The 115,343-nt window shown below is 68.8% G+C and carries 104 protein-coding genes, 1 tRNA gene and 1 pseudogene (2 of these 106 only partly in view); 45 read left to right on the forward strand and 61 right to left on the reverse strand.

The features are described 5' to 3' along the window. The 3 genes from A5730_RS16725 to A5730_RS16735 form a co-directional block, all read left to right on the forward strand. Positions 1-1,532: the 3' portion of a cytochrome c biogenesis protein ResB gene (locus tag A5730_RS16725; protein ID WP_067902600.1), read on the forward strand. Its footprint begins 46 nt before the window's first position; the window shows 1,532 of its 1,578 coding nt (coding positions 47-1,578); its start codon lies off the left edge, out of view; it ends in the stop codon at positions 1,530-1,532. Beyond that, positions 1,529-2,506 carry a c-type cytochrome biogenesis protein CcsB gene (gene ccsB / locus A5730_RS16730; RefSeq protein ID WP_067902603.1) on the forward strand — a complete coding sequence of 326 codons (978 nt, stop codon included), beginning with the start codon at positions 1,529-1,531 and terminating at the stop codon, positions 2,504-2,506. The genes A5730_RS16725 and ccsB overlap by 4 nt, the downstream gene beginning before the upstream one ends. Positions 2,507-2,570: 64 nt before the next feature. After that, on the forward strand, positions 2,571-3,839 hold the full coding sequence (locus A5730_RS16735; protein WP_369829893.1) for an AAA family ATPase: 1,269 nt from the start codon (positions 2,571-2,573) through the stop codon (positions 3,837-3,839). An 8-nt stretch (positions 3,840-3,847) separates the two neighbouring features. Here A5730_RS16735 and A5730_RS24785 read toward each other — a convergent pair whose 3' ends face one another. Beyond that, positions 3,848-4,000, reverse strand: coding sequence for a hypothetical protein (locus A5730_RS24785; RefSeq protein ID WP_156349684.1), 153 nt, complete (start codon positions 3,998-4,000; stop codon positions 3,848-3,850). Between the two features lie 46 nt (positions 4,001-4,046). Between A5730_RS24785 and A5730_RS16740 the strand changes: the two genes are divergently transcribed. Further along, positions 4,047-4,412: a DUF4229 domain-containing protein gene (locus A5730_RS16740; protein ID WP_067902607.1), complete on the forward strand. Its 366-nt coding sequence runs from the start codon at positions 4,047-4,049 to the stop codon at positions 4,410-4,412. Between the two features lie 7 nt (positions 4,413-4,419). Here the strand turns inward: A5730_RS16740 and fabH are convergent, their stop codons facing one another. Both fabH and A5730_RS16750 read right to left on the reverse strand, forming a co-directional pair. Beyond that, positions 4,420-5,427, reverse strand: coding sequence for a beta-ketoacyl-ACP synthase III (gene fabH, locus A5730_RS16745; RefSeq protein ID WP_067902610.1), 1,008 nt, complete (start codon positions 5,425-5,427; stop codon positions 4,420-4,422). Positions 5,428-5,527: 100 nt separating this feature from the next. Continuing rightward, complete coding sequence (locus A5730_RS16750; RefSeq protein WP_067902613.1) at positions 5,528-6,400, reverse strand: 1,4-dihydroxy-2-naphthoate polyprenyltransferase; 873 nt, start codon at positions 6,398-6,400, stop codon at positions 5,528-5,530. A gap of 74 nt (positions 6,401-6,474) precedes the next feature. On the opposite strand from A5730_RS16750, the gene A5730_RS16755 reads away from it, so the two are divergent. Together A5730_RS16755 and A5730_RS16760 are read left to right on the forward strand one after the other, a co-directional pair. Further along, on the forward strand, positions 6,475-7,251 hold the full coding sequence (locus A5730_RS16755) for an S-methyl-5'-thioadenosine phosphorylase (protein WP_231994700.1): 777 nt from the start codon (positions 6,475-6,477) through the stop codon (positions 7,249-7,251). Next, positions 7,248-8,279: an NAD(P)-dependent oxidoreductase gene (locus A5730_RS16760; RefSeq protein WP_067902618.1), complete on the forward strand. Its 1,032-nt coding sequence runs from the start codon at positions 7,248-7,250 to the stop codon at positions 8,277-8,279. The genes A5730_RS16755 and A5730_RS16760 overlap by 4 nt, the downstream gene beginning before the upstream one ends. Before the next feature lie 5 nt (positions 8,280-8,284). Here A5730_RS16760 and A5730_RS16765 read toward each other — a convergent pair whose 3' ends face one another. Further along, a complete protein-coding gene (locus tag A5730_RS16765) occupies positions 8,285-9,925 on the reverse strand; it encodes a hypothetical protein (RefSeq protein WP_067902620.1) in 1,641 nt (546 codons plus the stop codon). Positions 9,926-10,115: 190 nt separating this feature from the next. On the opposite strand from A5730_RS16765, the gene A5730_RS24790 reads away from it, so the two are divergent. Genes A5730_RS24790 through A5730_RS16780 form a run of 3 tightly spaced genes read left to right on the forward strand, consistent with a single transcriptional unit; the run spans position 10,116 to position 13,031 of the window. Further along, complete coding sequence (locus A5730_RS24790) at positions 10,116-11,714, forward strand: hypothetical protein (protein ID WP_067902623.1); 1,599 nt, start codon at positions 10,116-10,118, stop codon at positions 11,712-11,714. A gap of 7 nt (positions 11,715-11,721) precedes the next feature. Further along, positions 11,722-12,375 carry a glycosyltransferase family 2 protein gene (locus A5730_RS16775; RefSeq protein WP_067902625.1) on the forward strand — a complete coding sequence of 218 codons (654 nt, stop codon included), beginning with the start codon at positions 11,722-11,724 and terminating at the stop codon, positions 12,373-12,375. Then, the gene (locus tag A5730_RS16780; RefSeq protein WP_067902628.1) at positions 12,372-13,031 is read left to right on the forward strand and encodes a DUF2064 domain-containing protein; all 660 of its coding nucleotides are present in this window, start codon (positions 12,372-12,374) and stop codon (positions 13,029-13,031) included. Before A5730_RS16775 ends, A5730_RS16780 begins: the two co-directional genes overlap by 4 nt. 28 nt (positions 13,032-13,059) lie before the next feature. Here the strand turns inward: A5730_RS16780 and A5730_RS16785 are convergent, their stop codons facing one another. The 10 genes and pseudogenes from A5730_RS16785 to A5730_RS16830 all read right to left on the reverse strand — a co-directional run bounded on the left by A5730_RS16785 (position 13,060) and on the right by A5730_RS16830 (position 21,232). Beyond that, positions 13,060-14,412, reverse strand: coding sequence for a hypothetical protein (locus A5730_RS16785; protein ID WP_067902631.1), 1,353 nt, complete (start codon positions 14,410-14,412; stop codon positions 13,060-13,062). An 11-nt stretch (positions 14,413-14,423) separates the two neighbouring features. Then, positions 14,424-15,515 carry an o-succinylbenzoate--CoA ligase gene (menE, locus tag A5730_RS16790; protein WP_231994710.1) on the reverse strand — a complete coding sequence of 364 codons (1,092 nt, stop codon included), beginning with the start codon at positions 15,513-15,515 and terminating at the stop codon, positions 14,424-14,426. Positions 15,516-15,574: 59 nt separating this feature from the next. Then, a complete protein-coding gene (locus A5730_RS16795; RefSeq protein WP_067902635.1) occupies positions 15,575-15,877 on the reverse strand; it encodes a DUF3349 domain-containing protein in 303 nt (100 codons plus the stop codon). 56 nt (positions 15,878-15,933) lie between these two features. After that, positions 15,934-16,233: a hypothetical protein gene (locus A5730_RS16800; RefSeq protein ID WP_067902638.1), complete on the reverse strand. Its 300-nt coding sequence runs from the start codon at positions 16,231-16,233 to the stop codon at positions 15,934-15,936. A gap of 13 nt (positions 16,234-16,246) precedes the next feature. Then, positions 16,247-17,474: pseudogene (locus A5730_RS16805) on the reverse strand (anion permease). A gap of 97 nt (positions 17,475-17,571) precedes the next feature. Next, positions 17,572-17,979 carry a VOC family protein gene (locus tag A5730_RS16810; RefSeq protein WP_067902645.1) on the reverse strand — a complete coding sequence of 136 codons (408 nt, stop codon included), beginning with the start codon at positions 17,977-17,979 and terminating at the stop codon, positions 17,572-17,574. Positions 17,980-18,008: 29 nt separating this feature from the next. Continuing rightward, complete coding sequence (locus A5730_RS16815) at positions 18,009-18,905, reverse strand: SDR family oxidoreductase (protein WP_067902648.1); 897 nt, start codon at positions 18,903-18,905, stop codon at positions 18,009-18,011. Between the two features lie 31 nt (positions 18,906-18,936). After that, positions 18,937-19,839: a 1,4-dihydroxy-2-naphthoyl-CoA synthase gene (locus tag A5730_RS16820; protein WP_067902651.1), complete on the reverse strand. Its 903-nt coding sequence runs from the start codon at positions 19,837-19,839 to the stop codon at positions 18,937-18,939. After that, positions 19,836-20,300, reverse strand: a complete 465-nt coding sequence (locus A5730_RS16825; RefSeq protein ID WP_067902654.1) for a nitroreductase family deazaflavin-dependent oxidoreductase — start codon at positions 20,298-20,300, stop codon at positions 19,836-19,838. Before A5730_RS16825 ends, A5730_RS16820 begins: the two co-directional genes overlap by 4 nt. 11 nt (positions 20,301-20,311) lie before the next feature. Then, a complete protein-coding gene (locus A5730_RS16830; RefSeq protein ID WP_067902659.1) occupies positions 20,312-21,232 on the reverse strand; it encodes an aldo/keto reductase in 921 nt (306 codons plus the stop codon). 81 nt (positions 21,233-21,313) lie between these two features. Between A5730_RS16830 and A5730_RS16835 the strand changes: the two genes are divergently transcribed. Then, the gene (locus A5730_RS16835; protein WP_067902662.1) at positions 21,314-21,862 is read left to right on the forward strand and encodes a TetR/AcrR family transcriptional regulator; all 549 of its coding nucleotides are present in this window, start codon (positions 21,314-21,316) and stop codon (positions 21,860-21,862) included. A 69-nt stretch (positions 21,863-21,931) separates the two neighbouring features. Here the strand turns inward: A5730_RS16835 and fadD8 are convergent, their stop codons facing one another. Beyond that, a complete protein-coding gene (gene fadD8 / locus A5730_RS16840; RefSeq protein ID WP_067902665.1) occupies positions 21,932-23,533 on the reverse strand; it encodes a fatty-acid--CoA ligase FadD8 in 1,602 nt (533 codons plus the stop codon). A gap of 65 nt (positions 23,534-23,598) precedes the next feature. Next, entirely contained in the window at positions 23,599-24,222 is a 624-nt protein-coding gene (locus A5730_RS16845; RefSeq protein ID WP_067902668.1) for a PadR family transcriptional regulator, read from the reverse strand. A 62-nt stretch (positions 24,223-24,284) separates the two neighbouring features. Here A5730_RS16845 and A5730_RS16850 point away from each other — a divergent pair, with 62 nt between their 5' ends. The 8 genes from A5730_RS16850 (at position 24,285) to A5730_RS16885 (ending at position 32,663) form a co-directional block, all read left to right on the forward strand. Continuing rightward, positions 24,285-25,109 (forward strand): maleylpyruvate isomerase N-terminal domain-containing protein, encoded by an 825-nt coding sequence (locus tag A5730_RS16850; protein ID WP_067902672.1) that lies wholly within the window; start codon positions 24,285-24,287, stop codon positions 25,107-25,109. Between the two features lie 29 nt (positions 25,110-25,138). Further along, positions 25,139-26,743, forward strand: a complete 1,605-nt coding sequence (locus A5730_RS16855) for an amidohydrolase (RefSeq protein WP_067902675.1) — start codon at positions 25,139-25,141, stop codon at positions 26,741-26,743. Positions 26,744-26,784: 41 nt separating this feature from the next. After that, the gene (locus A5730_RS16860; RefSeq protein WP_067903127.1) at positions 26,785-27,723 is read left to right on the forward strand and encodes an o-succinylbenzoate synthase; all 939 of its coding nucleotides are present in this window, start codon (positions 26,785-26,787) and stop codon (positions 27,721-27,723) included. Continuing rightward, complete coding sequence (locus A5730_RS16865; RefSeq protein WP_067902679.1) at positions 27,720-28,502, forward strand: alpha/beta fold hydrolase; 783 nt, start codon at positions 27,720-27,722, stop codon at positions 28,500-28,502. The genes A5730_RS16860 and A5730_RS16865 overlap by 4 nt, the downstream gene beginning before the upstream one ends. A gap of 39 nt (positions 28,503-28,541) precedes the next feature. After that, positions 28,542-30,167, forward strand: a complete 1,626-nt coding sequence (menD, locus tag A5730_RS16870) for a 2-succinyl-5-enolpyruvyl-6-hydroxy-3-cyclohexene-1-carboxylic-acid synthase (RefSeq protein ID WP_067902682.1) — start codon at positions 28,542-28,544, stop codon at positions 30,165-30,167. Next, on the forward strand, positions 30,164-30,679 hold the full coding sequence (locus A5730_RS16875; RefSeq protein WP_067821701.1) for a DUF3592 domain-containing protein: 516 nt from the start codon (positions 30,164-30,166) through the stop codon (positions 30,677-30,679). The genes menD and A5730_RS16875 overlap by 4 nt, the downstream gene beginning before the upstream one ends. A gap of 89 nt (positions 30,680-30,768) precedes the next feature. Continuing rightward, on the forward strand, positions 30,769-31,923 hold the full coding sequence (locus tag A5730_RS16880; protein WP_067902684.1) for a glycosyltransferase family 1 protein: 1,155 nt from the start codon (positions 30,769-30,771) through the stop codon (positions 31,921-31,923). Positions 31,924-32,039: 116 nt separating this feature from the next. Next, on the forward strand, positions 32,040-32,663 hold the full coding sequence (locus tag A5730_RS16885) for an FHA domain-containing protein (RefSeq protein ID WP_067902687.1): 624 nt from the start codon (positions 32,040-32,042) through the stop codon (positions 32,661-32,663). A 9-nt stretch (positions 32,664-32,672) separates the two neighbouring features. Here the strand turns inward: A5730_RS16885 and A5730_RS16890 are convergent, their stop codons facing one another. After that, positions 32,673-33,437 carry an RNA polymerase sigma factor gene (locus A5730_RS16890; protein ID WP_231994701.1) on the reverse strand — a complete coding sequence of 255 codons (765 nt, stop codon included), beginning with the start codon at positions 33,435-33,437 and terminating at the stop codon, positions 32,673-32,675. 161 nt (positions 33,438-33,598) lie between these two features. Between A5730_RS16890 and A5730_RS16895 the strand changes: the two genes are divergently transcribed. Continuing rightward, the gene (locus tag A5730_RS16895; RefSeq protein ID WP_067903131.1) at positions 33,599-36,205 is read left to right on the forward strand and encodes an FAD-dependent oxidoreductase; all 2,607 of its coding nucleotides are present in this window, start codon (positions 33,599-33,601) and stop codon (positions 36,203-36,205) included. A 15-nt stretch (positions 36,206-36,220) separates the two neighbouring features. On the opposite strand, the gene A5730_RS16900 is transcribed toward A5730_RS16895, so the two are convergent. Further along, on the reverse strand, positions 36,221-37,459 hold the full coding sequence (locus A5730_RS16900) for a cytochrome P450 (protein ID WP_067902691.1): 1,239 nt from the start codon (positions 37,457-37,459) through the stop codon (positions 36,221-36,223). A gap of 150 nt (positions 37,460-37,609) precedes the next feature. Continuing rightward, complete coding sequence (locus tag A5730_RS24430) at positions 37,610-38,407, reverse strand: hypothetical protein (RefSeq protein WP_082946870.1); 798 nt, start codon at positions 38,405-38,407, stop codon at positions 37,610-37,612. A 142-nt stretch (positions 38,408-38,549) separates the two neighbouring features. Between A5730_RS24430 and A5730_RS16905 the strand changes: the two genes are divergently transcribed. Beyond that, positions 38,550-39,938: an amidohydrolase family protein gene (locus A5730_RS16905; RefSeq protein WP_197506280.1), complete on the forward strand. Its 1,389-nt coding sequence runs from the start codon at positions 38,550-38,552 to the stop codon at positions 39,936-39,938. Between the two features lie 18 nt (positions 39,939-39,956). Here the strand turns inward: A5730_RS16905 and A5730_RS16910 are convergent, their stop codons facing one another. Beyond that, positions 39,957-40,781, reverse strand: coding sequence for an SDR family oxidoreductase (locus A5730_RS16910; RefSeq protein WP_067902694.1), 825 nt, complete (start codon positions 40,779-40,781; stop codon positions 39,957-39,959). A 55-nt stretch (positions 40,782-40,836) separates the two neighbouring features. Between A5730_RS16910 and A5730_RS16915 the strand changes: the two genes are divergently transcribed. Then, entirely contained in the window at positions 40,837-41,529 is a 693-nt protein-coding gene (locus A5730_RS16915; protein WP_067903137.1) for a demethylmenaquinone methyltransferase, read from the forward strand. Positions 41,530-41,536: 7 nt separating this feature from the next. Here A5730_RS16915 and A5730_RS16920 read toward each other — a convergent pair whose 3' ends face one another. Together A5730_RS16920 and menJ are read right to left on the reverse strand one after the other, a co-directional pair. After that, positions 41,537-41,890 (reverse strand): DUF732 domain-containing protein, encoded by a 354-nt coding sequence (locus tag A5730_RS16920; protein WP_067213104.1) that lies wholly within the window; start codon positions 41,888-41,890, stop codon positions 41,537-41,539. A 64-nt stretch (positions 41,891-41,954) separates the two neighbouring features. After that, positions 41,955-43,181, reverse strand: a complete 1,227-nt coding sequence (gene menJ / locus A5730_RS16925; protein ID WP_369829891.1) for a menaquinone reductase — start codon at positions 43,179-43,181, stop codon at positions 41,955-41,957. A 15-nt stretch (positions 43,182-43,196) separates the two neighbouring features. On the opposite strand from menJ, the gene grcC1 reads away from it, so the two are divergent. Both grcC1 and htpX read left to right on the forward strand, forming a co-directional pair. Beyond that, positions 43,197-44,213: a nonaprenyl/(2E,6E)-farnesyl/geranylgeranyl diphosphat synthase gene (gene grcC1 / locus A5730_RS16930; RefSeq protein WP_067902697.1), complete on the forward strand. Its 1,017-nt coding sequence runs from the start codon at positions 43,197-43,199 to the stop codon at positions 44,211-44,213. A 72-nt stretch (positions 44,214-44,285) separates the two neighbouring features. Then, positions 44,286-45,140 (forward strand): zinc metalloprotease HtpX, encoded by an 855-nt coding sequence (gene htpX, locus A5730_RS16935; protein ID WP_067902698.1) that lies wholly within the window; start codon positions 44,286-44,288, stop codon positions 45,138-45,140. Positions 45,141-45,162: 22 nt separating this feature from the next. Here the strand turns inward: htpX and A5730_RS16940 are convergent, their stop codons facing one another. From A5730_RS16940 to A5730_RS16965, 6 genes are all read right to left on the reverse strand, one after another. Continuing rightward, on the reverse strand, positions 45,163-46,716 hold the full coding sequence (locus A5730_RS16940) for a SulP family inorganic anion transporter (RefSeq protein WP_067902701.1): 1,554 nt from the start codon (positions 46,714-46,716) through the stop codon (positions 45,163-45,165). Positions 46,717-46,962: 246 nt separating this feature from the next. Then, a complete protein-coding gene (locus A5730_RS16945; RefSeq protein WP_156745844.1) occupies positions 46,963-47,988 on the reverse strand; it encodes an NAD(P)H-dependent glycerol-3-phosphate dehydrogenase in 1,026 nt (341 codons plus the stop codon). Positions 47,989-48,060: 72 nt separating this feature from the next. Next, the gene (locus A5730_RS16950; RefSeq protein ID WP_067902706.1) at positions 48,061-49,542 is read right to left on the reverse strand and encodes an NAD(P)/FAD-dependent oxidoreductase; all 1,482 of its coding nucleotides are present in this window, start codon (positions 49,540-49,542) and stop codon (positions 48,061-48,063) included. A gap of 70 nt (positions 49,543-49,612) precedes the next feature. After that, positions 49,613-50,227: an RES family NAD+ phosphorylase gene (locus A5730_RS16955; protein WP_197506281.1), complete on the reverse strand. Its 615-nt coding sequence runs from the start codon at positions 50,225-50,227 to the stop codon at positions 49,613-49,615. Next, positions 50,224-50,730 carry a hypothetical protein gene (locus tag A5730_RS24990; protein WP_067902712.1) on the reverse strand — a complete coding sequence of 169 codons (507 nt, stop codon included), beginning with the start codon at positions 50,728-50,730 and terminating at the stop codon, positions 50,224-50,226. Before A5730_RS24990 ends, A5730_RS16955 begins: the two co-directional genes overlap by 4 nt. Before the next feature lie 62 nt (positions 50,731-50,792). Continuing rightward, the gene (locus A5730_RS16965; protein ID WP_055404229.1) at positions 50,793-51,284 is read right to left on the reverse strand and encodes a YajQ family cyclic di-GMP-binding protein; all 492 of its coding nucleotides are present in this window, start codon (positions 51,282-51,284) and stop codon (positions 50,793-50,795) included. 69 nt (positions 51,285-51,353) lie between these two features. Here A5730_RS16965 and A5730_RS16970 point away from each other — a divergent pair. Then, a tRNA-Tyr gene (locus A5730_RS16970) sits at positions 51,354-51,437 on the forward strand. A 62-nt stretch (positions 51,438-51,499) separates the two neighbouring features. Here A5730_RS16970 and A5730_RS24435 read toward each other — a convergent pair. From A5730_RS24435 to A5730_RS16985, 3 genes are all read right to left on the reverse strand, one after another. After that, positions 51,500-53,272: a serine/threonine-protein kinase PknH/PknJ gene (locus tag A5730_RS24435; RefSeq protein WP_082946872.1), complete on the reverse strand. Its 1,773-nt coding sequence runs from the start codon at positions 53,270-53,272 to the stop codon at positions 51,500-51,502. Positions 53,273-54,531: 1,259 nt separating this feature from the next. After that, positions 54,532-55,446, reverse strand: a complete 915-nt coding sequence (locus tag A5730_RS16980; RefSeq protein ID WP_067902716.1) for a DMT family transporter — start codon at positions 55,444-55,446, stop codon at positions 54,532-54,534. Positions 55,447-55,531: 85 nt separating this feature from the next. Then, positions 55,532-56,401: an oxidoreductase gene (locus A5730_RS16985; protein WP_067902720.1), complete on the reverse strand. Its 870-nt coding sequence runs from the start codon at positions 56,399-56,401 to the stop codon at positions 55,532-55,534. 86 nt (positions 56,402-56,487) lie between these two features. Between A5730_RS16985 and A5730_RS16990 the strand changes: the two genes are divergently transcribed. The 5 genes from A5730_RS16990 to A5730_RS17010 all read left to right on the forward strand — a co-directional run bounded on the left by A5730_RS16990 (position 56,488) and on the right by A5730_RS17010 (position 64,055). Next, positions 56,488-57,474 carry a diacylglycerol kinase family protein gene (locus A5730_RS16990; protein ID WP_067902724.1) on the forward strand — a complete coding sequence of 329 codons (987 nt, stop codon included), beginning with the start codon at positions 56,488-56,490 and terminating at the stop codon, positions 57,472-57,474. A 412-nt stretch (positions 57,475-57,886) separates the two neighbouring features. Next, complete coding sequence (locus tag A5730_RS16995; protein WP_067902727.1) at positions 57,887-61,126, forward strand: thioester reductase domain-containing protein; 3,240 nt, start codon at positions 57,887-57,889, stop codon at positions 61,124-61,126. 16 nt (positions 61,127-61,142) lie between these two features. Beyond that, the gene (locus tag A5730_RS17000) at positions 61,143-62,051 is read left to right on the forward strand and encodes a metal-dependent hydrolase (protein ID WP_067903145.1); all 909 of its coding nucleotides are present in this window, start codon (positions 61,143-61,145) and stop codon (positions 62,049-62,051) included. A 19-nt stretch (positions 62,052-62,070) separates the two neighbouring features. Next, on the forward strand, positions 62,071-62,976 hold the full coding sequence (locus A5730_RS17005; protein WP_067902731.1) for an alpha/beta fold hydrolase: 906 nt from the start codon (positions 62,071-62,073) through the stop codon (positions 62,974-62,976). Between the two features lie 2 nt (positions 62,977-62,978). After that, complete coding sequence (locus tag A5730_RS17010) at positions 62,979-64,055, forward strand: PDR/VanB family oxidoreductase (RefSeq protein ID WP_067902734.1); 1,077 nt, start codon at positions 62,979-62,981, stop codon at positions 64,053-64,055. Between the two features lie 15 nt (positions 64,056-64,070). On the opposite strand, the gene A5730_RS17015 is transcribed toward A5730_RS17010, so the two are convergent. From A5730_RS17015 to A5730_RS17025, 3 genes are all read right to left on the reverse strand, one after another. Further along, positions 64,071-65,060: a cation diffusion facilitator family transporter gene (locus A5730_RS17015; RefSeq protein ID WP_067902737.1), complete on the reverse strand. Its 990-nt coding sequence runs from the start codon at positions 65,058-65,060 to the stop codon at positions 64,071-64,073. 76 nt (positions 65,061-65,136) lie between these two features. Next, complete coding sequence (locus A5730_RS25355) at positions 65,137-66,474, reverse strand: ATP-binding protein (protein ID WP_067902740.1); 1,338 nt, start codon at positions 66,472-66,474, stop codon at positions 65,137-65,139. After that, positions 66,471-67,223 (reverse strand): response regulator transcription factor, encoded by a 753-nt coding sequence (locus A5730_RS17025; RefSeq protein ID WP_067903148.1) that lies wholly within the window; start codon positions 67,221-67,223, stop codon positions 66,471-66,473. Before A5730_RS17025 ends, A5730_RS25355 begins: the two co-directional genes overlap by 4 nt. 116 nt (positions 67,224-67,339) lie before the next feature. Between A5730_RS17025 and A5730_RS17030 the strand changes: the two genes are divergently transcribed. After that, positions 67,340-68,299: a DUF1259 domain-containing protein gene (locus tag A5730_RS17030; protein ID WP_067902744.1), complete on the forward strand. Its 960-nt coding sequence runs from the start codon at positions 67,340-67,342 to the stop codon at positions 68,297-68,299. A 15-nt stretch (positions 68,300-68,314) separates the two neighbouring features. On the opposite strand, the gene chrA is transcribed toward A5730_RS17030, so the two are convergent. The 3 genes from chrA to A5730_RS17045 form a co-directional block, all read right to left on the reverse strand. Further along, positions 68,315-69,463, reverse strand: a complete 1,149-nt coding sequence (gene chrA / locus A5730_RS17035; protein WP_067903150.1) for a chromate efflux transporter — start codon at positions 69,461-69,463, stop codon at positions 68,315-68,317. 223 nt (positions 69,464-69,686) lie between these two features. Continuing rightward, positions 69,687-70,079 carry a hypothetical protein gene (locus A5730_RS17040; RefSeq protein WP_067902747.1) on the reverse strand — a complete coding sequence of 131 codons (393 nt, stop codon included), beginning with the start codon at positions 70,077-70,079 and terminating at the stop codon, positions 69,687-69,689. 25 nt (positions 70,080-70,104) lie between these two features. Continuing rightward, positions 70,105-70,383, reverse strand: coding sequence for a PepSY domain-containing protein (locus A5730_RS17045; RefSeq protein ID WP_231994702.1), 279 nt, complete (start codon positions 70,381-70,383; stop codon positions 70,105-70,107). Between the two features lie 676 nt (positions 70,384-71,059). Between A5730_RS17045 and A5730_RS17050 the strand changes: the two genes are divergently transcribed. After that, the gene (locus A5730_RS17050) at positions 71,060-71,971 is read left to right on the forward strand and encodes a DUF4878 domain-containing protein (protein ID WP_156745846.1); all 912 of its coding nucleotides are present in this window, start codon (positions 71,060-71,062) and stop codon (positions 71,969-71,971) included. 87 nt (positions 71,972-72,058) lie between these two features. Here the strand turns inward: A5730_RS17050 and A5730_RS24795 are convergent, their stop codons facing one another. The 7 genes from A5730_RS24795 to A5730_RS17075 all read right to left on the reverse strand — a co-directional run bounded on the left by A5730_RS24795 (position 72,059) and on the right by A5730_RS17075 (position 77,670). Beyond that, positions 72,059-72,301, reverse strand: coding sequence for a hypothetical protein (locus tag A5730_RS24795; RefSeq protein ID WP_156745847.1), 243 nt, complete (start codon positions 72,299-72,301; stop codon positions 72,059-72,061). 408 nt (positions 72,302-72,709) lie between these two features. Beyond that, complete coding sequence (locus A5730_RS17055; protein WP_067903153.1) at positions 72,710-74,392, reverse strand: ABC transporter family substrate-binding protein; 1,683 nt, start codon at positions 74,390-74,392, stop codon at positions 72,710-72,712. 155 nt (positions 74,393-74,547) lie between these two features. Next, positions 74,548-74,847, reverse strand: a complete 300-nt coding sequence (locus A5730_RS24800) for a hypothetical protein (RefSeq protein ID WP_231994703.1) — start codon at positions 74,845-74,847, stop codon at positions 74,548-74,550. Between the two features lie 34 nt (positions 74,848-74,881). Beyond that, positions 74,882-75,538, reverse strand: coding sequence for a DUF5134 domain-containing protein (locus A5730_RS17060; RefSeq protein ID WP_067902756.1), 657 nt, complete (start codon positions 75,536-75,538; stop codon positions 74,882-74,884). Positions 75,539-75,887: 349 nt separating this feature from the next. Next, positions 75,888-76,178 carry a metal-sensitive transcriptional regulator gene (locus A5730_RS17065; protein ID WP_067902759.1) on the reverse strand — a complete coding sequence of 97 codons (291 nt, stop codon included), beginning with the start codon at positions 76,176-76,178 and terminating at the stop codon, positions 75,888-75,890. Positions 76,179-76,343: 165 nt separating this feature from the next. Next, on the reverse strand, positions 76,344-76,871 hold the full coding sequence (locus A5730_RS17070; RefSeq protein WP_067902763.1) for a pyridoxamine 5'-phosphate oxidase family protein: 528 nt from the start codon (positions 76,869-76,871) through the stop codon (positions 76,344-76,346). A 61-nt stretch (positions 76,872-76,932) separates the two neighbouring features. After that, a complete protein-coding gene (locus A5730_RS17075) occupies positions 76,933-77,670 on the reverse strand; it encodes a hypothetical protein (RefSeq protein ID WP_197506283.1) in 738 nt (245 codons plus the stop codon). Positions 77,671-77,807: 137 nt separating this feature from the next. Between A5730_RS17075 and A5730_RS17080 the strand changes: the two genes are divergently transcribed. Beyond that, entirely contained in the window at positions 77,808-78,722 is a 915-nt protein-coding gene (locus A5730_RS17080; protein WP_067902769.1) for an alpha/beta hydrolase, read from the forward strand. Between the two features lie 5 nt (positions 78,723-78,727). On the opposite strand, the gene A5730_RS17085 is transcribed toward A5730_RS17080, so the two are convergent. From A5730_RS17085 to A5730_RS17100, 4 genes are all read right to left on the reverse strand, one after another. Beyond that, the gene (locus A5730_RS17085; RefSeq protein WP_156745848.1) at positions 78,728-80,047 is read right to left on the reverse strand and encodes a hypothetical protein; all 1,320 of its coding nucleotides are present in this window, start codon (positions 80,045-80,047) and stop codon (positions 78,728-78,730) included. A gap of 116 nt (positions 80,048-80,163) precedes the next feature. Further along, entirely contained in the window at positions 80,164-81,393 is a 1,230-nt protein-coding gene (locus A5730_RS17090) for a cytochrome P450 (RefSeq protein ID WP_067902775.1), read from the reverse strand. Between the two features lie 101 nt (positions 81,394-81,494). Continuing rightward, complete coding sequence (locus A5730_RS17095) at positions 81,495-82,691, reverse strand: MFS transporter (RefSeq protein ID WP_067902777.1); 1,197 nt, start codon at positions 82,689-82,691, stop codon at positions 81,495-81,497. After that, positions 82,678-83,565 carry an NYN domain-containing protein gene (locus A5730_RS17100; RefSeq protein ID WP_067902780.1) on the reverse strand — a complete coding sequence of 296 codons (888 nt, stop codon included), beginning with the start codon at positions 83,563-83,565 and terminating at the stop codon, positions 82,678-82,680. The genes A5730_RS17095 and A5730_RS17100 overlap by 14 nt, the downstream gene beginning before the upstream one ends. Positions 83,566-83,665: 100 nt before the next feature. On the opposite strand from A5730_RS17100, the gene A5730_RS17105 reads away from it, so the two are divergent. Both A5730_RS17105 and A5730_RS17110 read left to right on the forward strand, forming a co-directional pair. Then, positions 83,666-84,538, forward strand: coding sequence for an alpha/beta fold hydrolase (locus A5730_RS17105; RefSeq protein WP_067902782.1), 873 nt, complete (start codon positions 83,666-83,668; stop codon positions 84,536-84,538). A 54-nt stretch (positions 84,539-84,592) separates the two neighbouring features. Beyond that, the gene (locus A5730_RS17110) at positions 84,593-85,981 is read left to right on the forward strand and encodes a cytochrome P450 (protein ID WP_067902785.1); all 1,389 of its coding nucleotides are present in this window, start codon (positions 84,593-84,595) and stop codon (positions 85,979-85,981) included. On the opposite strand, the gene A5730_RS17115 is transcribed toward A5730_RS17110, so the two are convergent. Then, a complete protein-coding gene (locus A5730_RS17115) occupies positions 85,929-87,182 on the reverse strand; it encodes a cytochrome P450 (protein ID WP_067902787.1) in 1,254 nt (417 codons plus the stop codon). The genes A5730_RS17110 and A5730_RS17115 overlap by 53 nt on opposite strands. Positions 87,183-87,277: 95 nt before the next feature. Here A5730_RS17115 and A5730_RS17120 point away from each other — a divergent pair, with 95 nt between their 5' ends. Next, a complete protein-coding gene (locus tag A5730_RS17120; protein WP_067902789.1) occupies positions 87,278-87,679 on the forward strand; it encodes a hypothetical protein in 402 nt (133 codons plus the stop codon). Here the strand turns inward: A5730_RS17120 and A5730_RS17125 are convergent. Next, on the reverse strand, positions 87,676-89,850 hold the full coding sequence (locus A5730_RS17125) for an FUSC family protein (RefSeq protein WP_067903155.1): 2,175 nt from the start codon (positions 89,848-89,850) through the stop codon (positions 87,676-87,678). The two genes, A5730_RS17120 and A5730_RS17125, sit on opposite strands and share 4 nt — an antisense overlap. Before the next feature lie 98 nt (positions 89,851-89,948). Here A5730_RS17125 and galT point away from each other — a divergent pair, with 98 nt between their 5' ends. From galT to A5730_RS17145, 4 genes are all read left to right on the forward strand, one after another. Beyond that, positions 89,949-91,028, forward strand: a complete 1,080-nt coding sequence (galT, locus tag A5730_RS17130) for a galactose-1-phosphate uridylyltransferase (RefSeq protein ID WP_231994704.1) — start codon at positions 89,949-89,951, stop codon at positions 91,026-91,028. After that, a complete protein-coding gene (locus tag A5730_RS17135) occupies positions 91,025-92,113 on the forward strand; it encodes a galactokinase (protein WP_067902795.1) in 1,089 nt (362 codons plus the stop codon). Before galT ends, A5730_RS17135 begins: the two co-directional genes overlap by 4 nt. Before the next feature lie 70 nt (positions 92,114-92,183). Beyond that, positions 92,184-92,540 (forward strand): hypothetical protein, encoded by a 357-nt coding sequence (locus tag A5730_RS17140; protein ID WP_156745849.1) that lies wholly within the window; start codon positions 92,184-92,186, stop codon positions 92,538-92,540. Then, the gene (locus tag A5730_RS17145; protein ID WP_067902799.1) at positions 92,525-93,199 is read left to right on the forward strand and encodes a PAS and ANTAR domain-containing protein; all 675 of its coding nucleotides are present in this window, start codon (positions 92,525-92,527) and stop codon (positions 93,197-93,199) included. Before A5730_RS17140 ends, A5730_RS17145 begins: the two co-directional genes overlap by 16 nt. Here the strand turns inward: A5730_RS17145 and A5730_RS17150 are convergent, their stop codons facing one another. Beyond that, on the reverse strand, positions 93,200-93,685 hold the full coding sequence (locus A5730_RS17150; RefSeq protein ID WP_067902803.1) for a hypothetical protein: 486 nt from the start codon (positions 93,683-93,685) through the stop codon (positions 93,200-93,202). It lies immediately after the preceding gene. A gap of 79 nt (positions 93,686-93,764) precedes the next feature. Then, positions 93,765-94,439, reverse strand: coding sequence for an LpqN/LpqT family lipoprotein (locus tag A5730_RS17155; RefSeq protein ID WP_067902806.1), 675 nt, complete (start codon positions 94,437-94,439; stop codon positions 93,765-93,767). Between the two features lie 185 nt (positions 94,440-94,624). Here A5730_RS17155 and A5730_RS17160 point away from each other — a divergent pair, with 185 nt between their 5' ends. Further along, a complete protein-coding gene (locus tag A5730_RS17160) occupies positions 94,625-97,255 on the forward strand; it encodes a GH92 family glycosyl hydrolase (protein WP_067902809.1) in 2,631 nt (876 codons plus the stop codon). Between the two features lie 9 nt (positions 97,256-97,264). Here A5730_RS17160 and A5730_RS17165 read toward each other — a convergent pair whose 3' ends face one another. Next, on the reverse strand, positions 97,265-99,640 hold the full coding sequence (locus A5730_RS17165) for a lysylphosphatidylglycerol synthase transmembrane domain-containing protein (protein WP_067902811.1): 2,376 nt from the start codon (positions 99,638-99,640) through the stop codon (positions 97,265-97,267). 159 nt (positions 99,641-99,799) lie between these two features. Between A5730_RS17165 and A5730_RS17170 the strand changes: the two genes are divergently transcribed. Continuing rightward, on the forward strand, positions 99,800-100,747 hold the full coding sequence (locus A5730_RS17170) for a class I SAM-dependent methyltransferase (protein WP_067903158.1): 948 nt from the start codon (positions 99,800-99,802) through the stop codon (positions 100,745-100,747). Here A5730_RS17170 and A5730_RS17175 read toward each other — a convergent pair. Then, entirely contained in the window at positions 100,744-101,457 is a 714-nt protein-coding gene (locus tag A5730_RS17175; protein WP_067902814.1) for a TVP38/TMEM64 family protein, read from the reverse strand. The two genes, A5730_RS17170 and A5730_RS17175, sit on opposite strands and share 4 nt — an antisense overlap. A gap of 96 nt (positions 101,458-101,553) precedes the next feature. On the opposite strand from A5730_RS17175, the gene A5730_RS17180 reads away from it, so the two are divergent. Continuing rightward, a complete protein-coding gene (locus A5730_RS17180) occupies positions 101,554-102,099 on the forward strand; it encodes a phospholipase D-like domain-containing protein (protein WP_067902817.1) in 546 nt (181 codons plus the stop codon). A 15-nt stretch (positions 102,100-102,114) separates the two neighbouring features. Here the strand turns inward: A5730_RS17180 and recD are convergent, their stop codons facing one another. From recD to A5730_RS17200, 4 genes are read right to left on the reverse strand one after another with little or no spacing between them, the layout of a single operon-like run. Next, a complete protein-coding gene (recD, locus tag A5730_RS17185) occupies positions 102,115-103,827 on the reverse strand; it encodes an exodeoxyribonuclease V subunit alpha (RefSeq protein ID WP_067902820.1) in 1,713 nt (570 codons plus the stop codon). Further along, positions 103,824-107,129: an exodeoxyribonuclease V subunit beta gene (recB, locus tag A5730_RS17190; RefSeq protein WP_067903159.1), complete on the reverse strand. Its 3,306-nt coding sequence runs from the start codon at positions 107,127-107,129 to the stop codon at positions 103,824-103,826. The genes recD and recB overlap by 4 nt, the downstream gene beginning before the upstream one ends. An 8-nt stretch (positions 107,130-107,137) precedes the next feature. Beyond that, positions 107,138-110,407, reverse strand: coding sequence for an exodeoxyribonuclease V subunit gamma (gene recC, locus A5730_RS17195; protein ID WP_067902823.1), 3,270 nt, complete (start codon positions 110,405-110,407; stop codon positions 107,138-107,140). A gap of 48 nt (positions 110,408-110,455) precedes the next feature. Next, a complete protein-coding gene (locus A5730_RS17200) occupies positions 110,456-111,322 on the reverse strand; it encodes a cyclopropane mycolic acid synthase family methyltransferase (RefSeq protein ID WP_055401264.1) in 867 nt (288 codons plus the stop codon). Between the two features lie 184 nt (positions 111,323-111,506). Here A5730_RS17200 and A5730_RS17205 point away from each other — a divergent pair, with 184 nt between their 5' ends. From A5730_RS17205 to cynS, 3 genes are read left to right on the forward strand one after another with little or no spacing between them, the layout of a single operon-like run. After that, a complete protein-coding gene (locus A5730_RS17205; protein WP_067902826.1) occupies positions 111,507-112,022 on the forward strand; it encodes a nitroreductase family protein in 516 nt (171 codons plus the stop codon). A 25-nt stretch (positions 112,023-112,047) separates the two neighbouring features. Continuing rightward, complete coding sequence (locus tag A5730_RS17210) at positions 112,048-112,797, forward strand: class I SAM-dependent methyltransferase (protein WP_067902829.1); 750 nt, start codon at positions 112,048-112,050, stop codon at positions 112,795-112,797. A gap of 12 nt (positions 112,798-112,809) precedes the next feature. Then, positions 112,810-113,274, forward strand: coding sequence for a cyanase (cynS, locus tag A5730_RS17215; RefSeq protein ID WP_067902832.1), 465 nt, complete (start codon positions 112,810-112,812; stop codon positions 113,272-113,274). A gap of 160 nt (positions 113,275-113,434) precedes the next feature. Here cynS and A5730_RS17220 read toward each other — a convergent pair whose 3' ends face one another. The 3 genes in view from A5730_RS17220 to A5730_RS17230 are tightly spaced (at most 58 nt apart) and all read right to left on the reverse strand, a layout consistent with a single transcriptional unit that may run on beyond the window. Continuing rightward, positions 113,435-114,130 (reverse strand): crotonase/enoyl-CoA hydratase family protein, encoded by a 696-nt coding sequence (locus A5730_RS17220; RefSeq protein ID WP_067902836.1) that lies wholly within the window; start codon positions 114,128-114,130, stop codon positions 113,435-113,437. 20 nt (positions 114,131-114,150) lie between these two features. Continuing rightward, entirely contained in the window at positions 114,151-114,984 is an 834-nt protein-coding gene (locus A5730_RS17225; protein ID WP_067903161.1) for a hypothetical protein, read from the reverse strand. Positions 114,985-115,042: 58 nt separating this feature from the next. After that, on the reverse strand, positions 115,043-115,343 hold the 3' end of the coding sequence (locus A5730_RS17230) for an MBL fold metallo-hydrolase (protein WP_067902839.1). The gene runs 413 nt beyond the window's last position; the window shows 301 of its 714 coding nt (coding positions 414-714); its start codon lies off the right edge, out of view; the stop codon is at positions 115,043-115,045.

A 115,343-nucleotide genomic window follows, 5' to 3' on the forward strand; every position in this document is an offset into this window, starting at 1 on the left:
TACCCGGGGCGCTGCTGCCGCAGCGCAGCCTCAACGCCGGCAAGGTCGACGACTACCTCAAGGCGCACCCCGTGATCGGGCCGTGGCTGGATCGGCTGCAGGCATTCAGCGTGTTCTCCAGCTTCTGGTTCACCGCCATCTACGTCCTGCTGTTCGTCTCGCTGGTCGGCTGCCTGACCCCGCGGATGATCGAGCACGCCCGCAGCCTGCGCGCCACCCCGGTGCCCGCCCCGCGCAACCTGGCCCGGCTGCCCAAGCACGCCGGCGCCGAGCTCTCCGCCGACGCCGCGGACCTCAACGCCCTGGCCAACAGGATCACCCGACGGCTGCGCGGCTGGCGCACGGCCATCCGGCACGAAGGCGAAGTCGTCGAGGTGTCCGCCGAGAGGGGCTACCTGCGCGAGTTCGGCAACATCGTCTTCCACTTCTCGTTGCTGGGCCTGCTGGTCGCGGTGGCCGTCGGCAAGCTGTTCGGCTACGAGGGCAACGTCATCGTCATCGCCGACTCCGGCCCGGGCTTCTGCTCGGCCTCGCCGGCCGCGTTCGACTCCTTCCGCGCCGGTAACACCGTCGACGGCACATCGCTGAACCCGATCTGCATCCGGGTCAACGACTTTCAGGCGCACTACCTGCCGTCGGGGCAGGCCACCTCGTTCGCCGCCGACATCGACTACCAGGCCGGCCGCGATGTGGCGGCCAACAACTGGCGGCCCTACCTGCTGGAGGTCAACCACCCGCTGCGGGTCGGCGGCGACCGGGTGTACCTGCAGGGCCACGGGTACGCGCCGACCTTCACCGTGCGGTTCCCGGACGGGCAGACGCGCACGTCGACCGTGCAATGGCGGCCCGACAATCCGCAGACCCTGCTCTCGTCCGGGGTGGCGCGCATCGACCCGCCCGCCGGCACCTACCCCAACGCCGCCGAGCGCCGCCAGCACGAGATCGCGATCCAGGGCCTGCTGGCGCCCACCGAGCAGCTGGACGGCACGCTGTTGTCGTCGAGTTTCCCGGCCCTCAACGCCCCGGCGGTGGCCGTCGACATCTACCGCGGGGACACCGGCCTGGACACCGGGCGGCCCCAATCGCTGTTCACGCTCGATCCGCGGCTGATCCAGCAGGGCCGGCTGACCAAGGAGAAGCGCGTCAACCTGCGGGCCGGCCAGGAGGTGCGGATCGATCAAGGCCCGGCCGCCGGCACCGTCGTCCGCTTCGACGGCGCCGTGCCGTTCGTCAACCTGCAGGTCTCCCACGACCCCGGGCAGGCCTGGGTGCTGGTCTTCGCCATCACCATGATGGCCGGCCTGCTGGTGTCGCTGCTGGTGCGCCGCCGCCGGGTGTGGGCCAGGCTCACCCCCGGGGCCGGTACGGTGAACGTCGAACTGGGCGGGCTGGCGCGCACCGACAACTCCGGGTGGGGCGACGAGTTCGAGCGGTTGACCGAGCGGGTGCTGACCGGTCTGGGCGAGCCCGATGTGGCGCCGTCAGCCAAGCCCCCCGCGTCCAGAAGGAGTTCTCAGGTGGACGTCAAATGAACACGCTGCACGTCAACATCGCGCTGGCGCGCTACTCCGACTGGGCGTTCACCTCGGCCGTGGTGGCCCTCGTCATCGCGCTGCTGCTGCTGGCCTACGAGCTGGCGTACGCCGGCGGCCGCCGGGTCGACCGGCGCGAGCGCGTCCACGCCGGCGCGGTCGCCTCGGACAGCGTCACCCCCGGCATCGTCGAGGAGGCGCCCCGGCGTCCGTTGGACGAACGCGTCGGGCGGGCCGGGTTGGCCGTCGTCTACCTCGGCATCGGGCTGCTGTTGGCCTGCATCGTGCTGCGCGGCCTGGCCACACTGCGCGTGCCGTGGGGCAACATGTACGAGTTCATCAACCTGACCTGCATGTGCGGGCTGCTCGCCGGGGCTTTCGTGTTGCGCCGCCCGCAGTACCGACCGCTGTGGGTCTTCCTGTTGGTGCCGGTGCTGATCCTGCTCACGGTGTCCGGGCGCTGGCTGTACACCAACGCCGCGCCGGTGATGCCCGCGCTGCAGTCCTACTGGCTGCCCATCCACGTGTCGGTGGTCAGCCTGGGCTCCGGGGTGTTCATGGTCGCCGGCATCGCCAGCATCCTGTTCCTGTTGCGCACCTCGCGCCTGGGCGAACCGGACGCCGAGGGGACGCTGGCCCGGATCGTGCGGCGCTTCCCCGACGCGCAGACGCTGGACCGGGTTGCCTACCGGACCACGATCTTCGCCTTCCCGGTGTTCGGTTTCGGCGTCATCTTCGGCGCGATCTGGGCCGAGGAGGCCTGGGGCCGGTACTGGGGCTGGGATCCCAAGGAGACGGTGTCCTTCATCGCGTGGGTGATCTACGCCGCCTACCTGCACGCCAGGTCGACCGCGGGATGGCGGGACAGGAAGGCGGCCTGGATCAACGTCGCGGGGTTCGTGGCCATGGTCTTCAATCTGTTCTTCGTTAACCTGGTGACCGTGGGCCTGCATTCGTATGCGGGCGTGGGGTGACCGCCAGCAACCGACCCGAGTGAAACAAGGGGGAGTGCACGTGTCCGACCAACCATCCACGGGCGTGGGGGCGCCCGATCAGCCGACGACGCAACTGCCCCCACAGGGGACCGAGGGCGCGCCGGCCGGCGCCGACGAGTCAGCGGCCGATGGCGGCGAAGCGCCCACCCGCGCCTTCGCCGGATTCCGCACCGAACGCCGGGTCCCCGGTGCCGAGCGCCGCGACGCCCCGCCGCCCGCCGCGCCCAGGCCCGCCGGGATGCCGCCGTGGGACGCCACCCCGGTGACCGGCATCCCGCGGGTCGACCCGACGGCGTACGGCGCCTACTACGCCCCGCCCGCCGACGCGCCGCCCACCCAGGTCCCGCCGCGGCCCGAGCCGCTGCCGCACACGCCGTACCCGGAGCTGTCCACCGGCATGTTGCTGCGGCCCGTCAAGCCGCCGCCGTCAGAGGGCTGGCGCCGGCTGCTCTACGAACTGTCCGGCCACCTGATCAACCTCGGGGAGAGCCCGCGAGCCGCCCGCTACAACAACCTGGTGGCACAGGTGAACCGGCCGTTGCGGGGCTGCTACCGGATCGCGATGGTGTCGCTCAAGGGCGGCGTCGGCAAGACCACGATCGCCGCGACGATGGGCGCCACCTTCGCCACCATCCGCGGCGACCGGGTGGTCGCGGTCGACGCCAACCCCGATCGCGGCACGCTGAGCCAGAAGATCCCGCTGGAGACGGCGGCGACGGTGCGCCAGCTGCTGCACGACGCCGGGACCATCGAGCGCTACAGCGACGTCCGCCGCTACACCTCGAAGGGCCCAAGCGGCCTGGAGGTGCTGGCCTCGGAAACCGACCCCGCCATTTCGGAGGCGTTCAGCGCCGAGGACTACACCCGGGTCTTGGACATCCTGGAGCGGTTCTACGGCCTGGTGCTCACCGACTGCGGGCCGGGGCTGCTGCACTCGGTGATGGCCTCGGTGCTCGAGAAGGCCGACGTTCTCGTCGTCGTCAGCTCCGGGTCCATCGACGGGGCCCGCAGCGCGTCGGCGACGCTGGACTGGCTGGACGCGCACGGCCACGAGGAGATGGTCCGCAACTCGGTCGCGGTCATCAACGCGGTGCGCCCGCGCACTGGCAAGGTCGACATGAACAAGGTGGTCGAGCACTTCTCGCGGCGCTGCCGCGCCGTCCAGGTGGTGCCGTTCGACCCGCATCTGGAAGAGGGCGCCGAGATCGACCTGGACCGGCTGAAGCGGTCGACCCGCGAGGCGCTCACCGAGCTGGCGGCCATCGTCGCCGACGGCTTCCCGGGCGACCAGCGCAACCCCGGGGTCGCGTAGCGCGAGGGCTACTTGTCGCCGTGACCTAACCGCCGCAAGAACTCTGGATCGTCGTCGGGCCCGATGACGCGCGTCTTCGCCCGATGGGTCTGCGACCGCGCCGTCCGCCAGCCAACGTAGATCAGCGTCCCCAAAATCAGGACGAGCAGCAGGTAGAGCACTCAACACCTCCTTCGACGAATATACCCGCGCCGTAGGCTCTTCCTTGTGTCAGAAGGAGCCAACGACAACAACACTGGCGACCCCGGGCACGGGACGCCGGGCGCCGGGCGTCGGGCGGCCGTTGACGTGTTGCTCTACGCCGCGGCGCGGCTGGTGCTGGCGGTGGTGCTGGCCGCCGCGATCTACGGGGCGGCGTGGCTGATGGGGGTCAGCCAGTTTCCGATCGTGGTCGCCGCGTTGTTCGCTCTGATCATCGCCATGCCCCTGGGCATCTGGTTGTTCGGGCCGCTGCGCCGGCGCGCCACCGCGTCGCTGGCGATCGCCGGTGAGCGCCGGCGCCGGGAACGCGCGCAACTGCGGGCGCGGCTGCACGGCGACGGGGACGGCGACGACGGCGGCGATGACGCGTGAGGTCCGGTCAGAAGTTGGGCATCCGCACGACCTGGGCGGCGTAGCTGAGGCCGGCGCCGTAACCGATCAGCAGGGCCAGGTCGCCCGGCTTGGCCGCCCCGGTGGCCAGCAGCTCGGCCATCGCCAGCGGGATGGAAGCCGCCGAGGTGTTCCCGGTGTGTTCGATGTCGTTGGCGACGACGGCGTCCGGCCGCAAGTCCAGGCTCTTGGCGAGCACCTCGTTGATCCGGCTGTTGGCCTGGTGCGGCACGAACACGTCGATCTCGTCGGGCCGCACACCCGCCGCGTCCATCGCCTGCCGGCCGACCTTGCCCATCTCGAATGCCGCCCAGCGGAACACCGCGCTGCCCTCCAGCCGCAGGAAGGGGCGGGGGCCCGTGGGCTCGTCCATGTAGTCGATCCAGTCGATGTCCTGCCGGATCGCGAGGGCCTGTTCGCCGTCACTGCCCCATACGGTCGGGCCGATGCCCTGATCGGGCGTCTCGCCCACCACCACGCCCGCCGCGCCGTCGGCGAAGATGAAGCAGTTGGTGCGGTCTTGCATGTCGACGGTGGGGGACAGCTTCTCCGAACCGAGGACCAGCACCTTCGCGGCGGTCCCGCCGCGGATCATGTCGGCAGCCACACCGAGCGCGTAGCCGAAGCCGGCGCATCCGGCCGAGACGTCGAACGCGGGCACACCAGTGGCGCCCAGCGCCGCGGCGACCGCCGGGGCGCACGCCGGGGTCTGCAGGAAGTGCGTGCTGGTCGCCACGATCACGCAGTCGATGTCCGACGGCGTCAGCGCGGCGGTCGCGATCGCCTGCCGCCCCGCCTCGGTGGCCATCGACGCGGCGGATTCGTCGCGCGCGGCGAAGCGCCGCGTCTTGATCCCGGTCCGGGAGAAGATCCACTCGTCGGACGACTCGATGTTCTCGCATATCTCGTCGTTGGTGACCACCCGCTCGGGGCGGTACGCCCCGACGCTGAGCAATCCGATGTTCTTCGGTCCACTGGTCGCGGCGATCTGCGTCATTGCTGTCCCCGATCGGTGTTGGCTCGGTGGGCGTCTATGGCCGTCAGTCGCGACGCCGGTCCCTCATTGTTATCCCATCGCCCGCCGCGCGCACGGCCGATCAGCCGGCCAGCCCCAAAGCGGCGGCCACCGCGATCGCCCACCCGACCATGGCCAGGCCGGTGTCGCGCAGGACGGGAATCAGCTCCGGGCCGCCGCGCCCCGAGCGCACCGGCCCGGCCGCGCGCAGCGCCAGCGGCGTGGCCACTAAGCCCACGGCGCACCACGGCGTCGCGGCCATCAGCACCAGCGTCAGCACGCCCGCGGTCGCCAGCAGCGCCTGGTACAGGACGCGCGTGCGGCCATCGCCCAGCCGCACCGCGAGCGTGATCTTGCCCGACTGGGCGTCCGTGGGGATGTCGCGCAGGTTGTTGGCCACCAGCACCGCGGACGACAGCGCCCCGATCGCTACCGCCAGCGCCAGCCCCACCCAGTCGACCCGCAACGCCTGGGTGTACTCGGTGCCGAGCACGGCGACCAGGCCGAAGAACACGAACACGGCGATCTCGCCGAAACCGGCGTAGCCGTAGGGCTTCGAGCCGCCCGTGTACAGCCAGGCGCCGGCGATGCACACCGCGCCCACGGCGATCAGCCACGGCGCGCTGACGAGCGCGAGGGCCAGGCCGGCGGCCGCCCCGACGGTCAGGCTCGCCACCGCGGCGGTGAGCACCGCGCGCGGGCTGGCCAGCCGCGAGCCCACCAGGCGCATGGGGCCGGCGCGGTCGTCGTCGGTGCCGCGAATGCCGTCGGAGTAGTCGTTGGCGTAGTTGACGCCGACGGTCAGCGCCACCGCGACGGCCAGCGCCAGCAGCGCCTTCCACCACACGGCGGATCCCAGCCACGCCGCCGCGCCGGTACCCGCCACCACCGGCGCCACCGCGTTGGGGAGCGTCCGCGGCCGCGCGCCGGAGATCCACTGCCCGAAATTGGCCACGCACGCATCCTGCCAGGAGCCGTGCGCGGGCCCGCACCCGCGATCGGGCCGGGGGCATGCACCACAATGGGCGGATGCTCGGAGTCATCGGCGGCAGCGGCTTTTACACGTTCTTCGACTCCGGCACCCGCACCATCGAGGTCGACACGCCCTACGGCCCGCCGAGCGCCCCGGTGACGATCGGCGCCGCCGGGGGGCACGAGGTCGCATTCCTGCCCCGGCACGGGGCCGGCCACGAGTTCTCGGCGCACACCGTGCCCTACCGCGCCAACATGTGGGCGCTGCGCAAGCTCGGGGTGCGACGGATATTCGGCCCGTGCGCCGTCGGCAGCCTCAAACCGGAGAACGGTCCCGGCGCCGTCGTGGTGCCCGACCAGCTGGTCGATCGCACCCGAGGCCGGCCGGACACCTATTTCGACTCCGGCGGCATCCACGTCGACTTCGCCGACCCGTACTGCCCTACGCTGCGCGCCTCCGTCACCGGGCTGCCCGGGGTGGTCGACGGCGGCACCATGGTGGTGATCCAGGGGCCCCGGTTCTCCACGCGCGCCGAAAGCCAGTGGTTCGCCTCGGCGGGGTTCTCGTTGGTCAACATGACCGGCTATCCGGAGGCGGTGCTCGCCCGGGAACTCGAAATGTGCTACGCGTCAATCGCATTGGTCACCGACCTGGACGCCGGTGTCACGGCCGGCGAGGGGGTGACGATCGCCGAGGTGCTCGCCGAATTCGAGAAGAACATCGGGGGATTCAAGGAGCTGGTGCGCGACGCGATCGGCCGGGTCGACAGCGAACGCAACTGCACCCACTGCCTGCCGCACACCGGCGTCACCCTGCCCGTCGAGTTGCCATGAGGGTGTTGCTGACGGGGGCGGCCGGTTTCATCGGCTCGCGGGTGGACGCGGCGCTGCGGGCCGCGGGCCACGACGTCGTCGGCGTCGACGCGTTGCTGCCCGCGGCGCACGGCCCGAATCCGGTGCTGCCGCAGGGATGTCACCGCGTCGACGTCCGCGACGCCGACGCCCTGGCGCCCCTGCTCGACGGCGTGGACCTGGTCTGTCATCAGGCGGCGATGGTGGGCCCGGGCGTGGACGCCGCCGACGCCCCGGCCTACGGCGGCCACAACGACTACGCCACCACGGTGCTGTTGGCGCAGATGTTCGCCGCCGGGGTGGGCCGCCTGGTGTTGGCGTCGTCGATGGTCGTGTACGGGCAGGGCCGCTACCACTGCGAGCGGCACGGGCACGTCGACCCCCTGCCGCGAGGGCGCGGCGACCTGGACGCCGGCATCTTCGAACACCGCTGCCCCGTCGGCGGCGAGGAACTGCAGTGGCGGCTCGTCGACGAGGACGCCGCGCTGCGGCCGCGCAGCCTCTACGCCGCCGGCAAGACCGCGCAGGAGCACTACGCGCTGGCGTGGTCGGAGTCGACCGGCGGCTCCGTGGTGGCGTTGCGCTACCACAACGTGTATGGCCCCGGGATGCCGCGCGACACCCCGTACTCGGGGGTTGCGGCGATCTTCCGGTCATCCCTGGAAAAGGGGGATGCGCCAAGGGTTTTCGAGGATGGCGGGCAGATGCGCGACTTCGTCCACGTCGACGACGTGGCCGCGGCCAACCTCGCGGCCGCGGCGTCGACGCTGGGGGGCTTCACCGCGGTCAACGTCTGTTCGGGGCGGCCCGTGTCGATCCTGCAGGTGGCGGCGGCGCTGTGCGAGGCCCGCGGCGGTGGGCTCGCGCCGGTGATCACGGGCCAGTACCGCAGCGGCGACGTGCGGCACATCGTCGCCGACCCGTCCCGGGCGGCGGAGGTGCTGGGCTTTCGCGCGGCCGTCGACCCGGCCGAGGGCCTGCGCGACTTCGCGTTCGCGCCGCTGCGCTGAGCGCCTTACGCCTGCGGCGGCCGGTAGATCTTCGGTTTTTGCTGGGGGATCTGTGGCGTCGCGGAGTCGTCGCCGCGGAAGATCCGGGGGCCGGTGCTGATCCGGGTGGTCTCCGCGGCCGACGGCGGGGCGTGGCCCACCGGGACGCGCGCCCGGGGCGCGGCGGGCGCGGCCGGGGCGGCCGGCCTGCGGGCGGCGCGGCGGCGGCGCGCGCGGCGGCCGCGCAGCTGCCCGGTGACGATGGCGGCCCCCAGGATGCTTAAGCCCAGGCCGCATAGCGCCACGTCGAAGGTGCTGGTGATCTGCTGGGCGAGGTTGTTGCCGTAAACCGGGTGCTGCGCAGGCGAATTGGGTGAATCCGCGAACCGGGGCGCCAGCACCACACCGACCACGACGCGGGCGACGCTCAGCGTGGCGACCAGCCCGCACAGCGACGAGATCAGTCGGGCGGAGCGGGTGGCGTCGGCCAGGTTGATCCGCAGCCAGATCGCGAGAAGCGCGGTAGCCAGGTCGAATCCGGCCAGCACCACGCTGTCGTACCGGGAGAACGGGTAATCCAGGCTCACGGCGACGAAGAGGTCGGTCAGCCGCATCAGCATCGAGCCCAGTCCCCATACGGCTATGAGCAGCAAGCCGTTTCGGGCCGCGGCCCGCCAGGAGCTCTCCTCGGCGCGGATCGTGTTGCGGTGCCCGAACAGGGTCCGCGGCGCGAAGATCGCCGCCGCCGCGGCCCACGCCAGGTAGCCCTCGAACCCCACCCCGGCGGTCGAGGTGTTCTGCGCGATGCCGTGGAACGCGTCGACGTCGCGGCCGATCGGCAGGGCCCACACCAGGATCCCCGCGACCAGCGTCGAGGCGCCGAGCGCGACCGTGGCCAGCCGGGCCGCCCGGGTGCCGCGCAGCAACCACCGTGAGGCGAGCAGCACGGCGACCAAGGCGACCACGCCGTACACCACGGCCGTGACGATGACGTCGATGTTCTGCTTGCCGAAGTCGCCGGAGGTTTGCAGCGCGTAGCGCACCCGCCAGTACAGGTTGAAGCCGAAGCTGAGTACCGCCAACGCCATCGACGCGTAGCCGATCAGACGGGCTGACCTCAGCCAGGCGGTGTGTTCGCCGCCCTCGGGAACCGGTCCCGAGCGGGCGCCGGCGGTTACCGCCTGCGCGCTCAGCAGGGAGCCGGCGATGCCCACCCACGCCCCGGGCCCGACGCCGCCCGGCACGTTCACCGTGCCGCCGAAGCGGACGGTCTCGAAGGCGTCGAATCCGACGAACGCCAGCACCAGCAGCGCGTAGGGGACATTGAGCGCCAGCCGCAGCCGGCCCGTGGTCGCCGGGTTGAACCGGGCGCCGGACGACCGCCACGAACCGGCCACCGCGACGGCGATGAGGGACAGCACGGTGACCGCGACCAACACCGCGAACAGGGCGCCGCTGCTGCCGGGAATCCCGACGCCGAAGTACAGATTCCACGGCAGGAAGACGGCGGCGACGAGCAGCGCGGCGGCGGTGAGGTCGCTGACGGCGTGCCAGCGCCGCGTCGGATCACCGGCCGCCTCGGCGGGCGGCCTGGGGATGCGAGTGGTTTGCTGGGCCTGCTCCCGGATGGGGCCGGTAGGGGCGTCGTCGCTGCTCTGGCTCACCATGCCCCCCGGGAATCAAGGACGGACGCCGTGGCAGATTCCCCTGCGACCGTCCTGTCGTTGGAGAAGCTGGTTACGCTGCGGTAGAGGCAAACGTTGTTCGCCCGAATAACGGATACTGCCAACGGTATCGCAAGTGTAATGATGCGGGGACATTGCTGACCGTGGGGTGGCCAGCCGAAGGAGAACCGGGATGGACGTCGTGTTGGGGGTCGCGGTCACGGGCCCGGTTGCCCGCTTGGCGCTCGTCGGGCCGGGCGCGGATGTGATCGACCAATCCGTCGTCGACCTGGAGGAGAACCCGGTCGGGAAGCTCGCCGAGACGGTGGCCGGCACCAATCGGCTGCTCGCCGACGAGAACCACCGGTTGGTGGGCACCCGGGTGTGCTGGAGCGACGAGCCGCGGGCCGGCCAGCTGCGCCAAGCCCTGGAAGATTCCGGTGTCTCGAACGTCGCGGTGCTCTCGGAGTCGCAGGCGGTGACAGCGCTGATGCGCGCGGCCGGCCGGCCGGGCGCCGCGCTGGTGATCACCGACGCGACGGCGACGCTGTCGGTGCCGGCGTCCGCCGATGACCAGAACGCCCCGCCGACCGTGCTGGCCAGGGAGCCACTCGCGGGCGACGCGACCGCGACGTTCAACACGATGATGGCCCAACTCAGCGGCCGGCCGGACGCGCCGGGTGAGGTGTACCTGGTGGGCGCATCCCCGGAGCTGGCCCAGGCCGCCGGCCAGTTCCACGACGCGTCGACCATGCGGGTGCAGGTCGCCGACGACCCCGAGTTCGCCCTGGCCCGTGGCGCGGCCATCGTCGCGGCGCAGGCGCTGTCCGCCGGCGACGCCACCGCCATGGCGCCGGCCGTGGGGCTCACCGGCGACGAGACCGCGATGGCCCCGGTGGGGGCAACCGGCGACGAGACGACGATGGTGCCCCCGCCGCACGCGGATGAACCCCAGCTGGCGTATTCGATGGCCGACGAGCCCGAGCCGTTCGCGGGCGAGGAGTACGACCCCGAATACGACGACTACGACGAGACCGAGGCCATCCCCACGCGGCTGAGCCGCCGGTCGCTGCTGGTCGGCAACGCCGTGATCGCGTTCGCGGTGATCGGGTTCGCGTCGCTGGCCGCCGCGGTGGCCATCGCGGTCCGTCCCACCGCGAGCCAACAGCCGGTGGTGGGCCACCAGAACGCCGCCCCGGGCAAGTTCATGCCGCTGTTGCCGACGCAGCAGCAGGCGCCGGTGCCACCACCGCCGGTCGACCAGCCCAACGCCGGCTTCCAGGGCGGCGTGATCCCGGACGCGAACGGTCTCCTTCCCGCGCAGGGCACCTCGCCGGGCGGCGCAGGGCCGGCCGTCCCGGCCGCGCCGGTGTCGCCGGGCACCCCCGGCTTCGTCCCCAACCCGAATCCCGTTGTGCCACTGCCTATTCCGATCATCATTCCCTACCCCCCGTACAACCCGCCGACGATCACCACCACGACGCCGACGACCACGACCACCACGACCACCACGACGACCACGACGACGACGACCCCCTCAGGGCCGTCCACCACGACGCCAACCACCACTACGGAGACCAGCTCGACGCCGACGACCACGACGACGACACCGCCGCACGTGACGACGACGACGCCGCCGACGGTGACCAAGACCCCGTTGACCGAGACACAGACGCCGACGACCGCGGCGCCGCCGCCCAGCACGCATCAATCGACGGTGGCGCCGCCGCCGCACACGCAGACCCAGCAGACGCTCGTCCCGCAGGAACCACGCACCCGCCACGGGTTCTGAGCCGTCCATGCCCGACGCCGTCACCGTGGTGCTGCCCTGCCTGAACGAAGAGGAGTCGCTGCCCGGTGTGCTGGCGGCCATCCCCGATGGCTATCGGGCGCTGGTCGTCGACAACAACTGCACCGACGGCACGGCCGCCGTCGCGCGGCGGCACGGCGCCCGCGTCGTGGCCGAGTCCCGCCCCGGATACGGCGCCGCGGTGCACGCGGGCGTGATGGCAGCGAGCACGCCGATCGTGGCGGTGATCGACGCCGACGGCTCGATGGACGCCGGCGACCTCCCGCGACTGGTCGCCGCGCTCGAGCAGGGCGCCGACCTGGTGATCGGGCGGCGCCGGCCAGTGGCGGGGCTGCACTGGCCGTGGGTGGCGCGGGTGGGCACCGTGGTGATGAGCTGGCGGCTGCGCACCCGGCACGGCTTGCCGGTGCACGACATTGCGCCCATGCGGGTGGCCCGGCGTGAGGCGCTGCTGAATCTCGGGGTCGCCGACCGGCGTTCGGGCTACCCGTTGGAGCTCCTGGTGCGCGCCGCGGCCGCCCGCTGGCGGGTGGTCGAACTCGACGTCAGCTACGGCCCCCGCACCGGCGGCAAGTCCAAGGTCAGTGGTTCGCTGCGGGGGAGCGTCACGGCGATCCTCGACTTCTGGAAGGTGATCTCGTGACGCCGCCGGTGACGCTGCTGGTGGTCGCCAAGGCGCCCGAGCCGGGCCGGGCCAAGACGCGGCTCGCGGCGACGGTCGGGGACCTCGTCGCCGCCGAGATCGCCGCCGCCGCACTGCTGGACACGCTGGACGCCGTCGCCGCCACGCCGGCGGCCAAGCGGGTGGTGGCGATGACCGGTGAGCTGGACGCCGCCGCCGGCGCCGACGAGATCCGGCAACGGTTGCGGTCCTTCACGGTCATTCCGCAGCGCGGCGACGACTTCGCCGATCGCCTCGCCAACGCCCACGCCGACGCGGCCGACGGTTACCCGGTGGTGCAGATCGGGATGGACACCCCGCAGGTGACCGCCGACCTGCTGGCCGACTGCGCCCGCTGGCTGCGCGAGGCGCCGGCCGTGCTCGGGCCGGCCGTCGACGGCGGCTGGTGGGTGCTCGGTTTACGCGACCCCGCGGCGGCCGAATGCCTGCGCACCGTTCCGATGTCGCAGCCCGACACCGGGTTGCTGACGTATCGGGCGTTGCACGACATGGGAATCGAGCCGTACGCGGCGCCGCGGCTGGCCGACTTCGACGTCGTCGACGACGTGGCCGCGGTGCGTGACGCGTGCGGGTCGGCCAGTCGGTTCGCGCAGGCCACCCGCGCCGCCGGCCTGTGACCCGGTAGGCGCCCTCAGTTCACCCGCTTTACCAGTTGGTGACGATCAGCGTGTTGAGCAGCAGCGCGCCGGCGGCGTTGAGCGCCAACCACACTCGGTGCGATCGGACGGGCAGCAGCGCGGGGGCGGCGGTGAGCCAGACGGTGAAGGGCAGCCAGATCCGCTCCACCTCGGCCTTGCTCAGCATGCTCAGGTCCGCCAAGGCGATCGCGGCCAGCATGGCCAGCAACACCAGGTGAAAGCCGGAGCGGCGACGGATGGCCGCCACGTCGAACACCCGGCTGACCCCGGCGACGCCGCCCAAACCGATCGCGCACACCACCGAGGCCAGGTTGGCCCAGCCCCAATACGGAAAGGGGCGGTCCTTGGCGATGCCCTGCCAATAGCGTTGCTGCACAAGGGTGTAGCCGTCGAACCAGTAGAACCCCGCGACCGCGAAGGCCGACGCCACCAGCACCGCGACCAGCGCCGCCGGGCCGAGCGCCCGCAGCGCCGCCCGCCAGTCGGCGGCCGAGGCCAGCACCGCCAGCGCCGGCAGCCCCATCAACATCAGGCCGTAATTGCAGAACACGCCCCAGCCCAGCAGCAGGCCGGCGGCCGCGGCCGTCAAGGCGGGGAAGCGAACCCGTCGGTGCACCGCCACCGCCAACAGCGCGAGGCCCCACGCCGCCACCCCGGCGAAGTATCCGTCCGCGGAGACGGCGACCCAGATCGCCGTCGGCGCCACCGCCACGAACGGCGCGGCCAGCCGCGCGGTCCGCTCGTCGGCCGGCGCGCGCACCGCGATCAGCACCGCGGCCGCCGCGCTGGACCCCGCGAGCAGGCACAGCAGCCCCGCCCAGGCGCCGCCGTGCAGGCCGATCCGGTCCAGCCACACGAACGTCAGCAACGCGCCGGGCGGGTGACCCGAGACGTGCGTGGTCCAGGAGTTCGGTTGGTAGTCGACGATCCGGCTCGCGAACGTGCGCACGGTGGCCGGGATGTCGGTGATGCCCGGCACGGCTGACAGGTACTCGTCGCGGGTGGTCAGCCGGCCGGCGAAGCCGCGCTGCCAACCGTCGATCATCGCCAGCGCGAAGGCCCACCCACAGGCGGTGGCCCAGCTGACAAAGGTCAACAGCCGCCACGAAAGACGTTGTGCCAGAATCGATCCCCACCACACGGCGGAGACCGCGATGGCGATCGCGGGTCCGGTACCCCAGCTGGCGTGGATCTCCCAGGCGCCGAAGATCGGGGCCGCCCCCGTGTGCGTGCCGAACCGCTCCTGGCCGACGTCGGTGCGCGGCCGCACACCCCAATGCAGCCTCGGCAACACGAACGCCGCGCACACCAACAGCGCCGCGGCCGCGACGGCCGGTAACTCGCGACGTGCCACCCTCACGACCGAACAGCCTATTGATCGGCCGGGCCGGTGAACCGGCGCACCAACGCCGCCCGGTCGACCTTGCCGATGCCGCGCCGCGGTAGCGCGTCGACGACGTGCACCTCGCGCGGGGCGGCGCTGGCGTCCAGGGTGCGCGCCACGTGGGCGCGCAACACTTCCAGCGTCGGCGCCGAGTGTCCCTGGGCCACCACGATCGCGGCGACGACCCGCTGGCCGAGCCGGTCGTCGGCGACGCCGAACACCGCGCACTCCCCGACGGCGGGGTGGGTGCCGAGCGCGGCCTCGACAAGTTGGGGTTGCACGGTCAGCCCGCCCGTGCTGATCGCGTCGTCGGCGCGTCCGGTGACGGTCAGCACGCCCGCCGCGTCCACGACGCCGAGGTCGTCGGTGCGGAACCAGCCCGGCTCGGCGAACGGGTCGGGATCGACCGGGTTGCGGTAGCCCTTGGCCAGGGTCGCGCCGCCGAGCGCGATGCGCCCGTCGGGCGCCACCCGGACCCGCACGCCGTCCAGCGCAACCCCGTCGTACACGCAGCCGCCCGCGGTCTCGCTCATCCCGTAGGTGCGCACCACCCTGATGCCGGCCGCCGCCGCGGCGTCGAGCACGCGGTTCGGGGCCGGGCCGCCGCCCAGCAACACCGCGTCCAGTTCGGCGAGCGCGGCCGCGGCCGCCGGGTCGGCCAGCGCCTTGGCCAACTGCGCGGCCACCAGCGATACGTAGCGCCGCCCGGCGCCCAATCGCCTTGTCGCGCCCGGCAATTCGGTGACGTCGAAGCCTTCGGAGATGTCCAGCTCGACGGGCGTGGAGCCGGCCAGAGCGCTGCGGATCAACACCTGCAACCCGGCGATGTGGTACGGCGGCAGCGCCAGCAGCCAGCTGCCCGGGCCGCCGAGGCGGTCATGGGTGGCCGTCGCGCTGGCGGTCAACGCGGCCGCCGTCAGCAGGGCTCCCTTAGGCACACCGGTGGTGCCCGACGTCGTCGCCACCAGGGCCACGTCGTCGTCGATGTCTTCCCCGACCCGCAGGCCCGCCCGCAAGGCGTCGGAGCCGGGGGCGAGGGCCACCAGCGCGGGGTCGCGCCCGTCCAAAACCCGTTCCAGGGCGGGTAACAGCGACGAGACGGCCGAGCCCGGCGGGACGGTGAGCGCGCGCAGTACGGCTATGCGGGGTCCTCGACCTCGTCCGCGTCGTCGAACGGCCAGCCCTGGGCGGCCAACCGCACCCGCACCCGCTCGACGTCCTCGGGCGAGGGCAGGTTGTCGGTGATCTGCGTGATCAGCACCCCGATGTCGACGTCGTCGAACTCGCCCCTGCTGATCAGCTCGCAGGCGACGGCCTTGACCTCGTCGTTGGACAGCCTGCGGGCGAGCAGCGCGAGCACCGGGAAGGTGTCCGTCGCCGGGACGCCTTCGGGATATCCCGCGCGCAGCCACGAGACGATCGAGTTGAGAAATCCGTTCACGCTGGTGCAGCTCCCCCCGGTGTCCGGCTCGGTAACGCGGTGGGCATCATTCGATGCTACTTGGGTTTGGCTCCGAGGAACGCGACGCCGGTGTGGTGGGCGATGAAGTCCCGGGAGATGTACGCCAGGGCGAAGGCGATCACCACGATGACCACCGCGTAGATCGCCCAGGCGAGCGCCAGCAGTGCCGGGTTCTTCTGCGTCGAGTCGCGGTCGGTGCCGGCCTGTCCGGCGCCCACCGCGTGAAACCGGAGCCCCAGGGCGAACAGCCCGGGCAGTGCGGCCCCGGCCAGCATCGAGAAGACCAGGATCTTGAGGGAAGCCTGGTAGTTGAACCAGTCGCCGAAGTGACTCATCAAGCGTTCGCCTTCATCGTCGGGTCATCGGAGTCGTAGCGGCCGGAGGAGCCGCTACCGTTGGTCGGGTGCACGTCCGAGGGCGGTCGGTGCTCGGCGGAGTCCTCCAGCCCGGCCGTCAGGTCGCCCTTCCATTCGGCGTTGACGTTGTTGTGGTCGACCTTGACCTTGCGCGACCGGATGTAGATGGTGGCCGAGACCGCGATCAGCAGCGCGAAGCCGACGATGGCGCCGGGGTAGCCGCCGATCAGGTGCACGATCCAGTAGGTGACCGCGCCCACCAGGCCCGCCAGCGGCAGCGTCACCAGCCAGGCGACGCCCATGCGGCCGGCGACGCCCCAGCGGACCTCACCGCCGGGCTTGCCCAGCCCGCTGCCCAGCACCGAACCCGTGCAGACCTGGGTGGTCGACAGGGCGTAGCCGAAGTGGGCGGAGAGCAAAATGACAGCGGCCGAAGACGATTCGGCGGCCATGCCCTGCGGCGACTGGATTTCCACCAGCCCCTTGCCCAGGGTGCGGATGATGCGCCAGCCGCCCAGATAGGTGCCCAGCGCCATCGACACGGCGCAGCCGACGATGACCCACAGCGGGGGCATCGAGGCGTTCTTGCTGACCGAGCCGTAGGACATCAGCGCCAGGAAGATGATGCCCATCGTCTTCTGGGCGTCGTTGGTGCCGTGTGCCAGCGAGACCAGCGACGCCGAGCCCCACTGGCCGTACCGGAAGCCGGCCTCGGTGCGCTTGGCCGAGATGCCGCGGGTGATCCGGTAGACCAGCCAGGTCGCCACGGCCCCGACCACGATGGCCAGGATCGCCGATACGACGGCCGGGATGATCGCCTTGGACACCACGCCCTTCCAGATCACCCCGTGCGCGCCGACGGCCGCGATGGTGGCGCCGACGATGCCGCCGATCAGGGCGTGCGAGGAACTCGAGGGGATGCCCAGCAGCCAGGTCAGCAGGTTCCACACGATGCCGCCGACCAGGCCGGCGAAGACCAGCTCCAGCGTCACGATGTGCCCGTCGATCAAACCCTTGGCGATCGTGGCGGCGACGGCGGTGGACATGAACGCGCCCACGAGATTGAGCACCGCGGACAGCGCGACGGCCGCCTTGGGCTTGAGCGCCCCGCTGGCGATCGAGGTCGCCATCGCGTTGCCGGTGTCGTGGAAGCCGTTCGTGAAATCGAAAGCCAGTGCCGTGATTACGACAATGATCAGAAGGAACAATTGGATGTTCACAGCGCCCGATTCTGGTGGTAGGGGGATTCCATTGTCGAATGCAGCGGGAGCCTAATCGCGGGTGTATCTAGACTCGTCGCCAGATGTTACCTCTCAGTTAACCGGACTTTCCCTGTCGTTCACCCCGGGTGTCGCGGCGCAACGGGTGGTCGGGCGGGATCTGCACGAAGATCAGCGTGATGCCGTCGGGGTCGGTGACATGCATTTCGAATAGGCCCCACGGTTCTTGGCGCGCCTCGCGGGCGATCTCGACGCCGCGGCCTTGCAGCTCGGCCTGGGTGGCTTCGATGTCGCGGACCTGGAGCCACAGCGCGCCGGGGAACGGGCCCCGCGAGTGATCCGGGGAGCCGTAACCCGCAAGCTCCAGCAGCGACTGGCCGGCGAAAAACACTGTGCCCGCGCCGTATTCACGGGCGATCGCCAGGCCGATCAGGTCCCGGTAGAAGGCCAGCGACTGCTCGTAGTCCGCCGGTCGAAGCAGCATCCGGCTGGCCAAAATCTCCATGACGTCGTGTCTATCACGTTGGTCTGGGCTCAGTCGCCTTCCGCGCGATTCGGCTGAATCCGCTGCCGCTGCATGAGCGTGTTGACCAAGCGGGGGCCGAACGTGTCCAGCGCCTTGGCGGCGATCGCCATTCGCGGGGCGATCCGCACGGGTCGGGTGCGGGCGGCGGTCAGCATCCACTCGGCGGCCTCTTCCGACGTCAGCGCCGGCATGCCCTCGTAGGCTTTCGTCGGCGCGATCATCGGCGTGGCCACCAGCGGGTAGTACAGCGTCGTCGAATGCACGCCCCTGGGCCCCCATTCGGTCTCCACGACGCGGCTCACCGCCGACAGCGCCGCCTTCGACGCGTTGTAGACCGCGAACAGCGGCGACGCCTCCGACAGCACGCCCCACGTGGAGACATTGATGACGTGGCCGTCGCCGCGCTCGAGCATCCCGGGGGCCAGCCCGCGGATCAGCCGCAGCGGCGCGTAGTAGTTGAGCACCATGGTCCGCTCGACGTCGTGCCAGCGATCCAGCGACTCGGCCAGCGGCCGGCGGATCGAGCGGCCGGCGTTGTTGATCAGGATGTCCACCCCGCCGAGTCGCTCCCGAACGTCGGCGACCAGCGCGTCGACGGCGTCCATGTCCGAGACGTCGCACGGCATGGACAGCGCGGTGCCACCCGCCGCGGCGATCCGGTCCGCGAGCGCGTCCAGCAGGTCTTTGCGGCGCGCGCTGACGGCCACGGTCGCGCCCGCGCGGGCCAGCAGTTCGGCCCCGGCCTCGCCGATGCCCGACGACGCCCCGGTCAGCAGGATGCGCTTGCCCCGCAGGTCGACCGGCTTCATCGCGGGCCGGTTGACCAGCACCTGCGGGGCCATCGGGGGGCGCATGGTGGCCAGGACGAGCTGGTCGGTGAAACGGCGAAGCGGGCTCTTGCTCACGTGGGGAGTCTAGGGGCGGCCCACCGAGCCCCTAGAAGTAGCGGGGGAACCGGCTCCAGTCGGGCGGGCGCTTCTCCAGGAAGGCGTCGCGGCCCTCGACGGCCTCGTCGGTCATGTACGCCAGCCGGGTCGCCTCGCCCGCGAACAGCTGCTGACCCACCAGCCCGTCGTCGAGCAGGTTGAAGGCGAACTTCAGCATCCGTTGCGCCTGAGGGGACTTCGCGTTGATCTCGGCCGCCCACTCGATGCCCGCCCGCTCCAGGTCGGCGTGGTCGATGACCGCGTTGACCGCGCCCATCTGGTGCATCTGCTCGGCCGTGTACGGCCGGCCCAGGAAGAAGATCTCGCGGGCGAACTTCTGGCCCACCTGCCGCGCCAGATACGCGCTGCCGTAGCCGCCGTCGAAGCTGCCGACGTCGGCGTCGGTCTGCTTGAAGCGGGCGTGCTCGCGGCTGGCCAGCGTGAGGTCGCAGACCACGTGCAGGCTGTGCCCGCCACCGGCGGCCCAGCCGTTGACCAGGCAGATGACCACCTTGGGCATGAACCGGATCAGCCGCTGCACCTCGAGGATGTGCAGCCGGCCGGCGCGGGCGGTGTCGACGGTGTCCGCCGTTTCACCGCTGGCGTACTGGTAGCCGCTGCGCCCGCGGATGCGCTGATCGCCGCCGGAGCAGAACGCCCAGCCGCCGTCCTTGGGCGACGGGCCGTTGCCGGTCAGCAGCACCACACCGACGTCCGGGGACATTCGCGCGTGGTCGAGCACCCGGTACAGCTCGTCGACGGTGTGCGGCCGGAACGCGTTGCGCACCTCGGGTCGGTCGAACGCCACCCGCACCGTCGCGTCGGCGACATGCCGGTGGTAGGTGATGTCGGTCAGGCCGTCGAACCCGTCCACGGGCCGCCATTGGGCGGCGTCAAAGGGGTTGTCGGTCATGGCGTTTCAACCGGCTCGAAACGAAAGACCGCGCAGCGGCCGGCGAGGGCCTCGAACTCCTCGGGGCGGCCCTCGGTGACCAGTCCCGCCCGCTTCATGAAGCCGACGCCCGTCGGCACCTCGGTGGGGAAGAGCCGCAGGATCGGCCGGGCGTCGTCGACGGACAGCTCGGCCATCCGCACCCGCTGGACGTGGCGGCCACGCGCGATCGTCGCCTCACCGGCGGCCCGCACGTTGGCCACCCAGTCGGCGCCCGGGAACCCGGCGACGACGTACTGGTGGCCGTCGACGGTCATCGGAGTTACCGGCGTCGAGCGCGGCGCCCCGGACTTGCGGCCCTTGACCGTCAGCACGACGGGGCTCTCACCACCGAAACTCATTCCCAGCCGCGACATCTGGATGAAGACCTTGTTGGCCGGCTTCAGCCACCACGGCGGCTTGATCGGCTTGCCGCTTCCCATACCCAGCGACGTTACCTCTCAAAGGGTTCGACGCTGAGCGCCCGGGGCTCCGTTGAACCGACGGCGGCCAGCCTTTCCAGCGACTCGGCGTCCAGGGTGACGTCGCCCGCGCCGAGGTTCTCCTCGAGGTGCTCGACCGATCGCGTGCCGGGAATCAGCAACGTGTTCGGCGCGTGCGCCAGCAGCCACGCCAAGCCGACCTGGGCGCCGGTGACGCCGAGTTGGCCGGCGATGTCCACGACCACCGGGTGGTCGGCGACCTTCGGGAAACCCGGAAACGCCGATCCCAGCGGGAAGTAGGGCACCCAAGCGATGCCCTCCGACTTGCACAGGTCCAGCGTGGCTTCCTGCGAGCGGTCGAACAGGCTGTAGGCGTTCTGCACGCAGACGATCCCCGCCGGCAGCGCCCGCCGCACCACGTCGAGCGGCACGCTGCTGATTCCGATCGCGCCGATCTTGCCCTCGTCGCGCAGCGCGATCATCTCGGCGGCCTGGTCGTCGACGTCGACGATCTGATCGCCGTCGGCGCCCACGGCGGGACCCAGGTCCATGCGCCGCAGGTTGACCACCGGGACGCAATCCAGGCCCAGCTGGCGCAGGTCGTCCTCGACCGCGGCGCGCAGTTCCGCGGGCTTCTGCGCCGCCGCCAGCGGTATCGGCTGTTCGCCGGTGTAGCGGGCCCCGACCTTGCTGACGATGACGAGGTCGTCGGCGTAGGGGAACAGCGCCGCGCGAATCCGCCGATTCACCTCGCCGGGGCCGTAGAACGAGGCGGTATCGATGTGGTTCACGCCGAGTTCGACCGCGCGGCGCAGCACCGCGGCGGCGTCTTCCGGCGCGGTCTCGAACAGCTGCATCGCGCCGTAGCCGACGCGGGCGACGGTCGACGCGCCGATGTTGCCGGGACCGCCGGGCTGTGGTGTGTCCGTCATGGTTCTCCCTGGTGTCACAATGGACTGGATGCGGAGGATCCTCCGCTTATCCGACGGTAGCAGAAACGGAGGTGCCTCCGCTTGGCTGGGATCCGATCGGACGCCCGCCGGAATCGGGAGCGCCTGCTCGAGGTCGCGACGGCGGCGTTCGCCGCCGCCGAGGGGCGATCCGTGTCTATGGAGGCCATCGCGCGCGACGCCGGCGTGGGAATTGGCACGCTATACCGCCATTTCCCGAATCGGGAGGCGCTCGTCGAGGCGATCTACCGCGCCGAGCTCGCCGAGGTGGCCGCGACGGCGGAACGGCTACTCAAGCGGCATCCGCCCAGGGCTGCGCTGCGCCACTGGATGGACCGCTATGCCGCCTTCGTGGCCGCCAAGCGCGGGATGGCCGAATCGTTGCACGCGATCTTCGACTCAGGCGCCATGCAGGCCAGCCAGACTCGGGACAGCATCGTCGGAGCCGTGGACCTGCTGTTGCGCGCCGGCGCCGAGGACGGCAGCCTGCGCACCGATGTGCAGGCCGACGATGTGGTGACCAGCCTGATCGGCATCTTCATGGCCAGCGGCTCGCCGGAACAGACGGGCCGCATGCTCGACCTGCTGGTCGCCGGGGTGACTGCGGTCTAACCGAGTGTGCGGCCAGCCGCACGTTCGAGCGCGACCGTGCGTCCAGCCGCACGCTCGCCACAGCACCGCCTAGCCCACGGCGCGCTCGGCGCCCTCCCAGAACTGGGCGCGCACGGCCTTCTTGTCGGGCTTGCCCAGCGCGGTCACCGGCACCGAGTCGACGACGATCACCTGCTTGGGCGATTGCACCGAACCCTTGCGTTCCTTGACGGCGGACTGGATCTCGACGGTCACCCGCGCCACCGACTCCTCGTCGGAGGGATGGTCGGGCCGCAACACGATCACGGCGGTGACGGCCTCGCCCCACTTCTCGTCCGGAGTGCCGATCACGCAGACCTGCGCGACGGCGGGGTGCTCGGCGACGACGTCCTCGACCTCGCGCGGGAACACGTTGAAGCCTCCCGTGACGATCATGTCCTTGACCCGGTCGACGATGAACCAGAAGCCGTCCTCGTCCTCCCGGGCCATGTCACCGGTGTGCAGCCAGCCGTCGGAGAACGTCTTGGCCGTCTCCTCCGGCAGGTTCCAGTAGCCGCCGCTCAACAGCGGCCCCGACACGCAGATCTCGCCGACCTCGCCCTGCGGCACCGGGTTGCCGTCGGCGTCCAGCAGTGCCGTGCGGGCGAACAGGGTGGGCCGGCCGCAGGAGGTGAGCCGCTTCTCGTCGTGGTCCTTCTTGGCCAGATACGAGATCACCATCGGGGCTTCGGACTGCCCGTAGTACTGGGCGAAGATCGGCCCGAAGCGACGAATGGCCTCGGCCAGCCGCACCGGGTTCATCGCCGAGGCGCCGTAATAGACGGTCTCCAGCGAGGACAGGTCGCGGGTGTGCGAATCGGGGTGGTCCATCAGCGCGTAGATCATCGACGGCACCAGCATGGTCGCGGTGATCTTCTGCTCCTCGATCACCCGCAGCACCTCGGCCGGGTCGAACTTGGTCAGCACCACCAGCTCGCCGCCCTTGATGATGGTCGGCACGAAGAACGCCGCCCCGGCGTGCGACAGCGGGGTGCACATCAAAAAGCGCGGGTTTTCCGGCCACTCCCACTCGGCGAGCTGGATCGTGGTCATCGTGGTGATCGACTGCGCGGTGCCCAGCACGCCCTTGGGCTTGCCGGTGGTGCCGCCGGTGTAGGCCATCCCGCCGATGTGGTCGGGCGGAAGGTCGGCGGCCACCAACGGCTTGGGTGAATACTTCGCGGCCTCGGCCACCAGGTCCACCGCGGAGTCGCCGAGCGCCTCGGGGACCGGGCCGATGGTCAGGATCTGCTTGAGGCCGGGCACCTTCTCCAGCAGGCCCAGCGCCCGATCGACAAACATCGGGTTCGGGTCGATGATCAGCGACGTCACCCCGGCGTCGCCCAGCACGTAGGCGTGGTCGTCCAGGGAGCCCAGCGGGTGCAGCGCCACGCGCCGGTAACCCTGGGTCTGGCCGGCGCCGATGATCATCAGCACCTCGGGCCGGTTCAGCGACAGCAGCCCGACGGTCGCGCCGGTGCCCGCGCCGAGCGCCTCGAACGCCTGGATGTACTGGCTGATCCGCTCGGCGAGCTGGCCACCGGTCAGCGTGGTGTCGCCGAGGTGCAGCACCGGCTTGTTCTTGTTGCGCTTGAGCGCACCGACGGTCAGGTGTCCGGAATGAATGGGATGGCGCAGTAGCTCGTCACTCATGAGGCCAAGACTAGAACGTGTTGCAGTTTTAGTCAGCCACCCCCTCGGTGGCGGCGCGTGCCGGTCTAGGGATCGGGCCAGGCCAGGATCCGCTCCCACCGCTCGCGTCCCTGCGGGGTGAGGCCGACGTCGCGAGTGTCGGGCCATTCCTCGATCTCTCGGATCGTCCGTTCGCACCACTCGATCACGTTCCGGTAGAACTCGGCGATGAACGTCGATTCGGGCTCAACCAGGTGCAGCCGATTGGGAAACGGGCCGCCGGAGCCCAGCAGCTCGGCGATGAGCGCCCTGCCCTTGGCATAGAGCTCGCGCGCCTCGCGCGCGGTGCCTTCGAGCGACGAGCGCAGGTCCTCGACGGTCGCCTGGTCGCCGAGGAACAACCGAAGAAATCCCTCGGCCTCGATCACGGGCGCGGCCGGCTCGCTGCCGAACCATTCCTCAAGTGCCGCACGGCCTTCCGGGGTGATCGTGTACAAGGTGCGTTGGCGTCGGCGGCCCTCGACTACTTCTGCGGTCGCGTGACCGCGCTCGACGAGCCGCTTCAGCTCCGCATACAGGTGAGCATCCGATCGCGGCCAAAAGAAGTGCACCCCGCGTTTGATCTGAGCGACGATCTCGTAGGCCGTCCACGATTTGATGGCGAGCAGGCCGAGAAGCGCGAAGGAGGTGGTCGTCGGTGCGGAGGCCATCCCTTGACAATACTCAAACGTGGAGTAACTTAAAGCTCCATAGTGGAGTATGGAGGTCCATCATGAATGACACCGACTACGTAGCGATCGTCGACACGAACAGGGACGAATTGCGGGATCGCATCGGGCGGGCGCGGGTCCGCTTCGACCGGTTGGTCCGTTCCGCGGACCCAGATCTGTGCGTCCCCGGTCTGGACTGGACCGTTCAACAGGTTGTCGCCCACGTGCTGTCCATGGCACATCGCTTTCAAGCGCTCGCCGAGGGACGCGACTTTCACCGCGCCACCTATGCGCGAGACTTGGACGACATCAACCGCGCAGAGCTCGAGGCGCTGATGGCGCCGATCCCCGAAATCGCCGACCAGATCAACGATCTCGCACCGGTCATGGACGCGTTTTTCGACGGCGGTTCGAATGACCGGGTATACGAGGCCCATGGCGGTGCCATGCTGGACATCATCGCGGGGCAGGCGGTCTGGCTGGGCGAGTTGATTCTCCACGGGAGGGACGTCGCGCGAGCGATCAGAGCGCCCTGGCAGATTGACGAACGCGACATGCTGCTCATCGCGCGGGGCCTGATGCAATACGGCGAGGGGCCGGGGTATCTGCGCACGGGGCTGCCGCCCGGCACCGATCTTTGCGTCGCTTTCACGCTTCCCGGCGCCCGCCCTTACGTCATCCACATTCACGACGGGGTGGCGGACATGCGCGAGCGCCGGCCCGCCGACCGCCCGGACGCCGTGCTACAGATGCCCGCCTCGACGCTGTGCGACCTGATCTACCAACGCATCGGGCCGGTCACCGCCGCACGACGGGGGCTGAGGATCGTCGGCGGCCGGCGGCCGTGGAAGGCGCTCAAGCTCCACTCCTACTTGGAACGTCCCTAAAGCGGTATTGACCACTAGCATCCCTGCACATGGCCGCCGCAGATCTCGTCGTCACCGGAACCGTGCTGACCGTCGACGAGAACCGGCCCACCGCCGAGGCGCTCGCGGTCGCCGCCGGCCGCATCATGGCCGTCGGCACCCGCGCCGAAATCGAAGCGCACCTCGGCCCGGACACCCGGACCATCGACGTCGGCAACGGCTGCGTCATGCCGGGATTCGTTGAGGCGCATGGCCATCCGCTGATGGAGGCGCTGGCGCTGAGCGACCGGATCGTCGACATCCGGCCCGTCACGCTGCCCGACGCCGACGATGTCGTCGCCGCGGTCCGCCGGGAGGTCGCCGCCCGGGGTTCCGCCGGCGCCTACCTCAACGGCTGGGATCCGCTGCTGCAGCGCGGGTTGCCGCAGCCGACGCTGGACTGGCTCGACGAGACCTCGCCCGACGGGCCGCTGGTCATCATCCACAACTCCGGGCACAAGGCCTACTTCAATTCGCATGCCGCCCGGCGGTCCGGGCTGACCCGCGACACCCCCGATCCCAAGGGCGCGCGATTCGGCCGCGACGCGCGCGGCGACCTGGACGGCTCCGCCGAGGAGACCGGCGCGGTGTTCCCGCTGCTGGCCGGGGCCATCGCGCCCGAGGACTATCCGGCGATGCTGCTCGCCGAGTGCGCCCGGCTCAACCGCGCCGGCCTGACCACCTGCTCGGAGATGGCCTTCGACCCGGCGTTCGGGCCGGTGGTCGAGCGGCTGCGCGGCGACCTCACGGTCCGGCTGCGCACCTACGAGATCTCCAACCCGCAGATGCGCACCGACGCCACCCCCGGCCAGGGCGACGACATGCTGCGCCAGGTCGGCATCAAGATCTGGGTGGATGGCTCCCCGTGGGTGGGCAACATCGCCCTGTCCTTCCCCTACCTCGACACCGACGCCACCCGCACCATCGGGGTGCCGCCCGGCTCCTGCGGGCACGCCAACTACACCCGCGAACAGCTCAGCGAGATCGTCGGCGCCTACTTCCCGCTGGGCTGGCCAATGGCCTGCCACGTGCAGGGCGACGCCGGCGTCGACACCATCCTCGACGTGTACGAAGAGGCGCTCAATCGCCACCCGCGCGACGATCACCGGCTGCGCCTCGAGCACGTCGGCGCCATCCGGCCCGAGCAGCTGCGCCGCGCCGCCGATCTCGGCGTCACCTGCAGCATCTTCGTCGACCAGATCCACTACTGGGGCGACATCATCGTTGACGGCCTGTTCGGTCCCGAGCGCGGATCCCGTTGGATGCCAGCGGGTTCCGCGGTGGCCACCGGCATGCGGATCTCGTTGCACAACGACCCGCCGGTCACCCCGGAGGAGCCGCTGCGCAACATCAGCGTGGCCGTCACCCGCACGGCGCCCAGCGGCCGGGTGCTGGCGCCCGAGGAGCGGTTGACGGTCGAGCAGGCGATCCGCGCGCAGACCATCGACGCGGCCTGGCAGCTGTTCTCCGACGACGTGGTCGGCTCGCTGGAGGTGGGCAAGTACGCGGACCTGGTGGTGCTGTCGGCCGATCCGCGGACCGTCCCGCCGGAGCGGATCGCCGACCTCGAGGTGCGCGCGACGTTTTTGGCGGGCCGCCAGGTCTATGGCCAGTGACGCCCACGCGCCCGCCCCGCCTGCAAGACCTGTTGGACCGCATGCATGTGGTCGCGCTGCCGATGCGGGTGCGGTTCCGCGGCATCACCACCCGAGAGGTCGCCCTCATCGAGGGCCCCGCGGGCTGGGGGGAGTTCGGGGCCTTTCTGGAGTATGAGCCGCCGGAGGCCGCGCACTGGCTGGCCGCCGGCATCGAGGCGGCCTACCGCCCCCCGCCGCCGCCGCTGCGCGACCGCATCCCGATCAACGCCACCGTGCCGGCCGTCGCCGCCGCCCGGGTGGGTGAGGTGCTGGCCCGTTTCCCCGGCGCCCGGACGGCCAAGGTGAAGGTCGCCGAGCCCCGCCAGACGCTGGCCGACGACGTCGCGCGGGTCAACGCCGTGCGCGAACTCGTGCCGACCGTGCGGGTGGACGCCAACGGCGGCTGGAGCGTCGAGCAAGCGGCCAGGGCGGCGGCCGCGCTGACCGCCGATGGCCCGCTGGAGTACCTCGAGCAGCCCTGCGCGACGGTCGGCGAACTCGCCGCGCTGCGCGCGCGGGTCGACGTGCCGATCGCCGCCGACGAAAGCATCCGCAAGGCCGACGACCCGCTCGCCGTCGTACGCGCCCGCGCCGCCGACATCGCGGTCCTCAAAGTCGCTCCGCTGGGCGGCATTTCGGCCATGCTGTCGATCGCCGCGCAGATCGACATCCCGGTCGTGGTCTCCAGCGCGATCGACTCGGCGGTGGGAATCGCGGCCGGCCTGGCCGCCGCGGCGGCGCTGCCCGCGCTGCGCCATGCCTGCGGCCTGGGCACCGGGGGGCTGTTCGTGCAGGATGTGGCGGACGTCGCCCCGCCCGTCGGGGGCGCCCTGGCGGTCGCGCCGGTGACGCCGGATCCGGGGCGACTCCGCGCGCTGGCCGCGGCCCCGGAGCGGCGGCAGTGGTGGATCGACCGGGTCAAGGCCTGCCACCCGCTGCTTGTACCGTCGTCCGAGTGATCAACCTGGCTTACGACGACCGCGGCTCCGGCGAGCCGGTGGTGTTCATCAGCGGCCACGGCGGTGCCGGTCGGACCTGGCACCCGTATCAGCTGCCCGCGTTCCTGGCCGCCGGCTACCGCGTCATCACCTTCGACAACCGCGGAATCGGCGCCACCGAGAACGCGCAGGGTTTCACGACGCAGACCATGGTTGCCGACACCGCGGCGCTGATCGAGGGCCTCGACGCCGCGCCGGCCCGCGTCGTCGGGATGTCGATGGGGGCGTTCATCGCCCAGGAACTCATGCTCGCCCGCCCCGAGCTGGTGAGCTCCGCGGTGTTGATGGGCACCCGGGGCCGGATGGACAAGGCGCGCCAGTTCTTCCGCGACGCCGAGGCCGAACTCAGCGACGCCGGCGTCCAGCTGCCGAACTCCTACGACGCGAAAATCCGTCTGTTGGAGAACTTTTCGCGCAAGACGCTGAACGACGACGTCGCCGTGGCGGACTGGATCGCGATGTTCTCCATGTGGCCGATGAAGTCCACCCCGGGCACTCGCTGCCAGCTCGACGTCGCCCCGTACACCAACCGGCTGCCCGCTTACCGCGCCATCGCGACCCCGGTGCTGGTGATCGGCTTCTCCGACGACGTGCTGACGCCGCCCTACCTGGGGCGCGAGGTCGCCGACGCGCTGCCCAACGGTCGGTACGTGCAGATCCCCGACGCCGGCCACCTCGGCTTCTTCGAGCGCCCGGACGCCGTCAACGAGGCCGCGCTGAAGTTCTTCGCCGGCAACTGAGCCACGCGCCCGGTCGGCGGGTTGTGACAGGCTGTAGGAGTGAACCCCTCGACGACACAGGCCCGCGTCGTCGTCGACGAGCTGATTCGCGGCGGCGTCCGCGACGTCGTGCTCTGCCCGGGGTCGCGCAACGCGCCGCTGGCGTTCGCGCTGCAGGACGCCGACCGCTCCGGGCGGATCCGGCTGCACGTCCGCATCGACGAGCGCACCGCCGGCTACCTGGCCATTGGGCTGGCGATCGCCGCCGGCGCCCCGGTGTGTGTCGCCATGACGTCGGGCACCGCCGTGGCCAACCTGGGACCGGCCGTGGTGGAGGCCAACTACGCGCGGGTGCCGCTGATCGTGTTGTCGGCCAACCGGCCCTACGAGATGCTGGGCACCGGGGCCAACCAGACCATGGAGCAGCTGGGCTATTTCGGCACCCAGGTCCGCGCCGCCATCAGCCTGGGCCTGGCTGAGGACGCACCCGAGCGGATGGACGGGCTCAACGCCACCTGGCGATCGGCCACCTGCCGAGTCCTGGCCGCCGCCACGGGATCTCGCACCGCCAACGCCGGGCCCGTGCAGTTCGACATCCCGCTGCGCGAACCCCTGGTGCCCGATCCCGAACCCCGCGGCGCGACCTTCCCGCCGGGACGGCCCGACGGGCGCCCGTGGACCTACACCCCGCCGGTCACCTTCGACCAGCCCCTGGACATCGACCTGTCGCCCGACACGGTCGTCATCGCCGGGCACGGCGCCGGCACGCATCCCAACCTCGCCGAGTTGCCGACCGTCGCCGAGCCCACGGCGCCGGCCCCCGCCAACCCCCTGCACCCGCTGGCCCTGCCGCTGCTGCGGCCCAAGCAGGTGATCATGCTCGGCCGCCCGACCCTGCACCGGCCGGTGTCGGCGTTGCTGGCCGACCCGCAGGTGCCGGTGTACGCGCTGACCACCGGGCCGCGCTGGCCGGACGTCTCGGGCAACTCCCAGGCCACCGGGACACGGGCGGTCACCAGCGGCACGCCGAATCCGGCCTGGTTGAGGCGCTGCGCGGAGGTCAACCGGCACGCGATCGAGGCCGTGCGAGGGCAGCTGGAGGCGCACCCGCTGACCACGGGTCTGCACGTGGCGGCCGCGGTGGCCGACGCGCTGCGGCCCGGGGACCAGCTGGTGCTCGGGGCGTCGAACCCGGTCCGCGACGCCGCCCTGGTCGGGCTGGACACCCACGGCATCCGGGTCCGCTCCAACCGCGGGGTCGCCGGCATCGACGGCACGGTCTCCACTGCGATCGGGGCCGCCCTCGCCTACGAGGGCCGCACCGTCGCGCTGATCGGGGACCTGACATTCGTCCACGACAGCTCCGGGCTGCTGATCGGCCCCACCGAGCCGACCCCGCGCCAGTTGACCATCGTGGTCTCCAACGACAACGGCGGCGGCATCTTCGAGCTGCTCGAGCAGGGCGACCCGCGGTTCTCCGACGTGTCCTCGCGCATCTTCGGCACGCCGCACGACGTCGACGTGGGCGCGCTGTGTCGCGCCTATCACGTCGAGAGCCGGCAGATCGAGGCCGAGCAACTCAGCGCGGCGCTCGACGAACCGTCCACCGGGATGCGGGTTTTGGAGGTCAAGGCCGACCGGTCGTCGCTGCGACAGCTGCATGCCGCCATCAAGGCCGCCCTGTGACGAGCCCAAAAGCGTTACTGCGCATCCTGATTCACGGGCGCAGTGACGAGCCGCCGCAGACCCCGGCGAGGATCGCGTTGCGCTGGGCCCGGATCGCGGTGCTCATCGTCACCGGCTTGGTCACGCTGCAATCGGTCCTGTTGGTCGCCGGGGCGTGGCGCGACGACCTTGCGATTCAACACAACATGGGGGTGGCGCAGGCCGAGGTGCTCAGCGCCGGGCCGCGCCGCTCCACCATCGAATTCGTCACCCCCGAGCGGGTCACGTATCGTCCCGAGCTCGGCGTGCTCTACCCGTCGCACCTGGCGACCGGGATGCGGATCTACGTCGAATACAACAAGAACGACCCCAACCTGGTTCGCGTGCAGCACCGCAATGCCGGGCTGGCCATCATCCCGGCGGGGTCCATCGCGGTGGTGTGCTGGCTGGTGGCCGCCGTCCTCCTGGTAGGGCTGGCGCTGCTGGACAAGCTGCTGGATCGCCGGCCCGAGGCGAAGATCACACCCGCCTAGCTGGGGTTCACTGCGCCCGACCAGCAGATTTCGCGCGACGTATGCCCGCAGGCAACCTTCGCGACAGCCGGTGCTGAGACCGTAGTGTTGTGCGCGTTGCCATCGTCGCCGAATCGTTCCTGCCGGAAGTCAACGGTGTCAGCAACTCGGTGATCCGGGTCCTCGAGCATCTGCGTCGGACCGGTCACGAAGCCCTGGTCGTCGCGCCCGACACCCCTCCCGGTGCGGCTCCGGCGGATCGTATCTACGACGGGATTCGGGTGCACCGAGTCCCGTCGCGCATGTTCCCCAAGGTGACCACGCTGCCCTTGGGCGTGCCGACACCGCGGATGGTGAGCGTGTTGCGCGGATTCGACCCGCACGTCGTGCATTTGGCTTCGCCGGCCTTGCTCGGCTACGGCGGTGTCAAGGCGGCCCGCTGGCTGGGCGTGCCGACGGTCGCCGTGTATCAAACGGACGTACCGGGTTTCGCGGCAAGCTATGGCATCCCGATGACGCAACGGGCGGCGTGGGCCTGGTTCCGGCACCTGCACAGCCTCGCCGACCGCACGCTGGCACCGTCCAGCGTCACCATCGAATCCCTTGTGGCGCATCGTTTCCCGCGGGTGCACCACTGGGCGCGCGGTGTCGACGTGCTGCGGTTCGCCCCGTCGGCCCGCGACGAGGCGCTCAGGCGGCGATGGTCGCCGCACGGCAAGCCGATCGTCGGGTTCGTCGGCCGGCTGGCGCCCGAGAAGCACGTGGAGCGGTTGGCCCCGCTGGCGGCGCGCGACGACGTGCAACTCGTCATCGTCGGTGACGGTGTCGACCGGAACAAGCTGCAGAAGGCAATGCCGACAGCGGTTTTCACCGGCGCGCTGTACGGCCAAGAGCTCGCCGTGGCATACGCCAGCATGGATGTCTTCGTGCATCCCGGCGAACACGAGACGTTCTGCCAAGTCGTGCAAGAAGCGCTGGCGTCGGGGTTGCCGGTGATCGCCCCCGACGCCGGCGGCCCACGCGACCTTGTCACGCCGTGGCGCACCGGTTTGTTACTGGGCGTCGACGAGTTCGAGGCGAGGCTGCCCGCGGCCGTCACCCACCTGATCGACGAACGCCATCGCTACGCGCTCGCGGCCCGGCGCAGCGTGCTCGGCCGCAGTTGGCCCGTTATCTGCGACGAGCTGCTCGGCCATTACGAGGCGGTGCTGTCGCCGTTCGCCCGCAGGCGGATGTTCGCCAAGCGGTACGCCCAAGGCGGGTAACCGACTCTCAGCCCTCGGTGGGCAGGGCTCGAGCGCGTGTTTTTCGGCTCAGCGGGCCGTTCTCCGGCCATTTCCTCAGTCGTGGGGTCAGAATGGGCCTGATAGGAGGGGCCCATATGTCGTCCCATTTGGAAGTTTTCAGGCCGTCGGGGCGGGAGCTGGTCGCGCTGAGTGGTGAACGAATGACCCTCGGCAAGTCCTTGACCAATGCGGTGGCGTTGGAGCACGACCCCACCGTGTCGCGCGTACACGCCGTCTTGGAGAACTTCGGGCAAGCCTGGTCCGTGCGGGACCTGGGTAGCCGCAACGGCACATATGTCAACGGGGAAAAGATCGCTGCGGAACGGATCCTGCGGTCTGGCGACGAATTGCGGCTGGGCAGTTCACGGTTGGTCTTCTGGATGACGAAAGGGGCCGACGACGCACCGGGTGATCAAGAAACCGAAACCGGCAAGTCCATCCTGCGTCCGCCCCGGATGACCGCACGCGAACTCGAGGTCCTCAAGGTCTTGTGTCGCCCCTTCGCCGCGGATGACCCGTTTCCCGAGCCGGCATCGGTTCGCCGGATGGCCCAAGAGCTGTTTGTCACGGAGGCGGCGGTCAAGCAACACCTGCAACACCTGTACGACAAGTTCGGCATCACGGCAGAGGGGGATCGCCGAGTGCGGCTGGCCAACGCGGCCATCCGGCTCGGGGCCGTCAACCGCTCCATGTTGCGTGACCGTCGTACGCAGAATTGAGCTCAGGGACTACCTGGACAGCTCGTTGAGTACCCCGCCACCGAGCATGGCAACGACATTGAGGGCGCTGCGGCGGTATTCGTCACAACTGGGGCATGACTCGATGTGGCGCGCAATGCGTTTCCGCATCAGGACGGTGAACTGCTGGTCCCAGCCGGACAGGTCCGCGGCGAGCCGCGGGCATCCGTGCGCCGAAGCGCGGCGGGCCACCAACAGTGCCCCCAACGAGCGTTCGACGGTGTCGCGCAGCCGCTGCAGGACCTTCTTGGTGGACTCGTAGCTGATGCCCAGCGCTTGTGCGAGCTCGGTTCCGGTCACGCCGTGACGGTAGGCGAGTTCCAGTACCTGGCGGTCGCGCTCGGACAGTCCGCCGGCCGCCTGGGTGATGAGTTGACGGAGTTCGTTCTGGGCCGTCAGCGTAAACGGCCCCGGACCGGTCGCCGCGTTGTCGGGCAGCTCGTCACAGGCGGCCTCGCGGCGGCGATCCGACAGGGCCCGCAGCGCGCTGCGGCGGGCGATGGCGTAGAGCCACGACCTCAACTTGTCCGCGTCACGCAGCTTCGGCAATTCTGTCGTGGCGGTGCAGAAGACATCCTGCACGCAGTCGGAGGCGGCGTGGCGATCACGCAGTATGCCGACGCAGTAGGCGTGCAGTGGGGCCGCATAGCGGTTGTAGATAACGGCCAGCGCCGCGCGATCACCGGCCGCCGCGGCCCGGGCGAGGTCCGCGTCGCTGACGATGCGGTGGTTCGACAGTGTGGTCATGGAAGTCATGACTGAAATGCTCGGGGATTATCGCTGCTCTGGTAATTACCGCGAGGGCCAGTTTCTTCTCCCGGAAGGGAAGGGTTTCCTACCCATTTGGTAAGGGTCGACAGCAAAGCGAGTATTGCCGTACTCAAGACAGCCGCTGGGTGTGGCGGGATCATCAGACGATGACCGATACAGCCAGCACAGACCGGCTGCGGCCGGACGTCGACGTGGTCGTGGTGGGCGCGGGCATCGCGGGCCTGTACCTCGCCTACCGGCTAAGTCGGTCCGGTTACCGATTCCGCGTCCTCGAAGCGGGCGACGACCTCGGCGGCACCTGGTACTGGAACCGCTACCCGGGCGCCCGGGTCGACGTGCCCAGCGTCGACTACATGTACAGCTTCGATCCCGACTGGCGCCGCGACTGGCAGTGGTCGGAGAAGTACGCCACCCAGCCGGAAATCCTGCGCTATCTCAATCACGTCGCGGACAAGCACGACCTGCGGCGCCACATCACCTTCTCGACGCGGGTGCAGCGGGCGAGCTGGGACGACGATGCCTCGTTGTGGCGGGTCAGCACCGGCGCGGGGGATCAGGTCACCTGTCGTTTCGTCGTGATGGCCACGGGTTGCCTTTCCGCGCCGAAGCCGCCCGAGGTCGACGGACTCGAGCGGTTCGCCGGCGACGTGTACTTCACCAGCAACTGGCCGCACGAGCTGGTGGATTTCCGCGGCAAGCGGGTAGCGGTGATCGGCACGGGTTCCTCTGGCGTTCAATCGATTCCGATCATCGCCCAGCAAGCGCGGGAACTGGTGGTCTTTCAGCGGACCCCGAATTTTTCGATCCCGGCGCGCAACGGCCCGTTGTCGGCCGAGAAGCTTGCGCAAACGGAGAATGAGGCGGAATACCGTGCGGCGGCAAGGATTTCACCGGCCGGCATTCCGATGGAGCGGAGCATCACCCCGACCTTCAGCGTGTCGGAGGCCGAACGGCAACGACGCTACGAGCAAGTCTGGAGCGGCGGCCTGCTGTTCGAATCGGTGAACGCATTCTCCGATGTGATGAGCAATGCCGCGGCCAACGCCCACTTCGCAGAGTTCTTCCGCAACAAGATCCGCTCCATCGTCGAGGACCCGCAGACGGCGGCCGATCTGTGCCCCACCGATCACCCCGTCGCGGCGAAACGGCCCTGCCTGGACACGAACTACTACGCCACCTACAACCTGCCGAACGTCCGCCTGGTCAACGTCCGCAAACACCCCATCCGGCAAGTCACGGAAACGGGCATCGACACCGTCGACGAGTCCTTCGCCCTGGACGCGATCGTCTTCGCCACCGGTTTCGACGCCGTCACCGGCGCGCTGACCGCGGTCGACTTCCGGGGCCGAAACGACTTGGCGCTGAAGGACAAATGGGCGCACGGCCCGCAGACGTACCTCGGGTTGAGCACGGTCGGCTTCCCCAACCTGTTCTTCATCACCGGCCCGGGAAGTCCCTCGGTGCTGACGAACATGGTCGTGTCGATCGAACAGCACGCGGACTGGGTGCTCGACTGCCTCGGTTACCTGGGCGCGGAAGGTTTCGAGGTCATCGAGCCCACCGAGACGGCCGAAGCCGGGTGGACGCAACACGTCAACGACTGCGCCGACATCACGCTCTACCCGGCGGCCAACTCGTGGTACATGGGCGCCAATGTGCCCGGAAAACCGCGGGTTTTCCTGCCCTATTGCGCCGGCCTCGACTTCTACCGCGCCGGCTGTGACGAGGTTGTCGCCCGAGATTATCTGGGGTTCCGCCTGTCCGGCCCCGGCGGATCTCGATGCAACGACGGGGTGGTGCGCCGGTTGCAACCGGACGTTGAGATGGTCCTCAACGCCGTGGCGGAGATGAACCTGCCGCCAATGGAATCGATGGCCGTCCAGGACGCCCGCGCGATGTATGCGCAGATGTCGATGGCCCGGCCGCCGGGGCCCGACGTCGGCGAGATCGTCGACGGTGTACTGCCCGGCGCCGCGGGTGATTTGGCGTACCGGCTTTACCGGCCCGCTACCCCCGGCCCGCACCCGGTGGTCGTGTATTTCCACGGCGGCGGCTACGTTCTCGGTGACGCCGCCTCGGACGATCCGCTGTGCCGCGACCTGTGCGCGCGAAGCGGCGCCATGGTGGTCTCGGCGGACTACCGCCATGCGCCCGAGCACCGCTTTCCCGCGGCCGTCGACGACGCGATGGCCGCGGTACGGTGGGTCGCCGACAACGCCGAGGCGCTCGGTGGGATCCCAGGTCGGTTGGCGGTGTGCGGCTGGAGCGCGGGCGGAGGCCTCGCGGCGGTGGTATGCCGGCTGGCGAGGGACATGGACGGGCCGGCCATCGCGGGACAGGTGTTGTTGACGCCCTTGACATCCGGCGACATGACGCGCGCATCGTTCACCGAGAATGCCGACGGATACGGCCTGACGACGCCGCTACTCCGATGGTGCTACGACCACTACATCGACGCGGCCGACCGCGACGATCCACGATTCGCGCCCTTGAATGCCGATGACCTCTCCGGGCTGCCGCCGGCCCTCGTGGTGACCGCCGAGTTCGATCCCCTGCGTGATATCGGCAAGGCCTACGCCGCCGCGCTGCGCGCCGCGGGCGTGCCGACCGAGCACGTCGGCGCACGCGGTCACACCCACCTGTCGGTGCCGATGGTCGACGTGGTCATCTCTGGCGCGCCGGTGCGGGCGCGGATGGCGGATGCGCTGCGCGAATTCTCTGCCGCGAAACCGATTTCGCATTCGATGGCCTGATGGCCGAGGCGGCGGTCAGCTGTATTCGTCGAATTTGATCGTCAACGTCGCCGGCCCGCTGAGCCCGGTGAGGGGCTTCCACGGGGCGGGTCCGGTGCGGTGGGCGTTGGGCATGCGCCGCGTGATGACGGCCAGGGCCTCGGAGAGCTCGAGCCGCGCCAGGTTGGCGCCCAGGCAGTAGTGCATGCCGGCGCCGAACGTCTGCATCGGCGGGGCCCCCACCCGGGTGATGTCGAGGCGGTCGGGTTCGTCGTAGACGGCGGGGTCGCGGTTGGCGGCGGCGGTGTTCGCGATGACCAGGGTGCCGGCGGGGATTGCGACCCTGGCGATTTCGACGTCCTCGAGTGCGATGCGCAAGGTGGCGGCCGCGATCGGTGAATGCCGCATGGTCTCTTCGACCGCGCCGTTCGCGAGTTCGGGATGCTCGGCGAGCAATGCCCACTGGTCGGGGCGGTCGCACAGCGCGTGTACCGAGGCGGCCAGCTGGTTGCGGGTGGTGTCGGTGCCGGCCACCAGCAGGCCCGCCGCCAGCATCCGCAGCTCGTCGGCGGTGAGGTGGTCGCCCTCGTCCTCGGCGCGGATCAGGTCGGAGATCAGGTCGTCGGTCAGGTTGTGGCGGCGCTGCGCGACCATGCCGTCGATGTAGGCGTCGAGCTCGTCCCACGCGGCCAAAATGGTGCGCTGGTGTGCGGCGACGTCCCAGCTGAAGGCCTTGAAGATGTCGTCGGTCCACTCCGAGAACAGCTTCCAGTCCTCGGCCGGGGCGCCCAACAACGCGCAGATGATCGGGATGGGGTATTGACGGGCGATGTCGACGACCACCTCGCAGCGCCCGGCTGCGATGTGGTGGTCGATCAGGTCGTTGATCACGTCGGTGATCGTCGTACGCAGTCGCGCGGTGGCTCGTGGGGTGAAGGCTTTGGACACCAGTCGGCGCAGCCGGTGGTGCGCGGCCCCGTCGAGGCTGATCAGGTTGGTCGCGACGCGCTCCCACAACGGGCCGGAGGTGATGCCCTGCGAGGCAAGGAACATGCCCTGCGGCACGCGGAACCGCGGGTCGCGCAGGACGGTTCGAACCAGTTCATAGGTCAGCAATTCCGGCCCGTGCGGGCCGATGGCGATCGACGCCTGCTGGCGCGCGCCGCGGATGATCGCGTGGGCCTCCTCGATGTTCTGGCAATGCTCGTAGTCGATCGTGGGAAGGCCGGCATCAAACACACTCGGGTAGGTCGGCGCGTCAACCGTGATGGTCATGGTGGTCCCCGTGAGTCGTCGGTGGTGTGCTTCCACCACCGAGTCTCAGGGGCGTGAGAGCCCACCACATGCGTAGCCGACTACCTGTCTTTGCGCATTGATGACAGTTGAGCCTGCGGCTGGCGATGAAGTCGCGACCGGAGCAGCGGGTCAGTGCCGCATGGTTAATTCAGCCTCTGTCGGGGCCTGCCAAATAAGTGTGTGGTCGGGGTCGTTAGCTGGGCGGCTCACGCAATTGTTGTGCTTCGGTTGCGCCCGCCGTCCCCACGAGTCGTCGCCCATCCAGGGCGGCAGGCCGAATGGAAGATCCGCTGACGGGATCCGCTGGTAGTCAGCTTCTTCGAATGAATCGCCATAGTTGGGCAGTGTTGTGTCGCCGTCCTCGTCGGGCGTTATCACGTTGCGAAGTTCAGGGACGGACGCGCGCCACTTGTTGAGCAAAGTTGTGGCGTCATGGCTCGACGGGTGCGGCACTTGGAACGTTGGTACGTCCGGTTTCGTCGTCCATAGTTCAAGCGCTGCCGAGGCATTCGCGCCGAACGCGACAACGGCCTCAAGATTGGGCCCAACGAGCATGTCATAGAAGCGATTTCGCCAAGCGGTTTGTTGTGGGTCTGCCAGCACGGGCTTGGCTTCACTGACGTTTGAGGGATGCACTGCCACCGGGTAGGCGTTGACCAGAACGTAGGAGTGGGTCAGACCCAGCTTGGCCACAAATCCTTGGACGCGTTGACCGGCGTCGCCGACCAGGGTCCGTCCAACAAGGCGTTCGGTAGGTCCCGGGTCGGATCCGATACCGATCAATCGCGCGTCTCCGGTCAGACGGCCCCGGTAGAAAACCGGACCCCAGTCGTACCAGAAATATTTTCGGTATTCCTCGGCGATTTCCGGGAACTTCGCGAAGTGCTCGGCGAATGCCAATGGTGGGCCGCTGTCGAAGCTGATCATGTTTCCCCTCAGTCCTCGGTCGCATCAAGATCGAGCGCATCAGTTTCGTCCATTATCCGCCGAGGAGACCCATTCCGGATTAAGACTGATTACGTCTCAGGTGGAGGAAGACATGACACAAACACGCAGATCCAATCTCTTTATGGACGCCTACCTGCAAGGCATGCCCGACGCGTTGGAGATTCCCGAGCCGCGGCCCGGTTGGGGCTTGGACGGCATCGATGTCCGCGGGTTCGCGCTGCCCGATCAGGCTGTCGCGATCGGCGGAACGCTGATCACGCCCGACGGCACCCAAGATGGCTGGATAACGGTGGCAGGCGGGGTAATTACCGACATCAGCACCAAACAGCCGGAGGGCGTATTTTCGTGCTTGCAGACGGACGGTGTGATTCTGCCCGGAATGCTAGATCTCCACGGCCATCCTGAGTTCAACGTCTTCGCTCCGTGGGAGCCGCCAAAGACCTACGTCAATAGGTACGGGTGGCGGAGCAGTAAGCCATATCAGGAATTGATCCGGGGACCGCAGAACGATCTGCTCAGCACGTTGCCGACGGGTTATCAGCTGCGCTATGCGGAGATACGGGCCCTCGTCGGAGGCGTCACCGCGATCCAGGGCGCGAGTCTGAAGACACAAGGGTCCGAGGAGTCGATGGTTCGCAATGTCGACGGAACGATTTTCGGCGAGCATCGTGCGCGCGCGGTGATCGACCTGCCGTCAAGCCTCGACTCACCGCGCGGCGGCCCCGCTTTCAAGAAGATCGTCGAGTCGATCGGTGCCGGCGAAGTAAAGGCGCTGTACGTGCACCTGGCCGAGGGGCGTGCTGACAATCAGCGGTCGCGGGACGAGTTCGACCACTTGGTGGGGTTGGGTGGGCTGACCGCCGCGACCATCATCATTCACGGCACCGCGCTGAGCCGCGAACAGTTCGAGCAGGCCAACGCGGTGGGGGCACGGCTGGTGTGGTCGCCGCAATCCAATCTGAGGCTCTATGACCAGACGACCTCTGTCGCCGATGCTCTCGAAATCGGCATGCCCGTGGCCCTCGGGGCGGACTGGCTTCCGAGCGGCTCGCAGAGCCTGCTCGCGGAAATGAAAGTCGCTCGTGAGGAGCTGAAAAATCAAAATCATCCGATCACGGCCAAAGAGTTGGTCACGATGGTCACCTCCGGGGCCGCGGATGTCGCGGGGCTGGGAGACAAGTTGGGGCGCTTGGAGGTCGGCCGCGCTGCCGACCTGGTGGTGATGGCGCGCCAAGATCACGACCCGTACGAGTCGATTTGCCAGTCGACCCCCGCGGAGGTGGAGCTGGTCATGATCGGCGGCGATGTTGTCTACGGTCAAGTGGGTTTTGTGACCGTACTGTTCGGCCACATCGACCAGGAGTACGAAAGCGTTCGCGCCTGGGGACGACAAATGCTTCTGGACACGAGGTACGCGATTCGACCGGGGAAAGACCGTGCCCCCAAACTGTCGGCCATCCGGCAGGCGCTGACGAACGTCTACCGGCCCGTCGGACCCATTTGGGCTTGATTCTTTGCGACCCTCTCGCTACCCCTGCGCCAGCTCCGCGACGGGCTGCCATTCCTCCCAGGTGCGCAGCCGGCTCTCGTAGTCCGCCTTGGCCGTCTCCAGCGGTGACGCGCCGAAAAACACTCGCAGCGGCGGCTTTTCGGCGTCGACCACCTTCAGCAGCGCCGCGGCCGATGCCTCCGGATTGCCCGGGCTGACCCAGCGCCTGCTGCGCTCGGCCTGCACGGCGGCGCGAACCTCGTCGTACGCCGGCAGCGGGTCGGCGTGCATGGCCGAATCCCCGGCCCAGTCGGTGTCGAAGCCGCCCGGCTCGATCAGCGTGACGTGCACGCCGAACGGGGCGACCTCTTGCGCCAGCGCCTGCGAAAAGCCCTCCAGCGCCCACTTCGACGCGTGGTAGATGCCGACCAAGGGGAATGCCGTGATGCCACCGATCGAGGACACCTGGATGATGTGGCCGCTGCCCTGATCGCGCAGGTATGGCAGCGCGGCCTGGGTGATCCACAGCGCCCCAAAGACGTTCGTCTCGATCTGATCGCGCGCGTCGCTCTCGGAGAGCTCCTCGACGAACCCGAACTGCCCGTAGCCGGCGTTGTTCACCACGATGTCGAGGCGCCCGAAGTGGTCGTGCGCCTGCTTGACCGCGGCGAAGTCGGCGTCGCGATCAGTGACGTCCAACCGGATCGGCAACAGCGCGTCGCCATATTGCTCAACCAAGTCGTCCAGCGATGCCGTGTTGCGCGCCGTCGCGGCGACCTCGCCGCTGCGCTGCAGCGCCGCTACCGCCCACGCCCGTCCGAAACCCCGCGATGTACCGGTGATAAACCAAACTTTTTCAGTCACGCACCCCTACAACGCCGATGTGGGCTTCTCATTCCCGGCAGGTAGCGTTTCCATCGTGAGTCGCGCGGCGTTGGACAAGGACCCCCGGGACGTCGCGTCGATGTTCGACGGCGTCGCCCGCCGCTATGACGTGACCAACACCGTGCTGTCGCTGGGCCAGGACCGCTACTGGCGGCAGGCCACCCGGTCGGCACTGTCGATCGGCCCGGGCCAGAAGGTGTTGGACCTGGCCGCGGGAACCGCGGTGTCCACCGTCGAGCTGGAGAAGTCGGGGGCGTGGTGCGTGGCGGCCGATTTCTCGGTCGGCATGCTCGCCGCGGGCGCCGCCCGCAGGGTGCCGAAGGTGGCCGCCGACGCCACCCGGCTGCCGTTCGGCGACGGCGTATTCGACGCTGTCACAATCAGTTTCGGACTGCGCAACGTCGTCGACCCGCAGGCGGCCCTGCGCGAGATGGCGCGCGTCACCCGGCCGGGGGGCCGGTTGGTGGTGTGCGAATTCTCCACGCCCACCAACGGGCTGTTCGCCACCGCCTACAAGGAGTACTTGATGCGGGCGCTGCCCCGGGTGGCGCGCGCGGTGTCCAGCAACCCCGACGCCTACGTCTACCTCGCGGAGTCGATCAGGGCGTGGCCCGACCAGACGAGATTGGCGCACGACATTTCGCGGGCCGGCTGGGCCGCGGTGCGATGGCGCAACCTGACCGGCGGCATCGTGGCCTTGCACGCGGCCTACAAGCCGCTGCGTTGAAGACTGTTTAGTGAGTGCCGGCGCGCTGCACGAACCCGACCTGGTCCGGGCAGTAGTGGTCGACAGCGGCACCGAGGAACTGGAACGCCTGGCCCTGGGTGGTGCCGCGCGGCAGGTTGTGCTGAATGAAGTTCGCCGACTTGTACGGGTCACCATCCACGCCGCGGCCGATCCGGTCGCAGGTGATCTTGCCCAGCCACGCGAGCTGATCCTGCGGTTGGTAGATGCCGAACCCGTTGACGGTGTTCTTGAACGGCGCGTCGTAGTCGTTGGACGGCGGCGGCGAGGCCAGCGCCGGCGCGGCCAGCGCGATGGCGGCGGCGGCCAGGCCGCCAATAGTAGCCAGCTTCGTTCCCTTCATTAGCCGGACTATACACCTCTCATCTGGGGCGCGGGGAAAAACAGCAGGCCGGACGGGGTAGGGCTCAGCTGAACGGCACCCGGCGATCCAGCAGCCGGGACAGCCGTCCGCCCCCCCGCCAGGCCCGCGCCACCCAGTCGGCGTCGTCGTCGGTCACCAGGTTCGCCATCACCCGCACGGCGATCGTCATCAGCCGGGGGGAGCGCATCGCGATGGGACCGGTCGCGGGCAGGAACCGCTGAAAGGTCAGCAGCAGGGCCAGCCGGCGCGCGACCGAGAACCCCCGGCCGTAATGCTGTTGCAGCAGCGACGGCCACACGCGCGACAGGTCGCGACACTCCAGCAGCTCGGCGGCCAGCCGGCCCGTCTCCATCCCATAATCGATGCCCTCGCCGTTCAGCGGGTTGACGCAGGCCGCCGCGTCGCCGATCAGCATCCAGTTGGGCCCGGCCACCCCGGACACCGCGCCGCCCATCGGCAGCAGCGCCGACGACACGGCCCGCGGCGCCCCCGTAAAGCCCCACTCGTCCCGGCGCAGGTCGGTGTAGTAGTCGATCAGCGGTCGCAACGCCAGGTCGGCCGGCCGTTTGGACGTCGACAACGCCCCGACGCCAATGTTCACCTCGCCGTTGCCGAGCGGGAAGATCCAGCCGTAGCCGGGCAGCACCGCACCGTCCGGGGAGCGCAGCTCCAGGTGCGACGTCAGCCACGGGTCGTCGGCGCGCGCGGTGGTCAGGTACCCGCGGGCGGCGACCCCGTACACCGTCTCCTGATGCCAACGCCGGCCCAGCTTGCGGCCCAGCGAAGACCGGGCCCCGTCGGCCACGATCAACTGCCGGCAACCCACCTCGGTGCCGTCGGCAAGCGTCAGCGACACCACTCTTCGGGACGAATCATGATGCACCGCAACAGCTTTCGTGCCGAGCATCATCCGCGCGCCGGACTCCTCGGCCACCTTGCGGATTCGGTCGTCCAGCTCGAGTCGGGCCACCGCGCTGCCGGTCGAGGGAAACGACGGGCCCGGCCAGCCGACCTCCACCTCGCCGCCGAACCCGCTCATCCGCAGGCCCCGGTGCCGGATTCGGGTGTCCAGCCAGTCGCCCAGGCCGAGGCGCTCGCACTCGGCGACCGCACGCGGGGTCAACCCGTCCCCGCACGCCTTGTCGCGGGGGAAGCTGGCGGAATCGACGACCAGCACGTCGGTGCCCGCGCGCGCGGCGCACGCGGCGGCCGCCGAACCCGCGGGTCCGGCACCCACGACCACCACGTCGGCTCCGGTCAACACATCCACCAGTATGTTGGTCGCGTGAGGACTCCGGCGACGGTGGTGGCGGGCGTTGACTTCGGCGACGCCGCATTCGCGGCGACCGTGCGCGACGGCGTCGGGCGGGTCGAGCAGCTCATGGACACCGAGCTGCGCGGCGCCGACGACGTGATGATCGACTCGCTGACGCACCTATTCAAGGCCGGGGGCAAGCGATTCCGCCCGCTGTTCACCGTGCTGTCCGCGCAGCTGGGGCCGAATCCGGACGCGCACGAGGTGACCATCGCGGGCGCGGTCATCGAGCTGGTGCACCTGGCCACGCTCTACCACGACGACGTGATGGACGAGGCCGAGGTGCGCCGGGGCGCGCCCACCGCGAACGTCCGCTGGGGCAACAACGTCGCGATCCTGGCCGGCGATTACCTGTTTGCCACCGCGTCGCGCCTGGTCTCGCGGCTGGGCCCGGAGGCGGTGCGGCTGATTGCCGAGACCTTCGCCCAGCTGGTGACCGGGCAGATGCGGGAGACCCGCGGCCTGACGGGACCCGCCGAAGGGGCGGACCCGATCGAGCATTACCTGAAGGTGGTGTACGAGAAGACCGCCTGCCTGATCGCCGCGGCGGGCCGGTTCGGGGCCATGTTCTCGGGCGCCGACGGCGAGCAGGTCGAGCGGCTCAGCCGCCTCGGCGGCATCGTCGGCACCGCCTTCCAGATCTCCGACGACATCATCGACATCGACAGCGACTCGCACGAGTCGGGCAAGCTGCCCGGCACCGACGTGCGCGAAGGCGTGCACACCCTGCCGATGCTCTACGCCCTGCGCGAAACCGGGCCCGACGCGGCGCGGCTGCGCGAGCTGCTGGCCGGGCCCATCGAGGACGACGACGCGGTGGCCGAGGCGCTGGCGCTGTTGCGGGCGTCCCCGGGGATGGTGCAGGCCAAGGAAACGTTGGCCGGGTACGCCGCACAGGCCCGCGACGAGCTGGCCCTTTTGCCCGATCTGCCCGGTCGGCGGGCGCTGCAGACGCTGGTCGAGTACACCATCAGTCGGCACGGCTAGCGCGTCGGGGGAACCTTGGCCGCCGTTTCAGGCGTTCAATGAGCGATAGTTGATGCTCCAAGGAGGACACCGATGACCTGGCATCCCCATGCCAACTGGCTGAAGACCTTCGCCTTGTTGGTCGGTATGTCCGCGTTGATCGTGTTCGTGGGCTCGCTGTTCGGCAGGACGGCGATGTTCCTGGCGGTGCTGTTCGCCGTCGGGATGAACATCTACACGTACTACAACAGCGACAAGCTTGCGCTGCGGGCGATGCACGCGCAGCCGGTATCGGAGCTGCAGGCGCCGGCGATGTACCGGATCGTGCGCGAGCTCGCCACCGCCGCGCACCAGCCGATGCCGCGGCTCTACATCAGCGACACCAACGCGCCCAACGCCTTCGCGACCGGGCGTAACCCGCGCAACGCCGCGGTGTGTTGCACCACCGGCATTTTGGGGATCCTCAACGAGCGCGAGTTGCGCGCGGTGCTGGGACACGAGCTGTCGCATGTCTACAACCGAGACATCCTCATTTCGTGCATCGCCGGCGCGATGGCGTCGATCATCACCGCCCTGTCCTACATGGCGATGTTCCTCGGCGGCGACCGCGACGACGAGGGCAATCCCTTTGCGCTGCTGTTTGTTTCGCTGTTGGGCCCGATCGCGGCGACCGTGGTGCGGCTGGCGGTGTCCCGGTCCCGGGAGTATCAGGCGGACGAGTCGGGCGCGGCGTTGACGGGTGATCCGCTGGCCCTGGCGTCGGCGCTGCGAAAGATCTCCGGCGGTGTGCAGGCCGCCCCGCTGCCCCCGGAGCCGCAGCTGGCCAGCCAGGCGCACTTGATGATCGCCAACCCGTTCCGTGCGGGTGAGCGAATCGGCTCGCTGTTCTCGACGCACCCGCCGATCGAGGACCGCATCCGCCGGCTGGAGGCGATGGCGCGGGGTTGATATCGCCCGCGCTAACCCCCAATCACGCAGCCGCCTCGGGCCTTTCGGTTTCCACCAGCTCACCCTCGGCCTTGCGCGCCGAGTGACCCGTCTCGAGTGCGCCCTGGATGCGGACCGTGCCGCCGTTGGCCTCGTGCTGGCGCTGCCAGTCGCTGATCGTCTGGTGTGCCGCGTGATCCAGGTAGTGCACCGCAACATGCACGGTGACAACGGTTCTGGCCGGGATGGACGCCAGCACCCGTGTCAGGCGGGGGAGCGCCAGGAACGTGCATGCGGCGCCCTCGATGGTCACCTCCCATTCGTCGTCGACCGGCTTGGCCTCGACCTTGGCCCGGATCACCCGCCACCCGGTCAGCGCGATGGCCAGCGCGAGCCCGATCAGCACCCCGTGCAGCAGATTGAGGAAGACGACGCTGACGGCGGTGACGACGTACACGGCGAGATCGCCGTGCTTCGAGGCGGTTTCGATGTGGGCCGGCTTGAGCAGCTGGACGCCGATGACGATGAGCAGCCCGGCCAGCGCCGCCGTCGGGATCTCTTCGACCAACTCCGCGAACGGGACGGTGAACAGCAGGATCCACACGCCGTGCATGAATGCCGAGGCGCGCGATTTGGCGCCCGCGTTGACGTTGGTCGAGCTGCGGACGATGACGCCGGTGACCGGCAACCCGCCGATGGTGCCCGACACAATGTTGGCGGCGCCCTGACCCACCAGCTCACGGTTGAAGTCGGTGCGCGGACCGTTGTGCATCCGGTCGACCGACACCGCCGACAGCAGGCTCTCGACGCTGGCGATCAGCGCGACGGTGATCACCCCGATGGCCACCGCGCCCCAGTTGTCGTGCGGAATGTCGGGCAGCTGCAGCGCATCCAGCGGCGAGCCGTCGAGATCGATCCGCCGCACGTGGAACGGGAAGACGACGGACACCAGCGTCACGACGACGATGGCGACCAGGGGGCCCGGGACCCGGCGCACCTTGGCCGGAACCCAGCGCCAGGCGACGAGGATGGCGATCACCAGCACGCCGAGGAGGACCCCGGGCCGGTGCGAGTCGATGATCTGGCCCGGCAGCCCGATGAGGTTGTGCCAGGCCGTGCTCTTGGATTTCCCGCCCAGCAGCACGTGCGCTTGCTGCAGCGCGATCGTGATGCCGATGCCGGCCAGCATCGCGTGCACCACGACCGGCGAGATCGCCAGGGCCGCCCGCGCGACACGGCTGATCCCCAGCAGCACCTGCAGGACGCCGGCGGCCACGGTGATCAAACACGTTACGCCCCAACCGAAGTCGGATACCAGGTCGGCGACGATCACCGTCAGCCCGGCCGCCGGCCCACTGACCTGCAGCGGTGACCCCCCGATCGCGCCGACCACGATCCCCCCGACGATCGCGGCGATCAGGCCGGCGAGCACCGGTGCGTTGGAAGCGATCGCGATCCCCAGCGACAGCGGGAGCGCGACCAGGAAGACGACGAGCGACGAAGGAAGGTCGTGCCGGATGATCGATCGCACCCGATCTTTCCGCGAGTTGGTGCCCTGGTCTTGAGGTTGATTGCCGAGCTTTTCGATGTTTTGCATCGGTCTCGTCCCTCGTTAGGAGTTAGCGGGGGATGTTCCGAGATCCGCCCCGTATTGCGTTGTATTACGTCGGCGTAACACCTTGGCGCACAGTAGGTTACGAACCGGGTGGACCCACAGGAACATGGCCGGGAACCCCTGGCTGCCTGATTGACGGTATTTTGCTGGCAAACCGAGGGTCAAGCGGACGGGCCGGGCCCATAGAGAATGCAAAGATTTGAATTTGGCCGGCGCCAGATGGCGACGTCAGAAACCCGAGCCGTGCACCTCGTGTCCGGGCATCTCGACCATCAGGCCGCGGTAGGCGTCCTCGACCGTCGAACCGTGGTTGATCACCGCGTCGACTTCGCGGGCGATCGGCATGTTCAGGCCGAACTCGTTGGCGAACTCCATGATCACGCTGGCGGCTTTGACGCCCTCGGCGACCTGGTTCATCGAGGCGATGATCTCGTCGATCGGCTTGCCGGCGCCCAGTTGCTCGCCCACGTGGCGGTTGCGGCTGCGCTGGCTGGTGCACGTCACGATGAGGTCGCCCAGGCCCGCCAGGCCGGGGAAGGTATCGGGATTGCCGCCCACGGCCACACCCAGCTTCGTCATCTCGCGCAGCGCGCGGGCGATCACCAGCGCGCGGGTGTTCTCCCCGATGCCCAGCGAGTAGCCCATTCCCACCGAGATGGCATAGACGTTCTTCAGCGCCCCGGCCATCTCCACCCCGATGACGTCGTCGGTGGTGTACACCCGGAAGCGCCGGGTGCGAAACAGCCCGGACAGCCTGGTTGCCAGATGCTGGTCGGGCATGGCCAGCACCGCCGCGGCGGCGTAGCCCTCGCCGACCTCGCGGGCGATGTTCGGTCCCGCCAGGATGCCCGCCGGATGACCCGGCAAGACCTCCTCGATGATCTGCGACATCCGCATGTTGGTGCCCTGCTCTAGCCCCTTGACCAGTGACACCACCGGCACCCAGGGCCGCAGTTCCTTCGCCAGCTCGGTCAGCACCCCCCGGAACCCGTGCGAGGGCACGCCCATGACCACGACGTCGGCGCAGCTCGCCGCCTCGGCGAAGTCGGTGGTGGCGCGCAGGGTGTCGCTCAGCACCGCCTCGTCGCCGAGGTAGCGGCTGTTGCGGTGATTCTCGTTGATGTCCTTGGCGGTCTCCTCCGAGCGCACCCATTGCAGCGTCGGCCCTCGTCGCGCGCAGATGGAGGCCACCGTGGTCCCCCAGGAACCGCCACCGAGGACAACGACCTTGGGTTCGCGCATCTCAGCTGCCATGGCGATCAGCGTATTGCCGTCACCGGACATTTAGTAGGAGTTCACGAACTTCCGCCGGCGGCCGCATGGCGCTCAGCCCGCCAGGGGTGCGCGCTCGGCGACCCGGCCGAACACCATGGCCTCCTCGATGCGGTCGAAGCGGTAGTCGATGGCATCGGCGAGGTAGTTCTGCCGCACGTTCCACGGCCGCTTGGTTCCCGATTTCGGCAGCGCATGCACCGACCGCAACACGTAGCCGGCGTTGATGTCCCAGGACGGCTTCTCGGTCATCGGCTCGTTGCCGCGATGCGGGTAGGCGTGCGTGTAGCCGTGAGCGGCCATGTGCGCCAGCAGCTTTGCCGTGGCCCGGGCGGTGATGTCGGCGCGCAGCGTCCACGACGCGTTCGTGTAGCCGACACACCAGAACAGGTTGGGCACGTCCTCGAGCATGTGTGCCTTATAGACGAAGCGGTCGTTGGTCTTGATCTCGTTGCCGTCCAGGCTGATTGCCGTCCCGCCCAGTGCCTGCAGCTGCAGCCCGGTGGCGGTGACGATGATGTCGGCGTCGAGGTGTCCGCCGGACTTGAGCGCGATGCCGGTGGCGTCGAAGTGGTCGATGTGGTCGGTGACCACCTCGGCTCGGCCGGCGGCGATGGCGTTGTACAGGTCGGCGTCCGGGATCAGGCACATCCGCTGGTCCCACGGGTTGTAGCGCGGCTTGAAGTGGGTGTCGACGTCATAGCCGTGGGGCAGGCTGCTGATCGCCTTGCGGCGCAGCAGCCAGCGCACCAGGCCCGGCGCCTTGCGGGACAGGGCGAAGAACACCGCTTCGGTCAGCGCGCTGTACATCCGCACCACCAGGTGAGCGGGCTTGCGCGGCAACACCTTACGGGCGACCGCCGCGACCTTGCCGTACTTGGAGGCCGAGATGAGATACGTCGGCGAGCGTTGCAGCATGGTCACTTTGGCGGCCCGGTCCGACAGCGACGGCAACAGCGTGACCGCGGTGGCCCCGCTGCCGATCACCACGACCTTCTTGCCGGTGTAGTCCAAGTCTTCGGGCCAGTGCTGCGGATGCACCACGGTGCCGCCAAACGCCTCGATGCCGGGGAAGTCGGGGGTGTAGCCCTCGTCGTAGTTGTAGTAGCCGCTGCCGAAGAACAGGAACCGGCCGCGGTAAAGCTTGCGCACGCCGTCCTGCTCGACCGTCACCGTCCAGGTGTCGGTGGACGAATCCCAGTCGGCCGAACGGACGTAGCTGTTGAACCGGATGTGGCGATCGATGCCGTACTTGCCCGCCGTGGCGGCCAGGTACTCGCGGATGTGGACGCCGTCGGCCACCCCCTCCTTGCGGGTCCACGGCTCGAACGGAAAGGACAGGGTGAAGATGCTGCTGTCCGAGCGAACCCCGGGGTAGCGGAACAGGTCCCACGTGCCGCCGATTCGCGCCCGCCGCTCCAGGATCGTGTAGCTCAGCTGCGGGTTGCGCTCGCCGATCCGATAGGCCGCGTCGATGCCGGAGATGCCGGCGCCGACGATGATGACGTCGGAGTAATCGGCCTCGGTAGGGGTCATCGTGAACCTCGCTCACATCGTGGACTGGTCACCAGATTAGGCACCCACCGGTTGGCCGGGCCAGCAATCCCTATGCCGGCTCCATCAGCACGTCGACGTGCAGCGGCGCGCACCGGTCGATCAGCCAGAGCTGGTCGGCGGGGCTGGCGAAGATCCGCGCGTGCGTCGGGTCCTGGTCGAAGGCTTTACCGCACCTGTCGCCGAAGAAGACGTAGGCCTTGGTGTCGTTGCACTGCCGCGACATCCACACCAGCCCGTCCAGCCCGGCGCCGTGCGCGGCTTCGGCCCAGCGCACGGTCGTGGCGTAGCTGGAGGCCGGGCTCGCCGTGAGCTCGGCGGCGGTCACCTTCAGGCGCCGGAGCCCGGTGCCGTGCAGTACGCCCAGGCGCACCGGTCGGGTCACCTTGAGGCGAACGAGCACCTTGTCGGCGTATTGGTCGTAGGGCAGCAGCCCGCCCTCGGCCGGGATGTCGTGCAGCAGCGTCTCGGCGATGGCCGCGTCCTCGGTGTCGGCGGCGTACATGATCGGCACCACGGGGTCGCCGAAGAAGCCGAAGCGGGTGCGCGCGCCGATCCCCGGGTTGAAGTCGGTGGCGGTGCGCGCCGCCGAGAGCACGCGGTAGAGCAGGTGGCCCGCCGGCAGGGTGGCGGTGGCCGGGTCGAACGGGTCGGGTGGTTGTTTCACCACGAAACGGCCATGGCCTCCGCGGCGACCGCGACGACGCGGTCCGGATCGGTGCCGAGGCGGTCGACGGGGCGCTCGGAGTCCAGATAGGTGGTGGGGGAGCACAGCCACTGCACCAGGCCGGCCTCCGACCAGCCGTTGTCCTCGGCGACCTCGCGCAGCCGGGCGATGACCGGCAGCGGCTTGCCGTCCGGGCCGAACTGGAACCCGGGGTAGGCCAGGTAGTTGCCGCGCCGCACGGCGACCAACGCCCCGTTGCGGTGCGCGGTGGTGGCCAGGTTGCGCGGCGCGCTGGACCGCGACCCCATCCGTTTGCCGGCGTCGGTGCTGCTCAGCATCCCGAACTCGTCCTCGATGCGGGCGTACAGGTTCTGCTCGGCCTGCACGGCACGCGCCACGGCGGGCTCGGTGTACACGGCGACCGACGACAACGCGTCGCCCACGGCGCGGGCGCTTTCGCGCAGGCGTTCGTGCGCGGTGGCCAGCTCGGCGACGGTGGTCATGGGATTCGCTCCAAAGTTCGGTTCGTGCAGTTCATTCTACTGCACGAACCGAACGTATGGGGCTACCGGTAGTTGACGAATTGCAGGGCGACGTCCAGGTCGGCCTGCTTGAGCAGCGCCTGGACGGCCTGCAGGTCGTCGCGCTTCTTGCTGCTGACCCGGATCTCGTCGCCCTGGATCTGCGTCTTGACGGATTTGGGGCCCTCGTCGCGGATCAGCTTGGTGATCTTCTTGGCGTTCTCGCTGGTGATGCCCTGCTTGATGGTGCCGTTGACCTTGTAGGTCTTGCCGGACGCCTGCGGCTCGCCGGCGTCGAAGGCCTTCATCGAGATGTCGCGCCGGATCAGCTTCTCCTTGAAGACGTCGACGGCGGCCTTCACGCGCTCCTCGGTGGACGACGTCAGCTCGATAGCCTCGTCGCCCTTCCACGCGATCGTGGTGTCGGTGCCGCGGAAGTCGAAGCGAGTGGCCAGCTCCTTGGCGGCCTGGTTGAGTGCGTTGTCGACCTCTTGGCGCTCGACTTTGCTGACAATGTCGAACGATGAGTCCGCCATTCGATCCGTCCCTTCATCCGGTGATGGCCGTTTGTGCTTTGTCTACCCCCTCGTTGTAACCTGTCTGGCGGCAGGTTGCCCGAGCGGCCAATGGGAGCGGACTGTAAATCCGTCGCGAAAGCTTCACAGGTTCGAATCCTGTACCTGCCACCAAGGTCATCGAGACTCTTGTGAGTCGTTTCTTTGGAGACAACGGCTTGGAAGTCCCTGCAGGATCACGGTTTGAAGTTTTGGAGCATCGCTTCGGCCACCCGTTCGGCATCTGGGACCACCCACGCGAGGCTCGGAGCATCTGGTGGTGTGGTCAGAGTCGGGGCTTCACAGGTCCGGACCTCAACGACGACATTTCCACGCACGCCCAACGCCTGCTGGCAAGCATCAGCTCCATTAGTCGGACCCACATTGGTCGTGGATGCCATTCCAAGCGTGATCATTTCGTTTTGGCTGACTACCCTGCCTAAGACGAATCCCGCACCGCTTTCGTAGCCGAAGCTCGCGTAAACCCTAACGCCTGCACAGCCTTTCCACTTGCCTGCTGCGGTGGTTAAAAGCTGCTGAGCCCCTTCGGGGGAAGCGAACACTGCCGCAGTCTGCTGCACGAGGTGAGGCGTACCGGGGTTTATCCCATTCGGGCTTCCGAAGGTCTGAGTCTTGATAGCCGCTGGGTCAGCGTCGGCGTACACGTCATGCTCGCCTGTGAAAACCGCGCCGACACATGCCGGAGGGGTGACATGGTCAGAGTGATCCGCCATCCCGTAAGACGAGGAGTTTAGTCCGGGACCACCTGGTCCACCTTCAGATGGGTCCTTGGTGACATTGGTCCCGAGCAATTTTGTCAATTCGGCAGGGCTCAGCAAGAGCTGATCAATTGCCTTGGGGGACAACGTCGGTTGTGGTGGCGGCGCAACGGCGGTCGTGGTGGTTACCAGCGGCGGAGCCTGAGCTAGAGAGGTCGGAGAACCAGTAGGTTCCCGTGGCACCGATGCAGCCTGTCGCTCCCAGGGCCGCCAGATGAAGACGCCAGAGGTGACGATCACTGCACCAACTGCCACAGCGACGGCGATCAAACGAGGCATTCTTGACTTTGTGTAGGCCGAGTGGGTTTGCGGTGACCCCGGTGCCGATTTGGTAGGGGCTGCCTGGGTGTCAGCCATGCTGGCGTCGGCCTGCGGCTGCTTTCGAGTGGTTAATGCCGCCCGCGCAGCCTGAGCCAGATCCTTGGCCGTTTGGTACCGCTGATCGGGATCTTTGGCCATTCCGGTCGTTATTACGTCGTCCATCGCCTGAGGAACGCCCTGCTGCACCATCGAGGGCAGCGGGGGCGGCTCGAACATGTGGGCAGTGGCGAGCTGCTCAAGGCTCTCGCCCGGAAAAGGGTGTTTGCTAGTAAGCGACTGGTAGAGCACACACGCCAGTGCGTAGATATCGGAACGGGCATCGGCGACACCCTTGAAACGCTCTGGGGCCATGTAAGCCCAGGTACCGACCGTGATGCTGCTGCTAGTCAAGGACGTCTCACCGGCGGCCCGTGCGATCCCGAAGTCGATCAGGTAAGCGAAGTCGTCTCCGGTGACCAAGATGTTGGAAGGCTTCACATCTCGGTGCACCAATCCAATCTGGTGAGCGGCATGTAGTGCAGTGGCAATCTGCTCGATGATCTCAACCGCATAGGCAGGTTGGAACGGGCCGTCGCCGAGCAGGTCTTGCAGGTCACGTCCTTGGATCAATCGCATAGCGACGTACAGGCGACCGTCGATTTCCCCGAAATCAAAGATGGGCACTACGTGGGGCTCGTCGAGCCCGGCTGCCGCCCTGGCCTCACGCCGGAACCGCTGCTGGAATAGGTTGTCGTCGGCGAGATGTGTTGGCAAGACCTTTATTGCCACGGTCCGCTCGGTGACAGTGTCAAACGCCCGCCAGACCTCGCCCATGCCGCCACGGCCGAGCAGATCCACCAGGCGGTATCGCCCGAACGGCGTGCCCTCCACGTGAGCCTCCCCGCCAACTCAGTTAGCGACACAATAGGACCCTGCGATAGCACACCGGCAGAACGCGTATCGTTTCGCTCGTCAGTGAGCCCAGTCAGCGCGAGTCTGGTTTGACAGCTGCGTCTTGTTTTTGAACGAAGTCGGCAGGTGCCAGTGTGTCAGCTGCGCCATAGAATTCCAGCATCAGCCGCTTTCGTCTGTTTCCGGCAGCGCTGGTTCACTATGAGCAGGCTGAGGGAAAGCCCCTAACGGCTTGCTGAGGCTGCATATGGCATCAGGCCACAACAGCACCGCACGGGGCTATTGCCCACCTCACCACAGGATGACTACGGCATCGTTGCCGCCTACACAACGAACCGCGTCTACGGTCCTGCCAGTGCTTAAGTGAGCTGTATAACCAACAGCGCACACCATGTCGTAACTCTGCCCGGTTACCGGGCTGTATGCAGTCACCTCAGGACCACCCTGGCTGAGGTAACTGCTACGGACATTCATTGCAAACTGCCGAGTGCGCAGACCAAAAAATTCCCTTGACTTGGGGGAGCTGCCACCGGTGGCGGAGCTGCCACCGTCGCAGGTGGAGGTGCCGCTTGCGTAAAGGTGGCGGAAGGTGGTGCTGTAACGGTCACCGGCGGCGGGGTGGCGACAGAAGTCGGTGTCTGAACTCTTGAGGGTTCTGGTGCTGGCGGCTTGCGGGGCTCTCGCAACCACAAACCGATGATCACAACGAGCGCCGTAAGAGGGACGAAGATCGCCGCAGCGATCAAGCCGACCTGCTTCCAAGATTGGCCCTCCCGAACCGGCTGGTCCTCTCGCTGCTCGTCAGACCAAGCTGCGGATCTCACTTCGGTAGGAGGCGCAAGCTGTTCGGTTTCATCACCCCCGGCCCCATCCTCGGACCAAACCCCGGTCTCTTCCTTCACCGGTTCAGCGTAAAAGCCCAAAAACGGTGGCATGCGGCGTTTGGGACACGACTTTTCCAGTTACCACCTGGGCCACGTAGAAGCTCAGAGGCCGCCCATGCAATGCAGTCCTCACGTGATCAGTCAGCTGTTCCGGCCAAGCGGCAAGAAATCTCTCAAGCACGATGTTTCCTGTTCGCCCGAAGTACGGCTGATATCACGCGATCATCGAACGGCAGCGCCAGCATCCTGGACTGGTCTCGTCTCAGCTCGAGCCCGAGCGGCCAATGGGAGCGGACTGTAAATCCGTCGCGAAAGCTTCACAGGTTCGAATCCTGTACCTGCCACCAAGGTTCGCTAGAGCGGAGACACCTTCGGCTCGTCGCCGATTCTGACGTCACGCCCGGCGCCCGCGGACACCGTCGCCGCCTCGCCGCGGGCCAGCCCCACCGTCGCGACGATCACCAACACCGCCGCCACCGCGAGCACCACCCAGTCAAAGCCGTGGGCGTCCAACGTCTCGCCGAGCACGGTGATCCCCAGCACCGCGCCCACGATGGGCTTCGCGGCGATGATCGTCGGCAGCGAGGCCGTCAAAGCGCCTGCGCGGTAAGCCGATTGGTGGATGATCATGCCGGCGGCCGCGCAGAACACCCAGCCGTACACCTCGGGCCTGGTCCAGAACTGCTCGGGGTTGTGCTCGATGATGTCGACAACGCCCTTCATCAGCACCGCGAACACCGCGAGCAGTGAACCGGCGACAGCCGCGAGCAACAGCGCGGCCACCGGGCGATCCGACCAGATCCGGGCGCCCACCATCGCCAACAGCAGCGGCGGGGCCATCGCCACCGCGACGATCAGCCAGACCTGGCCCTCCGCGCGTTGCTGGCCGCCGGTCGGATCACCGACCGCGATGACGACCACCAACGCCGCGGTGAGCAACACCGCCCACGTCCACTCCCCGCGGGTGACCGGGTGGCGGCTCATCCGCGCATAGATCGGCAGGGCGAACAGCAACGAGGTCACCTGCAGCGACATCACGAGCAGCACCGAGCCCTTGTCCAGGGCCGCGGCCAGCAAAACGTAGCTGGCGATGTCGCCCAGTCCGCCCAGCAACCAACGCTTGTCGCGCAACAACATGCCGAACAGCGCCAGGTGACCGACCGGCTTGTCGGTGACCTCCTGCGCGGACCGCTGGCGGACCACGTTGCCGATCGCCGACGCGAGCGCGGCAAGGAGGGCAAGGATCGCCGCCATATCAGTGTCCGACATGGGTTACCTCCTCGCGTGGGCGTCGCTGCATGGATTTGCTCACCAATCTAGTCGGGCTACGGCGAAGCGCCCGCCGAGCGCGTCATCAGAGCGGGAACGCGGTGCCCGTGAGCCGCTCGGAAAGCTCCCACAGCGCCGTCGCCGTGCCCGCCCGCTTGGCCGGCCAGTTACGCCACGTCGGCTGGGTGCGGCCGTACAGGCCGAAGCGTGGACCGACGAAGGTGTCACCCGGCAAATCCTGCGACACCGCGAACAGCGTCTGCCGGGCGCCGAAGTCGGCGTCAGTGGACACGATGCGGTCCACGGCCAACACCGCCGCGTCACCGAATTTGCGGCCCGAGTTGCCCTGCAGGTTCGTGTGCGACCAGCCGGGATGGGCGGCCAGGGCGCGCAGCGCAGAACCGGCGGCCTCGAGGCGCCGCTGCAGTTCGCTGGTGAACAGCAGGTTGGCCAGCTTGGACTGGCTGTAGGCCAGCCACGCCGAGTACGGGCGGGATTGAAAATTCAGGTCTTTGAGGCTGATGTAGCCGAAGTGGTGCATCAGCGAGGACACCGTCACCACCCGGTCGCCGAGCTTGGGCAGCAGCAGGTTGGTCAGCGCGAAGTGGCCCAGGTGATTGGTGCCGATCTGGCCCTCGAAGCCGTCGACGGTGACGGCGTGTTTGGTGGCCATGATGCCGGCGTTGTTCACCAGCACGTCAAGGGCGCCCATCTCGTCGGCGAAGCGCCGCACCGAACTGAGGTCCTGCAGGTCGAGTTGGCGCACCTCGACGTCACCGCTCATCCGATCGGCGGCGGCCTTGCCCTTCTCGGTATTGCGCACCGCCAGGACGACGCGGGCGCCCACCCGCGCCAATTCGCGGGCGGTGGCCTCGCCGAGTCCGGCGTTGGCCCCGGTGATCACGACCGTGCGTCCGGCGAACGAGGGCAGATCCGCTGCGGTCCAACCAGGCATGGCAGCCACCCTAACGACGTGATCCCGCCCACCGGAACGCCGCAGGTATCGTGCGTGGGATGGCCGGCGGGATCCCATCTGAGCGGATGTACCTGGGGGTCATCGTCAATCCGCTCGCGCGCCGCAATCGCCGCGCGCGCGGCGACCGCGTCGCGGAATTGCGCCGCATCGTCGGCCCGTGGGGTGAGGTGCACGAGACCTCCTCGATCGAGGACCTGGGCAAGACCCTCGACGAGCTGCGCCCGCGGGTCACTCACCTCGTCGGGGACGGCGGCGACGGCGCGCTGCACTGGCTGATCAACGAAATCGAGCGCGGGGAAAGCGATTCCGAGCGCTGGCCGACGTTCGTGCCCACCAACGGCGGCAGCGTCAACGCCGTCGCGCGCAAGGCGCGGGTGCGTGGCCGCCCCGACGCCATCGTCCGGGCGCTGGCCGCCGCCGCCGAGGCCGGAAGGCCGCCGGCCGAGCTGCATCTCGACACCTTGCGACTCGACGGCGAAACCGAGGACGGCGCCGCGTTCCATCGCCTGTGCTTCGGGCTGGCCGCCGGCGGAGTCGGAAACCGGTTCTACGACATGTATTACGGAAAAGCCGACCACGGCCGCGGCGAGGTTGTGAAGGTGATCGGCCGCTCGTTCCGCGACTACCTGGCGTCCAAGGTCGGCCGTTCGCAGGCCTCCAGTTACTCGTCGGTGCTGTTCACCCCGACGCGTGCCCGGGTGGTCATCGACGGCGAGGAGGTTCCGTCGCGGACGCACCGCGTGCTCCACGCGGGTGCGATCGACCTGCGAATCGGGGGGCCGTTCCGCCTTTTCCCGAAGGCCGAGAACCCCGGCGCGCTGCATTTTCAGGCCGGCGAAATCCGGCCCTCGAGGATCGTCGTGCAGCTGCCGGCGGCGCTCACCAGCGGCACGCTGCGGGGCCCCGGCGTGCGCGACGTCAACGGTCGCGAAATGGTCATCGAGGCGGAGGGGGAGCCCCTCTCGCCGATCATCGACGGCGAACGGTTCGTCGGGGTCGTCCGGCTGGTGGCCCGCGCCGGCCCGCCGATCCGCGTCGCCCGGGTCGGCTGAGTCCGTACCTCAGTAGTTCCGGAGCGGGGACCGCGAAATGGTGTTCTTGTAAACGGCTCAATGCCCTTTGCGGTGCGGATACGAAATGACACAAGAAACGCCTCGAGGCAAAAGGATAGCCATTCATGATTATCGCAATTGCGTAAGTCAGTATCCACGCCTTTGAGGAGGCCGCCAGGAGAGAACTCCCAGGTAATAGCCGCAACTGAGATACTGAAGTCCGTAGTTGCTGAGCTGACGGGTGCCCATTCGCGGCGGTGGATTGGCCGATGCTGTGAAATTAATGTGTCATGCCGGAAAATGCTCCTCCTCGCTTTGCTTGACGGCCATCTACGGCGTTACATTGGGCGTTATCAATTGATACGAAACTTCTTATGGCTCATAGTGGACCCGGAAGGGGGTGGCTCCTGCCATGGAGACACTCATTGATCACCTGCACATGCGGGAAACGCAGACACCGGAAAAGACCCTCTTCCGCTTCCTCGACGACGAGGGCCGCGAGCAGGAGCACTACACCTACCGCAGTTTCGCGGAGCGCACGCGGGAGCTGGCCGCCTACCTGTCGACGGAAGCCGGTCTGCGCCAGGGCGATCGCGCGCTGCTGGTCTACCCGCCCGGCCTGGAAATGGTCGCGGCGTTCTACGCCTGCGCCCGCATCGGGGTGATCGCCGTGCCGGTCAGCCCCCCGCTGCCGATGTCGTTCGAGTCGGGATTGGCCAAACTCGCCTTCATCGCGCGGGACTGCCAGGCCAAGGCGGTGTTGTCGACCAAGCAGTTCGAGTACGACTACCGCTTGCTGCTCAACCACTTCGACGGCGGGTCGGCCTGGCCGGAGGCCCAGCGGCCGCCGGAACTGCCCTGGTTCGGCACCGACGGCACGCAGGAGTTCGGCGGCGCCCATGTCCCGGACACGCCCGCGCCGGTGCTCTTCCTGCAGTACACCTCCGGGTCCACCAGCGATCCCAAGGGCGTGGTCGTCAGCCACGCCAACGTGATCGCCAACGCTTCGGCGTTCAGGGGCGGCGAGGTGCTGGTCAGCTGGCTCCCGCAACACCATGACATGGGTTTGATCTCCGCCTACCTGTTCATCCTGCTGGTCGGCGGCACCACGCACGCGATGTCGCCGCTGGACTTCCTGAAGCGGCCGTCGGCGTGGTTGCGGCTTATCAGCGACGTGCGCGCCACCCACACGCCGGTGCCGAACTTCGCCCTCGAGTACTGCCTGCGCGAGGACAAGCTGCCCACTTCCGAGCTGGCCGGGGTCGACCTGAGCAGCCTGGAGAGCATCGTCGTCGGCGCAGAACCGTTGCGCGCCAGCACCTTTGCGCGGTTCCGGGAGCGCTTCGCGCCCTACGGCCTGGAGCCCAACGCGCTCACCGGCGCTTACGGCATGGCCGAGAACACCTTGATCGTGTCGCTTCGCGGGCGCCAGACCCTGGCGCTGAACAAGCGCGCGCTGGAGCGCAACCTGGCCCGGGTCGAGAAGGCGCAGCCGGAGAACAGCAACCAGGCGCCGGTGGTGAGCTGCGGCAAGCCCATCGACGGCAACGTGGTGCGCATCGTGGATCCGGAATCCGGGCAGGCCCTCGGCGAAGGCCGGGTCGGTGAGGTCTGGCTGGACGGACCGTCCAAGGGCGGCGGCTACTGGAACCGCCCCGAGCTGACCGCGGAGGCGTTCGCGGCCCGCATCCCGGGTGATACCGAGCGCAGCTATCTGCGCACCGGCGACCTCGGATTCCTGTACGAGGGCGAGCTTTTCGTCTGCGGCCGCAGCAAGGACCTCATCATCGTGCGCGGCGTCAACTGCTACCCGTCGGACATCGAGGCCATCGTGGAGCGGTCGGCCCCGCAGGTCCGCGGCGGCTGCGTCGCCGCGTTCGCGGTGGAGCGCGACGATTCCGAAGTGCTGACCGTGGTGGCCGAGGTGCGCGACCCCGACGCGCTGCCGGACGGTAAGGCGCTGGCGCGGGCCATCCGCCGGCACGGCCATATCGACCCGCACACCATCGCGTTCGTGCCGCCGCACAGCATCCCCAAAACCACCTCGGGGAAGATCAGGCGATCCTCGACGCGGCAGCTCTGGCTGGGCGGCGAGCTGCCCGTGTTGGCGAGCTACACCCATTCCCACCACGACCGGCCGGACGAGAACCCGGGCCCGCTGGACCGGTTCCGCAACCTGATCGAGAGCTACGACCTCACCGGCGACGAGGACTGCTCCTTCGCCGACCTCGGCATCGATTCGCTGGCGCTCGCCGAGTTGCGCGCCGACCTGCAGGCCCTGCTGGAAGAGCACGGCGCCGGGGAGCTGGCCGAGGAGGTCAACACCCGCCTGCTCCAGCGGCTGACGGTCGCCGAGTTCTTCGCGCTCATGCGGCAGTTCGGTGCGGGCTCGGGGCAACCGCTGGACGCGCTGCGTGAGGCGCTGGACAAGATTTCGGCCGAGTACGAGGCGTACGAGACGGCGCGGATGCGGGCCGACGCGCAGCTTCCGCTGCCCGCGCTGCCGCCTTCGCGACCGGGCGCGCCCACCGACATCCTGCTCACGGGCGCGACCGGCTTCCTGGGGCCGTTCCTGGTCAGCAGCCTGCTCGGCCGGACGTCGTTCACCGTCCACGCGCTGATTCGCGCCACGGATCCCGCGCACGGGCTGGACCGCATCGTCGCGTCGCTGCGCAAGGCCAAGTTGTGGTCCCCCGCGCTGGAGGCCGAGGTTCGGCGGCGGGTGCGCGTCGTCTGCGGCGACCTGGCCGAGCCACAGCTGGGCCTCGGCGAGGAAGGGTTTCAGCGGCTGGCCGAGACCGTCGACGCCGTGGTCCACAACGGCGCCCTGGTCAACTACGTCAGGACCTACGACGCCCTGCGACCCGCCAACGTGATCGGCACCCACGAGCTGCTGCGCCTGGCAATGACCGCCCACCGCAAGGCATTTCACCTGGTCTCCAGCACCTTCATCTATGGCTGGAGCGTGAAGCCGGTGGTCGGCGAGTCCGACGCGAACCTGGAGATGAACGCCCTGGACTTCGGCTACTCGCAGACGAAGTGGGTGGCCGAGCAGCTGGCGTTCGCCGCCCAGCGCCAGGGGCTGGACGTGCTCATCTTCCGGCCGTCGCTGATCTCACCGACCAGCGCGGGCTTCGGCAGCGGCGACGACATCCTGGTGCGCACGGTGGCGTTCATGATCGAGCACGGCGTCGCCGCCAACGCGCTCAACCAGCTCAGCCTGCTGCCGGCGGACCTGATCGCCGATCACATCGTCGCCCTGATGGGCCTGCCCGCCGACGCCGGCACTGTCTTCAATATGACCGCGGACGAGTACTACAACATGACCGACATCACCCGGGTCTTGTCCGAGCGCTACGGCTACCGCTTCGAATACCACGACATCTCGTCCTTCGCCGCCGAGATGAACCGCCGGTGCACGCCGCGCGACCCGATCTACCCGCTGGTTGACTTCCTGACCCGCTCGGCGGACAAGATCGCGGCGATGCGGGACAAGCGCTACGGCAACAGCCGGTACCAACGTGCGCGCGAGTTGGCCACGGTCCGCCTGCGTGAGCCGGCGCTCACCGAGACCGTGGAGAATCTCGTCCAGTTCTTGCGAAGTGAGCGCCTAATCACCGAGGCTGAGGCCGAGGCGCAACGCAGCGCCTGACTCAAGGGGGTAGATGATGTTCACCGTCGACGACCAGGCGACCGGTCCGCATGACGCCGCGCTCGACCACGAGCGCATCGTCCTGCAGGCCCGTGACGTCGACTTCGACTGGGCGCAACTGCCGTTCTACTACGTGCCCAACGAGCCCTTCACCACCCACTTCTGCAACGTGCTGCACCTGCTGCTGCCCGCCGGCGAGGAGTTCATCGTCGACGCGTTCAAGAACGCGTTGCCGCTGATCAAGGACGATCAGCTGCGGCTGGACGTGCAGGGCTTCATCAGCCAGGAGGCCATGCACTCCCAGGCCCATTCCGGGGTGCTGGACCACTTCGCGGCCAAGGGCGTCGACGTCACGCCCTTCACCGACCAGATGGCCTGGCTGTTCTCCCAGCTCATCGGGGACCGGCCGGGGTGGGGTTGGCGGCGACGGCAGAGCTGGCTGCTCGAGCGGGTGTCGATGGTGGCGGCCCTCGAGCACTACACCGCGATCCTGGGCGAGTGGATCCTCGACACCCCGCAGCACGACGCGTTCGGCACCGACCCGATGATGCTGGACCTGCTGCGCTGGCACGGCGCCGAAGAGGTCGAGCACAAGGCCGTCGCGTTCGACACCATGAAGCACCTGCGCGCCGGGTACTGGCGGCAGGTGCGCACCCAGCTGCTGATCACGCCGGCGCTGCTGTGGCTGTTCGTCCGCGGCGTGCGGTTCATGTACTCGGTCGACCCGTATCTGCCGCCGGGCACCAAACCGCGCTGGCGCGACTATTTCAGCGCGGCGCGGCGGGGCCTGGTTCCCGGTCCCTTCCAGTTCCTGCGGGTCATCGGCGCCTATTACACGCCGAGTTTCCACCCGTCCAAACTGGGCGGGGTGGGCCGCGCGGTCGACTACCTGGCCCGATCACCGGCAGCCCGCGCGGCGCACTGAGCATCCGGAGCCCACACGAATGACCCAGTCCACCAACGTAATCGCCGCCGACGGCGTGTCCCTGGCCGTCCACGCGCACTCCGCGATCGATCGAGGGCGCCCGACGATTCTGGCGATCCACGGCTACCCGGACAACCACCACGTGTGGGACGGCGTCGCCGACGCGCTCGACGGCCGCTACAACTTCGTGGCCGTCGACGTGCGGGGCGCCGGCGACTCATCCAGGCCCAGACGCCGCGCGGGATACCGCCTGCCGCAACTGGTTTCGGATATTGGCGCGGTGATCGACAGCCTCGGGGTGGACCAGGTCCACCTGATAGCGCACGACTGGGGGTCGATCCAGGCCTGGGCGGCGGTCACCGATGACGCGGTGATGGGCAGGGTCGCCTCGTTCACCTCGATCTCGGGCCCGCACTTGAACTATGCGGGCAAGTTCCTGCGGTCCGCCCGCACGCCCCGCGGCGTGTTCGACGTGCTCAAGCAGGCGTTGGCCTCGACGTACATCTGGTTCTTCCTGCTGCCGGGGGTGCCCGAGGTGGCGATCTGGACCCGGGCCAGCGTGGCGGTGTTCGCCGGGGTCGAACTCATCGGCCGGCCCCGCCGCACCGGCCGGCGGCGCGCGGCGACCACCCGGTCCATCCGCGATTACGTCAACGGGCTCAACCTGTACCGCGCCAACATGCCGCGGCCGTTCCTGGCCCCCGGAAAGCAGTTGCCGCAAACCAAGGTGCCGGTGCAGGTGCTGGTGGCGCGCATGGACTATTTCGTCTCGCCGCCCCTGCAGCGGTTCACCGGCTCGATACCGCCCCACGGCCGGGTCGTCGAAATCGAGGGTGGCCACTGGGTGGTGTCCTCGTACCCCGACGTCATCGCCGCGCTCACGGCCGAGTGGGTCGACCAACACACGGTTGGCGTAGGACAGTAGCCGTGGCACAAGCGATTTGGAGTAGCAGACCCGCCGACCTGTACGGCCGGCCCAGGCGCGATCGCCTCTACACGGCGCTGTGGGGGGTGGGCACCCTCTTCGGCGGTTTGGCGTCGGCCTCGCGGTGGAGCCCGTCGCGGGTGCTGCCGGTGCGGCGGACCACCACCGCGGTGGTGACCGAGCGTGAAGTCCTCACGCCCGACGTGGTCGCCCTGACGCTCGCCGACGCGCAGGGCGGGTTGCTGCCGTCCTGGACCCCGGGCGCGCACATCGACGTCCGGCTGGCTTCGGGCCGCCGCCGCCAGTACTCACTGTGCGGTCCGCCCGGGCGGCGCACCGACTACCGCATCGCGGTGCGCCGGATCGCCGACGGCGGGGGCGGCTCGATCGAGATGCACGACACCTTCGCCGTCGGCGACGCGATCGAGTTCGAGGGCCCCCGCAACGCGTTCTATCTCGTCACCGACGAGCGCGAGGTGCTGTTCGTGATCGGCGGCATCGGCGTGACACCGATCCTGCCCATGGTTCGGCTCGCTCAGCAGCACGGAATCGATTGGCGCGCCGTATATGCCGGACGCAGCCGGGAGTACATGCCGCTGCTCGACGAGCTGCTGGCGGTGGCGCCCGAGCGGGTCACCGTGTGGGCCGACGACGAGCGCGGCCGCATCCCCGCCGCTTCGGAACTGCTTGCCGGCGCGGGGCCGGCGACGGCCGTCTACGTGTGCGGCCCGACCGCCATGCTCGAGTCGGTGCGCGTGCTGCGCGACCAACACGCTGACGCGCCACTGCATTACGAACGGTTCGGCCCGCCGCCCGTCGTCGACGGAGTCCCGTTCGAGCTCGAACTCGCCCGTTCGCGGCGGGTGCTCGCCGTCCCGGCGAACCGGTCGGCGCTGGACGTGATGCGCGACGGCGACCCGACGACCGCCTACTCGTGCCAGCAAGGCTTCTGCGGCACCTGCAAGGTGAAAGTGCTTGCCGGGGAGGTGGATCGGCGTGGCCGCGCCGATGAGGGCGAGGGCGAGATGCTGGTCTGCGTGTCGCGGGCCAAGGGTGATCGCGTGGTGATCGACGCCTAGAGGGGCGGGCCGGAACTAACCGTCCTGACCGTCGTGGTGCGCCGGATAGGCGTGAACGAGCGCGCTGTTGAGTTTTGGCACAGCGTGGGTCAGCTCGTGTTCGGCGTCGTGGGCGATGCGGTGGGCATCCTCGAGGCTGGTGCGGGGGTCGATGTCGAGTTCGGCGTCGGCGTGCAGCTGGTGCCCTATCCAGCGCATCCGGATGCTTCGCACACTGCGGACACCGGGCCGGGCGGCTAGGCACGCTTCGGCGGTGTCCACGAGCTTGGGGTCCACCGCATCCATGAGCCGGCGGAAGATGTCGCGCACCGCGCGGTACAGCACCGCCACAATCGCCACCGTGATGATCATGCCGACGACCGGGTCCGCGATGGGGTAGCCGAGAGCAACACCGATCGCCCCGAAAAGCACCGCCAGCGAGGTGAATCCGTCGGTTCGCGCGTGGAGGCCGTCGGCGACGAGGGCCGCTGAGCCGATGCGGCGGCCGATCCGAATCCGGTAGCTCGCCACGCCCTCGTTACCGAGGAAGCCGATCACGCCGGCCGCGGCAACCCAGCCGACGTGCTCGACGGCAACGGGGTGCATGAGCCGCAGGACGGCTTCGTAGCCGGCGACGATCGCCGACAGGGCGATCATGGTGATGACGAACAAGCCGGCGATGTCTTCGGCGCGCCCGTAGCCGTAGGTGTAGCGGCGGGTTGGCGCGCGTCGGCCCAACGCGAACGCGATCCAGAGCGGGATCGCGGTCAGCGCGTCCGAGAAATTGTGAATGGTGTCGGCGGCCAGGGCGATGGACCCGGACGCGACGACGATGACCACCTGCAAGGCCGCGGTCGCGGCCAAGCCGATGAGGCTGATTTTGACCGCCCGAATACCGGTCGCACTGGATTCGAGGGCCGTGTCGACGCTGTCGGCCGCGTCGTGGCTGTGCGGGACCAAGGCGTGGGTGAGGATGCCGCGAATTCCGTGGCCATGCCCGTGACCATGCTCGCCGTCCGCGCTCATCCGGGTGTTGCCCGCTTACCTGCATGCATACGCAGATAATAAGCCACCCGGGATGGCTCACGCGACCCCGGTCTGGCTAGTCCTCACCTGCGGCGGTAGGCAGCCTGATTGTGATGTTGGCGCCACCGCCAACTCGATTCTCGGCGGTGACCGAACCGTGGTTGCGCTGCGTCAGGGTTTCGACGATGGCCAATCCGAGACCGGTGCCGCCGGTGGTCCGCGCGGTGTCGGCGCGCGTGAAGCGTCGAAAAGCACGGGGGAGGAAGTCGGGCGGGAATCCGGGACCATGGTCACCGACGCGGATCTCGACAATTTCAGCGGTGACGTGGACGCCGATGGTGATCGGCGGCGCTCCGTGCTGGGCCGCGTTGTCTATGAGATTGGTGACGATCCGGTCCAGGTCATCCGGATATGCGCGAACGTATTGTCCTGCGGGGCAGTCTATCTCAAGCCGGTCACCCAGGCTGCGGCGGTAGCGTTCACCGATGCCGGCCAGGGCGGTGCTCAGGTCTGTGGTCGGCGGATCGGCTCTCCTGTCCGTGTCCGCGACCGTGAGCAGATCGCGGGCCAAGCGGGACAGGCGACTTGTCTCTTGCAGGGCGGAGCGCAATGCGGCCACCAGCTCGGGATTGCTGCGTGGGCGCCGCAGGCCGAGCTCGAGTTCGGTGGTCAGCAAACTCAGCGGCGTCCGGAGCTCGTGGCCCGCGTCGATCACGAACTGTCGTTCTCGCTCCAGCGCGTCTTGTAGTCGCCGTAGCAGGTCATTGAAAGTCGTTCCGAGATGTTGAATTTCATCGCGGGCCGGAGGCACGGGCAGCCGGGCCCCCGCATCGCCGACGCTGATCCCGGCGGCCCGGGTGCGCATCCGTTCGACCGGCCGAAGCGCGGCGGCGGCCAAAAGGTAGGCACCGATGGCGGCGGCCAACAGCAGAAACGGGAAACTGACCGCCAGCTCATCGCGCAGGTCCGCGACCGCGGCGTCCCGGTCGGCGAGACTCTGGGCCGCCACGACGACGCGTCCGCCGGGTGCCGGGCCCGCCGCCAGCCGTACCGGCGCCGGGAGACTGCCGAGCCGCTCCTGATCGGTGATCAGTTTCCCGCGGCGGGCGCTGTCCAGTTGGGATGGCGACAGGGCGCTCTTGCCACCCAAATTCGAGGTTGCCGCCAGCACTTGGCCCCCGGGGGCGACGATCTGCTGTGCGGTGTCGGGATCGCCGCCGGCCAGCAGTGGATCGTCGTCCGCTGCGATCGGACCCAGGTTGGCGAGCTGAGTGGAAAGGGACTCGGTGATCGCCGCATCGAGCGATTCCTTGGTGTGGGCGACCGTGAGTGTCGCCACGGCGAATAACACCAGTCCCGTCACGGCGGTGAAGGCGACGGTGAGCCTGATCCGGATCGGCCAGCGCCGGATCATCGGCTCGTTTTCTCGGGCACACCACCGTCGGCGCGCATCCGATAGCCGATTCCGCGGACAGTTTCGATGGAGCGCACCCCGAACGGGCGGTCGATCTTGTCGCGGAGCGCACGGATGTGAACGTCGATGACATTCGAACGCGATTCGTAGGCGAAGTCCCAGCAGTGTTCCATCAACAACTCGCGGGTGAGCACCGTGCCGGGCCGACGCATCAGCAGCTCCAACAGCCCGAATTCCTTTGTCGTCAAGTCGATTTCGACTACACCGCGCCAGCATCGGCGACTGGCCGGGTCGGCGCGTAGCGCTCCGGCGGTCAGTACCGTGGGTCGTGGCGTCGGCCCGCGGCGAATCAGCGATCGCAGCCGAGCGAAGAGCTCGTCGAGGTGAAACGGCTTGGTGAGGTAGTCGTCGGCACCGCCGTCGAGCCCGGTGACTCGGTCGGCGATTGCGCCGCGGGCGGTGAGCATCAACACCGGCACCCAGTTCTGCCGGCGCCGCCATCTCTGGCAGACCTCGAAGCCCGACATCTCTGGCAGCATGACGTCGAGGACCACGGCGTCGTAGTCGCAGACGGTCGCGGCCTGGTAGCCGGTGGGGCCGTTGGAGGCGACGTCGACGGCGTAGCCCTCTTCGATCAGACCGCGGCGGAGTAGGTCTGCCATTTTGGGCTCGTCCTCGACCACCAGCACTCGCACGGCCGCCACCATCCTCTCTCTATCCGGAGATGCCAACAGGCCTTCACCCATCATCGCCTCCAAGCGAGGTAAAGCAGGTGTAATCGGTGTTGATGAAGCTGCGATGAGGACATGCCGCGGCGCCGGGCGGCTTCATCGTGGCTTCATGAAGAAGCGGTAGACCGACGGCCATGGCCTGCGTCAAGCATGCTTTTGTGGGAATCGCGATCGCCGCCACGGTGCTGGCGGGTTGTGGTTCGGGCTCCAGGACGGGCGCTGGGAGTAGCAGCGAGCCGGCCGGCAAGACTCATGCGGCGGCGACGACCACCGACGCCGACTGGAAGCCCGTGGCCGAGGCGCTCGGACGAGGCGGAAAGCTCGGCGACAACAACACCGCCTTTCGAGTCGCACTGGTGCGCAACGACCTTCAGGTCACGACCGACGGTGTGACGATCAAGCCGGGACTGTCGCTGGGCGGATATGCGGCGTTCGCGCGCTATGACGACAATCAGACACTCATGATGGGCGATCTGGTGGTTACGGAGGCCGAGTTACCGAAGGTCACCGACGCGCTTCAGTCGCACGGCATCGCCCAGACGGGGCTGCACAAGCATCTGCTGCAACAGAATCCGCCCATTTGGTGGACCCACGTCCACGGCATGGGTGATGCCGTCCAGCTTGCGCAGGGCCTCAAGGCGGCGCTCGACGCGACGTCGATCGGCCCGGCCACGCCGCCGCCGGCGCAGCAGCCGCCGGTCGACATCGACATTGCCGGCATCCAGCAGGCATTGGGCCGCAAAGGAACTCCCGATAACGGATTGTTCAAGTACAGCATTCCCCGCAAGGACAACATCGTCGAAGACGGGCACGTGCTGCCGCCGGCGTCGCTGAATCTCACGACCGTCATCAACTTCCAGCCCGTCGGCGGCGGCCGGGCGGCGATCAACGGAGACTTCATCTTGATCGCCCCCGAGGTGCAAAAGGTCATTCAGGCGTTGCGCGCCGGCAACATCCAGATCGTCGAGCTGCACAACCACGGACTCACCGAGGAACCGCGGCTGTTCTATATGCACTACTGGGCCGTCGACGACGCGGTTGCCCTGGCGAGGGCCTTGCGACCGGCGCTCGACGCCACCAACCTGGGCGGCTAGCCCGCAGGTGGGTCCTCAAAACAAGACGAGGCCAAGCGCTCCCGTCGCGGCCACGACGTAAGGCTCGTTGACCTTGAATCGCCACAGCACCGCGAGCGTCATTACGGCGATGCCGGCGGTGATCCAGTCGGTGACGGCTTGCCGCGTAAGCACCACAACGGCGCCGCAGAGCGCCGCGCCGGCGGCCGCGGTCGCGCCGGCGACAAAGGCGCGAACCTGGGCGTTTTCGCGGTGCCGCAAGAACCAGCGGCCGGGTACGACGACCCCGAGGTAGATCGGGGTGAAGATCGCGACGCTGGAGACGATCGCTCCGGGCAGTCCCGCGACCAGGTAGCCGATGAAGCCAGCGCTGATCACGACCGGCCCGGGCGTGATCAGCCCGATGGCCACTGAGTCAAGAAATTGGTTGTTGGTAAGCCAGTGATGCTGGTCAACGACGCCCGCACGCATGAAGGGCACGATCGCTAACCCGGACCCGAACACAATGGCCCCGGTTTTCAGGAAGAACAAGGCCAGCGACGCCAGTGTCCCCCCACCGGCGAATGTGCCGATCCCGACCACCAGTGGCATCGATTTCGGCTGGTCCTTGGTGCCGGCCACGTCGTCTGGGGGTTTGCGGCGGCGCAGGTGGATCCGTGGCCGGCCGTCGAGCACGATCATCAACAGACCCGCGCCGACGATGACCAGCACCGGTTCGGAGCCCGTGAGCGCGGTGAGCGTGAATACCGCCGCGCTGATGCTCCACAATCGCCAGTCGTTGCGGTCGGTCAGTTTGATCAATTTGATTGCGGCGATGGTGATGATCGCCATGACCGCTGGGGCGATGCCGTAGAACAGCGCCTGAACGACACGCGAGCCCGAGTAGTGGGAGTAGACGGCGCCCACCGCCACCACGATGACAAACGAGGGTGCCACGAAGGCCGCTGCGACCGCAGCCGCACCAAGCGCGCCGCGGCGCAAGTAGCCGACCCACATCGCGACCTGTGCCGCAAGGGGCCCGGGCATGGTCTGTCCGAGGGCCACACCGTCGAGGAAATCCTTGCGGTCCATCCACCTTCGCTGTTCGACCAGGTCGCGCTGCATGTAGCCCACAGTGGCGATCGGTCCGCCGAATCCGATCGCGCCCAGCTTCGCGAAATACGCGAGGATCCGGCGGAAAGCCACGTCGCTGGTGGGCTCGGCGTCGGACGATTGGTGTTCCCCATCGGGCGACGGGTTCGGGCCTGCCTCACTCATATCGAGTATTTAGCCAGGGTTGCGCCTGACAATCGACTCTTGCACCCGCCGTGCGGCGAAGCGGCAAACCAACGCCGCGTCCGGCGGTCAACGCGGATGTCGCGATCGCCCTCACGGGCAGTGTTGTGGCCCAGAGCATTGCGAGGGCCGCTCAAATGGTGACGACGTTAACGGCTAGCGATATGACGACTGCGATCGTGCGGACTTGGCGATAGCGCCGTTGATCGCTCGGGGACCGAAGGTCGGCATACGCAGACAGGAAGAGATACGTCAGTACGGGTGCGAGCCAGTCGTTGGCAGAAAAGCCGGGGAGTCCGTCGCTGTTCAGTTGTGGCATGTTGGCCGAGATCCGCCACAGGAACACCGCGGCCGCGCTCAGGACACCGACGGCAACGACATCGGGCCAGGCGGTCCGCGAAAGCCGCCACGCCGCCGCGGTTAACGCGAGCAGGCCGGTCAGTGCAGCCGTCAGCGCGATGTGCGTCGCGCTGAATTGACCGGCCTCTCCAGCGAGATCAGTTGACGCACAGACTGTTTGGATCACCCGAGAGCCCTGAATTCCCCAGCGGTCAGTCGTTATCCGGGGCTTCGGTGCCGACGAAGTGGAAGCCTTGGTCCAGGTGTACTTCCACCTGATTGCCGTCGGATTTAGTAACGAGCACCCCGTAATAGGCGGCGCCCTCGTTGGTTTCCTTTTCGACCTTCCCGGCTTTACCCGGTATGGCTTGTACCGCCGCGGCGCGGGCCTGATCTGCGGCTGGCCCGGTGATTTCCTGGTCATCGGCGACAGCGACGCCAACGCCAATGGCCGTGAGCGCGGCGGCGCCGGCTACGCCGATACCGATCATCGTTATAGCCCTCATCGATTCATTCCCTTCCCGATTCGTGAGCTGATTGCGCAAGCGACGCTAGCGCCGGCACATGAAGCCACGATGAAACTGACCAGATGCGTCAACATGGTTCGGTGAGTAGCAATCCGGCCGCCAATGCACGCACGGAAACCCCTGTATCCGAACAGGACTCATAAGGCCCGTGGATCCGGACCGGCGCGTTCCGGGCTACGCACCGCGCATCTCGAGGCGTGAGCCCACGCTGTTGGGGATAAGGCATCGGGCATTGCTTGGGCAAGCGCGTATAGGCGCGCCACCCGGTGCAGTGGGCCGGGAAGACGGTCCCGGCCCCGATGCTGACCAAGGCCTCGACGGTGGTCATATCGCGATACCCCTACGGGGTGGGGCGAGTACGCAGATTGCGGACGGACGATACGCGATGTTGAGAACGTTCGATAAAGTGTGGTGCTGAGCCAATTGGAGGTTGTGGGTGACCGATTGGTCCGGTGAGCGCTTCGAGGATTTGAACCCCGGAGAGGGGACCAAACCGGGTCCGACTGGGCGAACTGAAGACCAACGACCACCCGCGGGCCCTCACCAACAGACGCCTGCCGGTCTGCGGAGTGGCCCGAGGCCGCGCAAGTGTCGGAAGCGGTTAATTCTCGCCCTGGTCGCCGCGGCAACACTGGTGGCGGTGGTCGCCGTTGCTGTAATCGCGATGGTCAGTCGGGGCCGGGAGGGGGCCGGGAGGTCGGCCGGCGACGCCGTCAAACGGTATTTGGAGGCGCTCGCCCGCGGAGACGCTGAGACGGCGCTGTCCTACGGCATCGATCCACCGGCCACCCAGGAGTTCTTGACCGAAGCGACGCTCAAAAATCAAGTCACGCGGTGGCCTATCCGAAACATCCGAGTCCTGCACGACAATTCGTCGGATCCCGACACGACGCTGAGCATGGCACACGTACATGTCGTCGCTTCCTTTGGTGACCAAACGTCCGATGCGGTTCTGAATGTGCGGATGGACCACAACCGTTGGAAACTGCCGTCGGCGGCGATCAAGTTCTTCCCGGGTATGGGTGCATCAATGGGTAATGCCGCCGCGAAGACGATCACACTGTTTGGCAGGCCGATCGGCGACGCAACGGTTTATGTATTTCCGGGGTGGATCGACATCGGTACCGTCAACCCGTATGTGTCGGTGACGGTCCCACCGCTTCTGCTCGACCAGCTCACGATGGCTGCGCCTTATTGGGTTTACCCGACCTTCGCGTTGGCGGATAGGGGACGCGACGCGGTGAGCGCGCAACTGGCCGGGGCGATGGTCCGCTGCCAAGCCTCCAGTCTCCTAGCGCCCCCCGGCTGCCCGGTACACCTGGACTCCTACGGAGTGGCCGAAGGCACGGCCCTTTGGGGTGCGGCCGACCTGAGTGCGATTCGGTTGGACAAGTTCGATCCGTACCGCATGACGCAGTCGTTCTCAGGCCAGATTCGCGTACCGGTCACCGTCAAGACGTCGGGCGGGGTTACTAAACAGCAGGACGTCAGCGAATCCGTATCGGGGATCGCCGATCTGGCCAAGACGCCGCCCGAGCTCACATTCCACTAGTCCGGTCCCCGACGGGCCCGTTGGTCGAGACCCGTCGGGAGCCACGGATCCTCTTGTGGCACTGGCTGATCCGGCGGCTTGCAACGCCTAGCAGTTGGCGTGGGGGATGCAACCGGTGCTACCGCCGGGGACATTGCCGTCGGTGGGCGGCGCGGGAGTTCCGGCGGGTGTGGAAGGTGCGGGCGCCGGCGCCACGGTGGACGTGGGCGTCGCGACGGGTACGGGTGAGCTTGTGTCGCTTAGCAATACGCCGCCGCCGACTCCGGTCGCCAACGCAACCACGGCAGCGCCGCCGATCAGCGCCATCTTGGTCTTGACGCGAGACTTCATGGGATTCTCCATTCTTTTCGGTAATGGTGGTCTGCCGCTAGCAGTTGGCGTGCGGGATACAACCGGTGTCGGCACCACCGCCTGGGGCGTTGAAGTCCCGGCTGGGTGAACCGCTGGCGGGCGTTCCGGGTGCCGCTGGAGGCGGCGTGGGGGCCGCGCTGGTGGTGGGCGTCGCGATGGATTTGGGGGTGGATGCGTCGCCTAACACGACGCCGCCGCCGATTCCGGCCGCTAGAGCGACCATGAATGCACCGCCGGCGAGGGCGATCTTGGTCTTGGGTAGAGATGGCATCGAACTCTCCATTCGTTGTTGCTTTGTGCTGTGCCTCCAGCATTGCGGGACATACCCCCGGGGGGTAGGGACTTTAGACCCTTTCCGCGCAGCACCCGGCTGGTCGTGGCGTCGGGTCAGCTCCGCATGAAGCCGATCGCGGTGTAGTCCACGTCCGCGATACCGCTTGCCCCGAAGTTGGCCACGGAGCTGCGGACCGCGACAACGCCTGCCGATTGGGTCAGCGGCAGGCTGAATCCTTCGGCCCAGATGAGTTTGTCGACTTCGTTGGCCAGCGCACGTGCCTTGCGCGGATCAAGTTCCTCGAGCGTCGCCTCGATCTTGGTATCGATCTCGCGAGTGCCGATCTTCCCGAAGTTGTTCTGTCCGCCCCTCGCATAGATCGTGGCGAGCGGTGCGAGCGGGAAGGCGTCGCCGACCCAGCCGAATTGGGCGATATCGAAAGCTCCGACGTTGATGTAGTTGCTGAAGAAGTCGCTGCCGGCCTTGGGGCGGAGGTCGAGTCTGACGCCGATCTGGGCGAGGCCGTGTTGCGCGATCAAAGCGGTTTGTCGGCTGCTCGGTTCGTCATAGAACAAGTCGACGACGACGAGCTGGTGACCGTTCTTCTCGCGGACGGCCCCGTTGAGTTTCCATCCCTGCGTGTCGAGTTCTCTTTTGGCGGTGTCCGGATCGTAGGGAACGATGGCGCCGTGGTCTTCGTAGCCTTCCTGCCCGGCGACGTAGATGTGGTTGTTCAATGGGATTGGGTCGTCCGTCAGGCCGTGCTCAGTTACTTTCGCGATGGTCTGCCGATCGATCGCCTTGGCAACGGCGAGGCGCAACGCCGGATCGGCCAGGATCGACCCTGGCGCACCGTTGAAGGTGAAGTGATACCAATTGGGTGCCGGCGCACGCCGAATCGAGATCCCCGGGGTGCGACGCGCGATCGTCAATTGGTCCAGTGTCCCCACGATGGTCGCGTCGATCGTGTTGTTCTGCAGGGCGGGTGCTCTGGCGGTTTGATCGAGCACCAGGTACGAAATGCTGTCGAGGAGCGCAGGCTTGCCCCACCATTTCGGGTTGCGGGTCAACACAATTCGCTGCTTCGCCTGATCCAATACGGAGACGATGAACGGGCCGGCCGATGGGCCGGGGCGCTCGAGTTGACCCGTATTGAAAGCCTCGGGCGTAGCGGTCATGCTGGTGGGCAGCAACAAGCTGTTCCCCGAGAACATGCCGCGCCACTCGGCATACGGCTTGGCGAAGGTGACGACGGCTTGGCGGTCGTCGACACCGCGCGTCACCGACGCGACCCGGTCCGCGCCGTTTGGTCCGACGATCGCGAAGGTGGTGTCGGTGCCGCTGAGGGCGTGAATCTGGCTGGCGATGTCTTGCCAAGTGATCGGTTTTCCATCGGACCACACAGCCTTCGGATTGATGGTGTACTTCACCACTTGTGGTGCCGTGCTTGTGAGTTCGATGCTGCTGAAGTAGTCGGTGTTGATCGTCGCCGAGCCGTCCGGGCCGATTATGAACGCTCGTGGCATCGTCGGGTTCATCACCGCGGCGGAATCGGGATCGTTGCCGTCGATATTCAATGTGTTGAAGTTGGACGGGAACTCAGCCAGCGGCAGCCGCAGATCGCCGCCGTTTTGCAGCGTCGCGGGATCTTGCTGATTGATATCGCGGGTGGTGCCGACCTCAGACTTCCCGCCGGCGGAGGGCATAGTTTCGGCGCCCGTCGAACAGCCTGTGACGGTGAGCAGTGCGGCCGCGACCGTGACGAGGCGTCCGCCAACCGAGGCCCAGCGGATCATCTTCGACAACCGCCTCCCGTCGCCGAACATTACGCAGATACGACAGCTTGATCCCGTCGTGAAGAACACGCAAGCGCGGGGGGTGGTTCGGTGGGCCCGCGGATGCTCTAAGCCACAGCGTCTTGCAGGTGCGACTGACAAACGCGACGTGCGACTCAGCTTCCTGATCGCCGTTGAGCGCCCTGCGGGAGGGAGAGACCGTCCCGAAGCCCGCGGGCAATCTGGTCGGAGTTGGCGGGACCGAGGCCCGGCGGCGACTCGCAGGAACAGCTGAGGTTGTTGAAAGTGGCGGGGTCACCCGTGGCCGTGGCCGCGACGCCGGTACCGGCCAGCGCGATCGTGGCGCAAAACAGGGTGTTCGCGATCAATGAACGCGCTGTCGACACGCGGCTTTGCGCGGCATCGCGAGACTTGCGGCCGACGAAATCGCGGCGATGGTTCTCTGCCACGTTCACGGATTTACCATACCCCTGTACCGTACTGGGAGCGCTATAGCAGCGTGCCCAACATCAAGGCCGTGGCGGCCGACGTACACGCCTGATAAAGCGGTTCGAAGTGCCCTAGCCGCCCGCCGTGCCACGCCGCGCTTACCCTGCGCCGAGCCACGTAACGGCATATCCAAAACAGCGCCGCGATCGCGAATCCGGAGGCCACGATCACGTTCACGGCGGCGATCCACTCGGCTGCGGGTTCGGCACGAGACATTTCGTGCGCAGACATGGTCGTCGCGGAGATATCCACGGCAATCGCGGCCGGCTGGGCATGATCGGACGAGTGGCCGAGCCGACCAGGCCCTCCGCCGTCCATCGCCACGAACATCCATGCCATCGTCGCCATCATCACGGCGTAGTAGCCGTTGGTCAGCCGATCACCGCCGAAGGTCGATCTCTGCCCGGCCAAACCGGCGAACCAGGCGCCTCCCAGCAGGAAGAAAATAACTAGGCCCGCGGTGGGTAGATTCATTGAGACGCCCCAGGCCATCAAGATCATCGCAATCGACATCGCGAGATGTAGCAAGTGGTTGACAGTACTTGTCCAGCGGCCACGTTGCGCGAGAAGGACATACACGTACGTAGCGATGCTGGTTCCGAAGATCGTACTGACAATCCATCGTTGAGCGACGTCGCCCATTAAGCCCGAAGACATCGCGTCAACGGTATGCGCCGCGCAAGGGAGAGCAGGCGACGCAACGGTATCGATTCACACCCATCTCTGCCTTTTCGGTCATGCACATCAACAGTCCAGGCCCCGACGGATGGTCGAGGCCTGGACTGAAGCTGGTCAATCGTTGCAGGTGCAGCCGGGGTGTCCACAGGAGCAACCGCTGGCTTGGGTGCAACCGGAGTCGCCGCAGCTGCACCCGGTGGATTTGCAATTACAGACGTGAGTATCGTTCATGTCTGGAACTATACCCCGGTAGGGTATCGAGTTGTCAAGCGCTCGGGTGTTCCTGTCGCCGATCCAGCCACGGGTCGCACAGCCCGGATCCTTACGATCAGGAGCGAACCAGTCGTGCGATCGCCGCGGAGGCCTCGGCGAGCTTCACGTCGGCCTCGCTCCCTCCTTGCGCGAGTGCTTGGCTTACGCAGTGTTCGAGGTGGTCGTCTAACAGGTTCAACGCCACAGATCGCAAAGCGCTGCTGGCCGCACTGATTTGGGTGAGGATGTCGATGCAGTACTTGTCATCGTCGATCATTTTGGCGATGCCCCGAATCTGGCCCTCGATTCGGCGCAGTCGCTGAGCGTAGCGGTCCTTGTTCGCTACGTACCCGTGCCCGGTTTCCATCTGAGCCCCCTGCGCTTGATCATCGAGTCGTTCTCGGCGCTTGCCGCCGGGACGAGTTGGTCTGCCGCCAAAATATTGCTGACAACCAAGTTTACCCCGTGGGGGTACATGAAGACGATTTGCTACCCGCCGCTTCACGTGTCCCATCACCGGGCGATGTGACCCTTAATCGTTAAGCGCTGCCGGCATCAGTCGGACGGTGTCGGCGCCGGCCGCCATGTGCCGCCGGAGGCTCCAGACGCTGTGCCCAACCCCGTAGGTCCGGATCACGGGCTCGAGGTCGACCTTCAGAAAACAGACCCGCGTTTCGCCCGCACGCCGGGACTTCTCGTACGCGCTGAGAATCTGTCGGCCCATCCAGAAACCGCGGAAGACGTTTGCTCCCTCCACGTCGGCCCAGTCGAGGATCTCAGCGCGACCGTGCAACTGGATCGTCGCCGGTGAGACGAATCGGATCACCCGCCGTTGCAGCGGCACCACCAACGACACGTGCGGGTTGTGCGCGATGTTTCGCGCCTTCTTCAGATGACGCCTCGTCATGACATACAGCACCACCGCGCCTCCGCTTGCCGATGCGCCGTAGTTGACGCCCGCCGAGGCGGGCCGGCCATGCTCGTCGACGGTGGAGAGGATCGCGAAGTGGTGGGCCATTAGCTGTCGCACCACGCGCTTGGGTGTCACGGGCCGGTTCATGGGAGGGTAAGCGACTCTCCCGCGCCCGGCCCGACGACGATCGAAGCGGCTGTATGCGCCATCATGTGTTGGCTCCCAAATGAATTGACATCGGCGGTGGGCCCAGCGTCGACCCGCCCAGGGTGCGCGATGTGCGGGCGGCCAGCAGGCGTTGCCGTTCACCGCGAAGCTCTGCCGCGAGGTCGTGCTCGAGCGCCGGAACCGCCAAGCCCCGACGGCGCAACTGCCGATCCAGCGCGGCGATGAACAAGCCCTCACCCGTGCGGCGGCACGCGAGCACGGCGCGCTCGTTCATCACATCGCGAGTCAGGGCTGCGGCCGGACAGGACGCGACCACCTCCAGCGAGGCCCGCATATCCAGGGTCGTCACCACCCCACACGACGGCGAGGCGCCGATGCCCACCATGCCGGCCACCGTGAAGCCGGAACGTTGGTAGTCGGCGACGTCGCGAACCACCCGTCGCGCCAATCGCCAATAGACGAGGCGAGTCCAGGCAACGAACGCGCGTAGCAACAGGCCGCGCAGCGGGTACAGGAACCCGCCCTTGGAGTGGTACAGGGGCAGGCTGTGGGGCTTGAGTACGCCGCCCCAGGCCAGCCGCTCCGGGCAGGGCAACTGGTGAATCCCGTAGCCCGCTGCGATCAGCTCGTCGACCGCCTCAGCCACCGCACCCGGTCGGGTGGCGCCGCCGGCGTAACGCGTGTTCTCGTTCAGCAGGCAGTGCGAGACGAGCATGACTCGTCGACCGCGCTCGTCACGCAATTGGTCGAGCAGCAGCTGCGGTCGCCTGCCACGCATACCGAGAGCATCGACGCCCGCACGCATGTTCAGTAGGGGCCAAGGTCACCGAAGGTCGGGTCCTGTTGGTTCTGGCGGGGTGGCCTCGTCGTGGGACAAAGTGGGACCAAGCTGTATCCACCAGAAGCGGAACCGAAGTGTCAGTGCTGGAGGAAGTGTCCTTCGACTCAAACGGGGTGTCTTGCGCGGCTGACGTCTACCTGCCGGCGGGCGCGAATGACAGCCTCGCCTGCGTGGTGATGGGGCACGGCGGGAGCGCCACCAAGCGCCTCGGGCTGCCCGCGTACGCGGAGAAATTCACCGCGGCCGGCCTGGCGGTGCTGGCGTTCGACTACCGGCATTTCGGAGCCAGCGGGGGCGAGCCTCGCCAAGTGATAGACGTTGCCGAACAACAAGATGACTACCGGTCGGCCGTGCGATACGTGCGCGGCCGCGAGGACATCGATGCGCGCCGGGTCGCTTTGTGGGGTACCTCGCTCAGCGGTGGCCACGTGTTGGCCGTAGCAGCTACGGACCCGGCAATCGCCGCCGTGGTGTCACAGGTCCCGCTCATCGACGGCTGGCACCGCGGCCGCGGGCTACGCGAGCGTCTCGATTGGGATGTGACGCGGCGGACGCTGCAATTCACGCTCGCCGCGGTGCGCGATGTGATTGGCGCAAAGTTGGGTCAAAGGCCCTACCTGGTTCCCGTCGTTGGCGATTCCGGTGGGGTTGCGGTGTTCACCGAGCCCGAGGCCAGATTCGCGTTCGAGGCACTGGGCGGCGAAGCAGTCGGCTGGCGCAATGCGTTGGCTCCCCGCATGCTTTTTGACTTGCCGCGCTACCGGCAAGGTACGGCGGAGAAGTTGCAGATGCCGGTGTTGATGTGCGTGGGGGACCACGACTTGCAGGCCTCGCCCAGGTTCGCGGCGCGGGTCGCGTCGCGAATCAAAAGCGTTGAACTGCATCGCTACCCGGCGGGGCACTTCGATGTCTACACCGGATCGCTCTTCGAAGAGATCAGCGCGGTGGAGACGGAGTTTCTGTGTCGCCACTTGATGCGGTGTGCCTGACGACTTCAGGACCAGGGACCGGGGAAGCGGCCGTCCTGGTCCTGCACCATCACGATGTCCTTGCAGTCGCCGTTCAGGGCGGCGGCGTTCTCGCCCCGGCACACCAGCGTCCAGCCCGATATCCGCGCGAAGGGCCGGACGGACCAGGTGGTCGCGATCGGCTCGGTGGCCGGCAGGGCGAGGACCGCAAACGTGTTGCCGGCGTTGGTGATGTAGAGGTGGTCTTCGAAGAACGCGATCTTGGCAACCGACATCTTCTTCGCCTCATCGTGCGTCTTCAAAAAGTCCCACTGCTGGCTGCGCAGGTTCCACACCCCAAAGCCGAATGGGGTGCCCTCCGATTCGTGGCCGTCGACAAACAATTTCCCGCCGGACAACGTCGCGGACAGCCCGCCGCCGGGAATGCGGTCGGAGTCGCCGACTTTGATGACGGCCTTGGCGTTCAGGTCGTAGAACATGGTCGACAGCGCCGCGGGATTGGCGGGATCCGAATGGGTGATCTTCACGAGTTTGTCGGGCCCATCGGACAATTCGGCGTCCACGCTGCGAATGTCGTTGTCCTGGAAGATCGGCTCCCCGCTGGGCCGGCGCAGCTCGGCGCCCGACGTCTTGGCCGGATCCGAGTTGCGTTGGAACGCCAGGACGTCCTGCCAGGCGCGCCCGGATTGCGGGTCGTTCCACGGCATCGACAGGTCGGTGGGGGAAAGGATCACCGTCCGCGGCGGCGAAGTCGGGGCGTGGCCGTCGGTGAAGGCGTTGATCCACGCCACGCCCGCCGCGGTCGAGGACAGGCCCCAGTCCTTGGCCGCCGTGAGCTTCAGGTCGGGGGTGGGCGGCTGCAGCTCTTTGGTCGCCAGCGGTTGGCCGGCCTTGAAGTCGTAGGCGTATGCCGTCGCCTTGGTGACTTCGGGTTGTTGCGCCTGCGCGGGTTTGACGGTCGTGACGAGGTAGACGACCTTCATGTCGTCGGCCGTGCCCGTCAGCGCGCAGATGGCGCCCGTGAGGTTTTCGCCGGCGGGGACGGCCGGGACCGGCGGCGCGACGTATTGCCCGGTCTTGGTATCGAAGATCTTGGGGCGGATGTCGTCGAGCGCGGATTTGCCGCCCGAATACTTGTCGGGGCAGCCGAAGTACGCCGTGCCGCCATAGGTCTTCCAGTCCTTTTCCAGCGGACCCGTGATCGGCGCCGGCGACGGAACGGCGCTCGGCTTCGGCTTGGCCGACGAGGTGGTGGGTGTCGCCGCGGGCGGGGCCACGGTAGCCGAGCAGGACGCGATGGCCAGGCAGGCGGCCGGCGCCACGAGGGCAAGCCCGTATTTGGGCATGGTTCGCCCAGTTGACGCCCGCATCGAAAACCCCCGTTAAGTTCGTGTAACCAACGAGCGTAAAGCCGCCTCCGCACGCCCGCGACTTAAGGCGGCCTGCGTCACATGGGCGCCGGTTAGCGGTCGAACTCGATGGGCAGGCTCTTCGGGCCGCTCAGGCTCACCATCGGCTTCCACGGCACCGGCCCGGCCGTGCGCGGGTTGAGCAGGCGGCCGGCGATGACGTTCAGCGCCTCGGCGATCTCCCGGCGGGCCAGGTTGGCGCCCAGGCAGTAGTGCACCCCGCCGCCGAAGGTCAGGATGGGCGGCGCCCCCTCGCGAGTGATGTCCACCCGGTCGGGGTCGTCGTACACCGCCGGGTCGCGGTTGGCCGCGGCGGTGTTGACGAGGACCATCGTTCCGGCCGGGAACAGGTAACCGTCCAGCTCGGCGTCCCGCACCACCAGGCGAATGGTTCCGCACGCGATCGGTGAGTGCCGCATGGTCTCCTCGACGGCCCGCATCGCCAGTTCGGGGTGCTCCTTGAGCAGGCCCCATTGCTCCGGGTGCTCGCAGAGGACATGCACCGACGCGGCCACCTGGTTGCGGGTGGTGTCGGTGCCCGCCAGCAGCAGGCCGCCCGCGAGCATCCGCAATTCGGCGGTGTTCAGGCGGTCGCCGTCGTCCTCCGCGCGAATCAGGTCGGAGAGCAGGTCATCGGTCAGGCTGTGCCGCCGCCGCGCGACCATGTCGTCGACGTAGTCGTCGAGCTCGCCCCACGCGCGCATCACGACCGGCTCGACTTCGCGGATGTCGACGCTGAAGCTGAAGGCCTTGAAGACGTCGTCCGCCCACAGCGAGAACTGCCGCCAGTCCTCGCGCGGGGCGCCGAGCAGCGCGCAGATGATCGGGACGGGATAGGGCCGGGCGAGGTCGGTGACGACGTCGCAGCGGCCCGCGTCGATGACCGTGTCGATCAGCCCGTTCATCACCTCGACCATGGTGTCGTGCAGGCGCAGGGTCGCGCGGGGTGTGAACGCCTTGGACGTCAGGCTGCGCAGGCGATGGTGCTCGTCGCCCTCCAGGCACAGCAGGCTGTTGATCACCTTGTCCCACAGCGGGCCCGACGTGACGCCCTGGGCGAGCAGGTTGATCCCGGGCGGGATCTGGAAGCGAGCGTCGCGCAGCACCGAGCGGACCAGGTGATAGGAGAGGACTTCGGGGCCGTGCGGTCCGATGGCGACCGGCGCCTGCCGCTGCGCCGCCTGCAGGCGCGGATAGACCTCGGCGGGCGATTCCTCGGGACCGTACGCCAGCGTGGGCAGGTCGGCATCGAAAACGCTGGTAGGAGCGGTACCGACGGTCATGGCGGTCTCCTAGCGACAACTTTCACACAATGTATGGCCGCCCCGGGGGAGTGTCAACGACATTGGCCTGCAAAACCGTCGGCCGCCATACACAAAGAAATCTATGTGTGGCCAGCCCTGCCCCGGACCAGCTGGCCGCCGATCAGGGCGACCGCGAACGCGCCGCCGGCAATGCCCGAAATAAGCAGGGGCAGTTGACCATTCGAACCCCACAGGAAGCCCGCCCACAACCCGGCCGCCAGCACGGCCAGCCCGACGCCGCCCTGGAACACCCCCTGCGCGCTGGCCTGATGGTCCTCGCCGACCAGCCCCGAGATCCAGGCCTTGCCGACGCCGTCGGTGCAGCCGGTGAACATTCCGTAGGCGCCGATCAGCAGCCACGCCGTCACCGCGTCGGTGGTCAGCCCCAGCCCTATGTAGCCGATCGCGAAGAAGGTCAGCCCGACTCCGAACAACGCCGGCCTGCCGATGCGGTCGGCCAGCGATCCGGCCGGGTAACTGGCCAACGCATACACCGCGTTGTATCCGACATACGCAAGAATCACCCCGACCACCGAGAAGCCGATCTCGTTGAGCCGCAACAACAACAGGGCGTCGGGAAAGTTCACCACGCTGAACGCGACGAGCAGGGCCGTCACCCGCCAGTACGGCCGCGGCAGCGAGCGCACCCCGGCCCACATGGACTCGCGCTTTTCTCGCGTGGCGTGCCGGCCGCGCTCGCGCACGAGGAAGACCAGCGCCACGGACAGCACGGCGGGCACGATGGCGACGTACAGCAACGGCGGGATCCGGTGGTCCAGCAGCTCGTAGCCCGCCAACCCGAGCAGCGGGCCGACGACCGCGCCGAAGGTGTCCATCGCGCGGTGGAAGCCGAACACCCGGCCGCGCAGGGCGTCGGGCACGTCGGCGACCAGCAGCGCGTCGCGCGGGGCACCGCGCACGCCCTTGCCGAGCCGATCGACGACGCGGCCCGCCAGTACGCCCGGCCACGCCCCGGCGACGGCGACGATGACCTTGCCGAGCGCCGCCATCCCGTAACCGGTGGCGATCAACGGGCGCCGCGCGAACCGGTCCCCGAGCGGGCCCGCCGCCAGTTTCGTCAGCGACGCCGCGCCCTCGGCCGCGCCCTCGACGGCCCCCACCACGGACGGTGGCGCGCCCAGCACGGCCGTCAGGTAGATCGGCAGCAGCGGGTACAGCAGCTCGCTGGCGGCGTCCTGCAGGAACGAGACCCCGGACAGCACCGCGACGTTGCGGGTGAGCCAGCGGGGCCTCGCGTCGGTTTCACCCTTGCGCACGAAGCCGCACCATCCGCGTCGTCGACGTCTCGTCCAGCTCGACGACATCGGACCGCGACCGCAGGAAATCACTGAACGAGCGGAACCCCAGAGACCTTTCGCTGAACGACGGGTCCATCCGCTTCATCTGCGCCTTCACCGCGGAGTTGTGCAGCCAGTCAACGTCGTCCTTGTCCAGGCCGATCTGCAGCGCGCGGGTCAGCAGCGCCGTGGCGGCGGCTTGCGGGTCGGGCGGCTCCGGTTCCTCCGGCTGCGCAGCCTTGGCCTTTCCGGTCCGCCGCTTGGCCGGCTTTGGCTCGGGGTCCGCGGGCTCCGGTTCCAGGGCCGGAACCCCGGGCAGCGAGTCGTAGATGACGAACTCGTCGCAGGCAGCCGCGAGCGCCCGGCTGGACGCGCCGGCCACCCCGATGCCCACCACGTACCGCCCGAGCCGCTTGCAGCGCTGCGCCAGCGGGATGTAGTCGGAGTCGCCGGCCACGATCACCACGTGGGTCAGGTCGGGCAGCCGGAACATGTCCTCGACCGCGTCCACCGCCAGCCGGATGTCGGCGCCGTTCTTGCCGTAGGCCGCCGCGGGGAACAGCTGCACCAGGTCGACCGCGCGGGCCACCAGCTGCCCGCGATACCCGGCGTTGATGTCCGCCGACCAGTCCGCGTAGGCCCGGGTGAGCACGAGCGTCCCGAACGACGAGGCGAAGTCGAGGATCGCCGCGACGTCGACGGTGGCCCGGTCCAGCCGGTCGGCGTACTGCTCGAGCCCCTTGGCCTTGTCCCGCTGGAACGAGTTACGGCCGTGCACCTGGTCATATCGCGAGATCACGATGTTGTCGAAGTCGAGGTAGACGGCCACGCGGGCCGCAACCGGTTCGGTCATGGGCTAAATCATCGCTGAGGCGTCCGGCACTGCGGCGCCCGGAAGCGTTTTCCGTCACGATTGGGCCGTAATGCGTGCCGGAGTGGGTATCCCCCGCGCCATGAACGAGTTGAAGTATCTGGAGCTGCACGGCGATCGCGTCGCGTACCGCGACGAGGGCGACGGCGAGGCGCTCCTGCTCATCCACGGCATGGCCGGCAGCTCGGAGACCTGGCGGTCGGTGATTCCGCCGCTGTCGAAGAAGTTCCGCGTGATCGCGCCCGATCTGCTCGGGCACGGCGAGTCGGCGAAACCCCGCACGGACTATTCGCTGGGTGCTTTCGCGGTCTGGCTTCGCGACCTGCTCGACGAGCTCGGCGTGAGCCAGGCCACCCTGGTCGGCCAATCGCTGGGCGGCGGGGTCGCGATGCAGTTCGTCTACCAGCACCCTGACTACGCCAAGCGGTTGATCCTGATCAGCAGCGGCGGCCTGGGCCCGGACGTGGGATGGGTGCTGCGGCTGCTCTCGGCGCCCGGCGCCGAGCTGGTATTGCCGATCATCGCGCCGAAGCCCGTGCTGTCCATCGGCAACCGGCTGCGGTCCTGGATGAAGAGCGCCGGCATCCAGTCGCCGCGCGGGGCGGAGCTGTGGAGCGCCTATTCGTCGCTGTCCGACGGCGACACCCGGCAGTCGTTCCTGCGGACGCTGCGGTCGGTGGTCGACTACCGCGGCCAGGCGGTCAGCGCGCTCAGCAGGCTGCGGCTGCGTCAAGACCTACCGATCATGGCGATCTGGGGCGAGCGCGACGGCATCATCCCCGTCGATCACGCCTACGCCGCGCACGAGGCCCGCACCGACGCCAGGCTCGAAATCCTGCCCGACGTCGGGCATTTCGCGCAGGTCGAGGCGCCCAGCCAGGTCGTGGAGCTGATCGAGGATTTCATCGCCAACGGTGAGCGCCACGAGTCGGAAAGCGAGCGGCTGCACTCGTAGACCCCGGCAACTCGGTTCCGCGCCGTCGCGCAAGGCGGCCGTAGAATTACCGGGATGCGCAAAGCCGCGCGTACCGCCCTTCCGCCGGGGCCGCCACTGCCCCGGGCGCTACAGGCCGCGTTCATGTTGCACCGCGGGTCACACTTCGTGGCCGCCTGTCGGCGCCGCTATGGGAATGTGTTCACGCTTCGCGTCGCGTCGATGGGCACGCTGGTGTATTTGGCCGACCCGGCCGACGTCAAGGCGGTGTTCGCCGGCGACCCGCGCGTCTTCCATGCCGGAGAAGCGAATTCGATCCTGAGCGGGTTGCTCGGCGACAGCTCGCTTCTGGTGATCGACGACGACATCCATCGGGATCGACGCCGCCTGATGCTGCCGCCATTTCATCGCGACGCCGTCGCACGCCAGGCCGCATTGATGGCCCAGATCGCCGCGGACAAGATCGCGGGCTGGCCGGTGGGCAAGAGCTTCGCCGCCGCGCCCAAGATGTCGGAGATCACCCTCGAGGTCATCCTGCGGACGGTCATCGGCGCCACGGACCCGGCCCGGCTCGCCGCCCTGCGCGCGATCATGCCCCAGCTGCTCACCGTGGGACCATGGGCGACGCTGGCACTGGCGAAGCCCGACCTGCAGCGCCACCTCCCGTGGCGGCGGTTGCGTGAGCGGATGGCCGAAGCCGACCGGCTGCTCTACGCGGAGATCGCCGAGCGCCGCGCGGACCCCAACCTGGCCGACCGCACCGATGTGCTGGCGATGCTGGTGCGCGCTGACGATGCCGGGCACACGATGTCGGACGGCGAGTTGCGTGACCAACTGATGACGCTGCTGGTGGCCGGGCACGACACCACCGCGAACGGCCTGTCGTGGGCGCTCGAGCGGTTGACCCGCCACCCCGCCGCCCTGGCCAAGGCGGTGGCTGCGGCCGAGGCCAGCGCCGTCGGCGATCCGGCCGGCGACGAATATCTCGACGCGCTGATCAAGGAGACATTGCGGGTCCGCCCGGTGGTCTTCGACGTGGGCCGGGTGCTCACCGAACCGGCCGACGTTGCGGGCTACCGGCTACCGGCGGGGGTCATGGTGGCCCCCGGGATTGGGTTGGTGCACACCAGCGCCGCCATCTACAGCCACCCGCAGCGATTCGACCCCGACCGCATGCTGGGCGCCGCCCTGACCCCGACGACGTGGTTCCCGTTCGGGGGCGGCAACCGCCGCTGTCTGGGCGCCGGCTTCGCCTCGGTCGAGATGCGCGTGGTGTTACGCGAGATTCTGCGCCGCGTCGAGCTGTGTACCACGACCGCGGCCGACGAGCGCCAGAAGCTGAAATTCGTTGTCCTGGTGCCACATCGCGGCGCTCGGGTTCGCCTGCGGGCGATCCGGGACGTTTCCGCGGTTAGCGGGCAACCGCAGTTCGCTGGCCGCGGTAGTCCACCTGCCAGTGCTTGATGCCGTTGATGAACGACGACCGCAACCGCTCCGGCTGCGCGAGCGGGGTCAGGTCGGGCACGAGATCGGCGAGCGCGTTGAACATCAACTCGATCGTCATGCGCGCCAGGTTGGCACCGATGCAGTAGTGCGCCCCGGTGCCGCCGAAGCCGACGTGCGGGTTCGGGCTGCGCAGGACATTGAACGAGTACGGGTCGTCGAAGACCTCTTCGTCGAAGTTGGCCGAGCGATAGAACAGCACCACCCGCTGGCCCTTCGCGATCCGGACGCCGCCGAGTTCGGTGTCCCGGCGCGCGGTGCGCTGAAAGGCCGTGATCGGTGTCGCCCAACGGATGATCTCGTCCGCCGCGGTCTTGGGTCGCCGAGCCCTGAACAACTCCCACTGCGCCGGGTAGTCGGTGAAGGCCATCATGCCCTGGGTGATCGAGTTGCGGGTCGTCTCGTTTCCGGCGATGGCCAGCGTGACCACGAACATGCCGAACTCCGCCTCCGACAGGTGCTGGCCCTCGGCGTCGGCCCGGACCAGCGTGGTGACGATGTCGTCGCCGGGATTCTCGCGCTTGCGGGCCGCCAACTGCATTGCGTACCAAATCAATTCGCCGGCGGAGGTGAGCGCGTCGTTGCCGGCGAACTCCGGGTCGTCGCTGCCGATCATGTTGTTGGTCCAGTCGAACAGCTTGTCGTAATCCTCCTGCGGCACCCCCAGCAGCCCGGAGATCGCCTGCAGCGGTAGCTCGCAGGCCACCTGCCGGACGAAGTCCCCCGAGCCCGCCGCCGCGGCCTCGGTCACGACGCGGCGCGCCCGCTCGGAAAGCCCGGCCCGCAGCCGCTCGACCGCGCGGGGCGTGAAGGCCCGCGAGACGATCTTGCGCAACCGGCTGTGCTCGGGGTCGTCCATCATGATCATCGACGCCCGCCCCGCCTCAATCTGCCCGTCCGCCAGGTCTTCTCGGTACCGCGGGACGATCGACTTGGTGGCCGAGGAGAAGACGTCGCTGCGCAGCGAGACATCGCGGACGTCGCGTTGCTTGGTCACCACCCAGTAGCCGCCGTCGCCGAACCCGCCCGCGCCGGGCGCCTGCTCGTTCCACCAGATCGGTTCCGTGGCGCGCAGTTCGGCGAACTCCCGCACCGGGAGGCGGTGGGCATAGATGTCGGGGTCGGTGAAGTCGAAGCCCGGCGGGAGGTTCGGCGTGGCCATCGGCTTCCTCCTCGGACGCGCTTGGGATCGGTAGCAAACCCGACGTGTCTTACTGCCAGCACCATAAAGCCGAGCAATGAAGAAAAGAAGGCTCCATGAAAATCACGGCGATAGTGGCGGCGGGCCTCGCGGCCGGCGCGCTGGCAACGGCCGCTTGCGCGCAGGCCGAGATCACGGCGGCGCCCGCCGCGACCCACTCCTATCCCTTGGCCCCGCCGGCTGACCCCGAAGCGGAAGTCGCGGATTTGCAGCAGCAGGTGTCCGACCTGCACGACAACTGGGACAACCTCACCCCGGCGCAACGCCAGCAGCGGCTGACGCAGCTGCAGCAGCAGGCCACCAGGGTGTCCAACGACACGCAGAACCTGCCGCCGGAGCAGCGGCCCGGGGTGGAAATGCGGCTGCTGCAGACCATGTTCGAGCTGTTCGACCTGGTGCGAAAGGCCCAGGGGCCAAACCAACCCTGCTACTTCCCGGCCTGCCTGCCCGGCCTTTAGCCGGCGTCGATTCGGCTGGGCGGCGCCGCGGTTTCGCGCCCACCGAGGTTGGTGGCCGCCGTCACCACCGCCCGCTCGATCTGGCGCAGCGCGTGCACCGCGGTGAGCAACCGCCGGGTATCGGGCCCCTCGCGCTGCCGCGCCAGGGTCTCTGCGGCGTCGAGGTCGTCGGCCGCGGAGACGATGGTCGGCGCGCGGCCGGTGCCGATGGCGGCGGCCAGCGCGTCGATGTTGCGGCGCGTCTGTTCCGCCGCGGCCGTGAACGCTTGCGCCACGGGTTCCGAGCCCGCCGGGCCCCGGTACTGCTCGCTGCTGCGCGCCAGGCTGCGGCCGTAGCGGTCGCAGGCGGCGAAGATGCGCAGCGCCCGGCGAATGCTGCGCCGGCCCGCGAGCCCGGCGACCCCGGCCAGCAACGGCTTGGCGGTGACCCGGAACTGCTGCAGGTCCCGGTCCAGCTGGCGCGCCCGCTCCGAAGGGCTGACGCCCTCGTCCTCGCCGAACATGTTCGCGGCGGAGGCGTCGATCAGCGCCGACAGGCTGGCCAGGAACGTGCGGGTGTCATCGCGGATCGCGGCGCGGGTGTGTGTCGGCAGCACGACGATGGCCACGGTGGCCCCGATGACCGCTCCGAGCGCGGTCTCTTCGATCCGCAACATCAATACGCCGAACGAGAATTGGCCGAGCAGGCCGTACAGCAACGCCAGCATGGTGGTGATCCAGAAGGTCATCAGGCTGTAGGTGACCGTCATGAAATAGAACGCGCAAAACAGGCAGACGAAGATCCCGGCCAGCGCGGCCGTCTTGTCGCCGGCCAGCACCGAGGCCACCAGCACGCCGCAGGGCACGCCCAGCAAGGTGCCGAGCAGGCGTTGCCAGCCCTTGGTCAGGGTCTCGCCCCACGAGTTGGTGCCGGCGAAGATGACGAACGCGGCGATCACCGCCCAATACCAGCGGGCCGGTGACACCAGCTCGCCGGCGACGATGGCCAGCGACGCGGCGACGGCGACCTGAATGGCCTGCCGGGTGGTCGGCCGGAGGCCCTCGGGCGGCACATCCTCAACGGGCTCGGCGGCAGCGTCCGGGCCGTCGGATGCCGGCGGCCGCTCGCTGTTCGTGCCGTCCGGGGCGCCGGTGGCGGCGTGGTCGACGATGGCCCGGACGTCGGCGGTCGCGGTGGCGGCGTTGATTATCGCCAGGGCGAGGCGGCGCACCGCGGCGCCGCCGGAATCGTCGTCGTTCTGCGCGTCCAGCAGCCGCCGCGCCTGGTCGGCGGCGCGCCGAAGGCCGTCGGGTTCGGGCAGGCGGATCGCCCGCGCCAGCCCCGACAGCGCGCCGACGAGCGCGGCCCGGGTCGGCGCGGGGATGGCGGTCGGGGTCTGCGAGGACAGGGCCGCGGCGCGCCGGCCGGCCGTGGCCACCCACTCGATGGCCAGCTCCGCGTCCAGCAGCCAGGGGGCCAACTGTTCGGCCGTGACGCCCGGCCACAGCATGGCCGGGTCGGCCTTGTCCTCGATCTGGCTCTGCACCATCAGCGCGGTCTCGTTGAGCCGGAGGGTGCGGGCCCGCATCCGGCGCCGGCGCCGTTCATCGAGGCGGCCCGTGCGCACGGCCTCGGCGGTGGTGTCGACGACGATCGCCATCCGCGCCCGCAACGCCCGGATGGTCGCCCGCAGCACGCGCTCGGGCCGGTCGGGCATGACGTAGGTGGTCATCACGAACGTGCACACCGTGCCCACCGCGACCGCCCCGATCATCCACGGCAGCTCCGAGACGCTCGCCCGCAGGTAGAGCGTGAAGAAGTAGGACATGAACGCGACCATGCCCAGCGCCCGGCCGCGCGCGCCGAAGCGGCGAATGTAGGCGGCGGTGAAGACGACGACCACGAACACCGCGTCACTGATCACCGGGTGGGGCGCGAGCGCCGCGGCGCCCGGCGTGGACGCGGCGGCGGGCAAGGGCAGCAGCGCCATGGTGATCCGCTGCTGGCGCGGGTCCGGTTCGTTGACCGATCGCGACGCGACCATGGTGATGACGACGCCCAGCAGGGCGACCGTCAGCGGCTGTCCCGTCGCGCGGGTCAGGAGGTAGAGGGCCAGCAGCGAGCAGGCGAGCGCGGCCGTCGTCCGCGTCGCCATGCGCAGCCGCAGCAGACCGGGATCGGAGCCGATCAGCCAGTTGCGGGCTTGCTCGTAGAGCACGGGCACCCCTTCCCAACCTGCCGAACGCGTCATGGTTACCCGAAGTTCGGCACCAGCTAGTCTTCGACATCGTGACAGCGCCGACGCGGGCCAAGCTGGCCGACGGCCGTGACCTGCTGTTCTTCGCGCTGCCGGGGCACCGCCCGACGCCAGTCGAAGATCGCAGGCCCTTGCCCGCGCGCGACGGGCAGCGCACCGAATTGCGGTTCGACCGGACCACGGGCCAATGGGTGATCGTCGCGGCGCTGCGGCAGGACCGCACCTACAAGCCGCCCCCGGACCAGTGCCCGCTGTGCCCGGGCCCGACCGGGTTGACCAGCGAGGTGCCCGCCCCCGACTACGACGTCGTCGTGTTCGAGAACCGCTTCCCCAGCCTGTCCGGCACCGGCCCGGCGCTCGCGCCCGCCGGTGACGGTTTCGTGTCCGTCCCAGGCCAGGGCCGCAGCGAGGTGATCTGCTTCTCCAGCGACCACACCGGATCGTTCGCGGGCCTGGCACCGGCACATGCCCGGCTGGTCATCGAGGCGTGGCGGCACCGCACCGGCGAGCTGTTGACCACGCCGGGCGTCGAGCAGGTGTTCTGCTTCGAGAACCGCGGCGAGGAGATCGGCGTCACGCTGACCCATCCGCACGGCCAGATCTACGGCTACCCCTATCTGACCCCGCGAACCGCCGCCATGCTCGGGCAGGCCCGCGAACACCGAAACCGCCACGGCACCAACCTTTTCGGTGATCTCCTGGGCGGCGAAGTCGCCGACGGCAGCCGCATCGTCGCGCGCGACGACCTGTTCACCGCGTTCGTGCCGTTCGCCGCGCGCTGGCCCGTCGAGGTGCACATCTACCCGAACAGGTTCGTGCGCAACGTGACCGAACTCGACGGCGACGAGCTGGACGGCTTCGCGCGCGTCTACCTCGACGTGCTGAAGCGATTCGACCGGATGTATTCGGCACCGCTGCCCTACATTTCGGCGTTGCACCAGTACGCCGACACCGACGCCCAGGCGGACGGCTACTTTCACGTCGAGTTGATGTCGATCCGGCGCAGCGCCACCAAGCTCAAGTACCTGGCGGCCTCCGAGTCCGCCATGGACGCGTTCATCAGCGACGTCACGCCCGAAAGCGTGGCCGGGCGACTGCGGGAACTGGGTTGACCGTCCGGTACGCCGCGCCCGGGCGGATCAACCTGATCGGCGAGCACACCGACTACAACCTGGGCTTCGCGCTGCCGATCGCCCTGCCGCAGCGCACGGTGGTCTCGTTCACCCCCGACGACGGCGACGCGATCACCGTGGCCAGCGACCGCGCCGAGGGGCCGGTGCGCATTCCGCTGGACACCGCCCCCGGCGGCGTGGCCGGCTGGGCCGCCTACGTGGCCGGGGTGATCTGGGCGCTGCGCGGGGCGGGCCCCCCGGGCGCCGGCGGCGCGATGCGGATAACCAGTGACGTGGCCATGGGGTCGGGCCTGTCGTCGTCGGCGGCGCTCGAGTGCGCGGCGCTGGGCGCGATCGCGGCGGCCGCCGGCGTGCGCATCGAGGCCAAAGACCAGGCGCGCCTCGCCCAGCGCGCCGAAAACGACTACGTCGGCGCCCCCACGGGCCTGCTCGACCAGCTGGCCTCGCTCTTCGCCCGGCCGGCCACCGCGCTGCTGATCGACTTCCGCGACCTCACGGTCGCGCCGGTGGCCTTCGGCCCGGACGCCGCGGGCGTCGCGCTGCTGCTGATCGACTCCCGCGCCCGCCACAGCCACGCGGGCGGCGAGTACGCCGCGCGCCGCGCATCCTGCGAGCGGGCGGCGGCCGATCTCGGGGCGTCGTCACTGCGGGACGTCCAGGACCGCGGGCCGTCGGCCGTGGCGGCGGTGCACGACCCCCTCGACGCCCGCCGCGCCCGCCACGTGCTGAGCGAGAATCAGCGGGTGCTCGATTGCGTTGGCGCGCTTCGTGATTCGGACTTCGTCACTGTCGGGCAGATCTTCACCGCCTCGCACGCGTCCATGCGTGACGACTTCGGCATCACCACCGAACACATCGATCTGATCGCGGACACCGCGGTGCGGGCCGGCGCGCTTGGCGCTCGGATGACCGGCGGCGGGTTCGGTGGCTGTGTGATCGCGCTGGTGCCGGCCGAGCGCACCGGCGCGGTCGACGAGGCGGTGCGGCGGGCGCTGGCCGACGCCGGCCTCGAACGTCCGGTCATCACACGATCCCGCGCCGCCGCCGGCGCGGGTCCGGCCTGACTCGTCGAAACGGACGCAAATCCCCGGCCATAGCTGCAACGCGCGACGCGATAGCTGTAACGTAACGGCTATGCCTGGGATGACGTGCGCGGTGTGCGGCGCGGGCTTCGCGGCCCGTTCCGACGCGGTGTACTGCTCGTCGGCGTGCCGGCAAAAGGCGCATCGCGCCCGATCGGCGCGCCGGACCGCGGCGCTGCGGGAGACCTTGCTGCGCCGGGACGCCGGGATGCGTCGGGGCGCGGCGTCCGCCGCCAGGTCGCTGCGGCGTTCGGCCGCCGATTCCATGCAGCGCGCGCAGCAGCAGCTCGATCGATCGCGTGAACTGTGTCGCGCGTCGGAGCGGCGGCTGCGGGAAAGCGATGCCATCCGCCGGGCGGCCCTGAAAACGACCTCAAACCCGGAGCGTGCGTTGTGGCCTGGGAACTAGACGGGCAGGCGCCGGCGGTCGAGCGGGCCCTCGCGGGCGGTACCCCGCAGCGCGCCGGCTGGTTTCGCTTCTACTTCGAAGACCAGCGCTGGGAATGGTCCGACCAGGTGCAGCGCATGCACGGCTACGAACCCGGAACGGTGACGCCGACGACCGAGTTGGTGATCGGCCACAAGCACCCGGCCGATCGCAACCAGGTGGCGGCCACCATCGACGACATGATCGAACGGCGGGGGCCGTTCAGCACCAGGCATCGCATCGTCGACACCCGCGGCGACACGCACGAAGTGGTTGTGGTGGGCGATCAATTCTGCGATGCCAGCGGCGACGTCATCGGCACCCACGGCTTCTACGTCGACGTCACCCCGTCCGCCGACCGTGAGCGCGAGGAGGACATCAGCGCGCAGGTGGCCGAAATCACCGAGCGCCGCGGCGCCATCGACCGGACCAAGGGGATGCTGATGCTGGTCTACGGCGTCGACGAGGATGCGGCGTTCAACTTGCTCAGATCGCTGTCCCAGGTGCACAACATGAAGCTGGGCGTGCTCGCCGAACACATCGCGCAGGACTTCTCCGAGGTCGCCAAGGAGGCCATCGCGTCGCGCTCACGGTTCGACCAGCGCCTGCTCACCGCGCACGAACGGGTGTCCGAGGCGTAGTCATTCGGCCGGCGTCAGCCGCACCGCGCCCAGGTGCATGCGGTCGACCGCCTCGGCGAACTCGTCGCGCGTCGGTATGCGTTGATCGCGAAACTTCAGCCCGATCATGCGTTGTGCGCGCTGGACGCCGTACGACTGGGCGCAGCGCAGAAAGAGATCCGACACGATCTCGCGGTCGCGGATGAGCTCACCGCGCATCGTGGTCGTCTTGCCGTCGTAGACGACCTTTGCCGGGGCGCCGTCGCGGAAATTCTGCTTCCACGGAGCGCCGGTGAGCGCGTAGAGCTCACCGTCAATCAGGTGGGCGCTCAACGGAAGTGAAAACGGCCGGCCCGTTTTCCGTCCGGTGAAGCTCAGCACCATAAGCTGCTTGCGGGCGGGACCGGCGAGCGGGGTGCGCAGCAGGAACCCGAGAATCGGGTTGACGAAGCGCAGTAGGGCCGAGGGCGGGTGCCCGGCATCTATCGCATATGACTGCTCTGTCATGCGCTTACCGTACGGCCAATCGCGTTCCTCAGGTGTGATGTCGCCGCGGAGCGGGGGCCCCGCGGCGACATCGCGTACCTCAGGTGGTGATGGTGGTCTGGTCGTCGATGATGTTGGTGGCGTCCATCAACGGGCCTTGATCGGACTGCGGCCCCTCGGCGTTGAGCTGAAGCACGTAGACCGCGCCCTGGCTGGGGATCACCACGGTCTTCTGCGCGATGACCCGGGTGGCGCCGCCCTTCTGATACGTGCCGCTGAGCTGCCAGGCCTGGAAACCGCCGAGCGTGGACGCGACGCCGTCTCCGGAGCCCTGGTAGCCGGGCAGGTTCTGCACCTCTCCCGGCGCGTACTGGATGATCTTCGCCGGGTCGACGTTGCCGGAAAGCCTGGAGAACAGCGCCGAGATGGTCGGCGGGTCGGAGGGGTTGGTGGGCTGGGTCAGCACGATGCCGCCATACGACGTGCCGGCGTTCTGGTTGATCTGCCAACCGTTGGGCACCGGCAGGTCGACGTTCGGCCCGGGGTCGCCGTGGTGCACGGGCGTCTCGGAAATGTTGTTGTCCTTGACGTAGTCCGCGATCGTGTATTTGGCTTTCGCGGCCGGTGCCGCGCTGGTCGCCGACGACGTCGCGGACGTCGACGTGGACGTGGTGGTCGAGGTCGACGATGGGCTGCCGGACTTGTGGTCGTTGCCGCAACCGACGAGCGCCAAACTCAGCGCCACGGAAATGGTTGCTGCCGTCAAATGTTTCATCAATCCAATCTCCCGAAAATTGGGGCCGGTACCAGCGCCGGCCGCGCCGAAATGACAGTAGCCCAAATGGCGTGCGACTTTGCCGATATTTTTTTGAACTTTTTCCGGTGGCCGCCCGGCAAATCGTTATCCAATTCGGCCGGAAAACGCCCACCCGATACCGAGTTGTCCAGTAAGAGACAGGTATGCGGTCACGAAGGGCCCTCGTCGCGCTGCTGGCGGCGTCGGTCGTCTTCATCGCCTTCGTCGCCGCGGCGCCGCCCATCGCGTACGACGGCGACCCCGCATTCGTGACCAATCCGGTCGACCACGTCGCCACGCTCATCGGCACCGGGACGGGCGGCGAGACGGTGGGGGAGATCAACAACTTTCCCGGAGCCACCGTGCCGTTCGGAATGGTGCAGTACTCACCGGACACCGTGGGCAACTACGCCGGCTACAACTACGACAACCCCCGCGCCACCGGCTTCAGCATGACCCACGCGTCGGTGGGCTGCGCCGCGTTCGGCGACATCTCAATGTTGCCGACCACCAACGGAATTGGCGTGCAGCCGTGGAAGGGCTGGGAACGGATCGCCCACGACGACACCGAACAGGGCGTGCCCGGCTACTACACGGTGCGGTTCCCGCAGACCGGGGTCAAGGCCGAACTCACCGCCACCACCCGCACGGGCGTCGGGCGTTTCAGCTACCCGCGCAACGGCCGCCCCGCGCTGTTCCAGGTGCGCTCCGGCGCGTCGCTGGCGGGCAACTCCCGCGCCACCATCCAAATCGGGGAGGACAACACCACGATCACCGGCTGGGCCACCAGCGGCGGCTTCTGCGGCAAGAACAACACCTACACGGTCTATTTCGCCATGAAGTTCAGCCAGCCCTTCACCAATTACGGGACATGGGACGGTTTCTCGGTCTACCCCGGCGCCCGCGGCGCGAATTCCCCGTACAGCGGCGGATACGTGCAATTCCCGGCCGGGACGGTGCTCGAGGTGCGGACGGCGATCTCCTACGTCGGGATCGAGGGGGCACGCGCCAACTTGGCCGCCGAGGGGGCGGGGAGCTTCAACGACGTGCGCGCCGCGGCGGCGCGCGACTGGAACGCCAGCCTGTCGCGCATCTCCGTCGCCGGCCGCAACGCCGACAACCTGAACACCTTCTACACCGCCCTGTACCGATCGCTTCTGCACCCCAACACCTTCAACGACGCGGACGGGCGTTACATCGGATTCGACGGCGTGATTCACACCGTGGCCCCCGGGCGCACGCAGTACGCCAACTTCTCCGACTGGGACACCTACCGGTGCCTGGCCGCCCTGCAGGCGCTGCTCTTCCCGGACCGCGCCGGCGACATGGCCCAATCGCTGGTCAACGACGCCGAGCAAAGCGGCGCCCTGCCGCGTTGGGCATTCGCCAACGCCGCGACCGCCGAGATGAGCGGGGACAACGTGGTACCGCTCATCGTCAACCTGCACGCCTTCGGCGCCACCGACTTCGACACCAAGACGGCGCTGCGCTACATGGTGGACGCGGCCACGAAAGGCGGTGTGGGACTTAACGGTTACGTCGAACGGCCGGGAATCGACACGTACCTGCAATTCGGCTACGCACCGTATTCGTATCAATTCCGCACCGACGGCTGGATCGCCGCCGCCTCGGTCACCCTCGAATGGTCGGTCGACGACTTCGCCATCGCGCGGTTCGCCGATTCGCTCGGTGACACGGTGACGGCCGCGGAATTCCAGGGCCGGTCGCAGTACTGGCAGAACCTGTTCAACCCGACCACCCGCTACATTTCGCCCCGCAACTGGACCAGCTTCTTCCGCGCCGGTCCGGCGTTCGTGGTGTCGCCCTCGGATTTCGGCCAGGTCGGATTCGACGAGGGCAACGCCGCGCAATACGTCTGGTGGGTGCCGCACAACGTCGCGGACCTGGTGACCGCCCTCGGCGGCCGCGATGCCGTCGCCGCACGGCTCGACAACTTCACCAAGAAGCTCAACGTCGGCCCCAACGAGCCCTACCTGTGGGCCGGCAACGAGCCCGGGTTCGGCGTGCCGTGGCTGTACAACTACATCGGTCAGCCGTGGAAGACGCAGCGCACGGTCGACCGCGTGCGGGGCCTGTTCGGCCCGACGCCCGACGGCGAGCCGGGCAACGACGACCTGGGGGCGATGGCCAGCTGGTACGTCTGGGCCGCGCTCGGGTTGTACCCCAGCACTCCCGGAACGTCGATCCTCACCCTGAGCGCGCCGCTGTTCGATCGCGTGGTGATCTCGCTTCCCGGCGGCAAGACCATTCGGATGTCCGCGCCCGGGGCATCCGGACCGCACCCCCTCAAATACATCAGCGGCCTGCGCGTCGACGGCCAGGTCACCGACCAGACGTCGCTGCCCGAGTCGTTCGTCCGCACCGGCGGAGATCTGGCGTTCTCGCTCGCGGCCTATCCCGACAGGGACTGGGGCACAGGCGAATCGTCCGCACCGCCGTCGTTCGGCGCGGGTGGTTCGACGGTGACCGTCAACGCGCCCAACCCCATCGTGACGATCGCCCCGGGAAGCACGGGCACGGTGAAACTCGACGCCCAACGGATGACCGCCGCCGCCGGCGGCTACACCATCACCGGGTCAGGCTCGGACCCCGGGATCACCGTGGCGCCGGTGGCGGGCCAGTTCTCCGCCGACGGATCGGCGTCCATCGACGTACCCATCACGGTCGCGCGGTCGGTGCCCGAGGAGTACTACCTGGTGACGCTGACCTCGAAGGTCGGCGAAAGTGCCCGCACGTCAACCATTCTCGTGGTAGTGCAAGCGGGAAGCGAGTGATCGCTTGGGTCAGACCATCTCGTTCTTGGTCAACCACCGCATCACCGGCCAGCCGACGAACACCGGCAACCAGCAGGTGAGCACCCGATACAGCAGAACGGACGGCACGCCCACGGCGGCCGGCACGCCGAAGGCCGCCAACCCACCGATCAGCGCCGCCTCGACGGCCCCGACGCCGCCGGGTGTGGGCGCGGCGGAGGCCAGCGTCCCGCCGACCATCGTGACCACGGTGACGGTGACGAACGTCGTGCCGCCGCCGAAGGCCTCGACGCTGGCCCAGAGCGCCAGCGCCGCGCCGAGAGTCGTTCCCGCACAACCGAGCAGGATCAGCGCCAGCCGCCGCGGCTCGCGGGCCAGCTTGACCAGGTCGGTGGTCACCTCGTTGAGCTTCGGGCGCACTTCGGTGGCCAGCCATTTGCGCGACTTCGGCACGAACAGCAACGTGCCGATGATGCCCAGCGCCACGCCCCCGATCAGGTAAAGCATCGTGGCGCTCGGCACGAAGTGCGACAGGTGCATCGAGGCGCCCGCGACCACGCTGAACAGGATCAGCAGCAACAGGTGCACGATCACCTGCACGGCCTGCTGCAGGGCGACCGCCGCCGTGGCTCGCATCGCCGACAGGCCGCTCTTCTGCAGATACCGGGTGGACAGCGCGAGCCCGCCGACGCCGGCGGGCGTGGTGGTCGCGGCAAAGGTGTTGGCCACCTGGACGAATGACAACCGCCAGTAATTCACCGACCCGTCGGTGCAGGCCCACAGGGCCGCGGCGGCGCCCAGATAGGTCAGCGCCGACACCGCCAGCCCGAGCAGCGCGTACCACCAGTTCGCGGTCCGCAGTTGGGAGAAGAACGTGGGGGCGGTGCTGACGAAGGGGTACGCGACGTAGACGAGCGCGCCGAAGAGCACCAGCTGGATGATCTGGCCGCGGGTGAACCGGGTAATGGTTTCGGTCTTGATCTGGTCGGCCCCGGTCTGGCGCTTCACCTCCGCGCGGGCGGCCGACAAAACGGCACCCGGGTCCGGGACTGACTTCCGAACATGGCGCGGCACAGCGACTTTCGTCAACCGGCGGGACGCGCTCAGGATGGTGTCCCGGTCGAACGCGTCGATCGCCGCGGCGACCGCCGACTTGGGGTCGTACAGCGCCGACGTCGTCACCAGCAGCTGCGCGATGTCGGACTGCAGCTGCGCCTCGGTGGCGCCGTATTCGGCGTTGTGGAAGCCGCCGAAGAGCACGGCGCCATCGTCGACGGTGATCTCGTGGCCGCGCAGATCACCGTGCGCGATCTGCTGGTCGTTGAGGGCCCGCAGCGATTGCCACACCCGGTCCACCGGTGTGGACTGCGCGCATCGGTCCAGCGGCGAGCCGTGGGGAGGCTTGTGCGAGTAGAGAATCCATCCGCGGTCGAGGGTGGCGACCGCGATCGTGGAGGTGTTGGCCAGGTTCACCTCGCCGACGGCGATCGTCATCAGCGCGCGATGCTCCACGGCGCGGCGCATGGACGTCACCAGGGGAGCGGTCTCGGTATCGCGCAGCCGCAGCTTTATCCAGAGTTGACGCAGCGTGCCGCCGCTGCGCTGATGCGGGCCGTACAACTCGATCACCGCCGCGCGGTCGGACTGCTCGCATCCGGCCGACAGGACGAGGGGGCCGCGGCCCGCCGGCCGGATGACGGTGAGCCTCGAGACGACGAACCCGCGCCGGGCCATGGCGCGCACGGCCGCCTCCAAGGGCACCTCCAGCGCCGGGGTGCCGACCACGAGTACCACCACCGAGCCGACGAGCCAGCCGACGGCCAGGCCCAGCAGGGCGCGGGCCGGCACGATCGCGCTGACCACGAGGTGGATCGGCACGAAGGCCAGCAGCAGCGCCCACCACCAATGCCGCCACCGCGCGGGCAGCCACGGCCCCGAGACGGTCAGCACCGCCGCCAGCATGGCGATCCAGCGCGGATCGTCGAGGAACTGGCCCAACACGGTCTGCAGGCGTTCGGAGAGGTCGAAGTGCCAGCGGGGCGCCGAGAACCCGTTACCGCCAACCGACAGCGGTAGCGCCGCGAGCAGCGCGGCGGCCGCGTAGGCGCCGAGCAGTTTCCATTGCCGCCCGACGATCAGGCCGATCAAGATCATGAACGGCAAGGCCAGGATGGCCACGCCGTACCCGAGGTAGACGAGATCGGACTGCCGGGGGGAGAGCACCCCGACGATCTGGGAGATGGACTTTTCCAGCGCCTCCCATTGCGGCCGGGTGATCAGCGAGCTGGTGATCACCCCCGCGAGGAAGATCACGCTCGCCGCCAGGCGCAGGATGTCGTTGGTGCGCCGGGTCAGCGGCTGCAGCAAGCTGCCGGAAACGCTGATCTCGCGCCCGTCGACTCGCATGTGGTAATGATCCTTCGGATCCGTTCGGCGCCGCTGGCTGACCCCGCTCGCCGGCTCGTCGACAACTTAACGCCGATACCCGGTTGGCGACAGCGGCCACCCGCCCGCCGCGCGTAGGGTCGGGTAGGTAGGCGAGCTAGCGAATCGGAGGGCATGAGCGTGGGCAGGACCGATAACGACAGCTGGGAGATCACCGAGAGCGTGGGGGCGACGGCGCTGGGGGTCGCTTCGGCCCGGGCGGCCGAGACGCGCAGCGAGAACCCCTTGATCACCGATCCGTTCGCACAGGTCTTCCTCGACGCCGCCGGCGACGGGGTGTGGAACTGGCACTCGGCCCCGCAGCTGCCGGACGAACTCGTCGAGGCCGAACCCCAGTTGCCGCTGCAGATGCAGGCGATGGTCGGCTACATGGCTTCGCGCACAGCCTTTTTCGACGAGTTCTTCCTCGCCGCGACGCGGGCGGGCATCCGTCAGGCGGTGATCCTGGCCGCCGGCTTGGACGCGCGGGCGTGGCGGCTGCAGTGGCCGGATGGCACAACCGTCTACGAGCTGGATCAGCCCCGGGTGTTGGACTTCAAGTTGTCCACGTTGGCCGACCACGGGTCGCAGCCCGCGTGCAACCGGATCGCGGTCCCGGTGGACTTGCGCCACGATTGGCCGACGGCGTTGCGGCAGGCCGGGTTTGACCCGTCGGCGCCCAGCGCGTGGTCGGCCGAGGGCCTGATGCCCTACCTGCCGGCCGCGGCCCAGGAGTTGTTGTTCGACCGCGTGCACGCCCTCACCGCCCCCGGTAGCCGGGTGGCCGTGGAGGCGCTGGGGCCGAAGTTCCTCGACCCGGAGTTCCGCGCCAAGCGCCGCGAGCGGATGGACCGGGTGCGGGCGCTGATGGCGCGGGTGGACCCGGACCGGGAGGTGCCGAGGACCGACGAGCTGTGGTACTTCGAGGAGCGCGAGGACGTCGGCGACTGGTTTCGTCGCCACGGTTGGAGTGTCACGGTCACCCCATCCGACGAGCTCATGGCCGGCTACGGCCGCGCGGCAGCCGACGAGGTCAAGGACGCGGTGCCGGGGAACCTGTTCGTGGCGGCCGAGCGGCCGGGCAGCTAGCGGGGATCCGCTTCCTCGCGGTGGCCGGCGCGCCAGTGCCGGTATCCGCGCCGCGCCGCGAACGCGCCGACGATGGCGGTGATGCACCAGACGGCGATCGCCGCGTACGCCAACGCCGACGAGCGGTTCCCGATCGAGGCGCCCAGTGCGGTGTAGACGAACGCCCGCGGGACCGACCCGACGAAGGCGCCAACGGCCATCTGCCACAACGGAACTCCGAACGCCCCGAACGCGTACGAGGCCAGCGCATCGGAGATGCCCGGGACGAAGCGCTGACCGACGACCGCCCACAGCCCGCGGCGCTCGATCAACGCGTCGATGCGGTCGGTCCGGTTGGGCCCCAACAGCGCCCGCGCGCTGTCCCGGCCCGCCCGGCGGCCGATGAGGCTCGCGACGACCGCGGTCCCCACCGTCGCGCCCAGGGTGACGAAGACGCCGAGCAGCGGACCGAACAGCAGGCCGCTGGCCGCGGCCAGCACCGCGCCCGGCACGAACAAGGCGCCCAGGACGGCCGACACCAGGACGTAGGTGACCGGCGCCGCCGGCCCCGTCGCCGACACCACGCGCCGCACCTCGTCGACGTTGATCACCCGCGCGACGGCCACCAGATAGAACAGCACGAGCAGGAACACGACGAACACGCCCAGCCGCACGACGTGCGTGCGCCGCGACGCCGTGGGCTCCGGTGCGGAATCGTCGCCGTCGTCCATGCTGCAAGCGATTCTCCCGCACCCGCCAAACGCCTGACCGCGCGGGCGCGCTCGCCGTAGAGTTCTTCGGTGCCGGCCCGGGAAGGAGCAAACGCCATGGCGCTCAAATCGCTGACCGAGCTCGATCAATTCAAGGCCGCGCCGTTTCCGCCCGGCTATCCCGACACCACCCGAACGTTCTACAGCCCGGTCGACCGGGTGCATGACGCGCTCAAGGCGTTGTTGTCGTCGGCCGCCAAGACCATCGTGGTGGCGATGTACGGTTACGACGACGCGGAACTCAACTCCGTGCTGCAGTCGGCGCTGAACGACGAAAACATCTATGTGCAAATGAGTCTCGACTCCACGCAGGCCGCGGGTAAGTCCGAGCGCACCCTGCTGGCCCCGTGGCTCAACGACAAGATCGGCAACAGCATCGCCATCGGCCACAGCGAGAAGTCGGCGATCATGCACCTGAAGATGGTGATCATCGACGGCGTCGACGTCATCACCGGTTCGACCAACTGGTCCACCGGCGGAGAATCCAAGCAGGACAACCAACTCACCGTGATCCGCGACCCGTACGTGTGCGCGGAAGCGAGGTCGAGGATCGACATCATCCACGACGCGATGCTCAAGCAGATGGCCGCGAAGGCGCACTAGGGCGGCAACGCGCGGCTAGCCGGACGACTGCAACCGCTGCGCCAGCCCGGTCGCCCGCACCGCCCGGCGCTCGATGGCCGCGCGCACCGAAGCCTCGGAACCGGCCACCCGTACCTTGGCCTTCGCGCGGGTCACCGCCGTGTAGAACAACTCGCGCGTGAGCAGCCGCGAATCCTCCGGCGGCATCAGCACCGTCACCTCGTCGGCCTGGCTGCCCTGGCTCTTGTGGATCGTCATGGCGTGCATGGTTTCGATGTCGGTCAGCCGGCTGGTGGCGAAGCCCATCGTCCCGGTGGCCCCGGCGATGACGGCCCGCAGCCCGTCGTCGCCCATCACGACCACCCCGGTGTCGCCGTTGTAGACCTTGAGCCCATAGTCGTTGGCGGTCACCAACACCGGGCGTCCGGCGTACCAGCCCGACCAGCCCGGCTGTCCGGTCTCCTCGGTGAGCCATCGCTCGACCTGCCGGTTCCAGTGCGACACCCCGTACGGTCCACGCCGGTGCGCGCACAACAGCCGGTGCTCGTCGAGTGCGGCCAGCGCCTCGTCGGTGGCGCCGAGCAGCGCGGCCTGGCGCACCCGCAGCGCGTGCGGAACCAGCACCGCGCGCAGCCGGTCGGCCGGGGCGTCGGTGTCCAGCCACTCGATGTGCTCGCCGCCGGCCCGCAGCAGCCCGAGCACGCGGTCCGCGTCGCCGGTGCGGATCGCCTCGGCCAGCGCGCCGATCGACTCGCCGAATCGGTGCGGGGTGCGCAGCGCCGCCACCCGCACGTCGTCGCGGGTGGAGAGCCCGTCCACCAGATCGGCCAGCACCGCGCCGGCTTCCACCGAGGCCAGCTGGTCGGGATCGCCCACCAGGATCAGCCGGGTATCGGGGCGCACCGCCTCCAGCAGGCGGGCCATCATCGTCAGCGACACCATCGACGTCTCGTCCACGACGATGACGTCGTGCGGCAGCCGGTTGCCGCGATTGTGCTTGAACCGCACCGACGTATCCGGCCGGGAACCCAGCAGCCGATGCAGCGTCGTAGCCGGCAGACCGGCCAGCCGCGCCCGGTCCGCCGCGTCGAGCCTGCGCACCTCGGCGGCCACCGCCTCGGCGAGCCGCGCGGCCGCCTTGCCGGTCGGCGCAGCCAGCGCGATCCGGGGCCGCGGCAGGCCGCCGAGCTCGGCCTGCCCGGCCAGCAAGGCCAGCAGGCGCGCCACCGTGGTGGTCTTACCGGTTCCGGGGCCGCCGGTCAGCACCGTAACCGCCTGCGACACAGCGATTTCGGCGGCCTCACGCTGTTCGCCGTAGCCCGGCGGGAACAGTCGCTCGAAGGCGGGCAGCTCGCCGCCGGCCCGCGGGACGGACAGCGCGAGCAGGTCGTTGCACACCTGCTCTTCCTCGAGCCAATACCGATCGAGGTACAACAGCTCGCCGAACAGCCGCAGCACCGGCGGCGAGGAGAGCAACGGACTGGCCCGCACGGCCGCCATCCATTCGTCGGCGCTCGGCCACGGCAGGTCCGCGGCGTCCACCTGCTCCTGCACGGTCCGCAGATCTACGCACACCGAACCGCCCCGCAGCGCCCGCACCAGCAGCGCGACCGCCAGCGCCACCCGCTCGTCGGATTCACCGGCGAGCGCGGTAAGCCGCTGCGCCACATGGACATCGGCGGCCTCGAAGACTCCGGCATCGGTGTACGTGCGCAGCAAGCCCTCGGCGGTGATCGCCTCCAGCGTCACGCGACCACCCCCCCGTCCAGCAGGTCCGACAGCCCTTCGATCAACGACGCGGGCGGGCGCCAGCTGAACACCCCCGAGGGGTGACCGTCGACCACCGGTGTGGCCGCGCCGCACATCCCGCGCAGGAACAGGTAGAGGACACCACCAAGATGGCGGCCCGGGTCGTAGTCGCGCAGCCGCCACCGCAGGAACCGGTGCAGCACAACGCTGTACAGCAGCGCCTGCAGCGGATAATCCGAGTGCAGCATCGCCTCGACCAGGCGCGGCCGGTCGTAATCGGCGGACGTCAACGGGCGGTCGGGATCGCCGAGCCAGTTGGTCTTGTAATCGACCACCAGATAGCGCTGCCCGGCGCCGTCGGGCACCCGCAACACGGCGTCGACCGATCCGGTGAGGTAGCCGCGCAGCGGCTGGTCGCCGAGCGGGCGACCGATCAACCTCTCGGCGTAGGGCGCCAGCGCGTCATCGCCGGGCAGCCGCGCGCGCAGCATGGCCCCCACGTCGGCCAGCCGGATCTCGGGTGCGGCGGTGCGCAGGTCACCACCGGCCAGTGGGAACTCAAAGTCCAACTCGCGCAGCCGATCCGGGAGCCCGATCCGGCGCAGCGTCAGCCCGGACGCCAAGGGGCCCAGGGGCGTGTCGTGCATCGGCACCATGGCCGCGGCGAGCGCGTCGGGGGCCACGTCGACCGGCCACCACACCGAGTGGCCGCGGATGTGCGCTTGGAGCTCGGCGGCCAGATCGGGGGCCAGCGGGTCGGCGGTCTCCAGCACGGCGTGCACCAGGGTGCCGAACTTCGCGCCCACCGGCAGGTCCGCCATCGGCGACGGCAGTTCCGGCCCGGACGCCTTCTGGGACAAGGGCACATCGCCGGACTCGTCGTCCAGCTCGCTGACCTCCGGCTCGCTGCTCACGCCGGCGGACCCAAAGGTTTCCGTCACCCGGATCAGCCCCGAGTAGGAGGTGCGCCGCCACCCCGTGTCGATGGCGCGGTGGAAGTGGCGGCTGTCGAGGTTGGACGGCACCGGCTCGGACGGGACGGACGGCGCCGCGGCCACGATCGACGGTTCGATCACCGGACCGCCCGCGGCCTCCCATTCACGCAATCGGGCCAGGGCGTCGTCGTCGGAGATCTTCGCGGGCTCACAGCGGTCGGGCACGACCGGCTCTCCGGGCCGGCGGCCACGCAGCAGCCGCGACAGCCCCCCGTTGGGCTCGTCGAACGCCGGTGACCACCACGCCACCACCTGGGACTGGGCGCGCGTCAGCGCCACGTAGGTCAGCCGGCTGTCGTCGCTGGCGTCCTCCTTGCGGCCCAATTGCTCGACGGCGTGGAAGTCCGGGGTGTCCTTGCCGCCGATGTGCAGGCAGCGCACGCCCCGGTCGTGGAACAACACCACGTCGCGGTCCTGGGTGTTGCGGTTGAACGCGAACGGCAGGTACACGATCGGGTATTGCAGGCCCTTGCTCACGAACACCGTCATGATCTGCACGGCCGCCGCGTCGCTGTCCAGGCGCCGGTTGCGTTCGGGCGCGCCGGCGCGCTCCTCGCGCTGGCGGCGCAGCCAGTCGCGCAGCGCGGGCAGGCTGGAACGGTCTCGGTGCGCGACCTCCTGCAGCAACTGCGCGATGTGCGCCAGGTCGGTCATCTGGCGTTCGCCGCCGTGCGCGGACAGCACGCGATCCGCCATGCCCGAAAGCTGTGCGGCCTCGAAGATGGCGGCGACGCCGCGTTCGCGGGCGTGGCCGGCCCACTCCCGCAACGTTTCCGCGACCCGATCGGTCAGCGCGTCGCCGCCGGCCGCCAGCGATTCGGCGGTCTCGCCGAAGAACATGGTGGCCGCCGCGGCGCGCACCACACCGGGCCGGTGCGGTTGGTCGAACGCCTCCAGCAGGCAGAGCCAGTCTTCGGCGGCGTCCGAGGCGAACACGTCGGTGTCGCCGGTGTAGACCGCGGGCACGCCCGCGTCGCACAGCGCCCTGAAGCAGGCGGCGGCGTCCTTGTGCTTCTCCACGATCACGGCGATGTCGCGGGCCTGCAGCGGCCGGCCGGCGAACGTGGCGCCGCCGGCGAGCAGGGCGCGGATGTCGGCGGCGAGGTCGTCGCCGATGTGGGCCCGCAGATCGTCGATCGGCAGGTTCGCAAGCCCGCTGCGCCCCAGCGTCTCTCGTCGCACCACCCGCAGCCGGAACGGATCATTGTGCGGGGCGCCGGCGAGCCGGTGACCGCGGTGGTAGGCCTCGACGTCGTCCACCACGATCTCGGGGTCGCCGAGCTGGGCGCCGCGCAGTACCACCTGCAGGCGCTCGATGAGCGCCGCATCGCTGCGCCAATTGGTGCCCAGCGTCTTCTTCTCCCCGGCCGTCTCGGCCGCCCGCAGGTACGTCACGATGTCGCCGCCGCGGAACGCGTAGATGGCCTGCTTGGGGTCCCCGATCAGGATCAGGGTGGAGCGCCCGCTGAAGGCGCGGTCGATCACCTGCCATTGCACCGGATCGGTGTCCTGGAACTCGTCGACCATGACGATCGGCCAGCGGTGGTGCATGCGCACCCGCGCAGGCGAGTCCTCGGTGGCCAGCGCGTCGGCCAGGCGACTCAGCAGGTCGTCGTAGTCGAGGACGCCCATTCGCCGCTTGCGGGTATCCAGTTCCGCCAGAACGTCTTTCGCGAACGCGACGCAGACGGCGGCGCGCGAACCCGGTTCCGGGTGTAGTGGGCGCAGCTCGGTCGACGGGTTCCTGACGACCTCGCGCGCCAGGCGCAGCGCCTCGCGGTAGGCCAGCGCCGGGTCGTCGCGCTCGCGCCCGAAGTGGGCGAGGTAAAGGTCGTCGACGATCTCGACGATCAGCTCGTCGAGGCTCTCGAGCAACGTCACGTTCGCGGCGGTGTCGCCGGCCACGCCCAGCGATTTCAGCACCAGCTGGCAGAACTGGTGCGTGGTGGCGATGGTCGCCGCATCGAATCCGGCCAGCGCGTCGCGCAGGTGCTGCCTGCGCAGCGCGCGTTCCTCCTCGTCGCCGGCCAGCAGGTAGGCGACCAACTCGTTGTCGCCGCACGCCGACGGATCGTCGAAAGCCAGTACGGCTTCGACCATTTGGCCGCGCACGCGCTCGCGCAGCTCCTGGCTGGCGGCCCGGCCGAACGTGATGAGCAGCATCTGGTCCAGCGTCGCCGCGCCCTCGGCGATATAGCGGGTCACCAGGCCGGCCAGGGCGAACGTCTTGCCGGTGCCCGCGCTGGCCTGCAACACCGTGGTGGACCGATCGGCGGGCAGCGGGCCGAGCAGATCGAAGCGCGCGATCACCTGGGTCACGGCTTGCCCTCCGCGCACAGCATCGGCAGCCAGACCCGCGCGGCGTACGCGCCCAGCCGATTGTCTTCGCCGTCGCATTCCTCGCCCGGCCGCACGGGCCGCATCAGGTCGGCCAACCGGGCGTTCTTGCCCCAGGCCCGCAGGTGGGCGGGCTCCTCGCGCTCCCACTTCCACCGATGCTCCGCCTCGCGCAGCGGATCGTCACCGCAGTGCCGCGCGGCCGCCCATGCGTAGGACGTCTTGACGGGCAACGGAATCGGCTCCCGGCGCCCGGCGTCGTAGATGGCCACCAGCTCGCGCAGCGCCGCCGCGGCGTCGTCGTGCGGCCGTCCCAGCGCCTCCACCCGCGGGGCGGTGCCCCGCTTGCGGCGGCCGATGCACACCGCCGACCAGTCGCGGCCGGGGTCGTGAGCGGTCAACGCCAGCAACGGAATCCACGACTCGAGCAGGTGCCTGCCGTCCAGCCGGGAGTAGGTCACCGACACCAGCCGCTCCCCGTACACCGGGGACACGGTGCCCGTGAGCCGCCGTCCCCCGCCGAGATCGATGTCGACGTCGTACGCGCGCGCGTCGGCCCGGCGGTGCTCCCGCGCGGCGGCCGCCAACAGGGCGGCCTGATCGCGGATCTCCGTCGCCGCGCGCCATCCCAGTTGGCCCGGCGGCAGCGTGCCCCGCCGCCACTCGGCCTGCCGGGCGTCGTCTGGGGCCCAGCCCCGCAGCATGTCGCCCAGCATCCGGTCGCCGACCGTCCACTCCTCGAGCCCGTCGAGGTCGACGGGCATGGCGTCCTGCACGCCGTCGACGTCCCGCGGCAGCGTGAACTCCAGGGCGCGGAAGAACCCCTTGACCGGGTCCTTGAAGAAGGCGACCAGGTCGGCGACGATGACGTCGTCCGCGGGAGCGGGCGGCAGCGGTCCGGAAATGAACTTGGGCGCATCCCGACGCTCGCCCGAGGCCACGCGCGCCGCCCGCAGCACCGTCGGGTCGAAGCTGAACGGGACCTCGGGCACCAGCCCGCCGGGGATGACGTTGCGAACGTCGAACGGCTGCAACGGATGCGCGACGACCACGCGGTCGCGCACCTTGCCCATCGTGGTGATGTCCAGGGTGTCCAGCAGCTCGGCCAGCGGCACCGCCGGTGGGCGCGCCTGGCCCGAGTACTCGTTGGCGCCGGTATAGGTGACCACCAGCTTCTCGGTGGCCGCTCCGATGGCGTCGAGCAGCAATTGCCGGTCCTCGGAACGGATGTCGCGATCGCCGGTCATCGGGTCACGGGCCAGCGCGTCGTCACCGTCGACGACGCCGAGCCGGGGGAACACCCCGTCGTCGAGGCCCACCAGGCACACCACCCGGTGTGGCACCGAGCGCATCGGGACCATGGTGCACACCGTCAGGGTGCCGGTGCGGAAGTTGGCCCGCGTCGGACGCCCGGCGAGGCGGCCGTCCAGGAGGGCCCGGATGTCGGGCAGCCGCAACACCGTATCGGCCCGCACCCCCGCGTCGGCCAGGGTGGCGGCGAATTCCCGCTGCAGCTGGCCGGCCTGCCACGAATCGGCGTCGTCGACTTGCGTCAACAGGTCGATGCCGCCGGCGAGCGCGGCCAGCCAGTCGCGCAGCGGCCGCGCGCCCGTCAGTGAGTCGACCACCCGCTGCAGCCGGGCCACGAATTCGGCGAACTGGCCGGCCAATTGGACGCGGTTGCTGCTGACGTCGTCGAGGGGCAGCGTCGCGTCGATCCAGGCGTGCGAGTCGTCGGACATCGCGACGCCGGCCAGCACCCGGTCGATGCCGAAACGCCAAGTGTTGTGCACGAAGTCGACGTGGTAGGGCCGCCGGTGCTCCTGATCGAATCCCCACCGGATGTTGGCCTGCCGGACCCAGCGGGTGATGGCCTCCAGGTCGTCGTCGGTGAAGCCGAACCGGGCGCGCACCGGCGCCGCCTCGGCGAAGTCGAGCACCTCGCTGGCGGTCGCCCGGCTGCCCGCCAGCGCCAGCAACTGCGAGGCGATGCCCAGCAGCGGATTGGTTTGCAGCGGAGAGCGATCCGCCAGCCGCACGCGCAACCGGTGCGCGGGATGGGCGCCGTGCACGACGTCGCCGAGCCCGAAGTCGGCGACGATCAGCGGTGCGTACGTCTCGATGTCCGGACACATCACCAGGATGTCGCGCGGCTCGAGGGTCGGGTCGTCCTGCAGCAGGCCGAGCAGCACCTCGCGCAGGACGTCGACCTGGCGCGCCGGCCCGTGGCAGTTGTGCACCTGCACGGAACGGTCGGTGGAGGCGAGGTTACGGCCTTGGGGCCGAACGGCATTGGCGGCGATGTCGGACTGGAGCCAGCCGAGCAGCGTGTCGGGGCGGTCCGGGCCCGGCAGGTATTCGTCGGTCTGCGGGTCGGCGGGCAGGCCGCGTTGCAGCTCGCGCAGGTCGCGTCCGAGCGTCGCCAGCAGCGGATGACCCACGCCGCGGTGGCTGGTGTCCAGCCGGCGGGGGATCGTGCCGCGGGTGTCGGCCAACGCGCGCCACAACTGGTCGCTGGGATGCGGCAGCCACAGGTGCAGCTCGTGCCGGGCGGACACCGCGTCCAGCAGCTCAATGTCGGTGCGCGCCAACCGGGTGTGTCCGAACAGCGACAGCCGCTCGGGAAGGCCGGTGCGGCCGTCGCGCAGCCGGGCCACGGCCGCCTGATGCCGGATGTGCGGGGGATCGGCGGGCACGGCGGCCACCAGGGCCCGCCAGAGCTCCGGCTGCCAGGCCAGGTCGGGGTCGAGGTCACCGGTGTCGCCGGCGAGCCAGTCGGCGAGCAGCCGCGGACGCTGCCTGGCGTACGAGGCGAACAGGCCGGCCAGCCGGCGCGCCACCGCGTAGCGGCGTCCGAGGCGCAGCTCGGCCTCCGTCTCCGTCGGCGCGAAGTGGCCCAAATGCGTTGCCAGGGTGCGACACCACGGCTCGTCCAGCGAGCAGTCGATGACCCGCAGCAGCGGCCAGGCCATAGCGTCGGCCGACCATGGGTCCTCGTCGGCCGTGCCGGTGAGCTCCGCGATCAGGGAGCCGGGGCTGCGGAACGCCACCCCGCCGCACACCCCGTCGCCGCCGCGGGCGCGGCCGAGCACGTGCGACAACCGCTGACTGAGCCAGCGCTCCACGCCGCGCGCCGGCACCAGCACCAGCTCCTCGGCGAACGGGTCGGTCGGCGGGTTGGCCAGCAGGGCGCCGAGGCCGTCGGCAAGGAGGTCGGTGCGCTCGGCACGGTGGAGATGAAGCGACATCGCGGTGCCACGATAGCCCCGGACACCGACACGAGTGGCTGGTTGGGCCTACTTGGCCAGCGTGAACTGGTTGACGTCGATGTAGCCGTCGCGGAAGGCGTTGGCGCAACCGGTCAGGTACCGCATGTAGCGCTGGTAGACCTCTTCGGACTGGATCGCGACCGCCTCGCTGTGGTGCGCCTCCAACGCCGCGGCCCAGAGGTCGAGCGTGCGGGCGTAGTGCAGCTGCAGCGACTGCCTGCGGGCCAGGTTGAAACCCATCTTCGACGCGTGGAACTCGACCATCTCGATCGGTGGCAGCTGGCCTCCCGGGAAGATTTCGGAGGCGATGAATTCGTTGAAGCTGGTCTGCTCTTCGGTCATCGGCAGGCCCCGTTCGACGATCTGCTCCGGGGGCAGCATGGTGATCGTGTGCAGCAGCATCACCCCGTCGTCGGGCAGGAGGCTGTAGGCCCGCTGGAAGAAATCGTCGTAGCGGTCATAGCCGAAGTGCTCGAACGCGCCGATGGAGACGATCCGGTCGACGGGCTCGTCGAACTGTTCCCAGCCCTGCAGCAGGACCCGCCTGCGGTGCGTGGTGTTCATCGCGTCGAACATCTTCTGCACGTGCGCGGCCTGGTGCTGGGACAGCGTCAACCCGACGACGTCCACGTCGAATTTCTCGATCGCGCGCCGCATCGTGCCGCCCCAGCCGCAGCCGACGTCCAGCAACGTCATGCCGGGACGCAGGCCCAGTTTTCCGAGCGACAGGTCCATCTTGCGCAGCTGCGCCTCTTCGAGGGGGATGTCGCGCATCCGGTCGAAGTAGGCGCAGCTGTAGGTCATCGTGGGATCGAGGAACAGCCGAAAGAAGTCGTCGGACAGGTCGTAGTGCGCTTGGACGTCCTCGAAATGCGGCGTCAGATTTTCTGTCATGCCGGCAAATGCGCCTTCCTGAATTGGGGCCATTCAGCTGGTACACGAGTGGGCGGCGCAGCTGGTTCACCATGGCTTCCCGCAACTGCCGGAATGAAAACTCGAGCGGGCACATCCGGGGAATTCGGACGACCATACCCCCGTTGACAGCGAAACTGGCCAAAAAATAGAGGAGGACGCGCGCATGGAGGCTTGGGACGCGATCCGCGCCCGCCGCAACGTCCGGCAGTACACGCCGGATCCGGTTTCCGAGGACGACCTGAACCGCATCGCCGAGGCCGGCTGGCGCGCGCCGTCGGCCAAGAACCGGCAACCGTGGGACTTCGTGATCGTCACCGACCGCGGCCAGCTGCGGGAGCTGTCGACGGTCTGGCAGGGCGCCGGGCACATCGCCGGCGCGGCGGCCGCGATCGCAATCGTCGTGCCCGTCCCGCCCGACGAGCGCCGGATGATCACCGACAACTACGACGTCGGGCAGGCCACGATGGCGATGATGATCGCGGCCGCGGACCTGGGCATCGGCACGGGGCATTCGTCGGTGGGCGACCAGGCACGGGCGCGCGCCATCCTGGGCGTCCCGGAGGACCGGCTGGTCGCCTTCCTGCTCGGCCTCGGGTACCCGGCCGACCGCCCCCTCGCTCCGATCCGCAAACCGAACCGGCGGCCCTTCTCCGAGGTCGTGCACCACGGTCGGTGGTGACCGCAGCCGTCGTAAGCTCGTTGCCGTGCACGACCACCGCGGTGACTACGGAATAGACGGGTCGTTTCACACCATCTCGGCGCGCGGGCAGCTGATGGGCATCGCCGCCCAAACCGCCGCCCTGGCCGGGTGGTCCGCGATCAGCTGGGCGCGCGGCAAGCGGGTGACGGCGGCCCTGGCGGCGACCTCGGCCCTCGGAATCGCTTCGAGCGCAGCCCTTTACGCGTACGCGACGCGGGCGGGCAAGTTTGTCGTCTGGGACCGGATACTCGACGATCTCGGGTTGACCGGCGCCGAAACGGTGCTGGACCTCGGCTGCGGCCGCGGCGCGGTGCTGATCGCGGCGGCCAAGCGGTTGCCGGCGGGCCACGCGATCGGCGTCGACCTGTGGCGCGCCGACCAGACGGACAACTCCCCGGACGCCACCCTGGCCAATGCGGCGCTGGAGAACGTCGCCGACCGCGTCGAGGTGCGCACCGGCAACATGACCGCCCTGCCGTTCGCCGACGACAGCGTCGACGTGATCGTCAGCAACCTGGCCATCCACAACATCCCGACGCGCGCGGGCCGGCGCAAGGCTCTTGACGAAGCGGTGCGGGTGCTGCGCCCGGGCGGCCGGCTGGCCGTCGCGGACCTGTGGGAGACCCGTCAGCACGCCGCGCAGCTGCGGGAGCTGGGTTGGCGAAACGTGCGGCGCCGCAACCTCGGATGGCGGATGTACTACGGCGGCCCGTGGTTCTCCACCCGCCTGGTCACCGCGACGAAGCCCCGGTGAGACCGCGCGTGCATGCTTGGGGCCATGAACAGACATGAGATCACCGAGCAGATCGTGCTGGCGCGCCTTCGGCTCGGCCTGACCTGGCAGCAGCTGGCGGACGCGATCGGCCGCCCGGTGCTGTGGACCACCTCGGCGCTGCTGGGCCAGCACCCCATCCCCCGTGAGCTGGCAACGATTCTCGTCGAGAAGCTGGGGCTGGACGACTCGGCGGTCACGGTGCTGGCCGCGCCGCCCCTGCGCGGCGGTTTGCCCACCGCGGTGCCGACGGACCCCACCATCTACCGGTTCTACGAGGCGCTACAGGTCTACGGCGGCGCCATCAAGGAGCTGATCCACGAGCAGTTCGGCGACGGCATCATGAGCGCCATCAACTTCAGCGTCGACCTGCAGAAGAAATCGCATCCGTCGGGCGATCGCGTGGTGGTGACCCTGGACGGGAAATTCCTTCCCTACCAATGGGTTTCGGCGGAGTAGCCGATGCCTGCCGGCCCAGCTGACCGGTGCAAGGGGTTCCGGGGAGCGGGGTGAAGTGACGGCACGCCGCACGCGTGTCACACTGGCGACGAGGAGGCGAAGGGAACGCGGTGGCGGCTAGCAGCGGCCACCGCGTTCGAAACGGGTCGTGAAAAATCCCCTACAGGCCGAATTCGGCCTCGATGCCGTCGATCCCGGCGCGAATGGCCTTCAGCGCGTCGGCGCGGGCGCGCAATTTCGTTGCGGCGTGGGCGTGTTGGTGCAGGCCCGCGAATTCGCGCGCGGCCTCCTCGGCGCGGCTCACCACCATCTCCGGCAGCACGATCTCGTCGACGAAGCCGGCGGCCAGCGCGGTCTCACCGAAGAACGTCTTGGCCAGCCCGGCGGCCTGCTGGTACGCCGACTGCGTCAGCCGCAGCTTCATGATCTCCAGCGCCGCGTATGGGATGACCATGCCGATCGCCACCTCGTTGGCCTGAATGTTGTAGGCGTGCGCGGCCACCCGGTGGTCGCCGGACGACAGCAGGAACGCCCCCATCGCGATGGCGTGGCCGGTGCAGGCCATCACGACCGGCTTGGGGTGGGACAACAGCCGGTACGACAGCTCGAAGCCGCCCCGCAGCATGTCGATAGCCGGCTGCGCCTCGCCGGAGGTGAGGATCTTCAGGTCGAACCCGCCGCTGAACACCCGCTCGTTCCCGGTGATCACCAGCGCCCCGGCGTTGTCCGCCTCGGCCTGGTCGATCGCCTCGCCGAGGGCCTGCTGCATCGTGGGGCCCAGGGCGTTGACCTTGCCGTCGTCCATCCGGATGACCGCGATGGAATCGTTGAGGCTGTAGTGGACCGGGCCGCTCATCGGTTGCTGGCTCCTTGCCGTCACGCGTGCTGATTGTGGTGCTTGCCGAGGTCGTCCTCGGCTTCACTCCAGCGCAGGCTGACATCGGTGGGGTCGTCGAGCTGGCGGGTGCGCCACCGGTCCTGCGTTTCCCGCACGGCACCGTTGATCCGTTCGATCTCGCTGCGGAACACCTCGGGACGGGTTTCCTTGCTCGCGTAGTGGAAGTAGGTGAGCAGACCGCGCAGCAGCTCCAGCTTCTGCTTCTCCCGCTTCGCCAGGTCGTGGGTGGTCAGCAGCTCGATGCGCTGGACGGGGGGCAGCGAGTCCCAGTCGAGCACCACCTCGGTTTCCAGCGGGAGGCGTTCGCGCTCCCAGAACCGCCGCCCGCGCTTGGGCTCCGGGGTGTCGAAGTAGCGGATGGTGCCGGTGAAGCGGGACTCGATGCCGCTGCCGATCTCGGCGCGGTCGAGCGCCGAATCCCACACCATGCGCCACTCCTGGCCCGGGGCCAGCACCGGCAACTCGCGGGGGAGCCGCAGTTCGACGACGTCGGCGTAGCCGTCGGTGGCGTTCTCGTATTCGGCGACCGTCGGCGGGTTCATGAAGGAGAACGTGATGTCGTAGGCCGCCCTCTGACCGAAGTTCCTGACCACCAACTCGATCACGTGCCAGTCCGCGGGATGCGGTTCCATGAACATCGCGACCTGTGGCCGCGTCTGCTCCGCGGCGAGCCGACGATTGCGGGTGATCTGCCGGCTGGTGAAGATCAAGGTGATGGCCGCGAGCGCGATCGCCGCCCACGCCGCCCACGCGATCCAGGTGCTGGACCCGACGTTGGTGATTCCGTGCCAGCTGTCCTGGATCCACCCCATGGAATCCACCCTCCGCTTATATCACAGGCCGGTTGCCGCTTCGATTCGATCGGCGGCCTCAGCCGCCCATCAACATTCGCCATTGCGCGAGGTCGCGGGCCCGGTAGACGTAGTTGGAACGCTTGACTTCCGACAGCGTCGCGCTGGGCTCCGCCGAGTACCAGTGCCCGGGGAACACCGTCGGGTCCCCGGGCAATGTCGCGAGTTGCTGCAGGCTGCGGTACATCTCGTCGGAGTCGCCGCCGGGAAAGTCGGTGCGGCCGCAGCCCTCCAGGAACAACGTGTCGCCGGCGACGAGGCGGCCGTCGAGCAGGAAGCACTGGCTGCCCGGCGTGTGACCCGGGGTGTGCAGGAGCTCG

This window comes from Mycobacterium sp. ACS4054 (genome assembly GCF_001667275.1).
GTDB lineage: Bacteria > Actinomycetota > Actinomycetes > Mycobacteriales > Mycobacteriaceae > Mycobacterium.

Bases quoted from the DNA above. Each gene is read 5' to 3' on its own strand.
- A5730_RS16990 (WP_067902724.1), top strand. From the start codon at position 56,488: ATGTACCTGGGGGTCATCGTCAATCCGCTCGCGCGCCGCAATCGCCGC.
- A5730_RS16775 (WP_067902625.1), top strand. From the start codon at position 11,722: ATGCCCGACGCCGTCACCGTGGTGCTGCCCTGCCTGAACGAAGAGGAG.
- A5730_RS17200 (WP_055401264.1), bottom strand. From the start codon at position 111,322: ATGACAGAAAATCTGACGCCGCATTTCGAGGACGTCCAAGCGCACTAC.
- A5730_RS17175 (WP_067902814.1), bottom strand. From the start codon at position 101,457: ATGGACGACGGCGACGATTCCGCACCGGAGCCCACGGCGTCGCGGCGC.
- A5730_RS17000 (WP_067903145.1), top strand. From the start codon at position 61,143: ATGTTCACCGTCGACGACCAGGCGACCGGTCCGCATGACGCCGCGCTC.
- A5730_RS16950 (WP_067902706.1), bottom strand. From the start codon at position 49,542: ATGACCCCTACCGAGGCCGATTACTCCGACGTCATCATCGTCGGCGCC.
- A5730_RS16945 (WP_156745844.1), bottom strand. From the start codon at position 47,988: ATGGCAGCTGAGATGCGCGAACCCAAGGTCGTTGTCCTCGGTGGCGGT.
- A5730_RS17075 (WP_197506283.1), bottom strand. From the start codon at position 77,670: ATGCGTGGCAGGCGACCGCAGCTGCTGCTCGACCAATTGCGTGACGAG.
- recC (WP_067902823.1), bottom strand. From the start codon at position 110,407: ATGTCGCTTCATCTCCACCGTGCCGAGCGCACCGACCTCCTTGCCGAC.
- A5730_RS25355 (WP_067902740.1), bottom strand. From the start codon at position 66,474: ATGATCCGGCGCTGGCCGATCCGGATCAGGCTCACCGTCGCCTTCACC.
- A5730_RS24990 (WP_067902712.1), bottom strand. From the start codon at position 50,730: ATGACCACCGTCGCCGAGCTGGCCACCGCGCACGAACGCCTGCGCGAA.
- A5730_RS17045 (WP_231994702.1), bottom strand. From the start codon at position 70,383: ATGATCGGTATCGGCGTAGCCGGCGCCGCCGCGCTCACGGCCATTGGC.
- fabH (WP_067902610.1), bottom strand. From the start codon at position 5,427: ATGACGCAGATCGCCGCGACCAGTGGACCGAAGAACATCGGATTGCTC.
- ccsB (WP_067902603.1), top strand. From the start codon at position 1,529: ATGAACACGCTGCACGTCAACATCGCGCTGGCGCGCTACTCCGACTGG.
- A5730_RS17060 (WP_067902756.1), bottom strand. From the start codon at position 75,538: ATGTCTTCGGGCTTAATGGGCGACGTCGCTCAACGATGGATTGTCAGT.
- A5730_RS16830 (WP_067902659.1), bottom strand. From the start codon at position 21,232: ATGACGGACACACCACAGCCCGGCGGTCCCGGCAACATCGGCGCGTCG.
- A5730_RS16850 (WP_067902672.1), top strand. From the start codon at position 24,285: ATGAATGACACCGACTACGTAGCGATCGTCGACACGAACAGGGACGAA.
- A5730_RS16995 (WP_067902727.1), top strand. From the start codon at position 57,887: ATGGAGACACTCATTGATCACCTGCACATGCGGGAAACGCAGACACCG.
- A5730_RS17085 (WP_156745848.1), bottom strand. From the start codon at position 80,047: ATGCCCAAATACGGGCTTGCCCTCGTGGCGCCGGCCGCCTGCCTGGCC.
- A5730_RS17025 (WP_067903148.1), bottom strand. From the start codon at position 67,223: ATGATGGGTGAAGGCCTGTTGGCATCTCCGGATAGAGAGAGGATGGTG.
- A5730_RS16890 (WP_231994701.1), bottom strand. From the start codon at position 33,437: ATGACTTCCATGACCACACTGTCGAACCACCGCATCGTCAGCGACGCG.
- A5730_RS17015 (WP_067902737.1), bottom strand. From the start codon at position 65,060: ATGAGCGCGGACGGCGAGCATGGTCACGGGCATGGCCACGGAATTCGC.
- A5730_RS17100 (WP_067902780.1), bottom strand. From the start codon at position 83,565: ATGACCGAACCGGTTGCGGCCCGCGTGGCCGTCTACCTCGACTTCGAC.
- A5730_RS17220 (WP_067902836.1), bottom strand. From the start codon at position 114,130: ATGAGCGGCCCGGTCCACTACAGCCTCAACGATTCCATCGCGGTCATC.
- A5730_RS16760 (WP_067902618.1), top strand. From the start codon at position 7,248: ATGAGGGTGTTGCTGACGGGGGCGGCCGGTTTCATCGGCTCGCGGGTG.
- A5730_RS24430 (WP_082946870.1), bottom strand. From the start codon at position 38,407: ATGATCAGCTTCGACAGCGGCCCACCATTGGCATTCGCCGAGCACTTC.
- A5730_RS16810 (WP_067902645.1), bottom strand. From the start codon at position 17,979: ATGGAGATTTTGGCCAGCCGGATGCTGCTTCGACCGGCGGACTACGAG.
- A5730_RS17110 (WP_067902785.1), top strand. From the start codon at position 84,593: ATGCGCAAAGCCGCGCGTACCGCCCTTCCGCCGGGGCCGCCACTGCCC.
- A5730_RS16985 (WP_067902720.1), bottom strand. From the start codon at position 56,401: ATGCCTGGTTGGACCGCAGCGGATCTGCCCTCGTTCGCCGGACGCACG.
- A5730_RS16905 (WP_197506280.1), top strand. From the start codon at position 38,550: ATGGACGCCTACCTGCAAGGCATGCCCGACGCGTTGGAGATTCCCGAG.
- A5730_RS16920 (WP_067213104.1), bottom strand. From the start codon at position 41,890: ATGAAGGGAACGAAGCTGGCTACTATTGGCGGCCTGGCCGCCGCCGCC.
- htpX (WP_067902698.1), top strand. From the start codon at position 44,286: ATGACCTGGCATCCCCATGCCAACTGGCTGAAGACCTTCGCCTTGTTG.
- A5730_RS16755 (WP_231994700.1), top strand. From the start codon at position 6,475: ATGCTCGGAGTCATCGGCGGCAGCGGCTTTTACACGTTCTTCGACTCC.
- A5730_RS16800 (WP_067902638.1), bottom strand. From the start codon at position 16,233: ATGAGTCACTTCGGCGACTGGTTCAACTACCAGGCTTCCCTCAAGATC.
- A5730_RS17160 (WP_067902809.1), top strand. From the start codon at position 94,625: ATGCGGTCACGAAGGGCCCTCGTCGCGCTGCTGGCGGCGTCGGTCGTC.
- A5730_RS17120 (WP_067902789.1), top strand. From the start codon at position 87,278: ATGAAAATCACGGCGATAGTGGCGGCGGGCCTCGCGGCCGGCGCGCTG.
- A5730_RS16940 (WP_067902701.1), bottom strand. From the start codon at position 46,716: ATGCAAAACATCGAAAAGCTCGGCAATCAACCTCAAGACCAGGGCACC.
- A5730_RS16855 (WP_067902675.1), top strand. From the start codon at position 25,139: ATGGCCGCCGCAGATCTCGTCGTCACCGGAACCGTGCTGACCGTCGAC.
- A5730_RS17180 (WP_067902817.1), top strand. From the start codon at position 101,554: ATGGCGCTCAAATCGCTGACCGAGCTCGATCAATTCAAGGCCGCGCCG.
- A5730_RS17005 (WP_067902731.1), top strand. From the start codon at position 62,071: ATGACCCAGTCCACCAACGTAATCGCCGCCGACGGCGTGTCCCTGGCC.
- A5730_RS17090 (WP_067902775.1), bottom strand. From the start codon at position 81,393: ATGACCGTCGGTACCGCTCCTACCAGCGTTTTCGATGCCGACCTGCCC.
- A5730_RS17205 (WP_067902826.1), top strand. From the start codon at position 111,507: ATGGAGGCTTGGGACGCGATCCGCGCCCGCCGCAACGTCCGGCAGTAC.
- A5730_RS17225 (WP_067903161.1), bottom strand. From the start codon at position 114,984: ATGGGGTGGATCCAGGACAGCTGGCACGGAATCACCAACGTCGGGTCC.
- A5730_RS17115 (WP_067902787.1), bottom strand. From the start codon at position 87,182: ATGGCCACGCCGAACCTCCCGCCGGGCTTCGACTTCACCGACCCCGAC.
- A5730_RS16820 (WP_067902651.1), bottom strand. From the start codon at position 19,839: ATGACCGACAACCCCTTTGACGCCGCCCAATGGCGGCCCGTGGACGGG.
- A5730_RS16825 (WP_067902654.1), bottom strand. From the start codon at position 20,300: ATGGGAAGCGGCAAGCCGATCAAGCCGCCGTGGTGGCTGAAGCCGGCC.
- A5730_RS17105 (WP_067902782.1), top strand. From the start codon at position 83,666: ATGAACGAGTTGAAGTATCTGGAGCTGCACGGCGATCGCGTCGCGTAC.
- A5730_RS16860 (WP_067903127.1), top strand. From the start codon at position 26,785: ATGCATGTGGTCGCGCTGCCGATGCGGGTGCGGTTCCGCGGCATCACC.
- A5730_RS16845 (WP_067902668.1), bottom strand. From the start codon at position 24,222: ATGGCCTCCGCACCGACGACCACCTCCTTCGCGCTTCTCGGCCTGCTC.
- A5730_RS24795 (WP_156745847.1), bottom strand. From the start codon at position 72,301: ATGAAGTCTCGCGTCAAGACCAAGATGGCGCTGATCGGCGGCGCTGCC.
- A5730_RS17055 (WP_067903153.1), bottom strand. From the start codon at position 74,392: ATGATCCGCTGGGCCTCGGTTGGCGGACGCCTCGTCACGGTCGCGGCC.
- A5730_RS17155 (WP_067902806.1), bottom strand. From the start codon at position 94,439: ATGAAACATTTGACGGCAGCAACCATTTCCGTGGCGCTGAGTTTGGCG.
- A5730_RS16885 (WP_067902687.1), top strand. From the start codon at position 32,040: ATGTCGTCCCATTTGGAAGTTTTCAGGCCGTCGGGGCGGGAGCTGGTC.
- A5730_RS16765 (WP_067902620.1), bottom strand. From the start codon at position 9,925: ATGGTGAGCCAGAGCAGCGACGACGCCCCTACCGGCCCCATCCGGGAG.
- A5730_RS17065 (WP_067902759.1), bottom strand. From the start codon at position 76,178: ATGGAAACCGGGCACGGGTACGTAGCGAACAAGGACCGCTACGCTCAG.
- A5730_RS24790 (WP_067902623.1), top strand. From the start codon at position 10,116: ATGGACGTCGTGTTGGGGGTCGCGGTCACGGGCCCGGTTGCCCGCTTG.
- A5730_RS16895 (WP_067903131.1), top strand. From the start codon at position 33,599: ATGACCGATACAGCCAGCACAGACCGGCTGCGGCCGGACGTCGACGTG.
- A5730_RS16980 (WP_067902716.1), bottom strand. From the start codon at position 55,446: ATGTCGGACACTGATATGGCGGCGATCCTTGCCCTCCTTGCCGCGCTC.
- A5730_RS17070 (WP_067902763.1), bottom strand. From the start codon at position 76,871: ATGAACCGGCCCGTGACACCCAAGCGCGTGGTGCGACAGCTAATGGCC.
- A5730_RS17150 (WP_067902803.1), bottom strand. From the start codon at position 93,685: ATGACAGAGCAGTCATATGCGATAGATGCCGGGCACCCGCCCTCGGCC.
- A5730_RS16965 (WP_055404229.1), bottom strand. From the start codon at position 51,284: ATGGCGGACTCATCGTTCGACATTGTCAGCAAAGTCGAGCGCCAAGAG.
- fadD8 (WP_067902665.1), bottom strand. From the start codon at position 23,533: ATGAGTGACGAGCTACTGCGCCATCCCATTCATTCCGGACACCTGACC.
- A5730_RS16900 (WP_067902691.1), bottom strand. From the start codon at position 37,459: ATGACCATCACGGTTGACGCGCCGACCTACCCGAGTGTGTTTGATGCC.
- A5730_RS17030 (WP_067902744.1), top strand. From the start codon at position 67,340: ATGGCCTGCGTCAAGCATGCTTTTGTGGGAATCGCGATCGCCGCCACG.
- A5730_RS17165 (WP_067902811.1), bottom strand. From the start codon at position 99,640: ATGCGAGTCGACGGGCGCGAGATCAGCGTTTCCGGCAGCTTGCTGCAG.
- cynS (WP_067902832.1), top strand. From the start codon at position 112,810: ATGCTTGGGGCCATGAACAGACATGAGATCACCGAGCAGATCGTGCTG.
- A5730_RS17140 (WP_156745849.1), top strand. From the start codon at position 92,184: ATGCCTGGGATGACGTGCGCGGTGTGCGGCGCGGGCTTCGCGGCCCGT.